This window comes from Nocardiopsis sp. FR4, assembly GCF_009830945.1.
Classification (GTDB): Bacteria; Actinomycetota; Actinomycetes; order Streptosporangiales; family Streptosporangiaceae; genus Nocardiopsis.
In genome coordinates, this window is sequence record NZ_VWVV01000024.1 from 1 (window position 1) to 112209 (window position 112209).

A 112209-nucleotide genomic window follows, 5' to 3' on the forward strand; every position below is an offset into this window, starting at 1 on the left:
GCGAGTACTACGACGAAACCCACCTGGCCATCGCCGGCCTGGTCTCCGACCGCACAGCTATGCGGTAATCACCCACCAGCCGACTCGCTGGGCCAGCACGCCCCAACCTCAATCGCGCACCACGTCGATAGTCTCCGGAACATGGGTAGACCCGCGCGCTTCAGTACCGAGCTCCTGGTCGGCACCGCCACCGCCCTGGCCGCCGAGGGCGGACCGGCCGCGGTGACCATGGCGGCCGTGGCCCGCGGGGCCGGGGCGCCCAGCGGTTCGCTGTACCACCGCTTCCCGGGGCGGCCCGCGCTGCTGGCCGCGGTGTGGCTGCACGCGCTGGAGGACTTCCAGGCCGGGTGCCGCGAGGCGCTGTCCGCCGAACCGGCGCTGGAGGCGGCCGTGGGCACCGCCCGCCACGTGGTGGCCTGGAGCCGCGCCCGCCCCGACCTGGCGCGGGTGCTGCTGTACCGGCCGACCGAGTTCGACTCCCCGCACTGGCCCGAGGCGGACCGCTCCCGGATGAGCGCGGCCAACGCCGGGGTCGGCGGGCTGCTGGCCCGGGTGGCGCTCGCCCTGCGCGAGCCGGGCGAGGAGGAGGCGCGGGCGCGTGAGCGGGTGCGCCTGGCCGTGGTCGACCTCCCGCTGTCCCTGGTGCGGCGCCACCTCCTGGGGGGCGGGGGCGTCCCGGAGGACGCGGAGGCCCTGGCCGCCGAGTCCGCCCGCCGCCTGCTTCAGCCCCCGTCGGCGCCCGGGGGCGCCGAACCCCCTTCCGGGTGCGCGGGCGACGGCCCCGGAGCGTCGTCGGACCCGCCGTCGGGACTGAGGAAGTAGGCGCCCAGCGCACCCGCCAGGGAGGCGAACACGACCACCGAGTAGACGGCGAGCGCCACCTCCAGGATCCGCGCGAAGGTGTCGTCGGCGCTCAGCGGCTGCCCCGAGACGGTCGTCAGCGCGGCCGCGTGCAGAGCCGTGGCGTAGTCGCCGTAGGAGCCCAGGATGTAGAGCAGCTGGCTGGAGCCCAGCACCACGATGGCGGTGACCACCGCCAGCCAGGCGATGCGTCCTGAGAGCAGGCGAGAGGCCGAACGCGATCCACGGACCGCGGCCGAGAGCACCCCGCCGATCCGGGCGGTGCGCAGCAGGACGAAGGCCCGCGCGAAGCGCAGGAAGGGCAGGGCGAGGAAGAGCAGCTGCCACCAGTTGCGCCTCCAGAAGAGGCGCTGGTCGCGCGCGACGTAGGCGCGCAGCGCGAACTCGGCCACGAAGAGCAGCCACAGCAGCCAGCCCAGCCAGGTCAGCGCGGTGACCAGCACGGGCGTCGTGGCCAGGGCCTGGCCGAGAACCACGAGGACGAAGGCGAGGCCGAGCGCGCCCATCGGCTTGTCCAGCCAGCGGGCCAGCGTCTCGGCCGCCTCCAGGCCCCGCCGTGTCCCACCCGGTTCCCCGGTTCCGGTCGGTGTGCTCATGGCACGGCCACTACCCGGAGTACGGGCAGGCCACCGGCGCGAGGGGGCGGGCGCGGGGAACGGGTCCCGCGCCCGCCCCTGGTCAGCGCACCGGAAGACCGGTGACGGCGCGGCCGATGATCAGCCTCTGGATCTCGCTGGCGCCCTCGAAGATGGTGAAGATCGTGGCGTCGCGGTGCCACCGCTCCACGGGGTAGTCGCGCGTGTACCCGTTGCCGCCGAGGATGCGCACGGCGTTCTGGGTGACGAAGGTGGCGGTCTCGCTGGCGAAGAGCTTGCTCATCGAGCCCTGCGCGTTGTCGAAGTCCTTGTCGTTGCGCGCCATCCACGCCGCGCGCCACACCAGCAGCCGGGCGGCGTCGATGCGGGTGGCCATCTCGGCCAGGGTGAAGGCCACGCCCTGGTTCTCGCCGATGGGACGACCGAACTGCTCGCGCTGGGTGGAGTAGTCGCGGGCGTACTCGTAGGCGGCGCGGGCGCAGCCCACGGCCATGGCGCCCACGGTCGGCCGGGAGGCCTCGAAGGTCTTCATCGCCGCCTGGCCCTTGGAGCGCCGGCCCTCGCGGGCGCGGGCCAGGCGCTCGTCGAGCTTCTCCTTGCCGCCGAGCAGGCAGGAACCGGGCAGGCGCACGTCGTCCAGGACCACCTCGGCGGTGTGCGAGGCGCGGATGCCGTGCTTGGCGAACTTCTGCCCCTGGCTCAGACCCGGCGTGCGGGGCGGCACGATGAAGGTGGCCTGGCCGCGCGCGCCCAGTTCCGGCTCCACGGAGGCGACCACCACGTGGATGTCGGCGATGCCGCCGTTGGTCGCCCACGTCTTGGTGCCGTTGAGCACCCACTCGTCCCTGGCCTGGTCGTAGACGGCGCGGGTCCGGATGGCCGAGACGTCACTGCCCGCGTCGGGCTCGGAGGAGCAGAACGCGGCCAGCCGGATGTCGTCGGGGGTGCCGAACATCTGCGGCGTCCACTCCAGCAGCTGCTCCTGGGTGCCGTTGGCGGCCACCGACACCGCGGCCAGACCGGTGCCGGTGATGGCCAGGGCGATGCCGGGGTCGCCCCAGTACAGCTCCTCGAAGGCGACGGGGATGCCGATACCGCTGGGCTCCAGCCACTGGTTGGCGAAGAAGTCGAGGGAGTACAGGCCGATCTTGGCGGCCTCCTGGATGATCGGCCAGGGGGTCTCCTCCCGTTCGTCCCACTCGGCGGCGGCGGGGCGGATGACGTCGGCGGCGAACCCGTGCGTCCAGTCCCGGACCTCGCGGACGTCCTCACTCGGTTCCAGGCTGAAGGCGGGCGCGGGGGCCTCACTCATGCGCTTACATCCTTTGTCGGACCCTCCGGGGCGGAGGGGCGGCCAGTGCTGTTACCAACGGTAACAGCAAGGGCTTCCCCGCCACAACGCCGGCGGGGGCCGGAGCGGGCCCCGGCCCCCGAGCCTCAGTCCAGGGCATGCTTCTCCAGGAAGGTGTAGACGTCGTGCTCGTCCACGCCCGGGAAGGTGCCCGAGGGCAGCGCCGAGAGCACGTGCGAGTGCGCGCGGGCCGAGGGCCACACGTTGCCCTCCCAGCGCGCGGCCAGGTCGGCCGGCGGGCGCACGCAGCACTCGCCGCTGGGGCAGTTGGACTTGGTGCGGTTGGTGGTCTCGCGCCCCCGGAACCAGCGCGACTCCTTGTAGGGCACGCCCAGCGTGATCGCGAAGTTGCGCTCCCGGCTGGGGTCCACGTGCGCCACGCACCAGTGCGTGCCGTTGGGCTTGTCGGTGTACTGGTAGTAGATCGAGTAGCGGTCGGGCGAGGCGAAGACCTGGCGCCCCGACCACTGGCGGCACATCCGCTGGCCCTCGATGGCGCCGGTGTCGTCGGTGGGGAAGACCAGCCCGTCGTTCTCGTAGGCCTTGTAGATGATCCCGGTCTCGTCGTTGCGGATGAAGTGGCAGACCAGGTCCAGGTGGCGGTGGGCCAGGTTGGTGAACCGGTGCGCGGCCATCTCGTAGGAGACCGAGTACACGTCGCGCAGGTCCTCCACGGACAGGTCGCGCGCCTGCTTGGCCTCCTGCAGGTAACGCACGGCGGTGCTCTCGGGGATGAGGACGGCGGCGGCGAAGTAGTTGGCCTCCACCCGCTGGCGCAGGAAGTCGCCGAAGTCGCGCGGCTGGCTGTGGCCCAGCACCACGTGCCCCAGGGTCTGCAGCAGGATCGTGCGGGGGCTGTGCATGCCCAGCGTGGTCTCGCGCTTGAGGTAGATGCGCCGGTTGACGTGGTCGGTCAGGGAGCGCACCGAGCGGGGCAGGTCCTGCACGTACCTGAGCGAGAAGCCGTGGTGGGTGGCGATCGCGAGGATCTGCCCCTGGGACAGGGCCCCCGCGGTGTAGTTGACGGCGTTCAGGGTCTCGGCCGCGGCCTTCTCGATGTGCTCGAAGTAGTTGCCGCGCTCGCGCATCTGGCGGCGCAGGTCGGCGTTGGCCCGGCGGGCCTCCTCGGGGGTGGCCGTGGGCTTGGCGTGCCGCCGCTTGAGTTCCTCGTACAGGCCAACGATGTGTTCGAGCACGTCGTTGGGGACCCGCTTGCCCACCTTCAGGTGCGGCAGGTTCAGGTCCTGGTACAGGGGGTCGCGCTGGGCCTCCTCCACGGCGATCTCCAGCTGTGCGCGGCGGCTCGGGGGCTGCTTGGACAGCAGTTCCTCCACCGAGACACCGAGGGCGGAGGCCAGGGAGGTCAGGAGGGAGAGCTTGGGCTCGCGCTTGCCGTTCTCCAGGAGGGAGAGCTGGGAGGGGGCCCTACCAACGCGTTCGCCCAGGTCGGAGAGGGTGAGGCCGCGTGCGCGCCGCAGATGGCGGAGCCGCTGACCAAAGGTGACGAGATCTAGGTCACCTGTCAAAGACGGTATTTCTTCAGTACCAAAGTACGCCATGGGTTCATGTTACGGAAAGAATCGTTGTTCTTCGCACGATTTCCGGTGGAAAACCCTTGGAACTTCCTCAAGAATTCTAGTTACCGGCGGGGAACATACCGCCCGGGGCTCACCCCCTGGCCCCGGCAGGACCCCCTCGACCGGTGCGAACACCTTGGGGACTACACGTAAGGCGGGATCGAACATGGGCACCAGCGCTCGACGACAGGAAGCCAGCGCCGCACTCCAGCGCGACTGGGAGACCAACCCCCGGTGGGCCGGTATCGAGCGCACCTACTCCGCCGACGACGTGGTCAAGCTCCGCGGTTCGGTCACCGAGGAGCACACCCTGGCCCGTCGCGGCGCCGAGCGCCTCTGGGACCTGCTCCACACCGAGGACTACGTCAACAGCCTCGGCGCCCTCACCGGCAACCAGGCGGTCCAGCAGGTCCGCGCCGGCCTGAAGGCCATCTACCTCTCCGGGTGGCAGGTCGCGGCCGACGCCAACCTCTCCGGCAACACCTACCCGGACCAGAGCCTGTACCCGGCCAACTCGGTCCCGGCCGTGGTCCGCCGGATCAACAACGCGCTCCTGCGCGCCGACCAGATCACCTGGGCCGAGGGCGACGACAGCGCCCCCGAGTGGCTCGCCCCGATCGTGGCCGACGCCGAGGCCGGCTTCGGCGGCGTCCTCAACGCCTACGAGCTGATGCGCGGCATGATCGCCGCGGGCGCGGCCGGTGTGCACTGGGAGGACCAGCTGGCCTCCGAGAAGAAGTGCGGCCACCTGGGCGGCAAGGTCCTCATCCCCACCGGCCAGCACGTCAAGACCCTGAACGCCGCCCGCCTGGCCGCGGACGTCGCCGGTGTCCCGTCCCTGGTCATCGCGCGGACCGACGCCCAGGCCGCGACCCTGATCACCAGCGACATCGACGAGCGCGACCAGCCCTTCATCACGGGTGAGCGCACCGGCGAGGGCTTCTACCGCTTCCGCAACGGCGTCGAGGCCTGCGTGGCCCGCGGCCTGGCCTACGCCCCGCACTCGGACCTGCTGTGGATGGAGACCGCGACCCCGGACCTGGAGGTCGCCCGCCAGTTCGCCGAGCGCATCAAGGCCGAGTACCCGGACCAGATGCTGGCCTACAACTGCTCGCCGTCCTTCAACTGGAAGCGCCACCTGGACGACGCGACCATCGCCAAGTTCCAGCGCGAGCTGGGCCACATGGGCTACAAGTTCCAGTTCATCACCCTGGCGGGCTTCCACTCGCTCAACTACTCGATGTTCAACCTGGCCAAGGGCTACGCCCGGAACGGGATGACCTCGTACGTCGAGCTGCAGGAGGCCGAGTTCGCGGCCGAGGCCAACGGCTACACCGCGACCCGCCACCAGCGCGAGGTCGGCACCGGCTACTTCGACGCCATCAGCACGACCATCTCCCCCGAGGCCAGCACCACGGCTCTCACCGGCTCCACCGAGGAAGACCAGTTCTCAGCGGCTCACTGACTCTGGTCTTCGTTCCCAGGAGGCCGTCCCTCCCCGCTTTCGTGGCTGGGGCGGGGCGGGACGGCCTCCACCCCCTAGCCGTCGGCCATGCGCGCTCCGTGTCACACGCGCATGGCCGGCGGCTTTTCCCATGCCCGAAACCCTGTCACAGGAGCTGTACCACGCGCCTTCCCCTCCCGCGGGAATCAAACAGCGCTGACTGGCCGCATGAGGCCAGATCGCCCCCCGTGTGCCCCTGGTCACCGCCGCTTCCGGCGTCTAAGGTGGTTCGCGTATGGGTCACGAATAAGTAACACCCGCTGCACGCCCCGCCCGGTCCCGAGCCGGGCGGAAACGCCTCGTGGGCGGGTCGCGGCCCCAGGCGCACATCCCCGAACCGATGGAGTCAGCAGTGAGGCTTGAGGACATCAGCAAGGAGACCCTGACCACCGTCCGCCGAGTGCTCGCGGGTGGGGCGATCGCCGCCGTCGCCGTGTTCGGCGCCGCGGCCTGCGAGGACACCGCCGTGGACGCTCCCGAGGTGGAGGAGCCCGGCATGGAGGGCGAGGACGGCATGGAGGGAGGGGAGGGCGAAGAGGACGACGAGTAGTCGCCTCCGCCCCCTTCTCCGGACGACGCGCCCCGGGCGGCGGACACCGCCGCCCGGGGCGCGTTCCGTGCGTCGCTCCCCCTGGTCACACGCCTCGCCGGGCGGCGCGTACCCTGCAAGGCGTGACCGACAAGACCCACCCGCCGCGCGCCGAGCGGCACGCGGGACCGCCGCCCCCGCCCGCTCCGACCGCCGACCGGCGCCTGCTGCGCTGGGAGGTCCTGTGCGTGCTAGCCCTGTCCCTGGGCGCCGCCGCGGTCTCGGCGACCATCTCCTTCGTCGGCGTGCTCACCGCTCCCGAGTCCCTGGCCGAGCACACCGCCAGCCTGGTGCGGCCCCGGGCCCGGGAGCGCCCCTGGCTCGACCTGTCCTGGCAGCTGTACGCGGTGGCCACGGCCCTGGTCCCGGTGCTGCTGGTGGCCTACCTGCTGCGCCGCTCGGGTGAGTCCGCGCGCACGATCGGCTTCGACGTGCGCCGCCCCGGCCTGGACCTGGGCGGCGGCGCGGCCCTGGCCGCGCTCGTCGGCGCGGGCGGCCTCGTGGTGTACGTGGTCTCCTGGCGGCTGGGCCTGACGGTCACCATCGCCCCCAGCACCCTGGAGGGCAACTGGTGGGACGTACCCGTCCTGGTGCTCCAGGCCGCCAAGAACGGCGTCCTGGAGGAGGTGATCGTGGTCGGCTACCTGCTGCACCGCCTGGGACAGCTGGGGTGGGCCCCCTGGAAGGCGGTGCTGGCCAGTTCGGTGCTGCGCGCCTTCTACCACCTCTACCAGGGCGTGGGGATGTTCTTCGGCAACCTGGTGATGGGCCTGGTCTTCGGCTGGTTCTACCTGCGCTACGGGCGCGTGATGCCCCTGGTGGTGGCGCACACGGTCATCGACGTCGTGGCCTTCGTGGGCTCGGTCCACCTCATCGGCCGTCTGGACTGGCTGCCGGTGTGAGGCCCCGCTCGGCGAGTACGTCCTCCAGGTAACGGGGGCGGCCCAGCAGCAGGCCCACGCCCAGGTTCACCACGACCAGCGCCGCCAGCAGCAGCAGGGGCGCGTGCCAGCCGCCGCTCACCTCGTGCAGCAGGCCGAAGAGGAAGGGTCCGGAGCCGCCCATGAGGTAGCCCAGGCTCTGCCCGCAGGCGGACAGGGCGGCGGTCCCGGCCCCGGTGCGGGTGCGCAGCGCGAAGGCGGTCAGCGCGAAGACGAAGGAGCCCATGCCCACGCCCACGAAGGTGGTCCAGACCCACACGCCCGACAGAGGCGCGAACCACAACCCGACCAGGCCCGCCAGGTAGAAGGCGGCGAACCCCGCCACGAAGGGGCGCTGGTCGCCGGTGCGGGTCAGCAGCGTGGGCAGCAGCAGGGACATGGGGATGCCCAGGACGGTCAGGTAGGACAGCGCCAGACCCGCGGTCTGGGCGTCCATGCCCTGGTCGCGGAGCATCTGGGCGTACCAGCCGAACATGATGTAGGCGACCGAGGACTGGGTGCCGAAGTACAGCAGGCACTGCCAGCCCAGCCCGGTGGAGAGCACCTGGCGGAAGCCCAGGGCCCGGCCGGAACCGCCGCGTCCGGGCTCGTGGCGCAGCACCAGCAGCCAGGGGACGGCGGCGACGACGCCGAAGAGTGCGTAGGCGCCCAGGGCCGCGCGCCACTCGCCGGTGGACTGCTCCAGGGGCACGGTGGCCGCGGCGGCGATGGTGGTCCCCAGGGCCAGGGCGGTGGTGTACACCGTGGTCATCAGCCCCACGCGCTCCGGGAAGTGCTCCTTGACCAGGGCAGGCAGGATGACGTTGCCGACGGCGCCGCCGGACAGGGCCAAGGCGCTCAGGGCCAGGAAGGTCCAGGGCTCGGGGGCCACCGCCCGCGCGGCCAGGCCCGCGGTCAGGGCGGTCAGCGCGCAGAGGAGCAGACGGTGCTCGCCCAGGCGGCGGGCCAGGGCGGGGGCCAGGCCGCCGAAGAGCGCGAAGCACAGCACGGGCAGGGTGGTCAGGGCACCGGCGCCGACCGCGCTCATGCCCAGTCCGGCGGTGACCTCGTCCAGCACCGGGCCCACGCTCGTGATGGCGGTGCGCAGGTTGAGCGCCGCCAGGGCGATCCCGGCGGCGAGCAGCAGCAGGACCGTCCGCGGCGGGCGCGCGGCGGCGGGCGGGGCCGCGGGGGAACCGCTCGTCACGGAGGTGCGGGAGGCTGGTCCGACGCTCATGGAGACGACTTCCAGAGATTCATAGGATGACCCGATGTACTTCATGAGGATAACGCATTACCGTTCAAGGCCAATTCCCGACCGTAACTGGTCTAAGCTCCGGCCTTAACCGTTCCGTACCTGTGCGCTGGCCCTGTCATCCGGCGACCCGCCCCTAGGAGGTAAACGCGTGCCCCTCGCCTCGACACGCCGGACCGGTCTCGTGGACCAGGTCATCACCCAGTTAAGAGCCCAGATCGACTCCGGTGAGTGGGGCGTCGGCGACCGCATCCCCACCGAGTCCGAGCTCTCCGACCAGCTCGAGGTGGGACGCAACACCGTCCGGGAGGCCGTGCGCGCCCTCGCCCACGCGGGGCTGCTGGAGATCCGCCAGGGCGCGGGCACGTTCGTGCGCGCCTCCAGCGAGCTCGGGGGCGCGCTGCGCCGCCGCCTGGAGCGCTCCCGGCTGCGGGAGAACCTGGAGGTGCGCCGCGCGCTGGAGGTGGAGGCGGCCCGTTTGGCCGCCCTGCGCCACAGCGAGGAGGACATGGCCGACATCGACCGCGCCATGGCCCTGCGCGAGGCCGCCTGGCGCGAGCGCGACATGGGCGCGTTCGTGGAGGCGGACTTCACCTTCCACCGGGCGGTCGTCAACGCCACCCACAACACGCTACTCATCGACCTGTACGACGACATCGCCCAGGTGGTGTACGCGAGCATCGCCCACACGGCCTACGAGCAGAACGACGAGGCCACCGACCAGCCCTCGTCGGCCACCGACGGCGTGGACCACTCCAAGCTGACCGAGGCGATCCGCGAGGCCGACGCGGCCGGGGCCGCGCGCGAGGCCACCTGCTACATCGACGAGCTGCTGTCCCTGACCGAGGAGGACTGAGCGCCTCCCGCGCGCCGGGGCCCGGGGTCGCCCGAACGGTTCCTTCGGGCCCCGGTCACCGGCGGAGCGCGGCTCCGGGGCTCAGTCGCCCCGGCGGGACTCGCCCACGGCGGGGCGCGGTGCGACCCTCGGCCGGGCCCCGGGGTGCCCCTCGGCGCTGCGGGCCGCGGCCTCGCGCAGCGCCTCCAGGGTGCGCGAGCGCCCCGTCCCGGGGCGGCGGGAGCGCGCGTCGGTGCCGCCCTCCCAGCCCACGACCCGGGAGGGGTCCAGCCCGAGCAGGTCCAGGGTGCTCTCCCCGGCGTGGACGGCGTCGATGATCTCCCGCTCCCGGGAGACGCTGTCCAGGGTCCGGGCGATGATCGAGCTGACCTGCCCCCGGGGCAGGCACACCACACCGTCGTCGTCGGCCACGATCCAGTCACCGCGGCGCACCGGCAGGGGCGTGGGACCGCCCGCGGTCATGCTGATCTGGCGGCCGACCGAACCCCCCGCCTCGTGCCCGGCCTCGCGCACCGCGACACCGGCGCCGAACACGGGCAGTTCGCAGCGGACGATGGCGCCGATGTCGCGCACGCAGCCGTCCAGGACGATCCCCCTGACCCCGCGGGTGCTGGCGGCCACGGCGAGGATCTCGTCGACGTATCCGTACTCGGCCTCGCCCGCGACGTCGACCACCAGGGCGGATCCGGGGGGAGCCTGGGCCACGGCGACGTGGATGGCGAGGTTGTCCCCCGGTGTGCAGCGCACGGGGAAGGCGGTCGCCGCGAAGGCGGCCCCCGGCCAGACGGAGAACAGGTGCGTCCCGAACGGCCGTCCGCCGCAGCGCGCCAGCGCCGCCGTCCCCACCGCCGTCAACGTATCCTCAAGCGCCACGTCAGCCTCCCCACTCACACCCGCGCCCGGTGCGGCCGGTCCCGGACCGGCCCCTCCCTATACTCACCGGTAACTTAAGCGTGACGCAAGCCATAAGCGCTGCAAACACGTAAAAATGTTACCGCCGGTTACAGAGTCGGACGAAGAGCGGAGCCCCCGGCGCCCGAACCCGGACCGGAGCGGGGCCCGGGAACAACGCGGCCCGCTAACCGGAGATCCACTCCACCGGCCGCTCACCGCCCCGCCGCTCCTTGCGCACGGACAGGTGGTCCCAGCACTCCACGTAGCCCACACCCGGGGTCGAGCGCACCGCCTCCAGGGCCTCCACCAGCTGGCAGCGGTCCGGCGCGGTGAGGGCGCCGAGCACGTCGTAGCGGCCGAAACCGCTGGCCAGGAAGGCGACCCTGGGCATGTTGGCCAGCGCCGCGCCCAGCGCCTCGGCGTCGCCCCGACAGCGCAGGCCGAAGCCCAGCCGCTCGTTGGCGCCCACCGCCGCGGGCTCCACCAGCGCGGTCACGTGGACCACGCCGGAGTTGAGCAGGCGCACCACCCGGGAGCGGGCCGCGGCCTGCGACAGGCCCACCTGGCGCGCCAGGTCCGCGTAGGAGGACCGGCCGTCCCGGAGCAGCTGGCGGACCAGGCGCCAGTCCAGCGCGTCCAGTTCGATGTCGTGCAGCTCCCGCACGCTGCTGTGCTCGTCCTTGAACACGGCGTTGGCCCGGAAGACCTCCACCCCGTCCACACCGGGCAGCGAGCGCAGCTCGGACAGCTCCTTGGTGAGCGCGGCGTCGTCGGCCACCCGCACCTGGGCCACCGCGGGGAAGCGCCCCGCGCACTGGGCGGCGAAGGTCACGGCCTCGCGCTCGCCCAGCTCCTCCAGCAGCGGGCCCACCGGGCCGCTGACACGGAACGACACGTGGCCCAGGACGTCCATCCCGACCACCCCGGCGTGCAGTACACCGACGATCCTGATCGCCCCTGACTGCACGAGCTGGCGCACCCTGGCGCGCACGGCCGTCCTCGACAGGCCGACCCCGTCGGCCAGTGCCTGGAACGTCGCTCTGCCGTCCCCCTGCAGCGCGCGCATGAGCGCGGCGTCAACCGCATCGAGCACGATGGCTTGCCTTTCGTTCCCATGACGCCGCCCTTCCCCCGGACGGCGCCCCCTCCTGCGGCCAGATCATCGCAGCTGCGGCGCCCGTGCACTACTGATCGAGAAAGAAATCGGTTGATTCACCCCTTTGATTGGCCCGAAAGCATCGCCCAATGCCCCATCCACCACCTCCATGACACATAACAGACTTGTATAGAACATCCATCATCACTGAGTAGCCGTCTCCACAACTCTCGCAAAGCGCCACACTGTTCAGGCGGGTCCGCACGGCCCACCCGGAGGACTCCCCCGCCTCCGCAACGGCCGAACGCGCGCCCCGCCCAACGCGTCCGAGTAGACGGGTGCCGTCCGCTGGGGAACCGGAGAGGCCCTCTCGGACGTGTACCTAACAGGGGTTTCGGACACCGGCCACGGCCGCCGTCGGGCGACCATGGCGTGGACGACGACGAAGGACGGGGCGACCCGCCCCGCGGCTGGAGAGGAACCACCGGTGGCAGCGGAGGACGAACAGCGGGACGGGGCGCCCGCGCGCCCCAGTACGGGTCGGGCACTGCTGTGGACCGCGGCCTCGGTTCCCCTTCCGGGCCTGGCCCACCTGCGGATGCGGTACAGGCTGGGCGGGACGGTGATCCTGGGCGTGTACCTGTCCGCGATCCTGGCCGTACTCGTGTGGGGGTGGCGACTGGGCGCCGACGAGGCCGGGGCCATGACGGTGCTGGCCCGCATGGCCCTGCAGGACCAGTGGCTCCTGGGTGCCATGGGCGTGGTGTTCGCCGTGGCGGTGCTGTGGCTGACGGTGATCGTGCACTCGTGGGTCATCACCCGGCCTCCCGGTACCTCCCGGGGCGCACAGGCGCTGGGGGCGGTCGTGGTCGTGCTGCTGTGCGTGCCGGTCGCCGTGCCCTCGGCGCTGGCGCTGCACGGCGGCTACACCGCCTTCCAGACGCTCAACAACGTCTTCCACGCCGAGGACGACCCCCTCCAGCCCCCGCACGACAGCGCCGACCCCTGGAACGGCCAGGACCGGGTCAACGTGCTACTGATCGGTTCGGACTCGGCGGACAACCGCTACGGCGTGCGCACCGACACCATGATGGTCGCCAGCATGGACACCCACACCGGGGACACGGTGCTGGTGGGGCTGCCCCGCAACATGGAGAACGCCCGCTTCCCCGAGGACAGCGCCCTGGCCGAGCGCTACCCCGAGCCCTACGGGTTCGACCTGCTGCTCAACGACGTGTACCAGACCGTGGCCGAGGAGCCCGAGGAGCTGGCGGTCAACCCGGACGCGGCCGACCCCGCCGCCGACACCCTCAAGCGGGTGATCGGTCACAACGTCGGCCTGGAGATCGGCTACTACGCGATGGTCGACATGATGGGCTTCCGCGACCTGATCGACGCCATCGGCGGCGTGGAGGTCCTCATCGAGGAGCCGATCCCCTACGGGGTGCGCGGCGGGGTCCTGGAGCCGGGCCGACGGGTGCTGAACGGCCACGACGCCCTCTGGTACGGCCGGTCCCGGGTCAACAGCGACGACTACGGCCGGATGGGCCGCCAGGGCTGCCTGATCAAGTACGTCGCCGAGCAGGTCGAGCCGACCACCATCCTCACCAGCTACCGGCGCCTGGCGGGCGCCACCGAGCGCACCCTGAGCACCGACATCCCCCAGACCAAGGTGCCCGCGTTCGTCGAGCTGGCGGACCTGGTGACCGACGAGGGCAACCTGGAGACGCTCCAGCTGTCACCGCCGCAGGTCAACACCGCCAACCCGGACTGGGACGCGGTCCGGTCCCTGGTCGCCCAGGCCGTGGGCGCCGAGCCCGCCTCCGGCGAGGGGCTGGCCGAGGAGGCCTCCGGCGCCCCGTCCGAGGAGGCGGACGACGGGCTGGCCGAGGAGACCTCCGAGGAGGCCGCCGAGGACGACGGACTCACCGAGTGGCAGGAGTACACCGGCCTGGACGAGGAGGAGCCCGCCGACCCGGGCCGCCAGGTGGGCGAGGAGGCCACCGACCTCAACGCCCTGTGCCCGTAGGCCGCGTGCCGCCGGGGCCGGGCGCCGCCGCCCCGGTACGGGCGGCGTGACACCGTTCCTCAGGGGTGTGCGGCAGGGACGTCTGACGCCACCTTCCGGAACCGCGCGGCGCACCCCGGGCGCCCTCCTCCCCGATCGGCTGGGAGAGCCGGTGCCGCGGGGCGGTGGGGCGGCCCGCGGACGAACTTTCCCGGTCACCGCCCACGACGGGTCCCCCGAGGCCTCCCCACCACCGTGCAGCGCCTTCGTGGGGCAGCGCCGCAGTGCTCACTCATGTGCGCGGGTGCGGGTTGAGGAACCGTCACGTCAACGGCAGACAAACCCTTCTGGCCGGTGTCGGTCAGAAGGGATCCGGCTGTTGCCGCCCCGGGGGAGCCGTGTGACCCTGACCGCGTGACCCCCGCGCAGATCTGGACACTCGTCGCGTTGGGCGCCTTCCACGGCCTGCACCCGGGCATGGGCTGGCTCCTGGCGGTGACCCGCGGACTCCAGGAGGGCGGTCGCGCCCAGGTGCTGCGCTCACTGCCCGCCATCGCCGCCGGGCACGCCGCGAGCGTGGGGGTGGCGGCCGTGTTCATCACCGTCACCGGTTCGGCCACCACCTCGGTGCTCTTTCCGGTGGTGGGCGGCGCGGTGATCGTTCTCCTGGGACTGGGGATGCTGCTGTCGCGACGGCACTTCCACTGGCGCGAGGTGCGCCTGCCGCTGTGGCAGCTGTCCGCGTGGACGTTCCTGATGTCCTCGGCCCACGGCGCGGGGCTGATGGTGATGCCGGTGCTGGCTGGGCAGCTGACACAGGCGCACTCCGGCGGGCACGGAGCGCACGCGGCCCCCTCCCCCGCGACGGAGACTGCCGCGGGCGCCGGGACCGCCGGAGCGGCGGCGGAGGGCGCGACCGCGGCCGAGCGGGCGTGGAGCCTGTGGGACGCGACGCTGGTCGGGCTGGCCGCGACGGGGGTGCACACGGCGGCGATGCTGGTCGCCGCGGGGGTGGCGGCGCTGCTCGCCCACGACTTCCTGGGCGTGCACGCGCTGCGCTGGCGCGGGGTCACCATGGACCGGATCTGGGCGCTGACGCTGGTCCTGGGCGGCCTCTTCGTCCTGTGGTCGGTCCGCTGACCCCGGAACGGTGACCGGAGCGCGAAAAAGGGAAAATGCCCGTAGTGTCGGAAATGTGGCAACTTCGGGTCGGGCCACTCCGCGGCCCGCGCGGGCGGGCGAGGCCGCCCCGGCACGAACGTGGAGGAGCGAGAAGGCATGGCACACAGAACCGCGCGTCCCGAGCGCCACGGCCGGGGCGCGCTCGCCGCGGTCGCCGTCGTGGTCGTGCTGGTCGTGGTCGCCGTACTGAGCGTCCGCTGGGTGGTCCGCAACACCGACGTGCCGCTCCCCGTGTCGATGCCGTGGGGTCCCGAGTGCGCCGTGTGGACGGGCCAGGAGCATGTCCGCCTGGACCGGGACCAGGCCCGCCGCGCCACCACCGCCGCGGCCGTGGCCGCGCAGGGCGACGCCGCCCCGATCGGCTCGCCCGACACCAGCGACATCCCCGACGAGGTGATGACCCTGCTGGAGGAGGGGCCCGAGGAGGACGCCGGGCCCTCGCTGAGCTGCCGGTCGACGAAGAACCCCGACCTGCGGGTGCAGGAGGAGCTGGAGCCCTCCGGGCTGACCGCGCGCGCCCAGCGGCTCAAGGACGGGATGGACGAGCACTTCGCGGAACTGAGCACCGGCGGGTACCACCCGGGCGGTTTCGACACCGGGCACGGCGAGGACTCGGCGCACTACGACGGGCGGGCCATCGACGTCTTCTACCGTCCGGTCAACGAGGAGAACCGGCGCGCGGGCTGGGTGATGGCCCACTGGCTGATCGCGCACGCGCCGGACTACGCGATCGACGTGATCATCTTCGACGACCGGATCTGGAGCACGAGCTACCCGTCGCTGGGCTGGCGCCGCTACGAGGCCGACGATCCCGACAACGAGATCCTGCGGCACCTGGACCACGTGCACGTGGACGTCCAGGAGGGCCGGGGCTCCGCCGAGGCGGGCGGCTGAAGCACGGGGGCGGGCCGCCCCCGTGCGCCGTCGCGGGGCGCTCAGTCCTCCAGGCGGAACCCCACCTTGAGGCCCACCTGGAAGTGCGCGACGTCGCCCTCCTCGATGTGCCCGCGGATCTCGGTCACCTCGAACCAGTCGAGCCCGCGCAGGGTCGCCGAGGCACGGTCGATGCCGTTGCGGATGGCCTGGTCGATCCCCTGCGGCGAGGTGCCGACGATCTCGGTGACGCGGTAGGTGTGGTGGGACATGTGGGACCCCCTGCGTGGTCGGTGGCACTGCGTGGTCGGTGGCACTGCGTGGTCGGTCGTGCGACGCGACCCCCGCCTCCTGCTCTCCCCGCAATCCCCCGCCACCACACGGGGCGCTCCGCCGCACGCCGGGTCCGGCGGCGGCGGACCGGTCCCGGCGCTTGACCCGGCACCGACCCGGACCCGGCGTGCGGTTGGCACGCCCTTGACCCCGGCCGGGCGCCGACACTTACCGAAAACACACGCCGGAACCCTGGGTGAAATGCCAGTTCATGCCTGGAATGGGACTAAAGTCCCTGTATTTGTGGGACTCTCCCGAGACAACGTCGTAACTGACTCTTGACGTATACCGGGGGGCATCGGTGTACATTGGGTTCTAGCGCTTCGGTCCCCCGTCGGAGCGCGGACGCGATGTTTCGAGCCCCCGTCGAAACATCGCCTGCGACGCCGGGTGGTTTGCCCCCGTAGCCACCCGGCGTCGCCCTGTGTCCGGCCCCGGGCCGCACCGCGCGGACCGGCGCGAAAGACCAGGTCCATCCCGTGGCTTGACCATGGGGGCCGATTCTCCGACTGGGGGTCAGCATTGGGTAAACCGGCCCTTCCGCCGCAGTGCTCGCGCCGCGGCTGCCGTGCCGACGCCGCCTGGGCCCTGGTGTGGAACAACCCCGCCCTGCACACCCCCGACCGGCGCAAGGTCTGGACGGCCTGCGACGCGCACCGGGAGTACCTGTCCAACTTCCTGGGCATGCGCGGCTTCCTGCGCGAGACCGTGCCGATGGAGGAGTTCGAGGGCTGAGCCCGCCGGGCCGCGCGGCCCGGTCCCGCCACCGGCGGACGCGCTCAGCCGCCGGGAGGATCCAGCAGGCGACGGGCCCGGGCGAGGTCGTCGGGGGTGTCGCAGTCGGCCACCGCCAGGTCGTCGGCCAGCCGTACGGTACGCGGTTCCAGCGGTCCGAGCAGCCCGTACAGCGAGCGCCCCCGGTAGTCGGCCAGCGCGGCGCGGACCGCGTCGGTGCGCCAGACCCCCGTCAGCCACTGCTCGCGCCCGGCGGAGTCCGCGAACACCGCGCCCGTCCCGCCGGCTTCCAGCGCGGCGTCGAGGACGGCCAGGTGGGCGGGGGCCAGGTGGGGCAGGTCCGCGGCCAGCAGGGCGAACCGGGGAGCGCGCACGTGGGCCAGACCGGTGCGCAGGGCGGGTACCGGTCCCGAGCCGGGCGGGTCCTCCCGGACGTAGAGCGCGCGGGGGCTGGGCCTGGGCGGGCCGACCACGACCACCCGCGCGCCGTCCTCCCCGTGACCCCTCGCGGGGCGCTCGGCGGCGTTGTGCGCGCGTACGGCGTCGGTGACCCGCTCCAGCAGGGTGCGCCCGCCCACCGCCAGGCCGGGTTTGTCGATCCCTCCCATGCGGCGGGCCGCGCCTCCGGCCAGGACGACCGCGTCCAGGGGCGTGTCCGCCCCCTCGGGGCGAGCCATGGGTCAGACCTCCGTCTCGGCGAGACCGTCCACCACGTCGTCCAGGACGAGCTTGCGGTCCTCCATCGACATCTGCCGCAGCTCCTTGAGCGCGGGCCCGGTGTCGACGCTGGTGCCCCGCGACCCCCGGATGGTGCACACCCGCATGCAGTGCTGGGTGGGCCCCCGCCAGAAGTCGCGCTCGTCGATGGGTGCGATGCGGTACACCGTGGCCGGGTACTGCACCGGTCTGCTCGGCGAGTGCCACCGCTGGGCCCTGGCCAGGACGAAACCCGTCAGCAGCGAGTCGAACACCCCTCCGGAGGCGAGGTCGGCCAGTGCCTCCCGGTCCCCCTCGCGCAGGCACGCGTCGCAGCCGTCCAGCTCGGCCCGCAGCAGCCAGCGGGCCCGGGCGTGCGCCACGTCGGAGTTGCGGAGCTTGCTCGGGTGTCGGTGTCCCATGCAGGAAGGGTACGCGGGTACGGCCTCAGCCCTTGACGCACACCACCTGGCGCAGGCGGGCGACCACCTCGACCAGGTCGGACTGGGCCCGGACCACCGACTCCAGGTCCTTGTAGGCGGCCGGGATCTCGTCCACCACGCCCAGGTCCTTGCGGCACTCCACGCCCCTGGTCTGCTCGACGAGGTCGGCCTGGCTGAAGGTCCTGCGGGCCTTGTTCCGGCTCATCCGGCGGCCCGCCCCGTGCGAGGCGGAGTTGAACGAGTCGGGGTTGCCCAGCCCCCTGACGATGTAGGTGCCGGTCGCCATGCTGCCCGGGATGATGCCGAAGTCGCCCGCACCGGCCCGGATGGCGCCCTTGCGGGTGACGAGCACGTCCACCCCGTCGTAGGTCTCCTCGGCCACGTAGTTGTGGTGGCAGGAGATCCACTGCTCGGCACGCGCGCCCGGGACCTGCTCGGTCAGGGCGCGGAAGGCCAGGCCCATCATCACGTCGCGGTTGCGCCGCGCGTACTCCTGCGCCCAGAACAGGTCCCGGCGGTAGGCCTCCATCTCCGGGGTCCCGGACACGAACACCGCCAGGTCGCGGTCGGGAAGGTCCTGGTTGTGCGGCAGCTCCCGGGCCCGGCCGATGTGGTACTCGGCCAGTTCCTTGCCGATGTTGCGCGATCCGGAGTGCAGTACCAGCCAGACGGCGCCCCGGTCGTCCAGGCACACCTCCAGGAAGTGGTTGCCGCCGCCGAGGGTGCCCATCTGGTGGAGGGCCCGCGAGCGGCGGGTGTGGACCGCGGGGGCCAGCTCCTCGAAGCGGTCCCAGAACACGTCCCAGCGGGTGCTGCGCAGGGTGGGGACGGTGGCGGGGTCCACGGGCTCGTCGTGGGCGCGGAAGCCGACCGGGACCGCGGCCTCCAGCGCGGAGCGCAGCCGCCCCAGGTCGTCGGGCAGGCGCTCGGCGGTCAGGTCGGTGCGCACGGCGGTCATCCCGCAGCCGATGTCGACCCCGACCGCGGCGGGGCTGACGGCGTCGCGCATGGCGATGACCGAGCCCACCGTGGCCCCCTTGCCGTAGTGCACGTCCGGCATGACGGCGAGGCCGTGCACCCAGGGCATCCGGGTGACGTTGCGCAGCTGTTCCATCGCCGCGCCCTCGACCTCCCCGGGCGCGGCCCACATACGGATCGGGACGCGGTCCCCCGCGACTTCGGTGTAGGGCATGGACGGCCACCTCCCCTTCCGGACCGGCCCGTACGCGCGGCACGGGTGTGCCGCCCGCAGTATCAAGCCAGAGCGGGAGCCGGTGGTGCAACGTGTTTTCCCCCTACCCGGAATCCGTGCCGGTCCACCGGCGCGGGGAGGGGAACGGCGGGCGCGGGGTCCGGGCGCGCCGGTCGGGTCCTCAGCCGCCGATCGCCGACATCGGTCGGGACGGCTGCAGGAAGCTGGGGTCGTTGATGCCGTGTCCGGGCAGCTTGACGGCCACGGCGGCGGCCCAGCTGCGGGCGATCTCCTCGTCGCTGGCGCCGTTGCGCAGCAGGGTGCGCAGGTCGGACTCCTCCCGGGCGAACAGGCAGTTGCGCACCTGTCCGTCCGCGGTCAGGCGGACCCGGTCGCAGGCCCCGCAGAAGGGCCGGGTGACCGAGCCGATGACGCCGACGGTGGCCTGCTCCCCGTTGGGGAAGGAGGCGCCGCGCACGTGGAAGAGCTCGGCCGGGGCGCTGCCGCGCGTGTCGGCGTCAGCGGCCTCCAGTACGAACTCCGCCTCCAGCGCGGCGAGGATCTCCTCGGCGGTGATCATGGTGTCGCGCCGCCAGCCGTGCTGGGCGTCCAGCGGCATCTGTTCGATGAAGCGCAGCTCGTAGCCGTGCTCGACGCAGTAGCGCAGCAGGTCGGCGGCCTCGTGGTCGTTGACGCCGCGCATGAGGACGGCGTTGACCTTCACGGGGGTGAGTCCGGCGTCGGCCGCCCCGGCCAGGCCGTCGAGGACGTCGGGGAGTCGGCGGCGCCGGGCCAGGGTCTCGAACACGTCGGGGTTCAGGGTGTCGAGGGAGACGTTGACCCGGTCGAGGCCGGCCTCGGCCAGGGCGGGGGCCATACGGGCAAGCCCGATGCCGTTGGTGGTGAGGGCGGTGTGGGGTCGGGGGGTCAGGGCGGTGGTTCCGGCGACGAGGCCGGGCAGGCCGCGTCGGAGCAGGGGTTCGCCTCCGGTGAAGCGCACCTCGGTGATGCCGAGGCGGGTCACGCCGATGCGGATCAGGCGGAGGAGTTCGTCGTCGGTGAGCAGTTCCGGCTTGGGCAGCCACTCCAACCCCTCGGGGGGCATGCAGTACGTGCATCTGAGGTTGCAGCGGTCGGTGAGCGAGACCCGAAGGTCGGTCGCCACTCGCCCATAGGAGTCGGCCAGCACGGGCGTCACCTCTCCAGTCCGAGTTGCCGGGCGGTTCGTGTGCGAAGGCACCCACCCGGAGGGATACCCATAGGTAAGCGTAGAAGATGCCTCTTTAACGGCGAGTAGTGGTCTTCGCACCATATGGCGTAGTTCGTCGTCCCCTACGAAAGGTCGCCCGGTCCAGGGGCCGTTCCGGGGGCGGGACGACCCGATGGTGACGTCCGCGACATCCGACTACCCCGTCTCCCCGTCCCCACGCGCGCAGGGCTTGGACGAAGATCCAAGCACCTCCGGGTGCCCCTCCTCCGCCCCGCGCCGTAGGGTGACCTCGATCCTTCCGGACCCGGAGGCTGACAAGGAGACATGACACGGTGATCACCACGCGCGAATGGGCCCTGGCGGGCGGTCCCGACGGCTCGGAGCGGCTGGCCGCACGGGCCTGGGCCCCGACCGGGAGCGAGCCGACCTGGCTGGTGGTACTGGTACACGGCTACGGCGAGCACCTGGGCCGGTACGAGCGGGTCGCCGCGGACCTGGTCGCGGCGGGCGCGGTGGTCTACGGCGCCGACCACCGCGGGCACGGGCGCTCCTCCGGCGAGCGGGTGCTGGTCGAGGACTACTCGGGCGTGGTCCAGGACGTGCACCGGGTCATCACCCAGGCGCGCACCGCCTACCGGACGCTGCCGCTGGTGCTCGTCGGCCACTCCATGGGCGGCCTCATCGCCGCCCGCTACGCCCAGACCCACCCTGAGCACCTCAGCGGGCTGGTGCTGTCCGGGCCGGTGCTGGGCCGCTGGGCGGCCCTGGAGCACCTCGCCGCGGCCGAGGTGATCCCCGACGCCCCGATCGACCCGGCCACGCTCTCGCGCGACCCGTCCGTGGGCGAGGCCTACGCCGCCGACGAGCTGGTCTGGCACGGCCCCTTCAAGCGGGCCACCGTGAACGCCCTGCTCACCGAGATGGAGCGGGCCGGGGAGGCCGGGAGCGTGGGCGGCCTGCCCCTGCTCTGGCTACACGGGTCCGACGACCGCCTGGTTCCGCTGGAGGGCACCAGGGGGGGCATCGTCTCGCTCATGGGCGAGGATTTCACCGCCCGCGTCTTCCCCGGCGCCCGTCACGAGGTGTTCAACGAGACCAACCGCGACGAGGTCCTCGGCGAGGTGGTGCGCTTCGCCCGGCGGTTCGCGGCGCCCGCACCGGGGGCCTGAGGGACCGCCGGAGCGGGTGCGGGCCCCGGTGTCCGGCAGGGGCCGCGGCCCCACGGGTCAGACGTAGAGCTGCCCGCGGGGCTGCACCGGGTGGGCCAGGGTCTGGGTGTAGGCGGCGGCCAGGCGCTCCACGGCGTCGGCGAGCACGTCCGGGGGCTGGGTGTAGGCCAGGCGCAGGTAGCGCTCCAGGGTGCCGTCGGCGCCGAACACCGGCCCCGCCGCCGGGTGGACCCCGTGCCGGACGGCGGCGGCGGACAGCGCGCCGGCCACCGGCTGGGGCAGCGCGGCCCACAGCACCAGGCCGCCCCCGGGCACGTTCGGCCGCCAGTCGGGCAGGCGTTCGCGCAGCGCGCGCAGCAGCGCGTCGCGGTTGCGGCGCAGCTGACGGCTGCGCTCGGCTCGGATGCGCATCACGTCGGCGAACAGGTGGGTGGCGGTGAGCTGGTCCAGCACCGCCCCCGCCAGGTCGAAGCGCTGGCGGGCGGCCATGAGCCGGGCCACCATCGGCGGGGTCGTGCGCACCCACCCCACCCGCAGCCCGCCCCACAGCAGCTTGGCCACCGAGCCCACCGTCAGCACCCGCCCCTCGGTGTCGTGGGCCGCCACCGGCGCGGGCAGGTCCCCCGAGTCGATGGCCAGCTCCGCGACCGACTCGTCGATGACCAGGTGGGTCCCCGCGCGGCGCGCCTCGCGCACCAGCACGCGGCGCTCGTCGTCGTCCATCAGGGCCCCGGTGGGGTTCTGGAAGTCGGGGATGAGGTAGGCCAGGCGCGGCCTCCACTGGCGGAAGGCGTCGACGAGGTACTCCATGTCCCAGCCCTGCGGGGTCACTCCGACGGTACGCAGCCGGGCTCCGGCGTGGCGGGCCGCGTCCAGCGCGTGCGGGTAGGTGGGCGACTCCACCAGGACCTCGTCGCCGGGCTGCACGAGCAGGTCCACCGCCAGCGCCACCCCCTGCTGGGCGCCGTTGGTGACGAAGATCTGCTCGGGGGTGGTCGGCAGCCCGCGTTCGACGTAGCGGCGGGCGATGGCGTGGCGCAGCTCGGGCAGGCCGTAGGGGTAGTAGCCCAGGCCGCCCACGTGCGCGGCGAGCTGTTCGGCGGCCCGTAGAGCGGCGGCGCGCAGCCCGTCCACGGCCGCGGGCGCGGCCAGGCCCAGGTCGATGTGCTCGGCTGCCGGGCCGAAGGGCGAGGGCTCGCTGGTGCCGGAGTCGGGCAGCACGGTCCAGCTGCCCGCCCCCTGCCTGCTCTCCAGGAAGCGGTTGTCGCGCAGCCAGGCGTAGGCGGCGGTGACGGTGTTGCGGCTGACCCCCAGGGCGGCGGCCAGGTCGCGTTCGGCGGGCAGCCGGGTGTTGCTGGGGACCCGTCCGTCCAGCACCAGCCCGCTGACGGCCTTGGCGATGGCCAGGTAGTAGGGGCGCTCCACGGGGGCCTCACCGATGAGGCGGGCCAGGAGGCGCCCGTTGATCCGCCGGGTGCCGCCGCCGGAGCGCTCCGCCGCCCGCTGGACGCTCTGCCTCGCCATGCCCTCTCCCGTCCCCGTGCAACGGGCCACTTGCCCGTATTGGCACTTCTCTCGAGGCGCCACATCCGCCACGATACCGAGGTGGATCCCTACTGGCCCCCGGGGTGTGCGGGGATCCGACGCACCGGGCCCTCCGAAGGCTTTTCATCCGATGAACCAATGACTGAAGGGATCCCCCGTGACCGTACAGCCCTCCGCCACCCGCGGCGCGGCCGCCCGTCTGCTGGGCCGGCTGCTGGTCACCCCGGCCCTGCCCCGTCCCCGGCTGCGGCGCCTGGTCCAGCTGTACGCGGGCCTGGCCCTGTACGGTCTGAGCGGTGCCCTGCTGGTCCACGCGGGGCTGGGCGCGATGCCCTGGGACGTGCTGCACCAGGGCCTGTCCCGCCAGACCGGCCTGTCCATCGGCACGTGGAGCGTGCTGGTCGGCGCCCTGCTGATGCTGCTGTGGATCCCGCTGCGGCAGAAGCCGGGACTGGGAACGCTGAGCAACGTGGTCGTGGTGGGTCTGACGGTGGACCTGTTCCTGTGGCTGCTTCCCGAAACCGACATCCTGGCCGTTCGGGTGGTGTTGTTGGGCCTGGGGGTGCTGGTGTGCGCGGTGGCCACCGGGTGCTACATCGGGGCCCAACTGGGACCCGGCCCTCGCGACGGCCTGATGACCGGCCTGGCCGCGCGGGGGTGGTCGGTGCGCGTGGCACGGACCGCGATCGAGGTGACCGTGGTGGTGACCGGGTTCCTGTTGGGGGGAACGGTGGGTGTGGGGACCCTGGCGTTCGCTCTGGCGATCGGTCCGCTGGCCCAGGTGTTCCTGCCGCTGATGCGCGTGCCCGCGCCCCCGGCAGCCGGTCCCGACGGCTCCTGAGACCATGGGCGGAGCCGGGCACGGGGCCGCCCCGCGGCCCGCGGCGCTGTGCGCGGAACGCCGGGTGGCCGGGTGGGCAGGGACGCAAAGCCCGGCTGTGATCGAATATTGATCACCGCGTCATAACTTCTGCCCTGACAAACTCTCCCATTTCTCCACATACCTCCCTGCACTTTCCGATGCACGTGCAGCTGCGGGTAGCGCGCTCCTCTCGAAGAGGGGAAGATGGGGACCGCGGTGAACGGAAAGGACCGTGTTCGGGGCGGTTCCTGAGCACCGGCCTTTTCGGCTGTCCTCACCTGGGCACATATCCGGGTGAAGGGCAAGCGGCGGCTGGTGCGGAGGCAGGATGTGGCCCGAACCGTGCCCCTTCCCGGCAACGGGTCCACTCCCGGTGGCGGGCTGGGGAGGAGGCCCCCCGCGGGGCGTGTACCCGACCGTGCGCGCCCGGGGCCGCGAGGAGGCGACCGCAGGAACCATGACGACGTGATGGGGGTGAGCCGCGTGCCCGGCTGGATTGAGGACTACGCAATGATCGGCGACATGCAGACCGCCGCGCTGGTCGGGCGCGACGGTTCCATCGACTGGGCGTGTCTTCCCGACTTCGACTCCTCCGCCTGCTTCGCCGCGCTGCTGGGCGACGAGCAGAACGGCAGCTGGACCCTCAGGCCCGCCGAGGGCGACACCCGCGCCACCCGCCGCCGCTACCGGGGGGACACGCTCATCCTGGAGTCGGAGTGGGACACCCCCGACGGCTCCGTCCGGGTGATCGACTTCATGCCGCCCCGCGGCGGCGCACCGCACATCGTCCGCATCGTCGAGGGGCTGAGCGGCTCGGTGCGCATGGAGACCACCATGCGCATCCGTTTCGACTACGGCCACGTCGTGCCCTGGGTGCACCGCGCCGGCACCGAACTGGTGGCCATCGCGGGCCCCGACGCCATCTGGCTGAGCACCCCGATCTCCCTGCAGGGCCACAACTTCACCCACGACGCCACCTTCACCGTCACCGCGGGCCAGCGGGTGCCCTTCGTGATGACCTGGCACCCCTCGCAGGTGGAGGAGTCCGATCACCTGGACGCCGAGAAAGCGCTCTCCCGCACCGAGCGCTTCTGGGAGAAGTGGGTGAACCAGTGCACCTACGAGGGCCCCTACCGCGAGGCGGTCATCCGCTCCCTCATCGTGCTCAAGGCCCTGACCTACCGCCCCACCGGCGGAATCGTCGCCGCGCCCACCACCTCCCTGCCCGAGGAGATCGGCGGGGTGCGCAACTGGGACTACCGCTACTGCTGGCTGCGGGACGCCACCATCACCCTGGAGGCGATGATCCGCTCCGGGTACAAGGACGAGGCGCTGGCCTGGCGCGAGTGGCTGGTGCGCGCGATCGCGGGCGAGCCGCAGCTCATGCAGATCATGTACGGCATCCGCGGTGAGCGCAGGCTCACCGAGTGGGAGGCCGACTGGCTGCCGGGCTACGAGGCCTCCCGCCCGGTCCGGATCGGCAACGCCGCCGTGGGCCAGTACCAGCTGGACGTCTACGGCGAGGTCATGGACGTGCTGCACCTGGCACGCCGGCACAACATCCGCGGCGGCGACTACCTGTGGGGCCTGCAGCGCTCCCTGGTCAACTACCTGGAGTGGTGCTGGGACGAGCCCGACGAGGGGCTGTGGGAGGTACGCGGACCGCGCCAGCACTTCGTGCACTCCAAGGTGATGGCCTGGGTGGCGGCCGACCGGGCGGTGCGCAGCATCGAGGAGTTCGGCAAGGAGGGCCCCATCGAGCGGTGGAAGTCCCTGCGCGACACCATCCACGCCGAGGTGTGCGAGTACGGCTACGACCCCCAGCGCAACACCTTCACCCAGTACTACGGCAGCAAGGAGCTGGACGCCGCGCTGCTGCTCATCCCCGAGGTGGGGTTCCTGCCCTACGACGACCCGCGCGTGGTCGGCACCATCGAAGCGGTTCGCAAGGAGCTCATGGTGGACGGGTTCGTGCTGCGCTACCGCACCGACCTGGACAACTCCGCCGACCAGCTGCCCGGCGACGAGGGCGCGTTCCTGGCGTGCAGCTTCTGGATGGCCAACGCCCTGCTGTCCATCGGCCGCCAGGACGAGGCGCGGGAGCTGTTCGAGCGGCTGCTGTCCCTGCGCAACGACGTGGGCCTGCTCGCCGAGGAGTGGGACCCGCGCGAGAACCGCCAGGTGGGCAACTTCCCCCAGGCCTTCAGCCACGTGCCCCTGGTGACCACCGCGCTGAACCTGTCCACCCGCCAGGGCGGCTGGCGCGCCGAGTAGCCCGGTTCCACCGGCCGCCCCCGCCCCTCCCCCCACGGCCGACCGCTCCCCCGGCAGCACCGACCAGACGTGGGAGCGCCCCCGCGGACACCTCCGCGGGGGCGCTCCTCCGCGCGGGCCGGGTCAGCTCCCGGTCAGGGTGGGGTCCGCCCAGACGGGGAAGATGCCGCGTGCGTCGCTCTCCACCTCCAGGCGCAGGCGCAGGGCCCCGGAGACGTCGACCTCGACGTCCATCGTCTCGCCCAGGCGCAGGGTCTCGGTGGCCTCGGCCTCCCCGTCCACGTGCACGGTGAACGTGGTGGTGGCGCCGGCGTTGGAGGTGTCGTCCACACCGATGGTGGTGGTGAACGTCGACCAGTCGCGGCCGAGGTTGTAGTCGATCCAGCCCGTGCACTCGGAGTTGTGCTGGGCGCAGAAGCCCGGGACGATGGCGCGGCTGTAGACCTCGCCGTCGAGCTCCGCCCGGCCGCTCTCGGGACGCCAGTAGCTGCTGGACTCCTCGTCGACGGCCTCCATCTGGGTCAGCAGGGTGGAGTCCGGCGCGGGGTCCCCGGGCCCGTCCGACGCGGGTTCGTCCGCCGCCCCGAGCCGCTCGGAGTCCCCGGAGCCCGCGGAGGGCTCCGGGGCGGGGGCCGGGTCCGGCTGCACGTCCCCCGCCGACTCCTGGAGGCTGAGGGAGAAGGAGCCGAAGCGGTCCAGGACTGCATAGGTACCGGCCGCGCCCGCGACCATGCACAGCACGCCGAAGACCGCCAGACCGACGAACAGGGGCTTGCGCGACCCGCGCCTGGCGGGTCCGGCTTCTCCCGTGGCCGCTTGCGCCGCGTGGTGCGGGAGGGCGCCGGTGGCGGTGTTCCAGCCGGGTCCGGGACCCGCGGCCCCCGCCGGGGCGGGGCGGGGCGGTCCGGGGTGCGGCGGCCCCGCGTACCGGCCGCCGGAGGGCTGGGCGGGGGCCTGCCGCGGCGGCGGCTGGGGGGACGGAGCCGGGACCGGACCGCCCCGCCCCGGAGCGTTCGGCCCGGTGACACGGGGGCCGGGACCGCTGGGGTGCGCCGCCGTCCCGGGCTGGCGGGGCCGCGGCGCGGAGGGCCGGTCCGGTCCCTGGTCGGGCGGCGGAGCCTGTTCGGGCACACCGCGCATCCCGCCGACCGGACGCGGGGGCGCGGCCTGTTCCGACGGTGCGGCGGGCCCGGAGCCGCCGGGTCCCCGCACAGGAGGAGGCGTCGGGGCGTCCGGGCCGGGGCCGGGGGCTTCCCGCACCGGGGCGCCCTGCGGCGGGGCCCCGGTGACCGGCGCGCCCGCGGGCGGAAGGGCGCCTCCCGGTTCGGCCGCCGGTCCGGTCCAGGGCGCCGACGTGGCCAGGGACCGCAGCGCCCGGATCCAGTCCGAGGCGCCGGGCCGGTCCGCGGGCTCGGCGGAGAACATGGACGCGACCAGCTCGCGCTGGCGCTCTCCCCCGGCCGCCACCAGCGGCAGCGCTCCGAAGCGCTCGCGCAGCTGCTCGGGCGAGGGCGGCGGGTCCTGGCCGGTCAGGGCGAAGAAGGCGATGGCACCGAAGGCGTAGCGGTCGGTGGCCGCCGAGTACTCGCCGTTGAAGATCTCCGGAGCGGCGTAGCCGGGGGTGAACCAGGGCCGGGCGGTCATGTGCCGGGCCGCGATCCGGCTGAGTCCGAAGTCGACCAGGGTGGCCTGGCCCTCGTCGCTGATCATGATGTTGCCGGGCGACAGGTCGCCGTGCACCACCACGCGCTTGGAGGGGGTGGCCCGGCCCGAGTGCAGCACGTCCAGGACCACGGCGACCTGCTCCAGGTAGCGCAGCGCCTCGCGCTGGCCGCGCGGCCCCTCCACGGCGTGCTCGGCCCGCCAGTCGCGCAGGTCCACGCCCTGGACGTAGTTCATCACCAGGTACAGGGCGCGGTCGGAGTACTCCCCCGCGCCGTCCGCCGGGTGCTCGGGAGCCCCCTCGAAGTGTTCGCGCACACCCACCACGCCGAGGCGGTTGATGAAGCGCAGCATTTCGGCCTGCTCGCTCCAGCGGGCGCTGAGCTCGGCGAACTGGCCCTCGTTGGCGGTCACGTCGGAGTTGAGGACCTTGACCACGACGGGCTCGGTCTGTCCGGCCAGGCTGACCTCCGCCAGGTAGAGCGTGGCCTCGCCGCCACGGCCCACGGAACGGACGAGACGGTACTTGTCCGGTTGGGAGTCCGGACCGACGTAGAGATTCAGGCTCACGGAGCTGACGCTCGTTTCCACACGGGGGTCGGGGTCGCACCGCCTGGGACACAGGGGTTTTCGATCCCCGGGCGGAAGACCACAGTAACGCGGGCGGCTGTACGCTGACGCCGGACGTGACCGCGGGGGCCGACACCGGCCGCGGGGTCGGACGTGAACGCGGACACGGACGGTGAGGGGTTCCGGTGGCCGAGGAACAGGTTCTGGGCGGCCGTTACCGCCTGCTCTCCCCGTTGGGCCGGGGAGGTATGGGCGAGGTCTGGCGCGCGCGGGACGAGCTCCTGGACCGGCGCGTGGCCGTCAAACTGCTCCGGTCGGGCCACCCGGACTCGGCGGAGCTGGTCGCCCGGTTCCGCCGCGAGGCGCGGCTCACCGCCCGCCTGGCCGGGCACCCCAACGTGGTGATCCTGCACGACTTCGGCCACGACGGGGCCGACGGCCGTCCCGGTCCGGTGTACGCGGTGATGGAGCTGGTGGCGGGGCGTCCGCTGACGGCCGTGCTGCGGGAGAGCGGCCCGATGCCGGTGCCGCGCGCCGCCGGCCTGGCCGCGCAGACCGCCTCCGGGCTGGGCGCGGCGCACGCGGCCGGGATCGTGCACCGCGACGTCAAGCCCGGCAACCTGATGGTGGTCGGGGAGGGCTCCTCCGGCGGGTGCACCGTGAAGGTGCTCGACTTCGGGATCGCCGCGCTGACCGCGGCCACGCGCAGCCGCCGGATCACGCGGACCGGCCAGGTGATCGGTACACCCCTGTACATGTCGCCCGAGCAGGTGCGCGGGGACAGGGTGGGGCAGGCGGGCGACCTGTACTCACTGGGCGCGATCCTGTACCAGCTGCTGACCGGGCGGCCGCCGTTCACCGCCGCCGACTCCCTGGGGGTCCTGCACCAGCACCTGACCGAGGCTCCGCGCCCGGTGGCGGAGCTGCGCCCGCAGGTGCCCGGTCCTCTGTCGGAGCTGGTGGGCGCGATGCTGGCCAAGCGCCCCGGGGATCGCCCGGCCTCCGCCGAGGAGGTACGGGAGCGGCTGGCCCCCTTCCTGTCCCCGGCCCCCGACCGTCCCTCCCGTCCCGGCCCGGTCCCCCTGGCCGAGCGGACGCGGCCCTACACCCGGGTGGCGACCACCCGGCCCGGGACGGTCGCCGCGGAGGACCCCGGACGGCTGCTGGACCTGGTGGAGGCGGTCCAGGCCACGGCCGACGCCGGGCGGTTCGCCGAGGCGGCCGGGGAGCTACGCGCCCTGCTGCCCCGGCTGCGGGCCGCGCTCGGCCCCGAGCACCCCGACACACTGCGGGCGCGGAGACGGGAGGCCTACCTGACCGGCAAGGCCGGGGGGCACCGGCAGGCCGTGCGGCGGCTGGACGCTCTGCTCGCCGACCTGGTGCGCGTCCACGGCCCCCGGCACCCCGAGGCGCTCACCGCGCGCTACTACCTGGCCGCCAACGCGGGGCTGGCCGGGGACCACGCGCTGGCCGCCCGGGCGCACGGGGACCTGGTGCCCGACCTGGCGGCCGCGGAGGGGCCGGACTCCCAGCGGGTGCTGACCACCCGGCTGTACCTGGCCTTCGAGACGGGGGAGGCGGGAGAGCCGGGGCGGGCGGCGGAGCTGCTGGAGGGGCTGGTGCCGGACCTGGAGCGGGTACTGGGCCGGGACCACCCCTCGACACTGCGCGCCCGCCACTACCTGGCCGCCTACCTGGGCCACGCGGGGCGGCCCGCCGAGGCGGTGTGCGGCTACGAGGCGCTGGTGGACGAGCACACCCGGGTGCACGGTGCCGGGAGCGCCGAGACCGAGCGGGTCCGCGCCCACCTGCGCCGGTGGCGGGAGCGGGTCCGGGGGTGACCTCGGCGGTGCCGCCGGGGCCGGAGGGGCCGAACCGGTCCGGGGGGCGAGGGGGCAGTGGCCGGAAAAGGGGCCGAAGGTCCGAAGCGGCGGTGGATGTCGTCCGGTGCCGCTAGTGTTCTGGCCATGCCGAAGGACCTGAAAGAAATCATGGACAGCGGTTGGGCCGACGCCCTGGAGCCGGTCGCGCCGCAGATCGCCGCGATGGGCGACTTCCTGCGCCAGGAGGTCGCGGAGGGGCGCACCTACCTGCCCGCCGGTGAGAACGTCCTGCGCGCCTTCAAACAGCCCTTCGAGGACGTGAAGGTCCTCATCGTGGGTCAGGACCCCTACCCCACCCCGGGCAACGCGGTGGGCCTGAGCTTCTCGGTCGCCCCCGACGTGCGCCTGCCCGCGAGCCTGCGCAACATCTACAAGGAGATGGCCGACGACCTGGGGGTGCCCATGCCCTCCAACGGCGACCTGACCCCGTGGACCGAGCAGGGCGTGCTGCTGCTCAACAGGGTGCTGACGGTCTCCCCCGGCAAGGCCGGGTCGCACCGGGGCAAGGGCTGGGAGGCGGTCACCGAGCAGGCCATCCGGGCGCTGGCCGAGCGCGACAAGCCGCTGGTGGGCATTCTGTGGGGGCGCGACGCCCGCAACCTGCGGCCGATGATGCCGGGCGTGCCGTGCGTGGAGTCCGCCCACCCGAGCCCGCTGTCAGCCAAGAACGGGTTCTTCGGGTCCAGGCCGTTCAGCCGCACCAACGAGCTCCTGGAGAAGCAGGGCGCCGACCCGGTGGACTGGAAGCTCCCCTAGCCCGGCGAACCGCGGCCTCCCCGACCCCCGTTGACCTGCGGACTCGGCACCGCCCCCGGCGCCGGGTCCGACCCGTGTCTGCCCCCGCACCGGAAAGGCGGTCTCCCCCCGATGGCGAAACAGCTCAGCTACGCGGACGCCCTGAGGATCCTCGGCCAGAACGACTCCGAGGTACTCGACTTCGCCGAGAAACTGGCCGACGGCGGTCTGGGGCTGGTGGGGGTGCCCGACCTGTTCGGGCTGCGGGGCCTGCTGGTGAGCCGGGGGCGCCAGGCCATCGAGGGGATCCAGGACAAGCTGAGGGGCCAGAGCCGCCTGTCGCGGACGGAGAGGATCGACGCGGCGCACCGGATCCTGGTCCTCATCTCCTTCTTCGAGGCGGTGGAGGCCTACCTCACCAGGCACGAGGCGCCCTTCACCCTGGAGGCGCTCAGGATCACCGACGCCGAGGAGTTCTCCTACTTCGACCAGGCGGTCCAGGACCTGGCCGGCCTCCCCCAGCCCGCCGGTGTGAGAGGTGAGGACGACCGGGACCCCTTCGACACGTACACCCTCCTCCACCTGCTCTGCGGAACCTTCGTCAGCCTCCTGGTGCACCACCCCGAGGCCGCCGAGCACGGCATGGACAGCGATCACCCCCTGGTCGAGGGACTGGGCGAGGAGGTCCCCGGGGAGGCGGCGGGGCTGCTGCGGGAGAACCTGCGGCGTCTCGCGGCGGAGGTCCCCGAGTTCGGCGTCTGGGTGCACCTCGCCGAACACCAGCACACGCGCCACGTCCTGGGCACCGGCCTCGGTGAACTGCACCGGCTCCTGGCGGCGGCCGGTTCGGGCAGGAAGGCGGACCGGCGCAGGCAGGAGCTCGCCGCCTCCTACCAGGCGGTCCTGCGCCAGCCCGTCCTGCGTTCGGACGACGTTCCGCCGGGGCTCGTCCTGCCCTCACTGGAGGACGCCTACGTGCCCCCGCGCGGGCGTGTGGCGGCGGCCCGAACGGGTGACTCCCCCTCCGCGGAGCGGTGGTGGGAGGAGCAGCCGCTGCTGGACGACCTCCAGTCGTTCATGGCCGCGTACCTGCTCCATCCCGAGGCCCCCGAGTACCCCACCGTCGTCCTGGGCCACCCGGGGGCGGGGAAGTCCAAGTTCACCGAGATGCTCGCGGCCCAGCTGCCCGCCTCGGACTTCCTGCCGATCCGGGTGGAGCTGCGCTCGGTGAGCCCCAACTCCCCCATCCACGTGCAGATCGAGGAGGGGCTGGCCGCCGCCCTCCACACCCGGGTGTCCTGGCGTGAACTCGCCGAGTCGGCGGACGGCGCGCTGCCCGTGGTCATCCTGGACGGTTTCGACGAACTCCTCCAGGCGACCGGGGTGGACCGCTCCGACTACCTGGAGCGGGTCCAGGAGTTCCAGCACCAGCAGTCGGCACTGGGGCAGCCCGTGGTGGTGATCGTCACCAGCCGCACAGTGGTGGTGGACCGGGCCCGCTTCCCCGAGGGCAGCACGGTGATCCGGCTGGAGCCCTTCGACGAGGCCCAGATCGGCCACATGCTGAAGGTGTGGAACAGGGCGAACTCCCGGGCGCTGACCGCACCGGGTGCGGAGCCGCTGAGCACCGACGTCCTGCTGCGCTACCGGGAGCTGGCCGAGCAGCCCCTCCTGCTGCTGATGCTGCTGGTCTACGACGCGGGCGACGACGGGCTGCGGCGCGCCTCGCGGCATCTGACGCACGGGGAGCTGTACGAGCGCCTGCTGACCATGTTCGCCAGACGCGAGGTGGACAAGCACCACGCGGGGTTGGGCCGCGAGGACTTCGACGACGCGGTCGAGGGCGAGCTGCGGCGCCTGGAGGTCGCCGCCCTGGCGATGTTCACCCGGCGCAGACAGAGCGTGACCGCCGACGAACTGGACCGGGACCTGGCGGTCCTCATGCCCGAGGCCGCCCTGCGCCCCGACGACACCGGCCTGCACGGGCGGATCGCCCCGGCCCACCAGGTGCTGGGCCGGTTCTTCTTCGTCCACGAGGCCAGGGCGAGGGTCGCCGAGGGCAGCGCGAGCGTGTTCGAGTTCCTGCACGCCACCTTCGGCGAATACCTGGTGGCCAGGGCGGTGGCGGCGGCCCTGGACGACCTGGACGGGTCCCGGGCGCGTTCGTCCCGCCGCCGGGGGCGCGCCCCCCGGGTGGACGACGGGGAGCTGTACGCCCTCTCCTCCTTCGCGAGCTACGCGGGCCGGGAGAAGGTGGTGGACTTCCTCGCCGAGCTTCTGGAGCGCCGCTTCGCCGAGGAGCCGGAGGCCCGCGCGGGCTACGCGCGGCTGCTGGTGGAGCTGTTCCAGGAGGCGCCCTTCCCCGCACCCAACCGCTCCTACTCCGGCTACGAGCCCGCGCGCCTGCCGCTGACCCGCCGGGAGGCCAACTACACCAGCAACCTCCTGATCCTGCTGTGCCTGGTGTCCGAGGATCCGGTGGACGCCCGGGAGCTCTTCCCCGACGCAGACGAACCCGACCAGGCCCTGCAGGGCAGGACCAGCCTGTGGCGCACGCTGCCCGGCGCCGAGTGGTTCAGCATCCTCGGCGCGCTGCGCGTGCGCCACATCGACGGCTGGGACGAGGAGGGCGCGGTCACCGTCATCGGGCTGGAGGACGGCTCCCCCGTCAACGTCGGAGAGTCCATGGGCTTCGAGCTGCGGGCCAACCTGGACCGCCGGGCGGACGTGACCGACCCCTACGAGGTGTCGGTGCCCTACGAGTCGATCACCGCGCGGCTCCTGCGGTCGATGGCCATGCGCGTCAACGGCACGGCGGCCCGGTTCCTGTTCGGTCTGCTGCCCTATCTGCGGTACGTCTCCGACGACCTGGTGACCTGGTACCTCGATCCTGTCCTGGACGACCGTGAGGATGAGGCGGGTGTATGGAGCGAGGTGCATGAGGTGATGCGCCTGCGCATGGCTCCGGTGCACGAGACCCCCGGGCGGCGCCTGGCCGCCTATGGCCGGTTGCTCACCGGCCGCGTCCTGGGCCGGTTGGAACTCCTGGTCCTCAGGCAGGCGGCGGAGGACCTCGCCCTGTCCGCCGACCGCGAGTTCACCGAGCGCGTGGCCCTGTCCGTGGAGGAGTACCTCTCCGACGTGGCGGAGGTGGTCGTCGGCCCCCAACTCGGTTCCGACGCGGTGGCCCCGGTTCTGGAGAGCCTGGGGCGGCACGTGGAGCGCACCGTGCTGCACCGCGTCGCCGCTCTCACCGGGACCACCGACGCCTCTCGCTCCGAGGCGTCCCCGGACCAGGCCGCCGCGACCGTTCCCGGGCCTCACGAGGTCTCTCCCGACACGGGCCAGTTCACCAGCGGCGGATGAACCCCGCACTCCTCCAGCACCCCCGCCCCCCGTGCGGTGGCCGCGCGCCGGAGCCCGGGTGCGCGGCACCGAACGGCGGGGGCGGGCCCGCGCGTCAGGAAGCGGCCCGGCGCACCCTCTCCACCAGGGCGGGCAGGGCCACCCCGATCGGGTCGCGCACCACGGCGCCGGCGAAGTCGTCGTAGGGCGTGGGCTCGGCGTTGACGACGACCAGGCTGGCCCGCGCCATCATGGCCACGTCGCACAGGCCCGCCACCGGGTGGACGGTCAGCGAGGTCCCCACCGCCATGAACACGTCGCACTCACGGGCGGCGCGCGCGGCCTCCTCCAGCACCTCGGCGTCGAGCCGCTGGCCGAAGGAGATGGTGTCCGACTTCTGGATGCCCCCGCACTCCAGGCACCGGGGGTCGGACTCCTCGTCCAGGCGAGCCAGCACCTGCGGACTGGGCGTGCGCAGGCCGCACGCCATGCAGACCACCCGCAGCATGCTGCCGTGCACCTCGACGACCCGTTCCGGGGAGACCCCGCCCCGCTGGTGCAGGCCGTCGATGTTCTGGGTGACCAGCGACCGCAGGCGTCCCGTGGCCTCCAGGTCGGCCAGGGCGCGGTGGGCGGCGTTGGGCTCGGAGCGCCACACCGGGTGGGTGCGCCGCTGGGTCCAGACACGGCGGCGGACGTCCACGTCGCCCATGTAGATGTTGATGTCGGACAGGGCCTGTGCGTCCGGGTCGGTGGTCCACACCCCGTTCGGGCCGCGGAAGTCGGGGATCCCGGAGTCGGTGGACACGCCCGCGCCGGTGAGCACCGTGATGCTCCCGGCGGATGCCAGCAGGTCAGCGGCCCGGGCGAACCCCTCGGGGTCGGCGAAGGACGCTGGATCGGTCGTCGTCGAGGCCATGCCCCATTCTTACAGCGCCCGTACCACCACGGCTTACCCCGGGTTGACAGCCACTTTGCCCGCCTTTGGCAGACAATGAGGGCTTGTACCCTCGGGAAGCCGTAGCCTCGGGGTGCGTGGAGTGCGACGGCCACATCCCCGGCCGATGCACACGAGGTGGGCAAAGGGTGCCAAAATCAACACAATCATGAAGCAGCCGTCCTACATTCTCGTGGTCAACGGGACCAAGGTGGAGCGCCCGGTGTTCGTCCTGGGCGCGCCCCACTCGGGCGTCCCCGAGATCGCCCGGGCCCTGTCCCGTGTACCCGGGTTCCACCTGAACTCGGGTTCGTCGGGCGTGCTCAACGCGGTCTACGCCGTGGCCCGGCGCCCCTCCCTGGCCCAGGAGAGGGCCGCGGGGACGGCGAGCCTGCTGCGCGAGGCCTACGCCGAGGCCTGGCAGCTCACCCCGCTGACCTGCCCGCGCTGCCCGGGGCCGTGGACGCGCGTGCCCGCCAACGCCGCCTCCGAGCCCTGCGAGCACAGCGCGGACGCGCTCCGCTACGGCGACGCCAGCCCCGACCTGCTCTTCTGCGCCACGGCCCTGCACACGGCCTTTCCCGACGCGCTGTTCGTCCAGGTCATCCGGGACGGCCGCGACGTCATCGCGGACATGATGGAGGACGAGCGCTCGCTGGCCTGGCTCAGGCCGAGCTTCATGAAGCTCGACCACGAGTTCCCCAACCACTTCTTCGGCTTGGAGGAGGAGTCGGACCTGACCGCGTTCCGGGAGGGCTCCACCGCCGCCAAGTGCGCGATGCGCTGGCGGGGCGCGGTGCGCATGTCGGCGCTGCTGCGCCGCGGCATCGGCACCGAACAGCTGATGACCCTGCGCTACGAGGACGTGCACGGCGGGGAGGTGGAGACCGCCGAGCGGCTGCGGGAGTTCACCGGGGCCCGGGTGTCGGCCTCGGAACTGGTGACCCCGGAGTCGTGGGGCGTGGGCTCCTGGCGCGAGCGCCTGTCCCGCGACCAGTACGAGGACGTGCACGAGGTGGCGGGCGTGGAGCTGTCCCGGCTCGGCTACGTCTGACCGCGCCGGGGGACGGGATCCTCAGGCGGAGCCGTACACCGTCATCAGCGCGTCGGCGGCGGCGCTCGCCGTGCGGACGGCGTCGGCCGCCCCGGCGATGTTGCGGGCGACCACGGCCCCCTCGTGCAGCATGGCCAGTGCGTCGCCGAGGGCCCGCGCGTCGGCCGCCCCGGCCTCGCGCGCCAGGTCGGCGTACAGCTCGCGCAGCCACCGCTTCTGCTCCTCGGCGACCGCGCGGCCGGGGTGGTCGGGGTCGGAGAGCTCGGCGTAGGCGTTGACCATGGCGCACCCGCGCGGGTTCTCCCGCTCCATCCACGCGTGCAGGGCGTCGAAGGTGGCCGCCACCCGGGCGCGCGGCGTGCGGGCCCCCTCCAGGTGGGCGACCAGGTGCTCGCGCCACCGGGTGTCGCGGACCCGCAGGTACTGCTCGACGAGGCGCTGTTTGGAACCGAAGCGGTCGTAGATCGTCTTCTTGGTCACCCCCGCCCGCTCGGCGACCAGCTCCATGCCCACGGTGTTGATGCCGCGCGTGTAGAACAGCTCGCACGCCACGTCCAGTACCCGGCGCGCGGCCGGGGTCAGCGTCGGGGTCGCGGTGGGGTCCACGGGTTCCTCCCTGCCGTCGGGCCTTCGTCCACGGGTACATTGCGAGTATACCGAACGGTATGTTTACCTCCGGGCATGGAGTACACCCGCACACGCCGTCTCGCCCCGCCCGTGCTGCTCTCCGCCGGCCTGGTGCTGATGTGGAGCTCCGGTTTCGTCGGCGCCGAACTCGGTACCGCGTACGCGCCCGCGACGACCCTGCTGGCCTGGCGCTTCCTGGCCGTGACCGGGCTGCTGGGCGCGTGGTGGCTGTGGCGTGAAGGGCCCCTGGGCCGGCGGGACGTGGCCGCGCACGCGCTGTTGGGCCTGCTCGCGCAGGCCGGCTACCTGTACGGGGTGTACGCCGCCGCGCAGGCGGGGGTGTCGGCCGCGACGAGCGCCCTGGTGGCCGCGCTGCAACCGCTGGTCGCCACGGCCCTGGCGGTGCCACTGCTCGGCGAGCGGGTGCGGGGCCGCCAGAGCGCGGGCCTGGTGCTGGGCCTGGCGGGGGTCGGCCTGGTGGTGGGCGCCGACCTGCTGCGCCCGGGGGCCGCGCCCTGGTGGGGATACGCGCTGCCGTTCGGGGCGATGCTGTCCCTGGTGGCCGCGACCCTGCTGGAACGCCGCCTGCGACCCGGGGGCTCCCTGGCCCAGGCCCTGGCCGTGCAGTGCGCGGTGAGCGCGGTGCTGTTCACCGGCCTGGCCGGAGCCACCGGCACCCTCTCCCCGCCCGCCGACCCGGGGTTCTGGACGGCGGTGGCCTGGGTGGTGGTGCTGTCGACCCTGGGCGGCTACGGCTTCTACTGGGCGGTGCTGGCCCGCTCGGGGGTGGCCCGGGTGTCGGCGCTGCTGTACCTGACCCCGCCCACGACGCTGGTGTGGTCGTGGATGGTGTTCGGGGACCCGGTGGGGCCGGGCGCCCTGGCGGGGATGGCGGTGTGCGCGGCGGCCGTGGCGCTGGTGGGCGGCGGAACGCGGGCCGGAGGATCCTCCGGCCCGCGTTCGGGGGGAGCTAGCGGTCGCCGTCCGCGGAGGTCCATCCGGAACCGCCCGAGGCCAACGGGTCCCTGACCATGGCGCCCTCGGCACCCTCCGCCGGTTTCCGGACCGTCTCCACGCGCAGGGGCCCGCTCCCGGCCTCCTCGGGGACCACGGCGGTGCACACCACCTCCACCAGGGCGTCGGGGTCCAGCAGGTCGGTCACCCCCAGCACGGTCATCGGCGGGTAGAAGCGGCCCATGTAGCGGCGGTAGACCGAGCCGACGGCCTCGCCGGCCGCCCGGTAGGAGGCCATGGCGGTCGTGAAGACGCGCATGTCCACCACGTGGACGGGCTCGGCGCCCGCCGCGCGCAGTGCCTCCACCATGTTGGCGAGTGCCCGGTCGAACTGCTCGGCCACGCTCTCGCCCACCATCGTGCCGTCGGGTCGGCGCGCGCACTGGCCTCCCACGTGCACCACCCGTCCTGGTCTGACCACGATCGCGTGCGCGTAGCCGACCGGCTCGGACAGGGTCAGCGGGTTGACGATCTCGTGCGGTGTGTGGCCCATCGGCGTTCCCTCCTGGAACCGCGCCCACCACCGCCGGGGACCCGGGGGCCCGTGAGGTCCGCCGCGTGTGCGGCTACGATGGGCGCATGTCGATCACTGTGGTGCTGTCCGCCCTCGCCCTCGTCGCCGTACTCGCGCTGGTCGCCGCCATCTTCATCGGCGGCGCCGTGTACGTGGGACGCGTCCGCCGCCGGGGCACCGCGGCCGTTCTCGACGGTGCCCGCAAGCACCGGGAGCTGCGCGACTAGGCGGTGTCCTCCGCCCGGACGCGCCGGGGGTGAGAGCCGGGGCGCCCGTGCTCGCTCCGGACCTCGGCCTCGCCCCGGTCCGTGAGCGGCGCCGCGCGCCCCCGGCCCCCTACCCGGGCGGCGCGGTCCCTAGACGCCGTCGAACTCGTCGGGGTCGGGGCCGATCCGGCTGTCGGCGTTGAGCGCGCAGATACGGTCCATCTCCGCGCGGGAGAGCTCGAAGTCGAAGATGTCGAAGTTGGACCGGATCCGCTCCGGGGTCACCGACTTGGGGATCACCGCGTTGCCCAGCTGCACGTGCCAGCGCAGGATCACCTGGGCGGGCGTGCGTTCGCGTTCCTGGGCGATCGCGACGACGGCGGGGTGGTCCAGGAGCTTGCCGCGGCCCAGCGGGCTCCACGCCTGGGTGACGATGTTGTGCTTGGCGTCGAAGGAGCGCATGGCCTCCTGGGTGAGCAGCGGGTGCAGCTCGATCTGGTTGACCATGGGGGTGATGCCGCCCTCCTCCATGACCCGCTCCAGGTGGTGCCGCTGGAAGTTGGACACCCCGATGGCGCGGACCCGACCCTCGGCGTAGAGGCGTTCCAGCGCCTTCCACGTGGGCACGTACTGGTCGCGTCCGGGCAGCGGCCAGTGGATGAGGTAGAGGTCCAGCACCTCCAGGCCCAGGCGCCGCAGGCTGGCGTCGAAGGCCCGCAGGGTGGCGTCGTAGCCGTGGTCGGGGTTGGCCAGCTTGGTGGTCACGAAGACCTCGCCGCGGTCCAGGCCCGAGCGGCGCAGCGCCTCGCCCACACCCTCCTCGTTGCCGTAGGCGGCCGCGGTGTCGATACTGCGGTAACCCGTCTCGAGCGCGGTGGACACGGCCGCCACCACCTCGTCCGGGGGAATCTGCCACACCCCGAAGCCCAGCTGCGGAATGCGCAGTCCGTTGCCCAAGGTGAGCTCCGGAACGATCATCTGCTGCATCTGTCTCATCCCCCGTCAGCGCTGAACGGTCCTGCTCTGTCACTCTCACCGCGCGGCCTACCCGTACCGCAGTCGCATACTGTCACGTCACTCCGGCTCCGGGCCCGGATGCACCACGGCTGTGCTGGCTTTTTACCCGGCCGCCCACGCGGCGGTTCCTCCCCTCCCCTACCCCGGGCGGCCCGCTTCGAGCACCCTCCGGCGGTAGGCTGCCCGGGCCGGGGCGGGAGGTGGCCTTGATGGGACACGAACAGCGCGCGCGGGTCGGCGCCGAACTGATCCGGGACCGCGACGCGGTGGTGGAGCGCATCGTGGCCGAGGTGCACGCCGAGGTCCCCGCCTACCGGGCCCTGCACGACTCGCAGCTGGCGGAGGTGCGGGCGATCACCGGGTGGCTGGTGGGCCGCTCGCTGGAGCTGTGGGCGGCCGGGGCCACGCGGCTGCCGCCCGAGGACGTGGAGCGGCTGCGCGGCATCGGGCGCTCCCGGGCGGCCGACGGGCGCTCGATCGGGGCCGTGGTGCGGGCGCACCGGGTGGGGTCGGCGGCGGCGGTGCGGCTGGTGGCGGAGCGCGCGGCGGACCGGCTCGAGGCCACCGACGTGTTCGCCCTGAGCGAACTGTGGCTGGCCTCGATCGACCAGATCTCCGAGAGCCTGTCGGCAGGCCACGCCGAGGCCGCCCGCCGGTTGGACGCCGACCTGGAACGGGCCCGCCGGGCCTTCCTGGACGACCTGCTCATCGGGCGGCAGGCCTCGCGCGGCGCGATCCGCGACCGGGCCCGGACCCTGGGTGTGACCCCGCCCGACCCCGCGGTGCTGGTCGTGGCCGAGGCCGGCTACGGGCCCTCCGGGGGGCCGCCCCGGGCCGCCGCGGCCGCGGCCGCGGTCGGGATGGAACTGCTGGAGCTGGCCGGGGGCGCGGCGGCCGACCCGCTGCTGACCACCCGCTCGGGCCGGGCGGTGCTGCTGCTGGACCCCGGCGGCGCCGACCGGGTGACCGCCGCGATCGGCGAGCGCGCCTGGCGGGGGTGTGTGCTGGCGCCGCGGGCGCTGGACGACATGTCGGTCGCCTACCGGCTGGCCGACGACGCGCTGGAGACCGCGCCGCCGCACGCGTACGGCGACCGCGGCCTGCTCGGTGAGGCCGACGCGTGCGTGCTGGCCCTGCTCAACGGCGGCCCGGTCACCCCGGGACAGGTCCGCCGGACCGTGCTGGGGCCGCTCCTGGCGGAGGACAACACCCACCTGCTCGGGACGCTGCGGGCCTACTGCCACCGGGGAGCGGCGACCGCGGCCGCCGACGCACTGCACGTCCACGCGCAGACGCTGCGCTACCGGCTGCGGCGCGTGCGCGAGCTGACCGGGCACGACCCGCACCGGCCCTGGCCGGGGTTCGTCCTGCAGACCGCCTGCGCCATCGCCCCTGAGCGGGCGCACCACCCCTGTCCCGGTCCCCCTCTGCCAAAAGCACACGGCACTTAACCCGGTTTGGCGCGAGGTTAGGGACGGTCCGGCGTTGGGTAGCCGAGACTGGCGGACGGGGACGCGCCGTGGCGCGCCCCGACGCGACAGGAGTCACACCGACTGGAGGGGGACCAGACGTGACGACCGCAGACCGCAGAACGGATACCGCGCCCAAGCCCAGGAGCAGCCAGCCGTGGCTGCACCAGCGCGGCGAGGAGATCCAGGAGTTCGGGACGGTCCGCCAGTTCCCGGTCGGGCTGTCCTACGACACACGGATGTTCTCGTGTCAGCGGCTCAACCAGGTCCTGTGCGACACGCGCATCCTGCACGACATGTACAAGAAGCACCACTGGCTGATGCGCGGGCAGACCTTCTACCAGCTGCACCTGCTGATGGACAAGCACGCCGGGGAGCAGACCGCGCTGATCGACGCCATCGCCGAGCGCGTGCAGACGCTGGGCGGTGTGGCGGTCGGCGACCCGCGGCACGTCGCGGAGATCACCAACATCCCGCGCCCGCCCGACGGCGCCGAGGAGGTGCCCGCGATGCTCTCCCGCCTGCTGGAGGCGCACGAGACCATCCTGCAGGACGCCCACGACGCCGCGGCCCGCACGCAGGAGCTGGGCGACGACGGCACGAACGACCTGCTGGTCTCGGAGGTGATCCGCACCAACGAGCTCCAGGCCTGGTTCGTCGCAGAGCACCTGGTGGACACCCCGCTGGTGCGCTCCTAGGACGTGCCCCCAGGGCAGGGCCCGGCGCCGCGCGCCGGGCCCTCGCCGTGTGCGGGCCGCCCGGGGAGGCGAGCGAGGGCAAACAGGGCTTCCCCCGGAGCTGGCCGTCACGGTCGTGGACGCGGAGAACGGGTGCGCCCGCTGGCCGGCGAGGGGACGGCCGGTCCCTCCTGCGGGGGTCCGGCCCGTGGGCGAGGAGGGGACCGCCCGCTTCACCGCCATCGTGCCGGGCCACGGGGTCCTCGGGGCCCGATGCGCACCGTCCCGCCTCTTTCCGAGGCTGGGCGGCGGCACGTTCGGGCGAGCATGGACTACAAGCGCTTGCCGCGCAATGGCGGCCACGAGAGCTCCGAAAAAGCCGTCATATCACTTTAAAGCACCAGATAAATGGCAAAAGAGAGCACCAAGGCACCCAGAGGGGTTGACGGCGCCTTCCCGCATCAGGGAAAGTCGTGCAAACGCTTGCAGTCCTGACCGCAGTAACGGGTAAGCGCTTGCCACACGAGAGGGACTCCCCCATGATCCGTCGCCGTTTCCTCACCGCCTCCGCGGCCGCCCTCGGCCTCCCCCTGATCGCCTCCCCCGCCTGGGCCGGACCCTCCTCCGGACCGCGGGCACCGCGCGTCTTCGTGGCCGGAGACTCCACCGCCTCCACCTACGCCGCCCGGGAGGCGCCGCGCGCCGGTTGGGGGCAGGCCCTCGGCCTCTTCCTCGGCCACGGCGCGGACGTGGACAACCGGGCGCTGTCCGGGGCCAGCTCCAAGAGCTTCGCCGACCTGGGCCTGCTGGACGCCCTGCTCGCCGACCTGCGTCCGGGCGACCGGCTGCTCGTCTCCTTCGGGCACAACGACGCCAAGTCCCAGGACCCCGCCCGCCACACCGAGCCCTGGAGCACCTACCAGGAACAGCTGACCGTCTATCTCGACGGCGCCCGGGAACGGGGTGCCCGACCTGTCCTGGTCACCTCCGTGGAACGGCGCCGCTTCACCGCCGAGGGCGCGCCCCGCGAGTCCCACGGCGACTACCCGGCGGCCATGCGGGCCCTGGGCGCGCGCGAGGGCGTACCCGTCGTGGACCTGACCGCGCTGAGCCTGGAGCTGTGGGGCGCGCTGGGCCCGGAGGGCACCAAGGAGCACTTCCTGTGGCTGGCCCCGGGCGAACACCCCAACCACCCGGGCGGTGTCGAGGACAACACCCACTTCCAGGCCCGCGGCGCGGTCGAGGTGGCCCGGATGGTGGCCCGCGAGCTCAAGCGCCTGGGCGTCCTGGCGCCCCGCCACCTGCGCCGCCTCGGCGACACCTTCCCCGACCCCGGGAACGCGCTGCCCTGGCCCCAGGAACGCCCGGTCTGAGCCCCCCGCGCCCGGCCTCGCCCCCCACCGCCTCCGATCCCGAGGAGAGACCCCCGTGAGAAAACACCCCGCTCCGCCCAGAACGCGTCTGGCCCTGGCGTCCGTCCTGGTGGGAGCGCTCACCGCCGCCCTGGCCACCACCTCCGGCACCGCCTCGGCCGACCCCCGCCGGGGCCCGGTGATCACCGTGGCCGCCGACGGCTCGGGCGACCACACCGGCCTGCAGGCCGCGGTCGACGCCGTGCCCGCGCGCAGCCCCGAGCGCGTCACCATCCGGATCGAGGCGGGCGTCTACCGCGAGCCGGTGGTCATCCCCTCCGACAAGCCCAACATCACCCTGCTCGGCGCGACCGGGGACCCGCGCGACGTGGTCGTCACCTACGACCGCGCCGCGGGCACCCCCAAGCCGGGGGGCGGCACCTACGGCACCTCCGGCAGCGCCAGCGTGGTCATCTCCGGCGACGACGTGCACGTCCGCGACCTGACCTTCGAGAACTCCTTCGAGCGCGCCGAGCACCCCGAGATCACCTCCACCCAGGCGGTGGCGGTGCGCACCAGCGGCGACCGGCTGGTCTTCGAGAACGTGCGCTTCCTGGGCCACCAGGACACCCTGTACGCCAACTCGCCGAACGCCGACACCCCGTCCCGGCAGTACTATCGCGACTGCTACGTCGAGGGTGACGTGGACTTCGTCTTCGGCCGGGCCACCGCGGTCTTCGACGGCTGCGAGATCCGCTCCCTGGACCGGGGCAGCGACACCGACAACGGTTACGTGACCGCGCCGAGCACCCCGCCCCACCAGGAGTTCGGGTTCCTGTTCACGGACAGCTGCTTCACCAGCGACGCGCCGCGGGGCACCGTCTACCTCGGTCGGCCCTGGGTGCCCAGCTCGCACCCGGACGCCAACCCCCAGGTGCTGATCCGCGACTCCTGGCTGGGCTCCCACCTGCGCCGCGCCCCGGGCTGGGTGCCGATGTCCTCGGGCACCGACTGGCGCGGGTTCCGGCTGGAGGAGTACCGCAACTCCGGCCCCGGCGCGCTGGTCGCCGACGGCCGCCCGCAGATGGGCGGGGAGGAGGCCGCCCGGCACACCGCGCGGACCTACCTGGCCGGCGCGGACGGCTGGGACCCGGTGCGCGACACGCGGGGCCGCACGGCGTGCACCGCCCGCGGCCGCTGACCGGGCCGAGCCGCCGAAGGACGGGGCCGCCACCGCACGCGCGTGCGGTGGCGGCCCCGGTGTCCGCCCCGCTCAGGAGGCGGTGACCCCCCAGCGGCGGCGCAGGGAGCGGTCAGCCCAGTTGAAGAACACGTCGATGAGTATGCCGACGCACAGCACGATGATGATGTAGCTGAGCAGCCGTTCGGCGTCGTTGAGCTGGCGCGCCTGGCTCAGCGCCCACCCGATGGAGTTCTGCTGGTTGATGACGACCAGGAGCTCACCGGCCATCAGCGAGCGCCAGGCGAAGGCCCAGCCCTGCTTGAGCCCGGACACGAACATCGGCAGCGCGGCGGGGATGACCAGCAGCGAGTAGTGCTGCACGCCGCGCAGGCCCATGACCTTCCCGGCCCGCAGCAGCGAGGGCGAGACGTAGTCGATGCCCGAGGTCAGCCCGCCCGCGATGGAGGGCGCGGCGCCCAGGACGATCACGAACATGATCGCCGACTCGGTGATGCCGTACAGCAGCATCGCGAAGGGGAACCACACGATCGAGGGCATGGTCTGCAGCCCGGTGATGAGCGAGCCGATCGCCACCCGCAGCGGGGCGAAGCGCGAGACCGCCAGGCCCACCACCACGCCCACGGCCAGGGCCAGTGCGAAACCGGTCACGGCCCTTCGCATGGTGACGCCCACGGCCTGCCAGAACTCGGCGGAGGCGAGCTCGTCCGCCAGGACGGGCAGCACCCGGTCGGGGCCGGGGAGGACGTACTCGGGCCGCCAGCCCGACCACACCACCGCCTGCCAGGCCGCCAGGACCAGCACCGCCGCGACCAGCTTGGGCCAGGTGGCGGCCCAGATCCGGCGGAGGCGCTCGGCGGCCGGGGGCCCGTCGGCGCCGGGCCGGAGTTCGAGCGCGTCGAGCCCCTGGACGCGGCGCTCGTCGTCGCGCACGTCGGCCTCAGGCATGGCGCGAGACCTCCCGGCGGAGCTGGTCGGTGATGACGGCGGCCTGCTCGGCGATCCCGGCGGAGTCGATGCGGCGGGGCCGCTCGCCCTCCACGGGGAACTCGGCCAGGACACGGCCGGGGCGGCTGGACAGCAGCACGACCCGGTCGCCCAGGCGCACCGCCTCGCGCACGTTGTGGGTGACGAAGAGGATGGTCAGCGACCGCTCGCGCCAGATCCGCTCCAGCTCGTCGTGGAGGATGTCGCGGGTCATGGCGTCCAGGGCGCCGAAGGGCTCGTCCATGAGCAGCACGTCCGCGTCCTGGGCCAGGGCGCGGGCCAGGGCGACGCGCTGGCGCATGCCGCCGGAGAGCTGGTGGGGGCGCTTGCGGGCGAAGCCGGTCAGGCGCACCAGGGCCAGGAGTTCGTCCACCCGCCGCTTGCGCTCGGCCCGGGGCACCCCGTTGACCCTCATCGGCACCTCGATGTTGGCGCCCACGGTCAGCCACGGGAACAGCGCGGCCTCCTGGAACATCATCGACACGCGGTGACCGCCCACGTCCACGGTTCCGGTGGTGGGCCGGTCCAGCCCGGCGACCAGGGAGAGCAGGGTGCTCTTGCCGCATCCGGAGGCGCCCACGATGGCCAGGAACTCGCCGGTGCCGACGGAGACGGACATCCCGTCGATGGCGGTCACGGCACCGCCGCCCTCGCCGAAGACCTTGGTGATGTCCCCGATCTCGACGGCCGCGGTGCGCGGGGGCGTCTCGGTGATGGTGGTCATATGGGCCCTTACCCTTCCAGCCCCGTGACCGGCTCGCGGCCGTCCTCGGCGAGGAGGGCGTTGAGCGGGTCCAGGGCGTAGATTCCGGTCAGGTCGACGGGTTCGAGCAGCCCGACGGCCGCGGCTCGGTCGGCGCCGGTGCGCAGTGACGCGGCGGCGGGGTCGACGGTGAAGGTGATGTTGTCGAAGGCAGCCTCGGTGACGCGGGGGTCGAGTTCACCCCCGGTGAGCTCCTCCAGGTGGTCCGCGGCGGCGCGGCGGGCCGCCTCGGGCTCGTCGTTGAGCAGGTCCACGGAGGCGATGTGGCCGCGCAGCAGGTCCGCCACCACGTCGGGGTGGCGGTCGAGGAACTCGGCGCTGACCGCGAGCTGGGCGGTGACGTGGCGCCCGTCCGGCCACAGGTCCGCCTCGGACACGAGCAGCCGGGCGCCGCCCTGGGCCAGGATCCGGCTCAGGTGCGGCTCGGGCAGCCAGGCGCCGTCGACCTCGCCGAGCGCGAAGGCGTTCACGGTCTCGGAGTTCTCCTGCGGGATGATGGACAGGTCGCCGCCCCCGGCGGTGTCGACCTCCCAGCCCTGTTCCCGGGCGAACCAGCGCAGCGCCACGTCCTGGGTGCCGCCCAGCTGCGGGGTGGCCAGGGTGGTGCCGCGCAGGTCGGCCACGGTGCGGATGTCCTCGCGCACCACCAGGCCGGTGCCCCCGGTCGCGGCTCCGGCGACGACGCGCAGCGCCCGACCCTCGGACTGGGCCCAGCCGTTGACCGCGGGGTTGGGGCCGAGGAGGGCCGCGTCAACCTCGCCGGAGAACAGGGCGTTGACCGCGTCGGGGCCGCTGTTGAAGGTGCGGGTGTCGAAGGCGACGTCCTCGCCGAGGGCGTCGGCGTAGAGGCCGTTCTCCACGCCCACGAGCGCGGCGGCGTGCGTGACGGTGGGGAAGTAGCCGAGCGTGAGCTCGGACCCGTCCTCGTGCGCGTCGACCGCCCCGCACCCGGTCGCGGCCAGGGCGAGGGCCAGTGCCGCCAGGGCGGTCCTGGCCGCTGCGGAGCGCACACGCATGACGGAGGGCCTCCTCGGGGTCGACGACGGGGACACAGAGAAACTCTACTTAATGAGTAGGTTTTGTGGAAGCAGGGCGCTCCCGCCCCCTTTCCACGGTCCACCAGCCCAAACACGCGGCGACCGACCCGCGACGCGACTGAGAGAGAGGCGAAAGCCCAGTTCAGAACGGTGCGGGACACGCACCGGGCGGGCGGCGCCCCCTCCCGGGTGCCCCGCGGGCCCACGTCGCACCCCCGATCACACCCGCCCTGTGACACGGATCACCCTCTGGTCCCCGGGTGTGTCGGACACGCCGCGGGGGCGGGGAGCCGTTCGGCTCCCCGCCCCCGCGGCGGTGGATGGGTCGGGCCGCCCCCGGAGGGGACGGCCGCCGGATCACTCCTGGGCGGACCCGGCGCCCTCGACGATGGTTCCGTCGGCGTCGACCGCCAGGACGACGCCCTGCCAGGACTCCTGGACGAACTCCAGGACCCGCTCGTCGTGCAGCAGCTCGGCCAGGAGCTGGACGCGCTCATCGTCGGCGTTCTCGGCCAGGGCCACCAGGCCGTTGGCGTAGGCCTCGACGTAGTCCTCGCCCTCGGGCTCCCAGGCCAGGACGTTGGACTCCTCGGGCAGGTTGGCCTCGATGGCGTAGTTGCCGTTGACGACCGCGGCGTCCACGTCGGAGATGGAGCGGGGCAGCTGCGCCGCCTCCAGCGGGGTGACGGTGAGGTCGCGCGGGTTGTCCTCGATGTCCTTCTCGGTGGCGGTCCCACCGGCCTCCGGGTCGAGGGTCAGCAGGCCCTCGGCCTCCAGGATGCGCAGGGCGCGGTTGAGGTTGGCCGGGTCGTTGGGAACCGCGATCTCGGCGCCGTCGGGCAGGCCCCCGACGCTCTCGACGCTGTCGGAGTACAGGCCCAGCCGCTCGATGTGCACGTCGGTGACGTAGGTGAGGTCGGCGTCGGGGCCGTTGGCCACCCACTCGTTGAGGAAGGAGCGGTGCTGGAAGTAGTTGGCGTCCAGTTCGCCCTCGACCAGGGCGGCGTTGGGGGTGTTGTAGTCGGAGATCTCGCGGATCTCCAGCTCCAGACCCGCTTCCTCGGCGAGGTTCTCGTCGACGAAGGAGAGGATGTCGCCGTGCGGCACGGGGCTGACACCCACCCGCAGCACGTCCTCCGAGTTCCCGGACCCGGAGGCCTGCTCGCTGGGCGCGCCGCAGGCGGCGAGCGCCAGGGCGAGGGTGGCTGCTCCGAGTACGGCTGAGGTCGTGCGCATGGTGCACTCCTTCGGGATCGTGGTAGGGAGGATCACGGGGGGCACCGCGGCCGGTGGTACCGACCACGTGGTCCGCGAGCCCTGTGGGGCTTCGCCGAGCTGGTCAGAGCCTAAGCGACTAGATTGGTAGGAATTGCCGTCCCGAGTCCCTGATCGGGGTGGGATCGGCCACACGGCCCGCCGGAACCGGGGCCGCCGGGCGCCCGGAGGGGCCGGTGCGGACGTCCGGGGAGGTGACAGCGCTTTCCCTGGTGGGGCCCATCCCCTAGGTTGGAGTGGTCGTCACCACCCCACTTCGCCCTCACGGAGCCCAACGATGCCCCTGGTCGCCGGAATCGACAGCTCGACCCAGTCCTGCAAGGTCGTGGTCTGCGACGCTGACAGCGGAACCGTCGTGCGCGAGGCGCGCGCCCCGCACCCCGACGGGACCGAGGTCCACCCCGACGCCTGGTGGTCCGCCCTGGAGCAGGCCTCCGACGGCCTGCTCGACGGTGTGGCGGCCGTCGCCGTCGCCGGACAGCAGCACGGCATGGTGGCCGTGGACGAACTCGGCGCGGTGGTGCGCCCGGCCCTGCTGTGGAACGACACGCGCTCGGCGCCCTCGGCCCTGGAACTGATCGAGGAGCTGGGCGGGCCCGCCGAGTGGGCCAAGGCCGTGGACAACGTGCCCAACGCCAGCCTGACCGTCAGCAAGCTGCGCTGGCTGGCGCGCGAGGAGCCGGAGCACGCCGCCCGCACGACCGGGGTCATGCTGCCGCACGACTGGCTCACCTGGCGACTGACCGGCGGCGGGGCCGAGCCCACCACCGACCGCGGGGACGCCTCCGGCACCGGCTACTGGTCGGCGACCGAGAACGCCTACCGGACCGACCTGCTGGAGCGGGCCTTCGGGCGCGCGGTCCGGGTGCCGCGCGTGGCCGCCCCGAACGAGGCCGTGGGGCGCACCCCCTCGGGGGCGCTGGTCGCCCCCGGCACCGGTGACAACATGGGCGCGGCCCTGGGGCTGGGGCTGGGCCCGGGCGACGCGGTGGTCTCGCTGGGCACCAGCGGCACCGTGTTCGCCGTCAGCGAGGGGCCCGCCCAGGACCCCACCGGGATCATCTGCGGGTTCGCCGACGCCACCGGGCGCCACCTGCCGCTGGTGTGCACGCTCAACGCGGCCCGGGTGCTCACCGCCGCCGCGGCGATGCTCGACGTGGACCTGGCCGGGCTGGACGCGCTGGCCCTGGCCGCCGAGCCGGGCGCCGGGGGGATCGTGCTGCTGCCCTACCTGGACGGTGAGCGCACCCCGGTGCTGCCGGACGCCGCGGGATCCCTGCACGGGCTGCGCCGGTCCAACATGCGCCCGGAGAACCTCGCGCGCGCCGCGGTGGAGGGGATGCTCTGCGGGCTGGCCGACGGCCTGGCCGCGATGACCGACACGGGGATCCCGGTGAACCGGGTCCTGCTCGTGGGCGGGGCCGCGCGCTCGGCCGCCGTGCGCGCCGTGGCCCCGACCGTCCTGGGCGCCCGCGTGGTCGTGCCTCCGCCCGCCGAGTACGTGGCGCTCGGCGCCGCCCGCCAGGCGGCGTGGGCGCTGGCCGGGACCGCCGAGCCGCCTGCCTGGGACCTCGGTGCGCCGGAGGCCGAGGCCGGCCCCGTGGACGCGCCGCACGTGCGCGAGCGCTACGCCGAGGCGCGCCGCTCCGCGTACGGCGTGTAGACGGCCGTTCCCCTCCCCGGCCCGGGGCGGTTCGGTACGCCGTTCCGCCGCGAGCCGGGACGGGCCCGAACGCGAGCCGTGCCGGGGAGGGCGCATGTCGGTCGGGGAGCGGCTGCGGGTACCCGTCGGAGCCCGGCTCCCGGGACGGGTGACACCCCGGGGGCTGGCCGGACGGGGCCGAGACCGTTCCTGTCCTACCCTGGCGGCGGCATCCACCTCCCCACAGAACGGTGAGCATGAACGACGTACAGCTCCGCCAGATCGGCCGCTCCTCCCTTCACGTGTCCCCCCTGTGCCTGGGCGGGAACGTCTTCGGCTGGACCGCGGACGAGCACGCCTCGTTCCAGGTCCTGGACGCCTACACGGCCGCGGGCGGCAACTTCGTCGACACCGCGGACTCCTACTCCGTCTGGGTCGAGGGGCACCGGGGCGGAGAGTCCGAGACGGTGATCGGCCGCTGGCTGGCTTCGCGGGGGCGGCCCTCCGGCCTGGTGATCGCCACGAAGGTCAGCCGGCACCCCGACTTCCCGGGCCTGTCCGGGCCCAACGTCAAGGCGGCCGCCGCGGCCTCCCTGCGGAGACTGGGCGTGGAGACCATCGACCTGTACTACGCGCACTTCGACGACCCGGACACCCCCCTGGCCGAGAGCGCCCGCGCCTTCTCCGATCTGGTGGACGACGGCAAGGTGCGCTACGTGGGCCTGTCCAACCACAGACCCGAGCGCATCCGCGAGTGGCTGGACGTCTGTGAGCGCGAGGGCCTGCACGCCCCGGTGTGCGTCCAGCCCCAGTACAACCTGATGGAGCGCGGCGTCGAGTCCGGCCTGGTGCCCCTGGCCGAGGAGCGCGGTCTGGCACTGCTGCCCCACTCCGGGCTGGCCCGCGGCTTCCTCACCGGCAAGTACCGTCCCGGCGCCGCCGAGGTGGACAGCCCGCGCGCCGCCAAGGCCCGTACCTACCTGGAGGACCCGCGCGGCAAGCGGGTCCTGGATGCCCTGGACACCGTCGCGGGGCGCGGTGGAATCTCCCCGGCGGCGGCGGCGCTGTCCTGGCTGGCGGACCGGCCCGCGGTGGTGTCGGTGCTCGCCAGCGCCCGCGACCCCCGGCAGCTCGCCGACCTGCTCCCGGTCCACCACCTGCGGCTGGAGAAGGAGCCCACGGAACTGCTGACCAGGGCCTCCGACCCGGAGCCGTCCGCCGGTTCCTGAGGTCGCCGCCCCCGGGACCCCGGCCCGCACCAGGGGCCGTTCGGGGAGGCGCCGCCGACGGTTATCCGTGCGCGGGCCCGGGTAGCTGGCCGGAACGGGGCACCCGGCCCCGCGCGGGACGGGCACCGGGGCGGGCCCCGGTGGGGGCGGCTCCGCTTCCGTCTCCGGCCCCCACACCGGGACCGGCTACCGGCCGATTGACAGCTGTTCGCCTAGAGTGAACATGCCACTACCGCAAGCACGGGGGACGAGACGAGATGACCCACGACTTTCCCGAAGACCGCGGCGGCGACCCGGGATCGTTCGACGAGTTCCTGGCACGCTTCCTCGGAGCACGCGGGCCGGTCCGGCGCGTGGACCTGTCCAAGCTGATGAGCCCCGAGGCGCAGCAGGTGGCCGACGCCTCGGTGCGCAGCGCCCTGGAGACCGGGGGCGCCGACGTCGACTCGGTCCACCTGCTGTGGTCGCTGCTGCGCCACCCGCCCACGCGGGAACTGGTGGAGCGCACCGGTTCCGGCGCCCAGCAGGTCGTCGACGTCATCGACCAGGCGGTGGCCCAGGCCCCCCGGTCGGTGCGCGGCTCGGCCCGGCTGACCCCCGCCGCCAAGCGGGCCCTGCTCGACGCCCTGCAGATCGCGCGGGCCACCGGCAGCTCCAGCATCACGCCCGAGCACATCCTCTTCGCCCTGGCGGTCAACACCGACAGCCCCGTCGGCCAGCTCCTGCACGGCTCGGGGATCACCCCGGAGTCGCTGCAGAAGGCGGTGGGCGCCCCCTCCCGCTCCGGGCAGGCCGAGACCGGGCCGTCCGACACCCCGACCCTGGACGAGTTCGGCACCGACATGACCGCGCTGGCCCGGGAGGGCCGGCTGGACCCGGTGGTGGGCCGCGACGACGAGGTCGAGCAGTGCATCGAGGTGCTGGCCCGCCGCCGCAAGAACAACCCGGTCCTCATCGGCGACCCGGGCGTGGGCAAGACCGCGATCGTGGAGGGCATCGCCCAGCGCATCGAGGACGACGACGTCCCCGAGACCCTGCGCGGGCGCCGACTGGTCCAGCTCGACCTGTCCGGGGTCGTGGCGGGCACGCGCTACCGGGGCGACTTCGAGGAGCGCCTGAACAAGATCGTGGACGAGATCCGCGAGCAGTCCGGGCAGCTGCTGGTCTTCATCGACGAGATCCACACCATCGTCGGCGCCGGTGCCGCCGAGGGGTCCATGAACGCCGGGAACATGCTCAAGCCCGCACTCGCCCGCGGGGAGCTGCACGTCATCGGCGCGACCACCGTGGACGAGTACCGCAGGAACATCGAGAAGGACGCGGCCCTGGAGCGCCGCTTCCAGCCGATCCAGGTGCCCGAGCCGTCGGTGGAGGACACCGTCGGTATCCTGCGCGGGCTGCGCGACCGCTACGAGGCCCACCACCAGGTGCGCTTCAGCGACGACAGCCTGGTGGCCGCGGCGGAGCTCTCCGACCGCTACGTCACCGACCGGTTCCTGCCCGACAAGGCCATCGACCTCCTCGACCAGGCGGGCGCGCGGGTGCGCCTGCGGCTGAAGAGCTCCAGCTCCGCGCTGCGCGAGATGGAGGGCAGGCTCCGGAGGCTGGAGGCGGAGAAGGAGAAGGCGGTCCAGGACGAGGACTACGAGCGCGCCTCGGCGCTGCGCGACGAGATCGCCACCGCCAAGGGCTCCCTGCACCAGGCGCGCGGCACCGGTTCGGCGGTGCCCGAGGTGACCAGCGAGGACATCGCCGAGGTGGTCTCGCGCAGCACCGGCATCCCGGTCGCCCAGCTCACCCAGGAGGAGCGGGACCGGCTGGTGAACCTGGAGGAGGTGCTGCACCAGCGGGTGATCGGCCAGGACGAGGCGGTCACGGCCGTCGCGGAGGCGATCCGCCGCTCACGGGCGGGCCTGGGCGACCCGGGCCGGCCGGTGGGCAGCTTCCTGTTCCTGGGCCCGACCGGCGTGGGCAAGACGGAGCTGGCGCGTGCGCTGGCCGAGGCGATGTTCGGCTCCGAGGACTCCATGGTCCGCGTCGACATGAGCGAGTTCCAGGAGCGCCACACCACCAGCCGCCTGACCGGGGCTCCCCCGGGGTTCGTGGGCTACGAGGAGGCGGGCCAGCTCACCGAGGCGGTGCGCCGCCACCCGTACTCGGTGCTGCTGCTGGACGAGATCGAGAAGGCCCACCCGGACGTGTTCAACCTGCTGCTGCAGCTGCTGGACGACGGGCGGCTGACCGACGGGCAGGGCCGCACGGTGGACTTCCGCAACACCGTGGTGATCATGACCAGCAACCTGGGCTCGGAGGCCATCACCGGGGGCGCGCCGATGGGCTTCACCGCCGACGGCCAGATGGACCCCGACACCGAACAGCGGGTCATGCGGCGGCTGCGCGAGGAGTTCCGTCCCGAGTTCATCAACCGCATCGACGAGGTCATCGTCTTCAAGCAGCTGGGGGAGGCGGAGCTGGGCCGCATCACCCGGCTCATGCTGGAGCGCACCGAACAGCGGCTCAAGGCGCGCGACATCACCGTGCGCTTCACCGACGAGGCGGTGGGGTGGCTGTCCGAGCGCGGCTACCAGCCCGCCTACGGCGCGCGGCCGATGGCGCGCACGATCCAGCGAGAGGTCGGCAACCGGCTCTCGCGCATGGTGTTGGACCAGCAGATCGTGCCGGGCGACCACGTGCTGGTGGACGTGGACGCGAGCGGGGAGCTGCGGATCTCCACCGTCCCCTCGTTCTGATCCGGTGCCCCGGGCGGGCGGGCGGACCGGTCGGTCCGCCCGCCTCCGCGGGGAGGCCCCGCGCTCAGCAGGCCCCCGCGTCTCGCCACACGCCCCACTCGCCCGTGGTGCCGGGCTCCTCGCCGCGGGTCCACCACTGGGCCCGGTACAGGCGCCCGCCGTGGGAGACCCGGTCCCCGCCGGTGTAGACCCGGTCCGGTGACCAGGCGGGTGCGTCGCACTCCGCCGGGTCGGAGGGGCCGGCGGTGGGCTCGGGGGTGGGACCGGTCGGCGGAACCCCGCCCTCGCGGACGCGCTCGCGGATCCACTCCCCCGCCGGTTTGAGGGAGTCCGTGCCGGCCCAGGGGCCGCCCGCGGCGCAGGTACCGGGTTCGAAGACGGCACCGGAGCGGAAGTCGTCGGAGTAGTTCCAGTTCACCCAGCTGATCTGGTACTCGGCCATGAGGTCGAGGTAGGCCTGCGCGGAGGCGAGGTCGTTCGGGCCGTCGCCGGTGGCCTCCTGTGTGCCGAACTCGGTGACGAACAGCGGCAGCTCCCGCGCCGCGGCCCGCAGGCCCTCCCGGTGGAAGCCGCCGTGCGAGGCCGCGTAGAAGTGGAAGACGTACATGATGTTGTCGGCGTCGACCGGGTCGGCGGTGATCTCGGTGTGGTCGGAGCCCTCCGACAGGCCCAGGGAGGACCAGCCGCGGGTGCCGACCAGGACGACGGCCTCGGGGTCCCGTGCCCGCACGACCGGGATGATCTCCTCGGCGTAGCTCCTGATCGACGCCCAGGACACGCCGTTGGGCTCGTTGGCGATCTCGTACAGGACGTTGTCCTTGTCGGCGTGCGCGGCGGCCACCTCGCTGAAGAAGGCACGGGCGAGCTCGGTGTTGTGGTTGGGGTCTCCCGGGGTGAGCATGTGCCAGTCGACGATGACGTACATGCCCCGCGCGGTGCCCTCCTCGACGAGTTCGTGGACCCGGTCGGTGAAGCCGCCCGGGTCGGTCTCGTAGCCGCCCTCCTGGACGTACATGGACACGCGCAGCACGTCGGCGCCCCAGTCGTGGGCGAGCGCGTCCAGGGAGCCGTCGGTGAGGCAGTCTCCGTACCACTGCAGGCCGTGCGAGCTCATGCCGGTCAGCTGGACGGCCCGGCCGCTCTCGTCGCACAGCCGCAGGCCGCACACGCGCAGCTGGCCGTGGGCCTCCACGGGGGTGGCGGCGGACGAGGCGGGGGCAGGGGCCTCCGCGGCGGCCGGGGAGGCTCCGCCCGGAGCGCGCACGGGGCCCAGGGCGACCAGGGCCAGGGCGGCGAGGAGCGCGCACGCGAGGGCGAGGGCGGCGCGGACGCGGCCGGCGCGTGCGGGTACGGGGGGTGGGGCCACGGTGTCCTCCGACGGGTGGCGGCGCGGCGCCGCCCGCGTGGCCGCGCCGAACCGGAAGGATTCTTTCCTGTGATCGGCAACCTAGACTCGCGGCCACGGAGGGGCAATCCCCCCAACGGAACGCGTCGGCGGCCCGCTCCGGGAGCCAGGCCACCGTGGGAGCGGGGACGCGCGGGTGCCGCGGGACGCACACGGCCGAGTGCGCCCCGGGGCCCGAGGGCGGGGAGGTCCTCAGACGGGTTCGGGCTCGGGATCGGGTCCGGGCGGTTCGGGGAGGGGACCCGGGCCGGGCGGTTCGGGCTCCGGTACCGGCTCCGGCGGGGGCATCGGGGTCGGCGGGAACGGGTCCGGCGGCATCGGGTCGGGCTGGCGCAGGGTGCCGTCACGGCTGCGTGTGTGCATGTCTCTCCTCACCTTTCCTCTTCCGGTGTCCTGCTGTGTCCGGGAACGGTGCGCGGCGCACCGCCGGTTCAGGCCTCGGCGCGCAGCCGGGGCAGGACCTCGCGGGCGTAGAAGTCGAAGAAACCCTCCTGGTCGTCGCCGACCTGGCAGACGTAGACCTCGTCCACACCGGCCTCCAGGTAGGGGCGGAAGGCCGCCACGTGCGCCTCGGGGTCGGGTCCGCAGGTGATCTGCCCGGCCACCATCTCCTCGGTGACCAGTTCCTCGGTGAGCTGCTCGAAGTGGCGCGGCAGGGGCAGCAGTTGGGGCGCCTCGCCCGTCAGCGCCTCGTTGGGCCACCGCTCGCGGGCCACCCGCCGGGCCTCCTCCTCGGTGGGCGCCCAGCAGACCTTGAGCCCGCCCTGGACGGGTTTGCCGTCACCGCCCCCGGCGCGGAAGCCCTCGATGGTCTCCTGGCTTGGCGCCACCTGGATGAGGCCGTCGGCCTCCCGGGCGGCGAGGCCCACCGCCTTGGGGCCGAACGCGGACATGTAGACCCTGGGCGGTTCCTCCGGCAGGGTGTACAGGCGCGCGGTGTCGACCTCGTAGTGCTCCCCCCTGTGGGTGACGAGCTTGCCCGTCCACAGCTTGCGCATCACCTCCAGGGCCTCCTCCAGCATCGACAGCCTGCGGGCGGCGGGCGGCCAGGGCTGGCCGAGGATGTGCTCGTTGAGGGCCTCTCCGGTGCCCACACCCAGGATGAACCCGCCCCGGACCATCGACGCGGAGGTGGCGGCGGCCTGTGCGACCACCGCGGGGTGCACGCGCGTGGTCGGGCAGGTCACGGCCGTGGTGACCGGCAGGGACGTCACCTGGCCGATGGCGCCGACCACCGACCACACGAAGGGGCTCTGCCCCTGCGCGTCCAGCCAGGGGTGGTAGTGGTCGGAGATCCACAGGGCCTCGAACCCGGCGGCCTCCGCGGCCCTGGCCTGGCGCACCAGCTCCTGGGGGCCGTGCTCCTCACTGGCGAGAAAGTATCCGAAGCGCGTCACGTACCGCTCCCCCCGTTTCCCGTCGCTGCTTCCTCCCGCGGACGCTCCGCCCCCGGGGCGGTCCGGACCGCCCCGGGGGCGCGTTCACCCCTGCCCGGACCCGCCGTCCTCGTGCGGCCCCTCGCCGCCCGGCCCCTGGTTGAGGCGTCGGCTGGCCCGCTCGTTGAGCCCGGTGACCAGTTTGACCGCCCGGTTGGCCGCGCCCGTGTCCGCCCGGCTGCCGGGCCGCTCCCCCGCCCCGTCGGGCGCGTCGGGCAGCAGCCGGTCCATGACGCCCATGAGGTTCTGGACCAGGGAGGGGCTCAGGCCCCGGGCGGCGATGGCCGCCCGGGCGAGCGGGGTGAGCACCACGTGGCTGCGCCCGCGCGCGGCCCCCTCCACGATCCGGGAGGCCGCGCGCGGGGCGTTCACCGAGACCAGGGGCAGGCCCGCCCCCAAGGAGAACCAGGTGTACTCCCGCTCGGGGTCTCCCGAGAACACGGCGGCCTTGTGCGAGCCGGTGCGCATCAGGCCCGGTACGACGGTGGTGACCCGCACGCCCCGCTCCGCCAGCTCTCCGCCCAGCCCCTCCGACAGGGCGACCTCGGCGAACTTGGCGCAGGAGTAGGGCAGCAGATGCGGCACGCTCAGGTAACCGCCGATGGAGGTGATGGTGACCAGGGACCCGCGGGTGCGCTCCAGCGGGCCGAGCGCGGCCCGCGAGATGCGCAGGGGAGCCCAGAACATCGTCTCCATGGCGTCGCGGAAGTGCTCCTCGGAGAGCACCTCCTGCGGTCCGACCTGGATGATCCCGGCGTTGTTGACGACGAAGTCCAGGCGGCCGAAGACCTCGGCGGCCTCCTCCACCAGGCTCGCGACCCGCTCCGGGTCGCGGATGTCGCACTCGATGCCGTGGGCGCGCACGCCCCGGGCCTCCAGGTCCGCCACCGCCCGGTCGAGTTCGTCCCGGTCACGCGCGCAGATCACCACCGAGGTGCCGCGCGAGCCGAATTCGCGGGCCATCTGCAGGCCCAGTCCGCGCGAGCCGCCGGTGATGAGCGCGACCCGGCCGGGCAGCCGGGTGGTCCGGGGCCGTCCGGCCAGCGCCGCGGCGCCCACGCCCGCGAGGGCTCCGGTCGCGGCCCAGGCCGCCGTCCCGCCGCGGCGGCGCCGGGGCGGGGGTTCGGGCTCGTCCCTGTTCCTCAGTCGCGACACCGCCCAGCCCGCGACGGCCAGGGCCAGGGATGTCTTGCCGCGCATCACCGGCCGCTCCGTCCGTCGTGTCCGCGGGTCAGGTGCGCGGTAGGTGCCACCGCCATGTCACTCCCTGTGCGTCGAACGTTCCAGGGGGATGTGGGTGTACGGCTACCCGGGCGGCCCCGCCGGAAACGGCGCGTGCCCGCCCGGGCGCGTACCGGGTCCGCCCCCGGGTCGGCTCCCGTCCGGGCGCGCGGCCCCGGAGTCGCTCAGGCCCCGCTGCCGACGAGCTCGCGTACGTCGCGGGGCAGGGCCTGGCGGACCCTGTCCATGATCTCGCCGGTGGTGGCCTCGTCCAGGACCTCGAACACCGCGCGGGTGCTGTGCGAGGCCTGGGGCTCGTCGCTGTGCGCGCGCTGGGCCACCCGGCTGAGGAACTCCGGGGCGTCGAAGGCCTCGGCGCCCGGCCCCTGCTCGGTCTGGCGGGTCATCCGGCGCACGTTCTCCCCGATCCCCCGCGGCAGCTGGGCGGCCAGGTCGTCGCCGAGCCCGGGGTCGACCCGCTCGGCGAGGGTCTCCAGCGTCGCCCGGGTGGCCTCCTCGGCGGCGCCGCGGCTGTCCAGGCGGGCACGGGCCTGCACCTGCCCGATGAAGGCGTCGTGCCGCATGGTCCTCATCCCCTTCCACTCACTCTGGCTCGGTCCCGCGGCACGCGCGGGACGGACCGGACGGTCCGCGGCGCGGGTGCGGGGTACCGCTCGGATGGACGGCCCGGTCGGGACCGGGAGGCGGAGGCGCTCCGCCTCACTGGCCGCCGGGCTGGTAGTCGCCCTTGGGCTTGGCGGGCTGGTTGGGCACGCCGTGCGGCGGCGGGCTGGAGGCGGGGGCCGCGGTGTCGGTGCTCACCGGGGAGCCGCCGGTCGGCGGTCCGGGCCGCTCGGGTTGGAAGTCCTGGGAGCCCTCGGAGGGCTCCGCCCCCTGCTCCAGGTCGTGCAGCCGGTGGCGCAGCAGTTCCAGGACGTTGACGCGGTTGGCGTGGCTCTCCTCGTAACCGATGAGCTGGCGCATCTGCTCGGCGTCGAGTGAGCGGACACGGTGCTGCAGCGTCCCGACCGGGAGTCCCTCGTATCCCTCGATCGGGGGTGTGGTCTCGTGGTGCATCGACGTTCGCTCCCGTTCTGTCCTGTACGGAGTTGGGGGTGTAGGGGTACGGCTACCCGCCACTCCGGACGGGAAAACGGCAGGTGGACGCCGGGGGACGGGTGTCCGCGCGGTCGCCGTTCCCGGCCGGGCGGGCGGGGGAGGCGACGCGGGGCCGTTGATCGGCGCGCCCCTCGGGAGTAACGTCGGCGCGTGGCCTGCCCCCCGTACGCCGCGCGTGCCGCTGTCAAGCGCGACGGCGCCCTCCCCTTCCCCCTCCCCCGCACAGCCCGGACCGCCGCCCCGTGCGCTGACCGGGCCACCCTCCCCCTTCCCGACCGGACCCCGCCGTGACGGCGCCGCTGTCGCGTGCGCGGCTGCTGGGCTACGGGGTGGGGTCGGTGGGCACCGGCGTCTTCTCCGCCCTGCCCGGCCTGCTGCTCCTGTACTACCTGACCGACGTGCTCGGGGTCACCGCGGGCCTGGCCGGGCTGGTCCTGGTGCTGCCCAAGGTCTGGGACATGCTCGTCGACCCGGTCATCGGGGTGGTCAGCGACGCCGAGGCCGTGCGCACCGGCCGCCGGACGCGGCTCATGCTCTGCGGGGCTCTCTGCCTGCCGGTGCTGTTCGCCGCCGTGTTCGCGGTGCCCGCGCTGCCCCCCGTGTGGTCGGCGGTGTGGGCGGGGTGCGCGTTCGTGCTGGCGACCACGGCGTTCAACCTGTTCCAGGTGCCCTACGTCGCCCTGCCCGCGGAGATCAGTCCGCGCCGGGACCAGCGCGCGCGGGCCATGTCCTGGCGGGTGGTGTGCCTGACCCTGGGCGTCCTGGCCGCGGGCGGTCTGGCCCCGGCGCTCGTGGAGGCCGCCGGCGGGGGCCGTCCGGGCCACCTGGTGATGGGGGCGGTGATCGGGCTGGTGCTGGGCACGGCGATGACCGCCGCCACCCTGGGCACCCGGTGGATCTCCAGCCGCCCCGGGCCGGACACACTGGGCCCGCTGGCCGCCCTGCGCGCGGCACGCGGCAACCGGGCGTTCTTCCGGCTGGTCGCCGCGTTCGCCCCGCAGGCGCTGGCGGTGGCGGTCATGCTGGCCGCCGCCCCCTACGTGGCCGCCCACCTCCTGGGCGCCTACGGGCTGACCTCGGCCATGTTCGCGTGCGTGGTCGGCCCCAGTCTGCTGGCGGTGCCCCTCTGGGCGCGGGCGGCCCGCCGGTTCGGGACGGTGCGCTGCTACCTGGCGGCGACGGTCGCCATGACCGGCGCGGCCCTGCTGCTCCTGCCCGGGGTCCTGGTCGGCTCGGCCGCGCCCGTGCTCGCGGGGACCGCCCTGGTCGGCGCGGGTTACGCCGGGCTGCAGCTGCTGCCGCTGGCGCTGCTGCCCGAGACCGTGCGCGCCGACGCCGGGCGCAGCGGACAGGCCCAGGCGGGCACGTTCACCGGGATGTGGACCGGCCTGGAGACCGGCGCGATGGCGCTGGGGCCGGGGCTGTTCGCGGCCGTGCTGGAGCTGACCGCGTTCCGCCCCTCCACCGCCGCCGAGGCGGTCGCGCAGCCCGCGAGCGCACTGGCCGGCATCGGCGCGGGCTTCTGCGTGCTGCCCGCCGCGCTGTTCCTGGCGAGCCTGGTCCCGCTGCTGGCCCTGCGCCGCCTGCTCCCCGACCCGGAGGCCGGCTCCGCACCCGGCCCGGGCCCCTCGCCGTCCCACCCGCCGCCTCGCCGACCGGCCCCGGTGCGTCCAGCACCCCACACCACCCCGGAGACCACAGTGCTTCCTGAGTCCGGACGCTCCACCGAGGACCTGCTCGCCGAGCTCGCCCGCCTGAGGGAGGACGACCTGCCCCTGCGCGAGGGACGGGTCGCCGCCTACGTGTACGACCACGGCCGCCCCCGGGTGCGCGAGGCAGGGCACCGGGCCTACATGGAGATGGTGGAGGTCAACGGACTCGACCCCACCGCCTTCCCCAGCACCGTCGCCCTGGAGCGGCGGGTGGTGGGCGCGGTCGCCTCCGTCCTGGGCGGCGACGGGACCACTCCGGGGATCTTCACCAGCGGCGGCACCGAGTCGATCATGCTGGCGGTCAAGGCCGCCCGCGACGCGCGTTCCGGCGGCGGCCCGGGCGGGAAGGCCGGCCGGGGGCGCGGCGAGGTGGTGCTGCCGGTGAGCGCGCACCCGGCGTTCCGCAAGGCCTGCCACTACCTGGGACTGGAAACGGTGACCGTTCCGGTGGACCCCGACAGCCTGCGCGCGCTGCCCGACGCCGTCGCGGGGGCTCTGTCCCCCCGGACCGCGCTGGTGGTGGCCTCGGCCCCGTCCTACCCCCACGGCGTGGTCGACCCCGTGGCCGGGATCGCCGCTCTGGCCGCCGAACGGGGCGTGCCCTGCCACGTGGACGCCTGCGTGGGCGGGTGGGTGCTGCCCTGGCTGGAACCGGGGCGGGTGCCCGCCTTCGACCTGTCGGTGCCCGGGGTCACCTCGCTCTCCTGCGACCTGCACAAGTACGGGTACGCGCCCAAGGGGGCCTCGGTGGTGCTGTTCGCCGACGAGGCGCTGCGCCGGGCCGCCTACTTCGCCAGCGCCGACTGGCCCGGGTACACGGTGGTCAACTCCACCGTGCAGAGCAGCAAGGGCGCCGGACCCCTGGCCGGGGCGTGGGCCACCCTGCACGCCCTGGGCGCCGAGGGTTACCGGGAGCTGGCCCGCGAGGCCATGGCCGCCGCGGACCGCCTCCGCGCGGGGGTGGCCGCGATCCCCGGGCTGCGGGTGCTGGGCGAGCCGGACGCGCCGCTGGTGGCGCTGGCCTCCGACGAGGTGGACGTGTTCGTGCTCGCCGACCGGGTGGCCGCCTCGGGCTGGTACCTGCAGCCGCAGCTGTCCTACGCGGGCCTGCCCGCCAACCTGCACCTGACCCTGACCGGGGTGTCGCTGGCCGGGGTCGAGGACCTGCTGCGGGTGCTGGCCGAGGCGGTCCCGGCGGTACGGGGGGCGCGCCCGCCGGTTCCGGAGGGGCTCGCCGAGGCGGTCGCCGGGCTGGACCTGTCCGCCCTGGACGACGCGGGGTTCGCCGCGCTGCTGGCCTCGGTGGGGGTGGCCCCGGGCGCGCCGGGCGGCTCGGGCACGGCTGTGGTCAACACGGTCCTGGACGGTCTGGCGCCCGCCGAGCGCGAGGCGCTGTTGGTGCGCTTCCTGTCCGCGCTGTACTCTCCGCACGCCGGTTGACCCCGCGGCAGCGCTCGAACCCGCGGGCACCGCGCACAGCCACCCGAGGAGAGAAGGACACATGACCTACGTCGCCGCCCCGACACGGTACGACACGATGCCCTACCGGCGGTGCGGCCGCAGCGGGCTGCGCCTGCCCGCGCTGTCCCTGGGCCTGTGGCACAACTTCGGCCACGACCGCGGCATCGAGGACCAGGGCGCGATCCTGCTGCGCGCGTTCGACCTGGGGGTGACCCACTTCGACCTGGCCAACAACTACGGCCCGCCGCCCGGGTCGGCCGAGGAGAACTTCGGCCGTGTGATGGCCCGCCACCTGCGCCCCTACCGCGACGAGATCGTGGTCTCCACCAAGGCCGGGTACCTGATGTGGCCCGGTCCCTACGGCGAGTGGGGCTCGCGCAAGTACCTGCTCTCCAGCCTGGACCGGAGCCTGGAGCGGATGGGGCTGGAGTACGTGGACGTCTTCTACCACCACCGCCCCGACCCGGACACCCCGCTGGAGGAGTCCATGGGCGCGCTGGACACGGCTGTGCGCCAGGGCAAGGCGCTGTACGCGGGCGTGTCCAACTACTCCCCCGAGCAGACCCGGCGGGCCGCCGAGATCCTGCGCGGCCTGGGCACGCCGATGCTCATCCACCAGCCCTCCTACTCCATGTTCAACCGGTGGGTGGAGGACGGCCTGCTCGACGTCCTGGACGAGGTGGGCGCCGGTTCCATCGCCTACTCGCCGCTGGCGCAGGGCCTGCTGACCGACCGCTACCTCAACGGGGTCCCGGAGGGGTCCCGGGCGGCGGGCAGCAGTCCGTTCCTGACCGCGGAGGGCATCACCGAGCGGGCGCTGGAGCGGGTGCGCGCCCTGGACGGCATCGCGCGGCGGCGCGGACAGTCGCTGGCCCAGATGGCGCTGGCCTGGGTGCTGCGCGGCGGGCGGGTGACCTCGGCGGTGATCGGCGCGAGCAGCGTCGCGCAGCTGGAGGACAGCGTGGCGGCGGTCGGCGACCTGGACTTCGACGCCGCGGAACTCGCCGAGATCGACGAGTACGCCCGCGCGGACTGACCGGCGGGACGGCGGCCCCGCTCCCGGGGGCCGCCACCTGCGCGGACGCCGCCATCCAGCCACCAATCACCGCTCTGACCAGCGCATCGGCCCTGTGAGACGAAACACGACCGGTTTGGCCCGGCGATCACGGGTAGTCGCACCTGTACGCACCAGGACATCACAGTCCTATTACGGAAAGGCGGTGCAGACAGCGTGAAGAACGTGTTCGTGGTCGGCCTGGACGAGCACAACCTGCAGATCCTGCGCAGGACTCCGACCGGGCGCCACTGCGAGTTCCACCAACTCCTGACCCTGGACGAGCTCCAGCTGGGTGAGGTCGACATCAACGCCCTGCTGGACAAGGCCAACCGGATCCTGGACGACTTCGAGGGCAGCGTCGACGCGATCGTCGGCTACTGGGACTTCCCGGTGACCCTCTTCGTCCCCATCCTGTGCTCCAGCCGCGGCCTGCCCTCGGCCTCCCTGGAGTCGTTCGTCAAGTGCGAGCACAAGTACTGGAGCCGGCTGCTCCAGAGCGAGGTCATCGAGGAGCACCCCGCCTTCTCCCTCATCGACTTGGAAGACGACCCCCGCCCCCCCAAGAGCCCCGGCTACCCCATGTGGCTCAAGCCGGTGAAGTCGATGTCCTCCGAGCTCGCCTACCGCGTCGAGGACGACGAGGCGTTCGAGGAGGCCGTGCGCCTGCTCCGCGAGGGCGTGGGACGGATCGGCCGCCCCTTCCAGCAGATCCTGGACCGGGTCGACCTGCCCGAGGAGATCTCCTCCCTCAGCCCCTACACCGCGCTGGCCGAGGGCGCGCTGCACGGTGTGCAGGCCGCGGTCGAGGGCTACGTGTACCGGGGCGAGGTCGTGGTCTACGGCGCGCTGGACTCGGTCGACTACCCCGGCAGCCCCGTGTTCCTGCGCCACCAGTACCCCTCGGCGCTGCCCGAGGAGGTGCAGCGGCGGATGGCCGACGTCGCCACCCGCGTCATCGAGAAGGTCGGCATGGACAACGCGACCTTCAGCGTGGAGTTCTTCTACGACCCGGTGGAGGAGGGCCTCAACGTCCTGGAGGTCAACACCCGCCACTCCCAGTCCCACGCGGAGATCTTCGAACTGGTGGACGGGATCGCCAACCACGAGCGCATGCTCCGGCTGGCCTTCGGCCAGGACCCGCGCCTGCCCGACGACGCCCGGGGCGAGTTCAACGTGGCGGCCGAGTGGTACTACCGCCGGTTCGACGACGGCCTCACCACCCGCGTGCCCACCCCCGAGGAGGTGGCCGCGCTGGAGGAGTCGCTGGGCGGCGTGACCATCGAGATCGTCCCCGAGGAGGGCCAGCGCCTGTCGGAGCTGAAGGCCCAGGACAGCTACAGCTACGAGCTCGCCAAGATCACCATCGGGGCCGAGGACGAGACCGAGATGCGCGCCAAGTACGAGCGCTGCGTGGAGGAACTCCGGTTCGAGTTCGAGGAGGACGACTCGGTCGGCAAGCTCACCAACTACTGAGGGGAGGCCCCGCGGCATGCACGTGGCCACCAACCTGCCGCACGCCGTGCAGTCCGAGGAACACGTGTGGATCCCGATGTCGGACGGGGTGCGCCTGGCCGCCAGGATATGGCGGCCCACCTCCTCCGACGTCACCCCGGTGCCCGCCGTGCTGGAGTACATCCCCTACCGCAGGCGCGACCTGACGTCCGTGCGCGACTCCATGCACCACCCCTACATAGCCGGGCACGGATACGCCTGCGTCCGCGTGGACCTGCGCGGCACCGGTGACTCCGAGGGCGTGCTTACCGACGAGTACCTCGAACGCGAACAGCGGGACGCCGAGGAGGTCCTGGCCTGGCTGGCCGAACAGCCCTGGTGCGACGGCAGCACCAGCATGATGGGCCTGTCCTGGGGCGGGTTCGCCGCGCTACAGGTGGCGGCGCGCCAGCCCCCCAGCCTCGGCGCGATCGTCATCAGCTCCTTCACCGACGACCGCTACGGCGACGACTTCCACTACATGGGCGGCTGCCTGCTCTCGGACAACCTCGCCGAGGCGGGGACGATGTTCGCGGCCGCCACCTGCCCGCCCGACCCGGTGGTGGTCGGCGACGAGTGGCGCAACATGTGGCGCGAGCGGCTGGAGGAGACCGAGCCGTGGGTGCTGGAGTGGCTGCGCCACCAGCGGCGCGACGACTACTGGCGGCACGCCTCGGTGAACGAGGACTACTCGGACGTGCGCTGCCCGGTGCTGGCCTCCAGCGGGTGGGCCGACGGCTACTCCAACGCGGTCTTCCGGCTGCTGCAGAACATCCAGGCGCCCGCCCGGGGGCTGATCGGCCCCTGGTCGCACCGCTACCCGCACATGGGCTACCCCGGCCCGGCCATCGGCTACCTCCAGGAGGTGGTGCGCTGGCTGGACCACTGGCTCAAGGGCGAGGACAACGGCGTGGACGAGGGGCCCGCGCTGTGGGCGTGGATGCAGGACAGCGTCCCGCCCTCCACCGCCTACCACGAGCGCCCCGGCCGCTGGATCCGCGAGGACGAGTGGCCCGCGCCGACCGTGAAGTACCGGGGGTACCCGCTGGCCAAGTACCGGATCGGCTCCCCCGGCGAGGAGGTCGAGGCCGAGTCGCTGACGCTGCAGTCGCCGCTGACCGTGGGCCAGTTCGCCGGCAAGTGGGCCTCCTACAACGCCCCGCCCGACCTGCCCTACGACCAGCGCGAGGAGGACGGCGGTTCCCTGGTCTTCGACAGCGACGTGCTGGCCGAGGACGTGGAGATCCTGGGCGCCGTCGAGATGGAGCTGGAGGTCTCCGTCACCGAGCCGGTGGCCCAGATCGCGGCCCGCCTGTGCGACGTCGCGCCCGACGGCAGCGCCACCCGCGTGACCTACGGGCTGCTCAACCTCACCCACCGGGAGTCGCACGAGCACCCCACCGAGGTGGAGCCCGGCGAGATCTACCGGGTGAAGATCACCCTCAACGGCGTCGCCCAGGCCTTTCCCGCGGGCCACAGGATCCGGCTGTCGCTGTCCACCTCCTACTGGCCGCTGGCCTGGCCCCCGCCCAAGCCGGTACTGCTGACCGTCCACCCCCAGAACAGCACCCTCTGGCTGCCGGTGCGGCCGGTCCCCGAGGCGGAGGAGCGGGATCCGCGGCCGTTCGGGGAGCCAGAGGCGGCGCCGGAGATCTCCACCACGCGCCGCGAGAAGCCGGAACACCGCTGGAGCGTCCACCGTGACCTGGTGGACACCCACTCGTCGCTGGAGATCGTCAAGGACGGCGGGATCCTGCACTTCGACGACATCGACCTGGACGTGGGGCGGCGCGCCTACGAGCTCTACGAGTCGGTGGCCGGGGACTTCACGTCCACGCGCGGCCAGTCGACCTGGACGATGCGCTTCGCCCGGGACGGATGGAGCACCCGGACCGAGACCCACACGTCGCTGGAGTGCACCGAGACCGAGTTCAAGGTGTACGCGACGCTGGACGCCTACGAGGGGGACGAGCGGGTCTTCTCCCGGCAGTGGAGCGAGAGTCTGCCCCGCGACCACCTGTGAGCGGGGCCGACGGTCCGAGACGGTAGTGAACCGACCTGGGAGGAAGCGGTTCCGATGCCCACACAGACGGAGGGCCGCCGGGCGGGACACGCGTCGGAGACGGCGCGTGTCCTGGCCTCGGTCCTGTTGCCCAACGTGGCGCGGGGCGTGATCCTGCGCCGCCCGCTGGCCACCGGCCTGGCCGCGGGGCTGGACACCGATCGTGCGGCCGCCGGGGTCCTGCACGGCCTGCGCGAACGCCACGGCGACGACCCGTTCCCGATCAGCCTCGCGGGGCGGCGGGCGGCCGTGGTGCTGGCCCCGGAGGACGTGGAGCGGCTGCTGCGGGAGACCCCGGAGCCCTTCTCCCCCGGCGGCCGGGAGAAGAGCGGCGCGCTGTCGCACTTCCAGCCGCACGGGGTGCTGGTCTCCGAGCACGCGGACCGGCCGCGGCGGCGCTGGGCCAACGAGGCCGCCCTGGTACCGGGCCAGGCGATCCACCCGGACGGGGACACCCTGGCGGCCCAGGCCGACGAGGAGGCGCTCGCCCTGGCCCTGGCGCTGGAGGGCGACCTGGACTGGCGGCGGTTCTCCCGGTCCTTCAACGCGATGGCCCGCCGGGCGGTCTTCGGCGCCTTCGCCGCGCGGGACTACCGGACCACCGAACTGCTGCGGGCGCTGCGGGCGCGGGCGAACTGGGCCTACCTCGCCCCCGCCCGCCGCGCGACCCGGACCGAGTTCCTGGACCGGGTCCGCGCCAACGTGGAACGGGCCGAGCCGGGCAGCCTCGCCGCGCGGCTGGCCGAGGACGCCGCCGAGGACGCGGACGTGCGTCCCGAGGAGCAGGTGGCGCACTGGCTGTTCGCTTTCGACGCGGCGGCCATCGCCGCGTTCCGCGCCCTGGCGCTGCTGACCTCGCTCAGCCCCGGAGGGCACGAGGTACGCGAGGAGATCGAGGACCGCGAGGGACTCGACCTGCCCCTGCTGCGGGCGACGGTGCGCGAGTCGGTGCGGCTGTGGCCGACCACGCTCATGATCATCCGGGAGGGCACACGTGAGACCTTCTGGCGGGAGCGGTCCTTCGAGGCGGGGACCGCGTTCCTGGTCGTGAGTTCCTACTTCCATCGGGACTCCACGCGCCTGCCCTACGCCGACGCGTTCGAACCGGGGATCTGGCTCGACGGGCGTGCCGCGCGCGAGCCGGCGCTGGTGCCCTTCAGCGGCGGCCCGGCCGAGTGCCCGGCGGTCGACCTGGTGCCGCTGGCGGTGTCGCTGTTCCTGCGCTCGCTGGTGCGCGGCAGGCGCCCGGCCCGGGCGGACGCCGGCGGCCCGCTGCCCGCGTCGGGGCTGCCCCGGTCGCTGAACCACTTCGCACTGCGGTTCTCACTGTGAACCCGGTACCGCGAGGAGGAGAGATGAGCGTTGTCGAACAGATGCTGACCACCCATCCCGACCGCCGGGACGCCGGGGTCGAGGAGAAGCTGCGGGCCTGTATCGAGGCCTGTGGGGCGTGTGCGCAGGCGTGTGCCCTGTGCGCGGACGCCTGCATGAGCGAGCGGGACGCGGCGGACCTGCTGCGGTGCGTGCGCGCGGACCTGGACTGCGCCGACCTGTGCGAGACCACCCAGCGGGTGCTCTGCCGCCGGACCGAGGGCGAGGACGCCCTCGTCCGCGCACTGGTCAAGGCCTGCGCGGAGGCGTGCCGCATGTGCGGCGAGGAGTGCGAGCGCCACGCCCCGACCCACGAGCACTGCTGGGTGTGCGCCGAGGCGTGCCGCCGGTGCGAGAGCGCGTGCCGCGAGCTGCTCGCGGCCCTGTGAAGCGGAGGTAGTCGATGGAGTGGCCGACGCTCGGCTGGCTGTTCGGGATCCTGGTGGCCATCGCCGTCCCGATCGCGTTGATCTTCCTGGTGCTGTGGATCATCCGCAGGGATACGATCCGCAAGCAGGAGGCGGTGCGCTCGCCGGACTACTGGAAGGAGCGGCCCGAGGGCAGGCGGTACCCGACCGGGTACGACAAGATGCCCGGGCTGGGGACCGCCCGGCCGGGCGAGGGCACCACGGGCGAACCTCCGACCGGGGAGGACCACAGGCCGCCCCCGGAGGGCGGAGACCCGCCGGGCGGCACGCCCGAGGACGGCTGGGGGCCGCCGGAGGCCGGGCGCTGACCTCAGACGCGGTCGGCGGGGAAGCCGCCGGTGGCCACCGGGCCCCACCGCCTGGGGGTGACGCGGACCAGCGCCTTGCCCTGGCGGCGCATGGCCTGGCGGTACTCGTCCCAGTCGGGGTGCTCGCCGGAGATGACGCGGAAGTACTCGACGAGGGGCTCGACGGCGTCCTCGCCGTCGATGACCTCCGCCTCCCCGTCGACCTGGACCCAGGGGCCGTCGAAGTCCTCGGACAGGACCACCACGCTGACCCGGGGGTCGCGCCGGGCGTTGCGGGTCTTGGCGCGCTCGGGGTAGGTGGAGACCACGATGCGGCCCCGGGCGTCCACCCCGCAGGTGACGGGCGAGGCCTGGGGTTCGCCGTCCGACCTGCGGGTGATGAGCAGGGCGCGGTGGCGGGGGCGGACGAACTCCAGCAGGCCGTCCAGGCCGACACGGGTGTTGGTGGCGATCGAGGGGCTCATGGTCTCGCTTTCCGTGTGGGTGCCGGGGGTCAGCCTACTGCCGTCCACACGCCGAGCGCCGGGGCCGTGACGGCCCCGGCGCTCCGGAGGACCTACTCGAAGTCCTCCCGGCTGAGGTTCTGCTCCTCCATGGCGTCCTGCAGCTCGGCCTCCAGCTCCTCCCGGGTGTCCGGCTTCCGGGCGTCGTCGCTGTGGTCGCCCTTCACCACCTGGTCGGTGTCCGTGGTCTTGGGCCTGGACTCCTCCGGAACGCTCATATTCGCCTCCTCCCTGTTGGATGCCTGTGGCCGCCCCTACCCGGCACCACCAGCGGTCACACGCCTCACCAGCACCAGGAGTAGCCCTGCATCCGCAAGGAGCACCGGTGGATACCGTTGGCCGTCATCGGGGGGCCGGGGGCCATCCCCGCGTGCGCGGGGAGCACGTGAACGACCTGCGAACTTACCAGCGGCAAGCAGCCGCTTTTCCAACTTCCAGAAAGACGGACACTGGCGACATAAAACCCAAAAACCCCACAAGCTCTACTGTCGTCACCGAAAGCCAGGCTTCCAGGAAGGCGCGGACTGCTTCGCCACCGTCAGCACGCCAAGGTCGGGCGGTTCGGGAGGCGGCCTTGTCCATACATACTTTCTGCGCGATTGAGACTTTCCGGGGTGGAATCCGGGCAGCGGATACGGAGAGGCCGGGTCCGCGGAGCCGCGTAGGAGACGTCCATGCCGCACAACTCGACCGAGACGCACACGCTGAAGGTGCCGGGTGCCAGAATCCACTACGAGGTCCGGGGCTCGGGCCCGTGCTGGTGCTGATCCCCGGCGGCCCGCAGGACGCGGGGGTCTTCGCCGGGCTCACCGAGCACCTGGCCGACCGGTACACGACCGTCACCTACGACCCCCGGGGCAACTCGCGCAGTCCTCTGGACGGCGAACCGGAGGAGCAGCGGGTGGACGTGCACAGCGACGACGCGGCGCGTCTGATCGCAGAGGTGGCGGGCGGGCCGGTCCGGGTGTTCGGTAACAGCGCGGGCGCCCAGGTCGCGCTCGACCTGGCATCGGTACACGCGGTCGTCGCGCACGAGCCGCCCTGTGTACTGATGCTCGAAGACCCCTCGGAGGCCATGGCGCGGGGGCGCGAGGTCTACGAGACCTTCACGGAGGAGGGCGCGGAGGCGGCGATGGGCGAGTTCCTGGTGCTGAACGGCCTGGAGGACAGCACGTGGCCCGGGGACGAGGAGACCAGGGAGCGCGTGAACGGGAACCTCGCGTACTCCTTCGCCCACGGGTTGCTGCCGGTGACCGCGTACCGGCCCGACGCGGACGCATTGCGCGTGCCGCTGGCGGTGGGCCTGGGCGGGGAGTCGAGGGGTTCGGCCATCCACGACATCGGCCTCGCCCTGGTGCGGCGGCTCGGCACCGAACCGGCGGTCTTCCCCGGCGACCACCTGGGGTTCGGCTCCCGCCCGGCCGCCTTCGCCGACACCCCGCACCGCGCACTGGACGGGATCTGACCGGTGCGCGCGTGGCCGGGAACGCTCCCGGCCGCGCGCGCACGGGGCCTTCAGTCCCTGCGGGCCCCCTCGGGCCAGATGACGTCGACCGGCACGCCCCTCCCGCGCGCCGCCTCCACGGCGTCGCCCGTGCCGCCCCTGCCGCCCGAGGGCTGGCCGTCCCACACCGCGAAGAGGCGGTCGATCCCGTTCAGGACGGCTTCGTTGGCGTCCACGTAGGCGGAGGATCCGGCCTTGCGGTGGGGCATGTAGCGCACCAGGGAGGAGTGCACGAGCAGCTCGTCGAAGCCGTCGAGGTCCTCGGGTTTGACCTTGGCCTCCCGGTAGTCGGCGGAGGGCAGCACGACCTCGAGCCGTCCCCCGGCGTCGAGCACGGCCTGGGCGAAGAGCTGGTCGGCGCCGCGCGCCAGGCACGAGACTCCGACGAGCTCCCCGCCGGTGTAGGGGACGAGCGCCGCGTCCAGTGCCTTGCGCACCAGCGCCACGCTGTCGGCTGACAGATTCGAATGACCAGTGATTCCGATCCGAGTCACGTCATCCCTTTCACATTTCGCTGATGGTGCAGCAGCGTATGTGATAACTCGTCACGGACTTCAGCCACCTCCGGGTCTCGGTGGTGCGCGGCGGACTCGGTGTACCAGTCGCTGAGCCGCCTGCGCACCCGGCCCGACCCCAGGGAGCGCTCCAGCGCCACGGCCTCGCGCACCACCCGGGCCGACTCGGCGGGCTCGTCCAGCAGCAGGTAGGTGCGTCCGAGGCCGACGAGGTCGAAGGCCCTGCCGCGCTTCCTGGCCGGGTCCCTCAGGCGGAGCGCCCGGGTGATGTAGGCGGCCGAGGACTCCGCGTGCCTGCGGCGCGCCGAGCGGTCCTCCCGGCTGGCGGCCAGGTCGCGGTAGCGGGCGCCGACCACCCCGGAGAGCTCGGCGTGGTCGAAGTTGCCCACCCAGTCCGGCACCTCCTCGGAGCCCCCCTCGGCGAGGAGGTCCTCGGCCTGGACCACCGTGCGGTGGTAGGCCTCCGGGCGGCCCATCCGGGCGTAGGACCAGCCCTCGCGCGTGCGCAGCATGGCCCGCACGCGGGCGGGCGCGCCCGCCGCGCCGTCCAGGGCCAGGCGGGAGATGTCGAGGGCGTCGTCGGGGCGGTGCAGGTCCAGCATCTGCCGGGCCATGTCCGCCAGCACCCCGAGGCCGTAGACGCGGTGCTCCGGCCCGGCCTGGTGCAGCGCGCGCAGGGAGAGGGTGTAGTACCGCTGCGCGGTCGGGTGGTCCCCGGCGTCGAACGACATCGAGGCCACGATCTTGGACAGCTGGGCCATCACCTTGAACAGCCGTACCTGGACGGAGGAGGCCTGGGGGACGCCGACGAGTTCGGACACCTCCGAGAGCTGCCCGATGACCGCCTTGCGGCGCACGCCCAGGCGCCAGCGGTCGTCCCAGTGCCGCAGCGCCACGGTGGCGGACTCGATGCGGCGCAGCTCGGATTCGCCGATGCCGCCGCGGCCGTTCCCCGGTGCGGCCGCCCGGGGAAGCAGCCAGTGCTCAAGTGTCTCCGTCAACGTGGCGCCCACGAGGAGCGCTCCGCCGACCGCGAATGCGTCTCTGCGTTTCATCAGGTCCTTCAGCGTGATCTCGACGATGTCCTGGGCTGTTCTGGACGCGGACCATAAATCACCCATTGAGGATTGTGTCCAGGAATCGTCCGCTGAATACTCGGCGTCCGCCAGGCCGAGGGCCCGGCGGGCCGAGGAGGGCATCGCCAGACCCGCGGCGACGCGCTGCCACGTCTCCAGCGCGGTCACCGCGCGCCGTCCGGACATGATCGCGCTCACGTGCGGCTGGGCCATGTCGACCGCGGCGCCGATCGCCTGCTGACTGGCGCCCGTGTGCTGTCGGACCAGGCTGAAGAGCGTGCCCGCGTCGCGCCCGGCGAGCGCCCGGAGGACGTCGGGGCGCGACCAGAAGGCCGGGGGCATACGTGGACCGACCAGGGGGTTCGTCATTCATACCGCCGGTGTATATCGGCATGGAATTGCGGCTTCGCGGGCGCACGGCGTTTGATCTCTGTAGTAATCCCTACCCGGAATCAAACGCCCCGGTAATGGACGCAAGACCCTAGTTTCGTTCGTGCCCGGGGGAACCCCGAGGAGAAGTGCGGTGACCTCCACTTTCCAGGGCCGACCCAGCTCCCGGCGGAGGAGGCGTCCCAGATGATCCCGCAGCACCGAAGACTGGTCGAGAGCCTGGAGCTGCCCCCCGAGTGGCGGGGCGCCTTCGCCGCGGTCCCCCGGCACCTGTTCCTGCCGGACACGATCACCGACAGCGTCACGGGTGAGACCGTCGACTGGTACGAGGACGAGGAGCGGTGGTTGGAGGTCGCCTACAGCGACACCCCCGTCACGACACAGGTCGACGACGGGGGCCGCTACGGTCCCGGGGAGCCGACGTCCACGTCACCGGCTCCGTCCGTGGTCGCCGCGACGCTGCGGCGCCTGCGCGCGGCACCGGGCATGCGGGTGCTGGAGGTGGGCACCGGCAGCGGGTACGGCGCCGCCCTGCTCGCCCACTACCTGGGCGACGACGCCGTGGTGTCGGTGGAGCTGGACTTCGAGCTCGCCGAACAGGCCCGGATCCGGCTCATGAGCGCGGGGTACACGCCCCTGGTGGTCGGCGGCGACGGCCTTCGGGGCTGGGCGGGGAACGCGCCCTACGACCGGGTGGTCAGCGCGGTGGCGGTGCGGCGGGTGCCCTACGCGTGGGTCGCGCAGAGCCAGCCGGGGGGCCGGATCCTGGTGCCGTGGGGGAACGCCTTCCACCACGGGGCCGTGGCCGACCTCGTGGTCGGCGCGCACGGTACGGCCCGCGGGAGGTTCGAGGGGCGGATCGACTGCATGTGGTCGCGCGCGGACCGGGCCCCGCGCGACCTGCTGGAGACCTACGTCCGGCCGGACGCCGACTACTCGGCCACGCGGACCCGGCTGCATCCCGAGGAGGTGGTCGGCGACGCGGACGGCGCCTTCGCGGTGGGGCTGCAGATGCCCAGTGTGTACCGGCGGGTGCGCTACGCGAGCCGCCCCGGGGACCCCCGGTTCACGGTCTTCCTGGTGGACCCGGCCACCTGGTCGTGGGCCTCCTGGCACGTCGACCCCGGGCGGGAGGACCACGAGGTGCGCCAGCACGGCCCCCGGAAGCTGTTCGCCGAACTGGAGGCGGCCCACCTGCTGTGGGAGGAGTCCGGACGCCCGGGTTTCACGCAGTTCGGACTGACCGTCTCCGCCGACCACCAGCTGGTGTGGCTGGACGACGAGAGCCAGATCTTCGCCTCGTCCCGTTAAGCCCCGTCCCGAGGAGGAACCGCGATGACCGTCCTGCCCCGTCCCCGACGACCGCTCGACCTCGACCGGCGGTGGCGGCCGCGCGCCTACCCCGCCGTTCCCGCCGCCATCGGCATCGCCCGAGCCGACCTGCGCGCCGATCTGGCCCTGGTGGTCGGCGCCGGCGCGGAGCTGGTCGCGGCCATGGTGCTGTGCGCCAGCGAGATGTTCGCCGACACCGTCGACCGCGCGCTGTCCCTGGGGGAACCGGAGGATGTGGTGCGCACGCTCGCGCTGCGCCACCCCGCGGAGGGCGGGCGCGTGCTGCGGCTCTCGGTGGCCGAGCGCGAGGCGGCGCGCGCCGTCGCGGGCGTGCCGTGCGCCGACGACTGGGGCGAGGTCGTTCGCGGCCAGGGGCTCGTGCTCGTCGACCACTTCGCCGACCGGTGGGGGACCCGGCGCACGGCCTCGTCCAGCGGGGTGTGCGGCGGGGTGATCTGGGCCGAGTTCGACCTGCCCCGCTAGGGCGGCGTGTCGGGCAGGCCGAAGTACCGGAAGAGGGTGGTGTCGAAGAACATGCCCACGTGGGCGACCCCCTCCGGGGCCAGGCGCAGGACCTGGATCCCGAAGGCCCGGTGGGCGCCGTCGGGCCCGCGCATGTAGAGCGCGAAGGCGGGCTGGCCGTTGGCGCCGGTGGGCACCAGGACCATGTCCCCCGGGCCGCTGGCCGGGCACTGGGCGCTGACGAGGCGCCCGATGCGCCCGGCGCCGCGCACCCAGGTGGCGAAGGGCGGCATCTCGAACACGGCGTCGGCCGTGAAGAGCGAGGTGATGGCCGGGATGTCGTAGGACTCGAAGGCGGCGACGTAGCGGGCGAGGGTCTGGCGCTGGCCGGGCCGGGGCTCGGCCACCTCGTCCTCGTTCGGGGTCACCCGGGCGAGTTGGGCGCGGGCCCGCTGGAGCAGGCTGTTGACCGCGGGCACCGAGGTGTCCAGGGTGTCGGCGACCTCGGCGGCGCTGAAGCGCAGCACGTCGCGCAGGATCAGTACCGCCCGCTGTTTGGGCGGCAGGTACTGCAGGGCGGCGACCAGGGCCAGGCGCACGCTCTCGCGCTCGGCCACGACCGTGCCCGGGTCGTCGGCGCCCACGAGCGCGTCGGGGACCGGTTCCAGCCAGGACAGTTCGGGCCGGTTGACCAGTTCCGCCTCGGGTGTGTCGGTGGGCCCGCCGAGCCCGGTGGGCAGGGGCCTGCGCCGCCTGCCCTCCAGGGCGGTCAGGCAGGCCGTGGTGGCGATCCGGTGGAGCCAGGTGCGCAGGCTGGAGCGGCCCTCGAAGCGGTCGTAGGCCTTCCAGGCGCGCAGGTAGGTCTCCTGTACCAGGTCCTCGGCGTCGTGCACCGATCCCAGCATGCGGTAGCAGTGCGCGAACAGCTCGCGCCGGTAGGGATCGGCGAGCCGTGCGAAGTCCTGGTCGGATGCGTGTTCCACCACGACCGTCACGTTACGCCTCCTGTATGACAGAACACACGTTGCCGAAGGGGTCGGCGAACCACGCCACGGTCGGTTCGCCGCGCGCGATCCCCCTGTCGTCCTGGTCGAAGCCCCCGTAGCGCAGCATCTCCACGCCCCGGCTGACGAGCTCGTCCACGGTGGAGTCGATGTCGTCCACCGGCAGGTTGAGCACGGTGAAGCCCGCGGGCTCGTGGTCGGGCTCGGGGTAGACGAGAACGCCCCCGACGTGGAACAGGCCGTGCTCCTCCATGCCGGCCACGGAGGAGACGGCCAGTCCGAGGGTGTGCTCGTAGAACTCCCGGGCGCGGACGGGGTCGGGTACGGCGAAGGAGCCGAAGGCCCTGGTCGTGTCGGACACGGTGTCCTCCCTAACGGTCGCTCTGCATGGCGGCCCGGTGCTCGTCGCTGAGCTGGATGATCTGGACGTAGTTGCCGTCGGGGTCCAGGGCGGTGCCGAACAGGCTGCCCTCGCGGTCCTCCAGGGGCGCCAGCCACCGGGTGCCGCGCTCGTCCATGCGGGCGGCCACGGCGCGGGCGTCGTCCACGTCGAAGTTGAGGATCATCCGGGCGGGTTCTCCCGCCACGGGACCGACGTCGTCGCGGCGGTCGATGAGCAGGTGGAAGGCGCCGAAGCGCAGGACGCGGTAGTGGTCCACGTCGTCGTCGGACTGGGGCGCCAGGACGGCGGCGTACCAGTCGTGCAGACGGTCGGGGTCGGTGGTGGCGAGCAGCATGCTGTCGAGACTGGGGCGTTCCATGGTCCTCATCCCTCGTCGGAGACCGGTGTCGTCCGTACCGACCCGGCGGGGGCCGCGGACTCATCGGACAGAGGCGGTTTTTCTCCGGGCGCGGCGGTCAGCGCCGGGCGCAGCAGGACCAGGGCCAGGGCGCCGAACGCGATCATGGCGACCACGCCGACGGCCGCGGCCAGGCGCAGGCCGTCGGTGAAGGCCTCGTGCGCGGGGGCCAGGAGCGCGGCGGCCGCGGCGGCGGGCAGCTCCGCGGCGGCGGTGACGGCGGCGGGCAGGGTGCGGCCCGCCTCGCCGGGCAGGTCGGCCCCGGCGCGGTAGACGGCGGAGGCGAGACTTCCCAGGAGTGCCACGCCCAGGGCGATGCCGAACTCCCCGCAGGTCTCGGACATGGACCCGGCGGCGCCGGCGCGGTCCCGGGGCGCCGAGCCCACGACGATGTCGGTGCCCAGGGCCGCTCCGGGGCCCAGGCCGACGGAGGCCAGCAGCAGTCCGGCGACCACGAGCACGGTTCCGTCGGCGGCGGGGACCGCGCACAGCAGGGCGAACCCGGCGGCGGTCACGAGCATGCCGCCGCCGATGACGTTGGCGCGGCCGATCCGGGCGGCCAGCGGAGCCGCGGCCAGGGTGGCGGCGATCATCGCCAGCGCCGGGGGCACCTGCCACAGCCCGGCGACGAGGGGGGAGTGTCCGGCGACGAGTTGCAGGTACTGGCTGATCAGCAGGAACGTGCCGCCCATCGCGACCGCTCCGGCGGTCATCGCGGCCAGGGCGACCGCGAGGGGGCGCTGGCGCAGCAGCCGCAGGTCCAGCAGCGGGTCGGCCAGGCGCAGCTGTCTGCGGACGAACACCGCGCCCGCGGCCAGTCCGAGCGCCAGGGCGGCGAGGGAGGCCGTGCCGGGGCCGTGTTCGGCCAGGGTCTTGAGACCGTGGACGAGGGGCAGGATGGCGGCCAGGGACAGCAGCACGCTGACGGGGTCCAGGCGTCCGCGGTGGGCGGAGCGGTGCTCGGGCAGGAGCAGGGGCGCGCACACCAGCAGGAGCACCATGACGGGGACGCCGAGCAGGAACACCGATCCCCACCAGAACCACTGCAGCAGTGCTCCGCCCACGACCGGGCCGATGGCGGTGCCGCCCATGAAGCAGCTCGTCCAGACCGAGATGGCCACGGCGCGCTGGCGGGGGTCGGCGAACATGGTGCTGATCAGGCCCAGGGTGGAGGGCATCAGGGTGGCTCCGGCCACGCCCATGAGCGCGCGGGTGGCGATGAGCGCCTCGGCGCTGGATGAGAACGCGGCGGCCACCGAGGCCAGGCCGAAGACGGCGGCGCCGGCCATGAGCAGGCGCCTGCGTCCGATCCGGTCGCCGAGGGTGCCCATGGTGATGAGGAACCCCGCGATCATGAAGCCGTACACGTCCATGATCCAGAGCATCTGGCCGCCGGTGGGCCGCAGGTCGGCGGCCAGGTGGGGCAGGGCCAGGTAGAGGACGCTCATGTCCAGGGAGAGCAGCAGGGTGGGCAGGGCCAGCACCCCGAGTCCGAGCCACGCGCGCCCCGGCGCGCGCGGATGTGTGTCGCCGTTCATCACGGCCCTTCCCGTTCGGTGGATTCGTTCACCCGTACGGACAACGGGGACGGCGGGAAATCATCGGGAGGGGTCGGAGAAGTTCGTCGGGGACGCGTGGCGTGTGGTTCCCGATCCCGGTGACCTGGGTTGATAGCGTCGAGCGGCCGTGCGGGTACGCGGGCGGACGGCCCGCGAGAACAGGGGAGGCACCCATGCGAGCTGTGGTCTTCGAGAACTACGGGCGGTTCCCGTCGCTGACCGACGTCCCCAGGCCCGAGCCCGGACCGGGCGAGGTGCTGCTGCGGGTGGCGGGCGCCGGGGCCTGCCACTCCGACGTCAGCGTCTACCGCCACTTCAGGGAGGGGCAGCCCGGGGCGCAGAAACCCCCGTTCGTGCTGGGCCACGAGAACTCCGGGTGGGTGGAGGCGCTCGGCCCCGGGGTGGACGGACGCGTCGAGGTGGGTGCCGCCTACCTGGTATACGGGCCGATCGGCTGCGGCCACTGCCGGATGTGCGCGCGGGGGCAGGACACCTACTGCGAGAACGCGGCCACGATGCCCTACCTGGGGGTCGGGCTGGGCCGCGACGGGGGCATGGCCGAGTACATGACCGCCCCCGCCCACCACCTGGTGCCGTTGGGCGACGCCGACCCGGTGGAGGCCGCGCCGCTGTCGGACGCCGGGCTGACCCCCTACCACGCGGTCAGGGAGGCGCTGCCGCACCTGGAGGGCGGCGGACGCCACGCGCTGGTGATCGGCCTGGGCGGACTGGGGCGGATCGGTGTGCAGATCCTGCGCGCGCTGACCGGCGCGACGGTGATCGCCACCGACGTCAGGGAGGAGGCCCGGGCCCGGGCCGAGGCCGACGGCGCGGTCACGGTGGGGGCCGGTGACCGGCAGGTCGAGGAGATCCGCGAGCTCACCGGCGGGCGGGGCGTGGACGCGGCCTTCGACTTCGTGGGCGCCTCCCCGACCATCACCACGGCCACCGCGGTGATGGCCCAGGGCGGCCGGCTGACGGTGGTGGGCATCGCGGACGGCACCCACCAGTTCTCGTTCTTCAGCAACCCCTACGAGTCCTACGTCACCAACACCTACTGGGGCACGGTGCCGGAACTGTGGGAGGTGGTGGACATGTACCGGGCCGGGCAGATCCGCCCCGAGGTCGAGCGCTTCCCCATGGAGCGGGCGCTGGACGCCTACCGCGCGCTGGAGGAGGGCCGGGTGTCCGGGCGGGCCGTGGTGGTGCCCGGCCGGGGCTGACCCCCGGACTCCGTCCCCCGGCTCAGGCCGTCCGGCCCGCCCGTCCCCGGGCGTGGTGCCGGGCGGCCTTGGCGCGGTTGCCGCAGCCCGCCATGGAGCACCAGCGGCGGGTGCCGTTCCTGGACGTGTCGAAGAAGCACAGCACGCAGTCGGGGTTGGCGCACCCGCGGATGCGGTCGGGGGTACGGAGCAGGTCGAGGTAGTCGGCGGCGGCGGTCCAGGCGGGGCCCCATTCGGGCGCGTCGAACTCGACGTCGGCGGCGGGCTCCCCCTCCCGCAGGAGCCTGCGCACCCGGCCGTGGGCGAGGACCCCGTTGAGCTCCTCCCGCGCCTTCGCGTCGCCGGGGTCTCCCAGGAGCCCGACCAGGGCCCCGCGCGCCCGGAGCGCGTGTTCCAGTGCCTGGCCGGTGGCCTCGAAGCGGGCGTCGAGTCCGCTCTCGGCGAGCCACTGACGGAATCCGTCGAGCGAGTCCAGCAGGTCGTGGCGGTCCGGGCCCTCGATCCACCGGGTGTTGACCAGGTCCATGGCGACCGGTTCACCGGTCAGGGGCCGCTTCCTGGCGGTCATCGGTTCTCCCCGTTCTCCCTCGTCGTCCCTTGCGCGGCCGGTGGCCGGGATCCTACCAAGCCCCCCTTTAACCGTTGAAACATATTTGAGGGGTTGCACTTCACCAAGTCTAACCCTTAAAGTCACTTTTGATGGTTAGAGGAGGCGGACGATCCGCCCCGACGGAGAACGAGGTGCGCCATGGCGCCGACCACCCTGAAGACCGGCCACGTGGGCCTGAACGTCACCGACCTCGGGAGGTCGCTGGACTTCTACACGCGCGTGTTCGGCTTCGAGGTCATGGGAGAGGGGCGGGACGAGGGGCGCGAGTTCGCCTTCCTCGGACGCGGCGGGGAGCTCGTCCTGACGCTGTGGAAGCAGAGCGGCGAGGGCTTCCGCCGGGACACGGCGGGCCTGCACCACCTGTCCTTCCAGGTGGAGACGGTCGAGGAGGTGCGCGAGGCCGAGGCCCTGCTGCGGGAGGCGGGTGCGGACTTCGCCTACGACGGGCTCGTGCCGCACGGCGAGGGCGCCGCCTCCGGAGGGGTGTTCTTCCACGACCCCGACGGCATCCGGCTGGAGATCTACGCGCCCACCGGGACCGAGGGCGTCAGGGCCCCGGTGGCCTCCGCTCCGACCTGCGGCTTCTTCTGATCCCGCCCTCCGGGCCGGGGACGACGCGCCCCGGCCCCCCTCCCCTCCCCACCAGTACGGAAGGACACCGGTATGGGTGCCTACCACCCGGGCGAACTCGCCGTGCAGCGGCGCTCGGGCCTGACCGACCAGGCCGCCTTCTCCGAGGCGGCCCGACGCCCCGACATCCCCGACGTGGCCGCCGGCTTCCTCGCCGCGCAGCCCCTGCTCGTGGTCGGCGCGGCCGACGACCGCGGCGACCTGTGGTGCTCGCTGCTCACCGGAGCCCCCGGGTTCCTGCGGGCCGTCGACGCGCGCACCCTCGACGCCGCGGCCCGGCCCCGGCCGGGGGACCCGCTGGCCGAACCGCTCGGCCGCGGTCCCGCCGAGGTCGGCGCCCTGGCAGTCGAACCGGCCACCCGGCGCCGGATGCGGATCAACGGCACCTCCCGGCCGCACGGGGAAGGGCTGAGGATCACGACGCGGCAGGTCTACTCCAACTGCCCCAAGTACCTCCAAAAGCGCGACCTGGAACCGGCGCCCGCCGGGCCGGGGACCACGAGCCGCTCGGAGCTGCTCTCCCCCGAACAGCGGAAGATCCTGGAGCGGGCCGACACCTTCTTCGTCGCCACCGCCGACGACACGGGCGCGGCCGACGCCAACCACCGCGGGGGCAACCCCGGCTTCCTGCGGGTCCACGCCCCGGACCTGCTCAGCTGGCCCGACTACCGGGGAAACGCCATGTTCAACACCCTGGGCAACCTGGAACTCCAGCCACGCGCCGGGCTCCTGGTCCCCGAGTGGAGGACGGGACGCCTCCTGCAGATCACCGGCACCGCGCGCGTGCTGTGGGACGACGACACCCGCGAGCGCACGGTCGAGTTCCGCGTCGGGCGCGTGCTCGACACCCCCGCGGCCGGGCCGCTGTCCCCGGGGGAACCCCGGTACTCCCGGTTCAACCCGCCGGTGCCCCCGGCCGCCCCGACGGGAGAGCGAGCATGAGGGTCCACGTCGACAGGGCCGTGTGCGAGAACCACGGACAGTGCGTCTTCGCCGCCCCGGAGGTCTTCGCCTTCGACGACGACGAGGTGCTGCGGTACGACCCCTCCCCCGGCCCCGGCCTGGACGAGGCGGTCACGCGCGCGGCGCGGGTCTGCCCGCTCCGGGCGATCACCCTGGACGGAGGCCCGGAGTGAGCCGGCGCACGGAGGCGGTCGTGGTGGTGGGCGCCGGACTGGCCGGCCTGAGCGCCGCCACGGCCCTGCGCGACCGGGGGTTCGGGGGGCGGCTCACCGTGGTGGGCGACGAGCCGCACGGCCCCTACGACCGGCCCTCGCTGTCCAAGGACCTGCTGACCGGTCGGCGCGCGGAGGAGCAGACCGGGCTTCCGCTCCCGCCGGACCTGGGGGCGCGCTGGGTCCTGGGCCGTTCCGCCGTGCGGCTGGACCGGGCCGGGCGCCGGGTGCTGCTCGACGACGGGTCGGCGCTGGAGTACGACGGCCTGGTGGTCGCCTCGGGCGCCTCCGCCGTCCCCTGGCCCGGTCCCCCGGCCCCGCCCGGGGGCGTGCACACGCTGCGCGGGCGCGGGGACGCGCTCGGCCTGCGGGCGGCGCTGCGGCGGGGAGATCCGCTGCTGGTGGTCGGGGCCGGGTTCGTGGGCAGCGAGGTGGCCTCCGCCGCGCGGGAACTGGGCGTGCCGGTGACCCTCGTGGACCGGGCGCGGACGCCCCTGGAGGGGGCCCTGGGCCCGGTGGCGGGCCGCCTGTTCGCCGGGGCCCAGGCCCGGGCCGGGGTGGACTTCCGGGCGGGGACGGCGGTGCGGAGGCTGCTCGGCGAGCGGTCCCTGAGCGGCGCGGAACTCTCCGACGGCACCCGGGTGCGGGCGGGGGCGGCGCTGGTGGCGCTGGGGGCGCGGCCCAACACCGCCTGGCTGCGGGGTTCGGGGCTGCGGTTGGGCGGGGGCGCCGCTCCCGGTCTGGTCTGCGATCACCGCAGGCGCGCCCTGGGCCAGGACGGCGCCCCCGCGGAGGGGGTCGTGGCCCTGGGCGACGTGGTGGCCGCGCCCAACCCCCTGCCGGGCGCTGGAGCCCCGTCCCACCTGGTGATCGGCCACTGGAGCGAGGCCGTCGACCACGCCGACGCCGCGGCGGCGGCCCTGCTGGGCCAGGAGGGGCCCGGTACGGAGCCCGTGCCCTCCTTCTGGTCCGACCAGTTCGGCCTGCGCGTCCGCTCGGTGGGGCTGCCCCGGCTGGCCGACCGGACCGAGGTCCGCGAGCACGATCCGGACCGTTCCCGGCTGGAGGTGACCTACCACCGGGGCGGGCGCCTGGTCGGCGCGCTGACCGTGAACCGCACCTCCCGGCTGGCCGCCCACCGCGCCCGCATCCTGCGGGAGCGGGCCGCGCACGGGGCCCTGGCCTGACCGGCACCGGTCCCCGTGCGGACGGATCCCGGGGGCCCGGGCCCCCGGGATCCGGATCCGGGTCCCCGTCCCGCGCGGCCCGGGGCGCTCACCACCAATAGGCGGGGTAGGCGCGGCCGGAGGCGCGCGCACCGGCCAGTCCGACCGCGACCAGCACGGCGGTCGCCGCCAGGAGGAGTCCCAGGAAGGTCCAGAACGGGGGCGCCTCCAGCGCGACGATGACGGCGGTGGCCGCCGCCGGGGAGTGCGGGGTCCGTGCCAGCGCCATGACGCCCAGGGCCAGTCCCCCGGCCACGGCCGCGGCCCAGAGGCCGGGCCCGGCGACGGCCAGGACGCCGAACCCGGTCAGCGCGGAGAGCAGCTGCCCGCCCACGACGCTGCGGGGCTGGGCCAGCGGCAGCGCGGGGGCGCCCGCCACCAGCGCCATGCTGGCCGCGAGCGGGGGGATGAGCAGCGGAACGTCCAGGGCCGCCGTCGCGGCCGCCAGGACGAGCAGGGCCGCGACGCTGGTCAGCGTCCCCGCGCCGACGGCGCGCCAACCGGCGGGAGCGGGGGCCCGTCCGGCCAGGAAGGAGAGCGCGCGGGGGCTCTGGGGTCGCGGGTCGGAGGTGTCCGTCGCCATGTCAGCACCGATCGGTCGGGGTGGAGGAGGATTCTCTGCTAACGCTTGAAATAGCTTCTATCCGTTAGCTCGCGTCGGAGGCGAGTCTTCCAGAACGCACGGGCGGCGGGCAAGCTCCGGTAGCGTCGAGGCGATGGGAGTCTCGGCGGGGGTGACGGAGATGCCGGTGCGCGGAGAGCACCCGGCACTGGACCTCGTGAACACGGTCTTCGTCCGCGGCGGCCTGCGCGGACAGCTGGTCGACGCCCTGACCCGCCCCGCGGACCTGGCCGAGTGGATCGCCGGGCACTCCGCCTCCCTGGGCCCGCTGGGATCCGACCCGGTCGCCGACGACGACGCGGGCCGGGCCGCGCTCGCCTCCTTCACCGACCTGCGCGACCGCCTGCGCCGCCTGCTCACCGCCGCCGTACGCGGGGAGGCGGCCGACCCCGCGGACGTGGCCGCGGTCAACCTCGCCGCGCGGGAGCACACCGACTGGACCGCGCTGCCCGCCGCCGGGTACGGCGCCCCGGAGCACGGCACCGACGCCCCGCGCACCCCCGACGCGGTGCGCGCCCGTACCGCCCGCGCGGCCGTGGACCTGCTCACCGGTCCCGCCCTGGAACTGCTGCGCGCCTGCCCCGCGCCCGGGTGCGTGCTGTTCTACCTGCGCACGCACCCGCGCCGGGAGTGGTGCTCGCCGGGCTGCGGCACCCGGGTGCGGGTGGCCCGGCACAGCAGGCGCCGGGGCGAGGGCGCCGCGCCCTGATCCGCGCCCGCCCCGGATTCCGCCCGGGACCGGCGACCTGCCAGGATGCCGTGTGCACCGGCAGGAAACGGGAGGAGAGCAATGGATCTGGGGATCGCGGGAAAGGTCGCCCTGGTCACCGCCGCCAGCTCGGGCCTGGGGCGGGCCATCGCCGTCGCCCTGGCCGCGGAGGGCGTGCACGTGGCCGTCACCGGCCGTGACGAGGAGCGGTTGGAGGCCGCGGTGGCGGCGTGCGCCGAACACGGCGTGTCCGCGCTCGCCGTCGCCTGGGACCTGGCCGACCACGGGCGGGCCCCCGAGGTGGCCGCGCGCGTGGCCGCCGAGCTGGGGCCGGTGGACATCCTGGTCAACAACACCGGCGGCCCGCCGCCCACCTCCGTGCTGGGCCAGGACGCGGGGCTGTGGGAGGACATGTACGGGGCCATGGTCCTGCCGGTCATCCGCCTCACCGACGCGGTGGTCGGCGGGATGCGCGAGCGCGGCTGGGGCCGGATCATCACGAGCACCTCGTCCGGGCCGATCGCGCCGATCCCGAACCTGGGCGTGTCCAACACCCTGCGGGCCTCTCTGCACTCCTGGTCCAAGACGGTGTCCGACGAGGTGGCCGCCGACGGGGTCACCGCGAACGTGATCGTGCCGGGGCGGATCGCCACGCCGCGCACGGACTCCCTGGACCGGGCCCGGGCCGAGCGGGAGGGCCGACCGCTGGAGGAGGTCGAGGCCGCCGCCCGCGCCTCGATCCCGGTCGGACGCTACGGGCGGGCCGAGGAGTACGGGGCGGTGGCGGCGTTCCTGGCCAGCCGGCAGGCCGCCTACGTCACGGGTTCGGTGGTGCGGGTGGACGGCGGCCAGATCCCCTCGGTCTGAACCGGTTCGCGCGGCGGGCCCGGCCCGGGTCCCTCCCCCTTCCCGAGGGACCCGGGCCGGTCGGAGGGGGCGGTGTCCGCGCCCCCGCCTCCGCGGGGCGGCGCGGAACCGCCCCCTCACGCCCTCGGCGGGCGCGGTACGAAGGCGCCGGTGCGCCGGGCGTAGGCGTTCCGGCCGCCGGGCGCGTCATCCAGCAGCCGCCCGTAGCGGGGGTCCTCCCCCTTGCCGAGGCTCCCCAGCCCGATGTGCGCGGCCAGGCGCACGCCCCACACGGCGGTCAGCCCGAACAGGAGCCAGACCCGGGCGGGGTCGCCGGTGGCGAGCATGAGCACCGCCACGGCCAGGGCCGAGGCGGCGAGCGCGGCGGCGTTCACCGGCGGCCCCCGGCGCGGGCGGGCCGCTCGGCCAGGACCTGGTCCACGCCCGTGCGCCCCTCCTCGAAGGCCAGCGCCCCTCCGGCCAGGTGCGGAGCCGCACGGGCGGCACCCCGTTGAACAGCCCCGCGACCAGGGGGGCGAGGAAGTGGGCGGCCCCGCGGGGCGGGGGTCGCGCTGGCGGTCATCGGGACTTCTCCATGATGATCTGTTCGACGTCGAGGACGCCGGACCGGAAACCGGCCTCGCAGTAGGCGAGGTAGAAGAACCACATGCGGACGAAGGTGTCGTCGAAGCCCAGTTCGCGGACCCGCTCCTTCGCCTCGGTGAAGGACCCGCGCCACACGCGCAGGGTGTCGGCGTAGTGGGGGCCGAAGGCCAGCCGGTCGGTGATCGTCAGTGAGGTGCCCGCCCGCAGCCGCTCCTCGACGGCCCGGACGGAGGGGATGAGCCCGCCGGGGAAGATGTACTTGTGGATCCAGGTGTAGGAGCCGCGCGAGGCCCGCATCATGGCGTGGTCCATGGTGATGCTCTGCAGCCCCACCCGGCCGCCGGGGCGCACCAGCCGGTCCAGGGCGGCGAAGTAGACGGGCCAGTAGTGCTCGCCCACGGCCTCGATCATCTCCACGCTGACCACGGCGTCGTAGGAGCCGGTGACGTCGCGGTAGTCGCACAGCAGGACCTCGACCCGGCCGGTCAGGCCCGCGGCGGCGACCCTCTCAGCGGCCAGGTCGCGCTGCTCGGAGGAGAGGGTGACCGTGGTGACGCGGGCGCCGCGCCGGGCGGCGCGCACGGCCAGCTCGCCCCAGCCGGTGCCGATCTCCAGCAGCTCGGTGCCCCCGGTCACGCCCGCGCCGTCCAGGAGGCGGTCGATCTTGCGCTCCTGGGCCCGGGCCAGGCTCTCCCGGTCACGGGGCCCGTTCTCCATGAACAGGGCCGCGGAGTAGGTCATCGTGCGGTCGAGGAAGAGCGCGAACAGGTCGTTGGACAGGTCGTAGTGGTGGCTGATGTGGCGCCTGGCCCCGGCGCGGGTGTTGCGTTCGGAGGCGGGCCTGCGCGGCAGGGTGAGGCGGCGCAGGGGCTGCAGGGGACGCGGCACGAGGTTTCCGTAGTCCCGGGCCAGGCGGGTGAGCAGGGCGACCAGGTCGGGTGAGTCCCACTCCCCCGCCATGTAGGACTCGCCCAGGCCGATGAGCCCTCCGGCCCCCAGACGGCGGTGGAAGGCCTCGGGGTCGCGCAGCCACAGCACGGGATCCGGGACCTCCTCGGCGGGGGTGCTGAGGCCGGTGTGCACCCGGATCCCGGTGCGCGCGGCGGCGCGGCGGGTGAGCGCGCGGGCGAAGGGCGCCCTCAGGCGTGCCGCGGGCACCCGGGCCACGTCGGGCCAGCGCCGCGGGTCCAGGGCGGGCGGGGTGTGGGGGCTGGTCGTGGTCATGACCGTGTGCTTGCCTTCCGGTTCGGGGCTGGGATGTGCGTGTCCGGTCGCACGGGCAGGCCGCGCAGGTGGAGCCCGACGCCCTGACGGCGGATACGCAGCGCGCCGACCAGCGGCGCGAGGGGGTGGCGCAGCGCCCTGCGCAACAGGGAGCCGGTGGTGGCGGGATGGCGGACGCCGTGCACCGATGCGGTGAAGGGGAGCCCGCCCTCGCGGTGAAGGGCGACGGTAAGCGCGAGGCGCTCGCCGGGTTCGGGGAGGCTCAGCCGGTAGCGGCCGTCGACGGCGTTGAACGGAGAGACGTACATGGTCTTGCCCGTCTCGGCCCGTCCCCATTCGTCCACGTCCAGCAGATAACGGTGGCGCCGCCCGTAGGTGTTGTGCACCTCGGCGACAACCCGGACCGGGCCTCCGTCACGGGCGTAACACCAGTAGACGGTGAGCGGGTTGAACACGTGGCCCAGGACCCGGGCGTGGGCGAGCATGAGGATCCGCCCGCCGCGCAGGTCGACGCCGTGCCGGGCGAGGTAGGCGCGCAGGGCGGCCGTCCCTCCGTCCGCGCCGGCGGGAGCACCGTCGTCGGGCACGGCGTGGTCGGCGGCGCGGAAGCCGGCCAGCGCGCGCAGCGGCCGGGGCGGGCGGGGCGGGTCGTCCAGGTCGACCAGCCAGTAGTAGGTGTCATAGAAGGCGTTGCGGACGGGTTCGACGCGGACGTGGCGCACGGTGGCCTCGTACAGGGCCGGGGCACACGTCACCACAGCACCCCCAGGCTGGCCGCGGCGCGCACGCCCGAGCGGCACCCGTCCTCGTGGAAGCCCCAGCCGTGGTGGGCCCCGGCGAAGGCGAGGACGCCGTCGTCGAGCTCGGGGAGCCTGCGCTGCGCGGCCAGGGAGGCGGGGGTGTAGACGGGATGGGCGTAGTCCATGGCGGCCACGACCCGGTCGGGGTCGACCTCGTCGGCGCCGTTGAGGGTGACCACGTACTGCTCGCCGCCCGGCAGGCGCTGGAGGCGGTTCATGTGGTAGCTGACGCGCACCGGGTCCCGGTCGGGCTCGCAGGAGGCCAGGCGGTGGTTCCAGCTGGCCCAGGTGGCGCGGTCGGCGGGCAGCACGGAGGTGTCGGTGTGCAGCAGGGTCCGGTTGCGCGAGTAGCCGAAGGCGCCCAGGACCTCGCGTTCGGTGTCGGTGGGCTCGGCGAGCAGGGCCAGCGCCTGGTCGGCGTGGGTGGCCACGACGGCGGCGTCGAAGTCGAGGGTCTCCCCGCCCGCGCACAGCCGCACCCCCCGGCCGGTGCGGGCCAGGGAGCTGACGGGGCTCCCGGTGCGCACCTCGTGCAGGTTCTTGGCCACGCGTTCGACGTAGGAGTGCGAGCCGTCCACGACGGTGCGCCAGCGGGGTGAGCCCCCGAGGCCGAGCATGCCGTGGTTGGCGAGGAAGGAGAAGAGGTAGCGGGCGGGGTACTCGGTGGCGGTGCCGGGCGGGCACGACCACACGGCCGAGACCAGCGGGAGCAGGAAGTGGGCGGTGGTGTAGGCGGTGAACCGGTGGTGGCGCACGAAGTCGCCGAGGGTGGGCTCGGCGGCGCCGGGGGGCGGGGTGGCGGCCAGCAGGCGGCGGGCGGCCCGGTGGAAGCGCGGGATCTCGGTGAGCATCCGCAGGTAGGCGGGGCTGCGCCGGGACCGGGTGGGCAGCAGGGGGCGCATGCCGCGCGCGCCGGCGTACTCCAGGCCGCAACCCCGGCAGCTGACCGACATGCTCATCTCGGTGGGCTGGGTGGCCACCCCGAGTTCGTCGAACAGGCGCAGCAGGTGGGGGTAGGTGCGCCGGTTGTGCACGATGAAGCCGCTGTCCACGCCCGCCTCGCCGCCCGCGCCGTCGGCGATCCGGTGGGTGTGGGCGTGCCCGCCCAGGCGGTCGTCGGCCTCCAGCAGTGTGACCTCGTCGTACCGGTGCAGGACGTGCGCCGCGGTCAGTCCGGCGACTCCGGAGCCGATGACCGCGACCCTGCGCCGACGGAGGGTGTGCTGCCCTGTACCCAATGTGTCCTCTTCGATCCCGGGGTTGGTGTGTCGGGAGGCATTCGGCACCGGTCAGCGGCCGGATTGGTCCGCCACATCACGAAAAGATCTCGGAACAGGGGGCTGGCGGCGCGTTCCCCCGTCCGGTCGCAGAGCGGCGTCCGGGGCTCAGGGCACCAGTCCGTGGACGCTCCCGTACCCGCCGGAGGCGGCCACCACGACCGCCCCCGGCACGGCGCGCAGGAGGGCGGTGCCCGTGGGCACCCCTCCGGTGAGGGGGATCCGGTACGGGGGGCTCCCCTCGGCGGCGGGGACGACCAGCGCGTCCGCCTCCTGGAAGCTCCCGCCCGGCTCGGCCAGGAGCACGGTGCCCTCCACCAGGGCCACGGCCTCCTCCGCCAGCTGGGCGGGGTCGACCCCCTCCACCGCCGACCACGAGGACCGGCCGTCGGCCGCCGAGGTCCGGTGCACCCGGACGGTCCCGTCGTGGTCGGTGTGGACGAGGGTGGCGGTGTCGGCGTGCACGAGTCCCGGGGCCGTCAGGCCGCCGGGGTCGGGCGGGCGCACGGCGTCCTCGCCCGTGGCGGGGTCGAGCACGTGGTCGGCCCAGTGCTCGACGGTCAGGTGCACCTCCAGCGCGGTGCGGGCGCCCTCGGTGACGGGCGGTCCGCCCGGGGACAGCAGGGTGCCGCCCTGACCCCAGCGCACCGCGTCCACCGGCCAGGCGCGGCTCCAGACCCGCTCCCCCGTGCGCGCCTCCAGCGCCAGGACGGTGACCTCGACCTCGCCGCCGGACGGGCCGTCCCCGGCGTGGGTGTACAGCAGTTCCGGCTCGGCGCAGGCGTAGGCCACCAGGAGCGTGTCCCCGTGCACCAGGGGGGCGGCGTCGGGTTCGCAGGGCACGTCTCCGCCGCCGGGCAGGGTGAGGTCCCACAGCTGCCGGTCCGAGCGCGGGTCCCGGGCGGCCAGCGTGAGCGCCCCGCCGTGGCCGCCCACGCGCACCTGTACCGGGAGGGAGCCCGCGAAGACGACGGTGTCGCCGTCCTCCCCGGGCAGGGGGAAGTCGTCGGCCTCCCCGCCGGTCCCCGGGTCCAGGACCCTCATCCGGCGCTCCTCCGACCGCGGCCATCCCGCGTGGCGGAGCACGTACGCCCACCTGCCCCCGTCGAGAACGCCGCTGTCCACCAGGGCCTCTCCGGGGTACCGGTGGGTCCACAGCGGTTCCCCGGTGCGCCCGTCGAGGGCCACCAGGCCGTCGTCCAGCAGCACGAGCGGTCCGTGGCTGCCGGGTTCGATCCCGACGACCTCCGCGCCCCCGGGCGCCGACCACACCCAGCCCTCGGCGGTCACCCCGGCCGGGACCGGGGCGGGCCGCCCCGGGCGGGCCGCCACGGTGCGCTCCGACCGCGGCGGGGCGGCCCAGGCCAGGACCGCCAGCAGCACCGCCGCGACGGCGGCGGCCACCGGTCCGGCCCAGCGCCGCGCGCTCCCGCCCGCGCGTGCGCGCGCCCCCTCGTCCATCCGCCCGCTCCCCGTGTCCGGGGGGAGGCGCCCCTCCCCCGCCGCGCTCCCTCGGACGGGCACGGCCGACGCCGTGTCCGACGCCTCACACGTCACGGAAGTTCGCACACGCGCGCCCTTATGGACATCTGACCCGTCTGCGGCCACTCTGGGGCCATGAGCCTTCTCAGCCGCCTACAGCGGGCCGACGAGTTCGCCTACCGCCGGATCACCGGCGCGGGGCCGGCCGTCCTGGACCCCTACACGCCCAAGTTCGTCCAGGCCACCGACAACATGGCGCCCTGGTTCCTGATGTCGGCCACGCTCGCGGCCACCGGTGGCCCCCGGCTGCGGCGCACGGCCCTGCGCGCCATACTGGCCGCGGGGACGGCCAACGCGGTCTCCGCGGTGGTCAAGCACCTGTCCAACCGGACCCGGCCGGACACCTCCGCCATCCCCGAGGCGCGCTCGCCCTACCGCACCTACCCCAGCACCTCCTTCCCCTCCGGGCACACCGCCGCCGCGGCGGGCTACGCGGGCGCGGTCATGGCCGACGCCCCCCGTCCGCTGGCCGGGCTGGTCGCCGCCCTGGCGGGGGCGGTGGCGCTCTCGCGCGTGCACAGCGGGGTCCACTACCCCGGCGACGTGCTCGCCGGGGTGGCCATCGGCTCCGGCGCGGCTCTGCTCGCCCGGACGGTGCTCCCGCCCCGCCCCGAACTGGTCTTCGGGGCGCAGACCGTGCCCGACGGCGAGTCCGACGCCGACCGCGAGGGCTCGGGGGTGACGGTGGTGGTCAACCCGCGCGCGGCCGCGGGCGCGGTACCCGCCCTGTCCCTGACCGACGTCACGAGCCGGGTGGCCCGCGCCCTGCCCAAGGCGCGCGTCCTGCCGCTGTCGGCGGAGGACGACGTGGCCGAGGTCATGGACCAGGCGGCGCGCACCAGCGAGGTGCTGGCGGTGGCGGGCGGCGACGGCACCGTCAACGCCGGGGCGCGGGCGGCCCTGGAGTACGACCGCCCCCTGCTGGTGCTGCCGGACGGAACCCTGAACAACTTCGCCCGCACCCTGGGTCTGACCTCGGTGGACATCGCCCTACGCGCGTTCATCGACGGCAGGCTGGCCCGGGTGGACGTGGGCGAGGTGGACGGGCGGATCTTCCTCAACACCGCCTCGTTCGGCTCCTACCCGCGCATGGTGGAGCGGCGCGACCGGTGGGCGGAGCGGATCGGCAAGTGGCCCGCGTTCGCGCTGGCGCTGTGGCGCGACCTGCGCGAGGTGAGCCCCACCCCGGCGCTGGTGGACGGTGAGCCGACCCGGGTGTGGTGGGCCTTCGTGGGCAACTGCCGCTACCGCACGCACGGCCGGGTGCCCGCGCTGCGCGAGCGGCTGGACGACGGGCGGCTGGACGTGCGGGTGCTCAGCGCCCGGGAGCCCTTCCCCCGGCTGCGCGCCCTCGCCGACGTGCTGCTGGGCGGCCTCACCGGCAGCGACGGCTACGCCGAGCGGCTGACCACGGGCCTGTCGCTGTCCCTGCCCGGCGAGCCCCGGCTGCTCGCCGTGGACGGCGAGGTCGTGGAGGGCCCGGCGACGGTGGTCTTCACCAAGCGGCACGCGGCCCTGCGGGTGTTCGTGCCCGCGCTCAGCTCCGGGCACTGAGCGGGCTCAGCGGCGGCGCCGGGCGGGGCGGCGGTCGGTGTCGCTGCTCAGCAGCAGGCTGAGCCCGGCGCCCAGCAGCCAGACGTCCTTGGACAGCGGCAGGCCCTGTTCGGAGGGGCGCAGGCTGTTGGGGCGGCGCATCCCCGGGGTGCGCAGGTACATGCCGAGCAGTCCCCCGGCGAAGGCGGTCAGCCCCGCGCCCGCGAGCCTGCTGGGCACGACGGGCAGAAGGAGGGCGGCGCCGAGCGCGATCTCGCCGGCCGACAGCAGCCGCGCGAAGGTGGTGGGGTCCACGTCCTTGAGGAAGGGGTAGGTCCCGGCGGCCATGCCGTGCATCCCCAGGGCGGCCTCCTCGTCGGCGTCGCGCTTCTCCAGCCCGGAGTTGAGGAGGAAGGCTCCCGTGGCGATGCGCAGGGGCAGGTCGCGCACACGAAAGGGCAGCTGCATGATCGCTCCATAGCCTGGTCGGGTCCGTGGGTGGCCCCGGTGGACCGGCACCGCCGGGCGGTGGGGCTCCGGCGCGGGCCCGTTTCCGGTCACTCCGGGTTCCCAGAATGCTACCGACCGCAGGAGGGAGACCGGGTGCGACCCGCCGGGGCGGGCGGTAACCTGCCCGGGCACCGGCGGCGAGCAGGAGGAGGACCCCGTGGGACAGGCGGAGCGGACCGGTCCGGACGCGGCGTCCCTGACCGGGGTCGTCGACGGCGTGTACGCGTGGGTGCAGCCGGACGGCACCTGGTGGGTCAACAACGCGGGGGCCGTGGCCGGAGAGGACGGCCTGCTGGTCGTGGACACCTGCGCGACCGAGTCCCGCACCCGCCGGTTCCTCGGCGCGCTGGCGCGGACCACCGGCCTTCCCGTCCGGTGGGCGGTCAACACCCACCAGCACGGGGACCACGCCTACGGCAACAGCCTGCTGCCCGACTCCGCCGTGCTCATCGGCCAGACCGCCATGCGCGAGGGGCTCGCGCACGACCCGATCCTGGACTCCTGCCCGCCGTTCTGGTCGCCGCCGCCGGAGTGGGGGGCGGTCACCCGGCGCCTGCCGTCGGTCGTGCTGGAGCGGGAGCTCACCGTCCACACCGGTGGGCGGCGGGTGGAGCTGCGCCATCCGGGGTACACCGCGCACACCCCCGGGGACGTGGTGGCCTGGCTGCCCGAGGAGCGTGTGCTGTTCACCGGTGACCTGCTCTTCCACGGGCTGACCCCGCTGGTGTTCATGGGCTCGCTGGAGGGGGCGCTGCGCTCCCTGGACTGGCTGAGCGCCTTCGCCCCCGAGCACGTGGTACCCGGGCACGGCCCGCTGCTGGGCGCCGCCGCTCTGGACGCGGTGCTCGGCGCGCACGAGCGCTACTACCGGTTCGTGCTGGAGGGCGCCCGGGCCGGAATCGCGGAGGGGATGGGTCCGCTGGAGAACGCCCGCGCCCTGGACCTGGGCGAGTTCGCCGACTGGGCCGACGCCGAGCGGATCGTGCTCAACCTGCACCGCGCCCACGCCGAGCTCACGGGTGCCGGCATGGACCTGATGGCGGCGCTGGGCGACGCGGTGGCGTGGAACGGCGGGCCGCTGCCCACCACCCTCTGAGCGCGGTCCCCTCCCCCTCTCCCCCGTGACGGCCCCACGCCCCGGAACCGGTGAAATTTCCGCAAACGTGCGCCAAGTCGACGTCGCGCCGCCGACGTGTCCGCGCCCGGGTGTTTCGCTGTGCGCACAGGGAACACCGACGGAGGGGGAGCCCATGGCGGAGACCGCGGCGGAGGAACCGCGCGCGCGACGGCGCGGACCGCGCAGCGACTGGGTGCCGCTGGGCGCGGCCGCCGCGGCGGTGGCGCTCCTCGTGACGGCCTGGCCGCTGCTCAACGCGCTGCTGCCCGGCTCGGATTCGGTCTCCTCCGGCTCCCCGGTGCCGGTGGGGTCCGCGGGCGCCTACGAGGCCTCCCTGACCTTCCCCCAGGAGGGCTGGGTCCTGGACACCGGCGCCAGCCAGGCGGGGCGGACCTACCGCTTCAGCCGCGGTCCGGTGGAGCTGACCCTGAACAAGGTCACCCCCGTGACCGACCCCCCGCCCGACGCGCTGGAGCTGTGGGAGGGGATGCGGCGGCTGATCAGGGCCGGTGAGGCCTCGGCGCGGTTGGGCGAGCCGGAGGCCATCGCCACCCGCGACGGACACGAGGGGCTGACGGGGATCCTGGAGAGCCGCACCCAGCGCGGCGCGGCGGTGGTCTACCCCTCCCCCGACGGGCGCATGGCCGTGGAGATGACCCTCGCCGGGCGCGACGCGACCACGGCCGACCTCGCGGCGGTGGCCGACGTGGTCCGCTCGGTCTCCTTCACCCGGGAGGGGGGGTGAACCCCGGAGCCGACGAGCCGCGCGCACGCGGGGCCCGCGATGCGCCGGGCACCGCGCCGGGCCCCGTACCCTCGCCCCGCCGCTCCGACCAGGACGGGACCGCCGCCCGGCGCCCCGCCGGAACACCCGCCGCGGGCGCGCACGCCCGCCGGCACCGGCTGCCCTCGGTCACCGCCCTCGTCCTGGTCGGAGCGCTGTGCGCGGTGGGGCTGGCCTTCCTGGCGGCGCGCTTCGCGGGGATGGTGCGCGTGTTCTCCGCGGAGGCGGTGACGGCGCTGGTCCTGGCGCTGGCGACGCTGGCCTTCGGTTTCTGGGTGCTGTGCCGGATCCGGCCGGTCCGCGATCCCGCCGCGGGCCCCTCCCTGACCGCGCTGGCCTGGGGCCTGGCCGCCGCGACCGCCGCCGGCGTGGTGGCCAACGAGGGTCTCCTGTCGGTGTGGGCCAAGAGTCTGGGGCTGGACTTCGCCGGGTCCTGGGGGCCCGCGCTGACCGCGCCGCTGAACGAGGAGGTCCTCAAACTGGCCGGGGTCGTACTGGTGGCGGTGGCCTTCCCGCACGCGCTGCGCGGCCCGGTGGACGGGTTCGTGTTCGGTTCCCTGACCGGCCTGGGCTTCGAGGTGACGGAGAACTTCATCTACGCGATGAACGCTGTGGTCCAGGCGGGCGGCACCAGCGGTGTGGTGGCGGTGGTGCAGAGCACCATCGTGCGGGTGTTCCTGGCGGGTCTGGGCTCGCACTGGGCGATGTCGGCGGTCGCGGGCGCGGCCGTGGGCCTGCTGGCCGCGGCGGGGTGGCGTCCCGGCCGCCGCCGGGCGGCGGGCGCCGGACTGCTGGTGGGGCTGGCGGTGGCGCTGCACTGGCTGGTGGACGCCCCCGCGCCCGGCGGCATGGGCGGCCTGCTGTCCAAGGTGGCCGTGGTCTTCCTGACCACGATGGTGGTGTACTTCGCGTTCCGCCGCACCTACCGGCGCCGGGTGCGCGGGGCGCTGGCCTCCGAGGGCGGGACGCTGGGGATGCGGCGTTCGGAGGCCACCGCGCTGGCCACCCGGCACGGCCGGCGCCGGGAGCTGGTCCGCGTGGCGGCGCCGCAGCGGCCCGCGGCGCTGCGGCGCCAGGAGCAGATGCTGGCGGTCGCCGAGGACCGGGCGGCCCGGTACGCCCCCTGAGCACCGGGCGGGGGCCGGTACGCCCCCGACGTCCGAGCGGACGCCCCGGGAGCGCGGCCGTGCCGCCGCGGGCCGCGCGCACCCGGGACCGGGGATTTTCATCGGCCCCAACCTGGGCATAACGTGCCCCATGGGCGAGCGAGAGCGAAGGGGCGCGAGGACGACACCTCCGAGGACGGGGCGCGGGCGCACCCGCGATCCCAGCCTCACGCCGCGGGCGCTGGCGGCGGCGCGGGCCGAGTACGGCAGGGCGGGCTGGGCCTCCTTCACCCTGGACGCGGTGGCCCGCAGGGCGGGGGTCGGCAAGGCCGCCCTGTACCGGCGCTGGCCCACCAAGGAGCGCCTGCTCGCCGACGCCATCGCCGAGCACGCCCAGCCGCCTCCCCCGGCCGACACCGGTGGCCTGCGGAGCGACACCCGGGCGCTGGCGGCGGCCCTGCTCGACCACTTCCTGGCCCCCTCCGGCCGGGTCACCCTGCGGGTGGCCGTGGACGCCGCCACCGGCCTGGAGGCCTTCGTGTCCCACCAGGAGCGGATCGCGCGCGCCCACCGCGACGGGGTCCGGGACATGGTGGGCCGGGCCGTGGAGCGGGGGGAGCTGCCCCCGGGCGTCGACACGGGGACCTTCGGCGAGGCGCTGTACGGAACGGTGCTGGCGCACGCGATGGGCCTGGGCCCCCACGAGCGCGAGCGGGTCCGCGAACACGTGGACGAACACGCCTTCCCGCTCGCCGACTTCGTGCTGACCGCCCTGCCCGGGGCGGTGCGGGACCGCGCGGCCGGGGAACGGGCTCCGGAGCAGCGCTCCCCGGAGGAGCAGGTCCCGGAGGACCGGGCGTCGGGGCACGGCCGGCGCTGAGGGTCAGTCCCCGGGGCGCAGCCAGCGCTGGAGCAGGGTCCCCTCCGACTCGATCACGACCCCGGGCACCAGTGGTCGGTCGGCCACCGCGCCCGCCGCTATGCGCTGTTCCAGGCCCCCGCTCAGCAGCGGCACCAGGGTCAGGCACAGTTCGTCGAGGAGTCCGGCCGCGGCCACGTCGGCCAGCAGGCGGGGGCCTCCCTCGCACAGGATCCGGGGCAGCCCTCGCCCGGCCAGGGCGGCCACCGCGGCGGCCAGGTCCACGGTGTGCTCGCCGCACACCAGCACGCGGTCGGCGCCCAGGACGCGGCGCGCCCGGTCCAGGGCCTCGGGCCCGGCCGCGGCGCGGGTGACGAGGAACACCCCGCCGCCGCTGTGCGACTCCCGCTCGAGCAGCGGCGGTATCCGGCCGGTGCCGCTGACCACGGCCAACTCGGGCTGGGCGGCGCGCCCCTCGGCCAGGGCGCGGGCGGCCCGGTCCCCGGTGCGCGTGTCCGCGTGCCGGTAACCCTCGGCGCGCGCGGTTCCGGCGCCGACCAGGATCACGTCGGCCAGGTCGCGCAGGAGGGTGAACACCACCAGGTCGGCGGGGGTGTTGATGGTCCCGGTGCGGCCGTCGCTGCCCGCGGCGGCGCCGTCCAGGGTGGAGACCATGTTCGCGCGCAGCCAGGGCCGGTCGGGGTAGGCGTAGAGCCGTTCCAGCGCGGCGGGGTCCAGTTCCCGTCCCGGGGCGGCGGCGCCGGGGACGGCGTCGTTCAGCAGGAGACGCACGGCCACACCGCCACGAAGTACATGACCCCGAACGGGTCGTCGGCGTAGAGCACCCGGGGGTCCACCGGCACGGTGTCGGCCAGGGCGTGCGCCAGGACGCCCAGCGCGGCCCGGCCGCTCACCATCAGGTCGGCGGCCAGCGCCGGGTCCAGGCGCGCGAGCCCCTCGCGGTCGCCCCCGGCCAGGCAGCGGTGGATCCGCTCGTCGAAGCCGAAGGCCCGCTCGTCCAGCTCCCCGGGGCCCGTCGCGGCGCGCCGGGCGCTGCCCTCGCCCAGGACCAGCAGGGCGACCCGGTCGGGCCGGCCGGCGATGCTCCGGCCCAGGGCCCCCAGCTCGGCGTCGGAGGCGTCCCAGGCCACGGCGGCCGTCTCCACCCGGCCGCGGTAGCCGACGGCGTCGAGCAGGCGTCGGGCCACGGCCAGGCTGAGCGGCAGGGCGCGCTCGCGGGGGACGCGCTGCCCCGTGCCGCCGAACTCGCGGACCGGCGACAGGTCCCCGGTGTACCGCCCCGAGGCGCCGTGCCCGCCGACGACGACGAGCGTGTCCGGTTCGGTCGCCGCGAGCGCCGCGACGGCCGCCTCGCACTCCTTGCGCAGGTCGGCGGCCACGTCCTGGCCGCCGCTGAGCCCCGGCAGCAGCAGCGGCGGGTGCGGGCACAGGGCACTGGCCACGATCACGCGGGCCTCCTCATTATTCCAGCCCCCGTACGACCCGCGCGGGGGGCCGGACCCCGCGGATCGAGGCGACCATGTCGAGTACCTGGCGGGTCTGGGCCACCTCGTGGACCCGGTAGACCCGGGCGCCGTGCCAGGCGCACACGGCGGTGGCCGCCAGTGTCCCGGTCAGGCGCTCGCCCACGGGCAGGTCCAGGGTCTCGCCGACGAAGTCCTTGTTGGACAGCGACACCAGGACCGGCCATCCGGTGGCGGTCATCTCGTCCAGGCGCCGGGTCAGCTCCAGCGAGTGCCAGGTGTTCTTACCGAAGTCGTGCGCCGGGTCGATGATGGCCGAGGCCGGGTCCACGCCCAGGGACACGGCCCGCTCGGCCTGGGCCACGGTGGCCTCGATCGCCTCGCGCACCACGTCCTGGTAGTGCGGCCGGTACGGGGGCGTGCGCGGGGCGAGCCCGCCGGTGTGGGTGCACACCAGGGCCGCGTCGAACTCGGCGGCCACCTCGGCCAGCTCGGGGTCGTAGCCGCCCCAGGCGTCGTTGAGCAGGTCGGCCCCGGCCTCGCAGACCGCCCGGCCCACGGAGGCGCGCCAGGTGTCCACGCTGATGACCAGGTCGGGGAACTCGGCGCGGACGGCGGCCACGAAGTCCACCACCCGCCGCTTCTCCTCCTCGGCGTCGACCTGCTCGCCGGGCCCGGCCTTGACGCCGCCGATGTCCACGATGTCGGCGCCCTCGGCCACGACCCGGCGCACGCGCTCGAAGGCGGGTGCGTCGTCCCAGGTGGCGCCCCGGTCGTAGAAGGAGTCACGGGTGCGGTTGACGATCGCCATGACCAGAGCCTGACCCGCCTCGTAGTGCCTGCCGCGCAGCCTCAGCACCGGTCGGTCCCCTTCCCGCGCGGGCGCCCGCCGTCCTCGTCGTCCACAGTCCCTCCCAGCGGCCAACACTAGGGCACACCGGAGCCGGGCGGCGGGGCGGTACGGCTCTGGGCGGGGGTGGCCTCCGCCACGCCCGCTCCGGGGGCGGCTCCGGCCCGGGGCGGGGACGCCTCCGGCCCGGCACCTTGCCTGAGACTCTATTACGAGTTACCTTTAACGAAATGTCAGATCCGCACTCTTCACCAGTGCCAGCCGACCTCGTGAGCGCGGCCGTCCGCGCCGCGGAACAGCTCGGGAAGGACGTGGCCGACGTGCCCCTGATCGCCATCGCGCGGGAGGCGGGGATCTCCCGCAGCACCCTGCTGCGCCGCGTGGGCGGGTCGCGCCGGACGCTGGACGAGGCGGTGCGCGCCTCGGGCGTGGACCCGGGCGGGCGACCGCCGGTGCGCGAGCGCGCGATCGGGGCCGCCGCGGACCTGATCAGCGCCCAGGGCCTGGGCGCGGCCACCCTGGAGGCGGTCGCCGCCGTCGCCGAGTGCTCGGTGCACAGCCTGTACGCGGCCTTCGGCGGCCGAGACGGTCTGCTCGCGGCGGTCTTCGAGCGCTACAGCCCCATCCTGGACCTGGAGGAGGTCCTGGCCGGGCCGGAGGAGGACCTGGCCACCCGGGTCCACGCCCTCTACCGCGCGCTCGGCGAGGCCTTCTCCCGGGAGCCCCGGGTGATGCCCGCCATGCTGGCCGACGTGTTCACCCGGCCCGAGGGCCCCACCGTCGACATGCTCTCCCACCACTTCTTCCCCCGCATGCTCGCCGGGCTGGGCGGGTGGCTGTCCGCACAGGTCGCGGCGGACCGGATCCGCGACCTGCCGGTCACGGTGCTCATCCAGCAGATGCTCAGCCCGGTCGCCATGCACTTCCTGCTCCGCCCGGCGCTGGAGAACGTGCCGATCCTGCACTTCCCGGCCCCGGAGGAGGTCTGCACGGCCTTCGCCGACGCCTTCCTGCGCGCCGTGGCGCTCCCCGGCGGGGACGTCCCGCCGAGGGACGCCGGCCCCGACCCCGCCCGAGCCGATCCGGCGCCCTGACCCGCCGCGCCGCCGCCGAGTGCGGGCCCCGCCGCGAGGCGGTTCCCGCACGGCCGTCCCGAACACGGACCTGGAGTACCCATGAGCGAACGTACGACCTGCGTGATCATCGGCGGCGGCCCCGCCGGAATGGTGCTGGGCCTGCTGCTGGCCCGCGGCGGTGTGGAGGTCACCGTGCTGGAGAAGCACGAGGACTTCCTGCGCGACTTCCGCGGGGACACCGTGCACCCCTCCACCCTGGAACTGCTGGAGGAGCTCGGCCTGTACGAGCGGTTCGCCGCGCTGCCGCAGAGCAGGCTGGAGGAGGCCGCCTTCCCCGTCGGCGGCGGCCGCACCGTCACCGTCGGCGACTTCCGACGCCTGCGGGTCCCCCACCCCTACATCGCGATGGTCCCGCAGTGGGACCTGCTCAACCTGCTCGCCGAGGCCGGGGCCGAGGAGGCGGCCTTCACCCTGCGGATGGGCACCGAGGTCACCGGCCTGCTGCGCGGTCCCGGCGGCGTGGAGGGGGTCCGCTACCGGGGCCCGGAGGGCGAGGGGGAGGTCCGGGCCGACCTGACCGTGGCCTGCGACGGCCGCTGGTCGCTGGCCCGCGGCGAGGCGGGCCTGGCCACACGGGAGTACCCGGTGGGGATCGACGCCTGGTGGTTCCGGATGCCCCGTGAGTCCGGGGACTCCCCGTCGCTGACCCCCCGCGCGGGCCGGGGCAGGTTCATGGTGGTCATCCCCCGCGAGGGCTACCTGCAGATCGCCTGCCTCGGGCGCAAGGGCGGCGACGCCGAACTGCGCGCCCGGGGAGTGGAGGCCTTCCGCCGCGACCTCGTCGAGCTCATGCCCGAACTGGCCGGCCGGGTGGACTCCCTGAAGTCGATGGACCAGGTCAAGCACCTGGACGTGCGACTGAACCGGCTGCGCCGCTGGCACGCGGACGGCCTGCTGTGCATCGGCGACGCGGCCCACGCGATGTCTCCGGTCGGGGGCGTGGGGATCAACCTCGCGGTGCAGGACGCGGTGGCCGCCGCCAGGCTGCTGGCCCGGCCGCTGCGCGCGCGGGCGCTCACCTCCCGTGACCTGGCGGCCGTGCGCAGGCGGCGGATCGTGCCGACCGTGGCCGTCCAGACACTGCAGCGCGTCATGCACCGGATGCTGGTCGAACCCATACTGCGGGGCGAGCGCGTGGGGCCGCCCAGGCCGGTGCTGGCGGTGCTGGACCGCGCGCCCTGGATCTCGTTCGTGCCCGCCTACCTCATCGGCAGGGGGGTCCGGCCCGAGCACGCCCCGGACTTCGCCCGCCGCCGGCCCCAGCGGGCCGGATGAACCACCGGGTCCTACCGGGACAGGTCGGGGACGCGTTCGCCCTCGGGGACGGGTCCGGGAGCGGTTCCGTCCCCGAACGGGGCGCCGCCCAGCTCCTCGCGGCGGTGCGGGGTGAGCCAGCCGCGCGGGTCGGGTCCCGCGGCGACGATCCGCGTGGGGTTGATCCCCGTGTGGACCCAGTAGTAGTGGACGCGGACGTGGTCCAGATTGGTGGTGTCGCCGAAGCCCGGGGTCTGGAAGAGGTCGCGGGCGTAGGCCCACAGCGCCGGGTACTCGCTGAGCTTGCGGATGTTGCACTTGAAGTGGCCGTGGTAGACGGCGTCGAAGCGCACCAGGGTCGGGAAGAGGCGGATGTCGGCCTCGGTGACGGAGTCCCCGACCAGGTAGCGCCGGGTGGACAGCCGCTCCTCCAGGGCGTCCAGGCGGGCGAACACCCGGGCGACGGCGTCGTCGTAGCGCTCCTGGTCGGGGGCGAACCCGGCCCGGTAGACGCCGTTGTTCAGGTCGGTGTAGATCTGCCGGGAGAGGGTGTCGATCTCCTCGCGCAGGGCGTGCGGGTACAGGTCCGGTGCGCCCTCCCGGACCAGGCCGCCCCACTCGGTGGCCATGTCCCTGACCAGCTGGTCGAAGTCGTTGGAGACCAGGTGTCCGGTGTCCACGTCGACCAGTCCGGGCACGCTGACCCCGCCGGTGTAGTGGGGGTCGCGCGCCAGGTAGGCCTCGCGCAGGGCGTGGATGCCCAGGACGGGGTCCCTGCCGCCGGGGCTGCCGGTCTCCTCGGTGAACACCCAGTGCGGGTCGCCGTCGATGACCTCCTGGCGCGGGTCGGTGACGGCCAGGGAGACGGCCCCCTCCAGGCCCATGAGCCTGCGGGTGATGACCACCCGGTGCGCCCACGGGCAGGCGCGGCTGACGACCAGCCGGTAGCGGCCCGGTTCGGCGGTGCGGCCGAAGCGGCCGTCGGCGGTGACCCGGTCGGCGAAGGCCGCCGCCTCCCGCCGGATCTCCTCGGTGGGGATCTGGTTGGCCCTCATGCCTGGCTCCCTTCGGACGCGGACGGTTCGCGGTCGCATGCTACCCGGGGCGCACCGGCCCGGCGGGGAGGCCGGGGCCGGGCCGTGCGGGCGGCTCGGTGACCGCGCGGCCCGGGCCCGCTCAGAAGCGGATGGGCAGCCCCGCGTAGTTGTGCGCGAACTCGGCGGCCGCGGCCTCGGAGTCGACGACCCGCTGGAGCTGGGAGAGCTGTAGCCGGGCGTCGAAGTCGTCGCCGTGGCGGTGCAGCGTGGTCGTCATCCACCAGGAGAAGTGGGTGCACCGCCAGACCCGGCGCAGGGCGGTGTCGGAGTAGGCGCGGGCGAGCTCCTCGCGCCCGTCGCGCAGCCACGCGGTGAGGGCCTCGGCCAGCAGGGTGACGTCGGCGATGGCCAGGTTGAGGCCCTTGGCTCCGGTGGGCGGCACGATGTGCGCGGCGTCCCCGGCCAGGAAGAGGCGGCCGTGGCGCATGGGGGCGGTGACGAAGCTGCGCATGGGCAGCACGCTCTTCTCCGTGATGGGCCCGGTGCGCAGCTTCCAGCCGTCCAGCCCCTCGCCCAGGCGGGTGGCCAGCGCCTCCCAGATGCGGTCGTCGCTCCACTCGGCGATGTCCTCGTCCGGGCGGACCTGGAGGTAGAGGCGGCTGACGGCCTCCGAGCGCATGCTGTGCAGGGCGAACCCGTCCGGGTGCCAGGCGTAGACGAGCTCGTCGGTGGAGGGGGCGACGTCGGCGAGCACGCCCAGCCAGGCGAAGGGGTAGGGGCGTTCCCACACCCTCTGCTGCGCGGCCGGGACCGCGCGGCGGCTGGGGCCGTGGAAGCCGTCGCAGCCCACGACGGCGTCGGCGTCCACCCGCCGGGGGCGGCCGTCGGCGTCGGTGAAGGTGACGTGGGGGCGGTCGGTGTCCACGCCGTGCGGGGTGACGTCGGAGGCCTCGTAGAAGACGGGGCGCCCGGCCCTCTCCCGGGCGGCCATGAGGTCCTTGGTCACCTCGGTCTGCCCGTAGATCCACACCGACCTGCCGACGAGCTCGGTGAAGTCGAGGTGGTGGCGCTCGCCCGGCCACTGCAGGTACACGCCCCGGTGCTCGTCCCCCTCGGCGGCGATCCGGTCGCCGACCCCCGCCTGGCGCAGGACGTCGACACTGCCTGCCTCCAGCACCCCCGCGCGGATGCGCGAGCGCACGTGGTCGGCGGTCTGGCGTTCGATGAGGACAGAGTCGACCCCCTGGAGTCCGAGCAGGTGGGACAGGAGCAACCCGGCCGGGCCTGCTCCGATGATGGCGACCTGAGTGCGCACGTGTCTCTTCTCCTCTGGTGGTCGGACGCCGCGGGCCACGCGGCACGGCCCCGGGGGGGTCGGCCGGTGACGCCCGGAAACCTCGGGGGTGTGTCGACGATGCACCACGCGTGAGCGGGGCCACCAGAAGATTCTCAATGAATGAGAGAAACCGCCCGCCGGGTGGTGGGCGGTGGTCCGTCGGCGCGACGGGGCGCGAGGTGGGTCAACGCACGGGCGCGCGGCCGTCGGCTCCGTGCCGCCGGAGCCGTTCGCGGGTGCGCCGTCCGCTCAGGCGCCCATGGCCCGGGAGGCCGAGCGGGCGGCGGTGCGCACGGCCGGGACGGCGAGGACCGCGTTCTCGTCGTTGGGCACGATCACCGACAGCGCGGCGACCACCTCCCCGGTGGAGCCGCGCACGGGGGCGGCGATCCCGGCCGTCTCCCGGTCGATGAAGCCCCGCGAGAGCACGTAGCCGGTCCGGCGCACCTCCGAGAGCAGGACCCGCAGCCTGCGGGGGTCGGTGACCGCGGCTCCGGAGGCCGGGAGGGGGCGGGAGAGCACCCGCTCCTGGACCTCGGCGGGGGCGTGGGCGAGCAGGACCAGGCCCGAGGAGGAGACGTGCAGCGGCAGCCGTCCGGCGATCCGGGTGACGTTGACGACCGCGCCCGGGGCGGATCGGCGTTCGAGGAACAGGACCTCCTCGCCCTGGCGGACCCCGAGCTGGGTGTGCTGGCCCACCACGGCGTGCAGGTCCTCCATGAACGGCCCCACCGTCTCGCGCAGACCCAGCGCGGGCGAGGAGCGTACGGCCAGCTCCCACATGCGCACGCCGACCCGGACGCCGCGGGGGTCGCGCTCCAGCCACCCGTGGCCCACCAGCTGTTCCACGATGCGGGAGGCCGTGGCCACGTGCAGGTCGGCGCGCCGCGCGATCTCGGAGACCCTCAGTGCCCGGTGGTCGGGGTCGAATGCCTCCAGGACACGCACCACCCGGGACAGCACCGACTCGCCGTTGCCTGTTCTGACCACGGCAGCAGTGTCCACCCCTGTGCCCGCCGGAGTCCACAACGGGCGGGTGTTATCCAGGTGACGAAAGTAGTTCGTCGGGGCACCGGTCCTCTGGGCGTTCCCCCGTCCGGGGAGGCCTCCGGGTCGGGACCCGGGGGCCTCCCCGGACGGGGGCGGTGCGGGCGGGGATGAGGGGTCTCCGCGGCGAGGGCGGTCGCCGCGGCCTGGCGGGCGGCGTGGAGCCCGTGCACGAGTTCCCGCGCACGCACTGCAGGCCGGCCGGCGGTGAGCCCGTCGACGTCGCAGGCCCCGTGTGCGGTCTGCGGTTCCGCCTCCGCCGAAGGACTGGTCGCCTGTTCGGTCATTCCTCCCCTTCCGCCCGGGCGCGGTCAGCCGGTGTTGAGCCGCCAGACGGAGAAGTTGAGCGCGGCCGCGAACAGCACCCAGGCCCAGTAGGGCACGAGCAGGGCGGCGGCCCAGCGCGAGCGGCGGGCGAACAGCACGATGGTCGCGGTCAGCGCCACGACGAGCAGGCAGATGTCGGCGAAGGCGACGCCCCGCAGGCCCGCGGCGAAGAACAGGGGCGTCCACGCGGCGTTCAGGAACAGCTGCACGGCGTACAGGGCGAGTTCCACGCGGGCACCGCGCCAGCCGTGTCGGCGCCAGACGAGCCACCCGGACACGGCGATCATGGCGTACAGGACGGTCCAGACCGGGCCGAAGAGCCAGGAGGGCGGCGCCCACGGGGGCTGGCGCAGCGCGGCGTAGTCCGAGGAGGTGCCGGTGTTGGACAGCACCCCGAGGGCCGCGACCGCGGTGACGGCCACGAGGAAGGCGGCGAGGCCCAGCAGGGAGGCCCGCGTGGACGGGGCGGTGTGCCGTGTGTCCGTGGATGTCATGTTCCCTTTTTCCCTTTCGCGGCTGACGTGCGCACCTGACCGGCGCGAACACGCCGAGGCACACGCCCTCCAGGTACCGCAAAGAAGGCTCGTTAAACGAGTACCTTGGATTCCGTGAAAAATGACGGGGCGGCGGAGAGGGGCCCGGAAGTGGCCGGTCGGCGCGGGGGACGGGCCAGGCGGGTGCTGCGGGGTGCGGCCCTGGCCCTGGCGCTGGTGCTGGTGGTCGCGGCCGGAGGCTTCCTGGTGTGGGCGTACACCCCCCACACCGCTGAGGAGGGGCCGTACAGGGAGGCGGTGGCGACGCCCGGCGTGGAGGTGACCGCGACCGACGCCGGGGTGGTCCTCGCCCCGGCCGACGCGCGGCCCGGCACCGGCGTGGTCTTCTACCCCGGCGCGCGCGTGGAACCCGAGGCCTACGCCGCAGTGTGGGCGCCGATCGTGGCCGACAGCGGGGTCCTGGTGGTCGTCCCCCGGATGCCGCTCAACCTCGCGGTGTTCGCCCCCGGCCGGGCCGGGGACGTGTTCGCCGACCACGTCGGCGTGGGGTCGTGGTACGTGGGCGGGCACTCGCTGGGCGGTGCGATGGCCGCCTCCTACGCGGGAGGCGCGGGCACGGACACGGTGGACGGGCTCGTGCTGTGGGCCTCCTACGCCACGGAGGGCGCGGGACTGGGCGGGCGCGAGGACCTGGCGGTGCTGTCGGTCTCGGGCTCGCGCGACGGGCTGGCCGACCCCGCCGCGATCGAGGGGCACCGGTCCCACCTGCCCGCCGACGCGTTCACGTATGAGGTCACCGGGATGAACCACGCCCAGTTCGGCTCCTACGGGGAGCAGCGGGGAGACGACCCCGCGACCATCGGCGACGCCGAGGCGCACCGCGAGCTCGCCGCCGTGACGGCCGGCTTCCTCTCCGGGTCCTGGTGACCGCGGGCGATCCGCACGCCCGGGTGGGACGCCTCCTCTCCGGTGGTGGAGGGCCCGGCCCGATGCGGACGAGCGTCCCGGGCGGGTGAGGGTGAGGGCCACGACTCCGTCGGCCGCCCCGGTCCGGTCGGCCAGCCGGAGTGAGGCGGCCGCGGGCGCGCCGGTGGCGGTGCTCGCGGCGGACGGGTTCATCGCCGTGGGAACTCCTCGTGATGCCGGGGGTGTGCTCCGAACAGACGTGTCCGGCGCCGCGGGGGCACTCTCGCCCATGCCCGGACGGACGGTGGGCAGTGGAGGAGTACCGGGCACCCGATCGGCCGGGCCCTACGTTCCGGCCCGGTCCGGAAAGGCCGACGACATCGCTCCGCACGCGCCGGTGCTCTCGTGACCGGCGCCAGAACACACGGGGGAGACCACCGATGAAGTCCACCCAGTTGTGGGAAGAGAACGGACTGCGCACGTTCCTACTCGTCATGGACGAGGGGGACGAGGCGTTCGAGCAGATCACCGGTTTCGCCGAGTCCCGCGGCATCACCGCCGCGAGCCTGACCGCCATCGGCGCGGCCCGCCACGCCGTCCTCGGCTACTTCGACCGCGAGGCCAGGGAGTACCGGTTCGTCGACTTCGACGAGCAGATGGAGATCGCCTCCTGCATCGGTGACATCGCCGACAACCAGGGCGATCCGGCGCTGCACGCGCACATCGTGCTGGGCCGTGAGGACTTCACCGCCTTGGCCGGGCACCTGAAGGAGCTGCGCGTGTTCCCGACCATGGAGGTCGTCCTCACGGAGACCCCCGCCCACCTGCGCAAGCGGGTGGATCCCCGAACCGGGCTGGCGCTCATCTCCACGGACGACTCCACCGAACCCTGATCCCGCTGGCGGACTCCGCCCACCCGACCCGAGGACGGCGCGGCCCTTCCGGAACCACCGGAAGGGCCGCGCCGGGGTGGATGTGCCCGGGACAGAACACGAACTTGCGCCGCCGGACCTCGACGAGCCCGGCGCGCAGCTCCTGCTCCCCGCTCGGGGTGCGCGGCGTGTGGGAGGCCAGCGGCCCCCGCAGGACGCGCCCGCGCAGACCGCCCGGCGCGTGGGCGAGCAGGGCCGGGTCCGCCGACGAGGCGTTCGGGGGAAGCCGCCCCGCGACCTTGGTGACGCTGACGACCGGCCCGGGCACGGTGAGACGCTCCACGAACAGCACCTCGTCGCCCTCCAGTACGTCCAGGCGGGTGAAGTGGCCGACCGCCGAGTGCAGGTCGCCCGTGTACCGCAGGGCCGCCTCCCGCGGGTCCTTCACCGGGGAGGCGCGTTCGGCCAGCTCCCACATGCGCGTTCCGATGAGGGCCCGCCTGCGCTCGTCCCGGTCGAGCAGCCCGTGACGGACCGTCTCCTTGACCAGGCGGGCCGTGGCGGCGAGCGGGAGGCGGGCCCTGCGGCCGACCTCGCTGAGGCTGGGGACGGTCGACTCGGGGCCGAAGGAGTCGGGGATCCTGACCGCCCGCGTGATGACGGACCCGCCGTCCGGTGGTCCCGCCGTGTCGCACTCCTTACCCGCTACGGCGGGCCCGCGCACCGCTTCCGCGCACCGTAAGCCCGAGCGCGGACCGGTGTCAGTGGCCGTCCCCGACCGAGCGCGGCCTGGTGCGCATGGTCAGCGGCAGGAGCAGTGCCATGACCGCCGAGGCGGCGCCGAGGACGCCCAGGGAACCCCGTAGGTCCGCGCCCGAGGCCGCGATCCCCGCCACGATGAGGGGGCAGGTGAACTGGCCGACGAACAGCGCCCCCGTCCACAGGCCGGTGCCGCGTCCGCGCTGCTCGAAGCTGAGCCGGTTGACCGCCCACAGCACCAGCGTGGGCAGCAGCAGGCCGGTGCCGAAGCCGGTGACGACCGCGCCGACGACGATGACCGGCACCGACGGTGCGGCGAAGACGATGCCCAGGCCCAGGGCGGACAGGCCGAACTCGACCGGGACGAGCACCCGAGGCGTCACCGCGGACACCCTGCCGAACAGACCGGCTCCCACGGCCGTGGCCAGCGACATGACCGCGCTGATCACCCCCACCGTTCCGGTCGAGGTGACGCCCGCGCCGTCCAGGACGTAGGACAGGTGCACGATGAGCGCGTAGAAGACCACCCCGCCGAAGAGAGTGACCGTGCACGGTCCCGCCAGCTGGCGCCAGGGCAGACCCACCGGGCCCTCCGGCTCGGAGCGCCGCGGCTGCCACAGGAGGGCCGCCATCGGCAGCACCAGCGCCAGCGCGGCGAGGTAGAGCCAGAACGGGGTCCGCCAGCCCCAGGCGCCGAGCAGTCCCCCGGCGAGCAGGAACACGGTGGCGGCGAAGGTGGTCGTGAGCACCTGCATGCCCAGGTAGCGCGCCCGGCGGGTGCCCGACCAGTAGTCGCCGATCAGCGTCGTGCAGCAGGTCATGATGGCCGCCTCGAACAGGCCCAGCAGGACCCGGCTGGCGACGATCGCCTGGAGCGTGTCCAGGTACAGGGGCGCGGTGCCCACCACGGAGTAGCCGACCATCGCGACCAGCAGGACGCGCTTGCGGTCGACCCTGTCCACGAGGGCCCCGGCGAAGGGGGCGGTCAGGCCGATCACCAGGGCGGGGACCGTGAGCACCACGGGGACCAGGACGCCCGCGTTCTGAACCGACGCGAACTCCCGGGCCATCTGGGGCAGGACCGGTGCGATCAGCACGCTGCCGAGGATCGGCATACAGCTGGCCGCCAGCAGCAGGATGAGCTGGGCCAGACCGGCCTGGCGTCGGGTCCCCGGGCGCTCCTGGGCCTCGGAGGGGGGAAGGGTCTGTTCGGGCACGGGGCACCTCGCTGTCCGGGGGATGGGCGCGCACGGCCGGGAGCGGCTGTGGCGCGGGAGAAGGCGGTGAGCACCGGGAGTAGAGGGGCGGTGAACGCCGGGGAGGGCGCGTCCGGCGCCCGTCCACTCCTGTTGCCTTCCTGTTCAGCTTGCCTGTGTCCCAGGTCACCCGGGAAGAGCGATTTCGCTATACCGGCCATCCAGCGCGTGGATACCCAGGCGCGTGCGCAGTGTTCCGGACCATGGCGGTGAGAGCACGCTTCCGCCCGCCCGGGGCACGGGCGGGAGGGCGGACGGGAGGGGCGGGGCTCAGCCGAGCCTGACGGTCCGTTCCAGGGGCAGGTCGGCGGAGGAGCGGCCCGCGTGGACCCCGTACAGGCCGGGCAGCAGCCGCCGTACCAGGTCTGCACCACGGCGCCCGCCTGGTCGAGCCAGGGCATGAGCACGGGGCCGTCGGTGTTGAGCACCACCACCGTGTTCGGGTTGGCGGCGGACAGCAGGGTTCTGCGTTTCGTGGTGCTTTCCGGGGGGCGGGGGGTGTGCGCGGGGGGGTGCCGTCCGGAGCCGGGAGCGGCCCCGGACGGCGGCGGCCTACTCGGTCCGGTAGGCGGCGTCCATCTCGGCCAGGGCCTCGTCGACGGTGATGTCACCCGCGAAGAGCTGCTGGACCACGGTGAAGTGGGTCTGCTGGACCCGCGGGTTGGGCCAGCGCTGGTCCATGAACGGCACGGTCCGGCCCTGGCCCTGGTAGTCGGTGAGCGTGGTCAGCGCCGGGTCGGTCTCGCGCTCCTCGTCGGGCAGCGCGGTCAGGGTTCCGCCCTCGGTGGCGTAGATGTCCTGGCCCTCGGGCGAGCCCAGGAACTCCACGAAGGCCATGGCGGCCTCGGAGTCGGCGCTCTCGGCGTTGAGGCCGTAGGCGGCCGAGACCGACCCCGGCATTAGGGTCTGGTCGGCGTCGTCGGTGGCGGGCAGGGCGAACATGCCCAGCTCCGCGTCACCGGCCTCGGACTGCACCTGCGACAGGGTGGTGGCGACCTGGACCAGGCCGACAGCCCGGCCCTGGGCGACGCTGCTGACGGAGGCCTCGTAGCTGGTGCCGAGGGGGTCGTCGTTGAAGCAGCCCTCCTCCTCCATCTCCAGGTACTGCTCCAGAGCCGCCTTCCAGCCCGAGTCGGCGAAGCTGGTCTCGCCCTCGGCCATCCGCTCGTCGAAGTCGGGGGTGTCGGTGTAGACGGTGGTCGCGGCCAGGGCGTAGGTGACCAGCTGGGTGACCCACGGGGTCTGGTTGCCCAGGGCGAGCAGGCTCACGCCCTCGTCCCGCGCGGTGCCGCACAGCTCGATGAGCTCGCTCCAGGTGGCGGGCTCCTCCGCGCCCAGGGCGGCCAGCGCCTCCTTGCCGTAGATGACGCCGATGCCGCTGTAGGTGACGGGGACGATGTAGGTGGAGCCCTCGTACTCGGTGACGGGGCGGTCGCCCTCGGGGATCCTCGACGCGAACCCGGCGCCGCTGAGGTCGGCGAGGAACCCGCCGGGCGCCAGGAGCTGGAGCGCGGCGGGGTTGCCGTTGCCGGGCCAGACGGTGAAGACGTCGGGGGCGGTGCCCGAGGACAGCTGGGTGCGCAGGGTGCTCTGGAGCTGGTCGGTGTCGGCGTAGGTGACGGTGACCTCGATGCCGGGGTTGGCCTCCTGGAAGGCGGCGACCACCGCGTCCACGGGTACCCGGTCGGTGGAGTTGGCGGTCACGGTGACCGCGTTGCCCGCGTCGTCGCCGTCACCGCCGCTGCAGGAGGTGAGGGCCAGTGCCGCGGCCAGGCAGGCCGCGGGGGCGAGGAGCTTCTTGGACATGGATCTCTCCGGAAAAGGGGTTGGGTGTGCGGGTGCGGCGAAGGGGGTCAGCCCTTCAGTCCTCCGGCGAAGCCCTGGATGACGCGCTTCTGCATGGCGAAGTAGACCGTGAGCACGGGGATCGAGCCGATGATCAGGCCTGCGAAGACGAGGGGCCACTGGGAGACGTACTGTCCGACGAATCCGAACAGGGCCACGGGGATGGTCTGGTTGCCCGAGCCGCTGAGGTACAGCAGCGGGGTGAGGAAGTCGTTCCAGACGAAGATGACGTTGAGGATGACCACCGTGCCGGTGATCGGGCGCAGCAGCGGCAGGACCACGCTGAAGAAGGTGCGCAGGGGGCTGGCGCCGTCCATCATCGCGGCCTCCTCGTAACCGCGGTCCAGGCCGCGCAGGAACCCGGTGTAGAGGAACACCGAGAAGGGCATCTGCACGCCGGTGTAGTAGATGATGAGCGCGATCGGGTTGCCCAGCAGGCCCAGGTCGCGCATGGTCTGGTAGAGCGGGATGAGCGCGAGCTGGAACGGCAGCAGCAGGCCGAGCATGAACAGCGCGAACACGGCGCGCGACCACCCACGGGTGGAGCGGGCGATGGGGTAGGCGGCCAGCGCCGAGAGCACGACCAGCAGCACGACGCTGGCCGCCGTGACCAGGGCGCTGTTGAGGACGGCCGGGCCCAGGCTCGCCTGCTGCCAGGCCTGGGCGAAGTTGTCCAGGGTCGGGCTGGCCGGGGGGACCAGCGGGGAGGCGCCGGTGTCGTCCACGGGGCGCAGGGCCTGGACGAACAGGACGTAGACCGGGAAGGCGAAGACCAGGGCCGCGACGATCATCGCCGCCTCCAGGAGGCCCGTCCGCCAGGTGTAGCGCTTCATGAGTTCCTCTCCTGGCGGCCGAGGTAGCCGTACTGGACGCCGCTCAGCACGATGACGAACAGGGTGAGCACCACCGCCATGGCCGTGCTGTAGGCGAAGGCGTTGAACTGGAAGGCCTCCCGGTAGATGACCGTGGACAGGGTGTCGGTGGCGCCGCCGGGGCCGCCCTGGGTCATCACCCACACCTGGTC

107 protein-coding genes and 1 pseudogene (1 of these 108 only partly in view) are annotated in these 112209 nt (G+C 73.9%); 52 read left to right on the plus strand and 56 right to left on the minus strand.

What is annotated here, in order from left to right; all coding sequences use genetic code 11:
• Positions 1–141 precede the first annotated feature (141 nt).
• Complete coding sequence (locus FYW95_RS19710; protein ID WP_159942414.1) at positions 142–822, plus strand: TetR/AcrR family transcriptional regulator; 681 nt, start codon at positions 142–144, stop codon at positions 820–822.
• Here FYW95_RS19710 and FYW95_RS19715 read toward each other — a convergent pair.
• The 3 genes from FYW95_RS19715 to FYW95_RS19725 all read right to left on the minus strand — a co-directional run bounded on the left by FYW95_RS19715 (position 723) and on the right by FYW95_RS19725 (position 4334).
• On the minus strand, positions 723–1457 hold the full coding sequence (locus FYW95_RS19715) for a hypothetical protein (RefSeq protein WP_201294948.1): 735 nt from the start codon (positions 1455–1457) through the stop codon (positions 723–725). The genes FYW95_RS19710 and FYW95_RS19715 overlap by 100 nt on opposite strands.
• A gap of 82 nt (positions 1458–1539) precedes the next feature.
• On the minus strand, positions 1540–2769 hold the full coding sequence (locus FYW95_RS19720) for an acyl-CoA dehydrogenase family protein (protein ID WP_159942413.1): 1230 nt from the start codon (positions 2767–2769) through the stop codon (positions 1540–1542).
• Positions 2770–2894: 125 nt separating this feature from the next.
• Positions 2895–4334 carry an XRE family transcriptional regulator gene (locus tag FYW95_RS19725; RefSeq protein ID WP_159942412.1) on the minus strand — a complete coding sequence of 480 codons (1440 nt, stop codon included), beginning with the start codon at positions 4332–4334 and terminating at the stop codon, positions 2895–2897.
• Positions 4335–4551: 217 nt separating this feature from the next.
• Between FYW95_RS19725 and aceA the strand changes: the two genes are divergently transcribed.
• The 3 genes from aceA to FYW95_RS19740 all read left to right on the plus strand — a co-directional run bounded on the left by aceA (position 4552) and on the right by FYW95_RS19740 (position 7380).
• Complete coding sequence (aceA, locus tag FYW95_RS19730) at positions 4552–5850, plus strand: isocitrate lyase (RefSeq protein WP_159942411.1); 1299 nt, start codon at positions 4552–4554, stop codon at positions 5848–5850.
• Positions 5851–6241: 391 nt separating this feature from the next.
• Positions 6242–6439: a hypothetical protein gene (locus tag FYW95_RS19735; RefSeq protein WP_159942410.1), complete on the plus strand. Its 198-nt coding sequence runs from the start codon at positions 6242–6244 to the stop codon at positions 6437–6439.
• A 122-nt stretch (positions 6440–6561) separates the two neighbouring features.
• A complete protein-coding gene (locus FYW95_RS19740; RefSeq protein WP_159942409.1) occupies positions 6562–7380 on the plus strand; it encodes a CPBP family intramembrane glutamic endopeptidase in 819 nt (272 codons plus the stop codon).
• Here FYW95_RS19740 and FYW95_RS19745 read toward each other — a convergent pair.
• Entirely contained in the window at positions 7349–8635 is a 1287-nt protein-coding gene (locus tag FYW95_RS19745) for an MFS transporter (protein ID WP_201294949.1), read from the minus strand. The two genes, FYW95_RS19740 and FYW95_RS19745, sit on opposite strands and share 32 nt — an antisense overlap.
• A gap of 169 nt (positions 8636–8804) precedes the next feature.
• Between FYW95_RS19745 and FYW95_RS19750 the strand changes: the two genes are divergently transcribed.
• Positions 8805–9509, plus strand: coding sequence for a FadR/GntR family transcriptional regulator (locus tag FYW95_RS19750; protein WP_159942408.1), 705 nt, complete (start codon positions 8805–8807; stop codon positions 9507–9509).
• An 81-nt stretch (positions 9510–9590) separates the two neighbouring features.
• Here FYW95_RS19750 and FYW95_RS19755 read toward each other — a convergent pair whose 3' ends face one another.
• On the minus strand, positions 9591–10355 hold the full coding sequence (locus tag FYW95_RS19755) for an RraA family protein (RefSeq protein ID WP_159942482.1): 765 nt from the start codon (positions 10353–10355) through the stop codon (positions 9591–9593).
• Between the two features lie 232 nt (positions 10356–10587).
• Entirely contained in the window at positions 10588–11496 is a 909-nt protein-coding gene (locus tag FYW95_RS19760) for an Lrp/AsnC family transcriptional regulator (RefSeq protein ID WP_159942407.1), read from the minus strand.
• A 490-nt stretch (positions 11497–11986) separates the two neighbouring features.
• Here FYW95_RS19760 and FYW95_RS19765 point away from each other — a divergent pair, with 490 nt between their 5' ends.
• From FYW95_RS19765 to FYW95_RS19775, 3 genes are all read left to right on the plus strand, one after another.
• Positions 11987–13528: an LCP family protein gene (locus tag FYW95_RS19765; RefSeq protein ID WP_159942406.1), complete on the plus strand. Its 1542-nt coding sequence runs from the start codon at positions 11987–11989 to the stop codon at positions 13526–13528.
• 393 nt (positions 13529–13921) lie between these two features.
• A complete protein-coding gene (locus FYW95_RS19770; RefSeq protein ID WP_159942405.1) occupies positions 13922–14647 on the plus strand; it encodes a cell wall anchor protein in 726 nt (241 codons plus the stop codon).
• 138 nt (positions 14648–14785) lie between these two features.
• Positions 14786–15583, plus strand: coding sequence for a VldE C-terminal domain-containing protein (locus FYW95_RS19775; protein WP_159942404.1), 798 nt, complete (start codon positions 14786–14788; stop codon positions 15581–15583).
• 41 nt (positions 15584–15624) lie between these two features.
• Here FYW95_RS19775 and FYW95_RS19780 read toward each other — a convergent pair whose 3' ends face one another.
• Positions 15625–15834 carry a dodecin gene (locus FYW95_RS19780; RefSeq protein WP_159942403.1) on the minus strand — a complete coding sequence of 70 codons (210 nt, stop codon included), beginning with the start codon at positions 15832–15834 and terminating at the stop codon, positions 15625–15627.
• Positions 15835–16417: 583 nt separating this feature from the next.
• Here FYW95_RS19780 and FYW95_RS19785 point away from each other — a divergent pair.
• Positions 16418–16630 (plus strand): hypothetical protein, encoded by a 213-nt coding sequence (locus FYW95_RS19785; protein WP_159942402.1) that lies wholly within the window; start codon positions 16418–16420, stop codon positions 16628–16630.
• Between the two features lie 44 nt (positions 16631–16674).
• Here the strand turns inward: FYW95_RS19785 and FYW95_RS19790 are convergent, their stop codons facing one another.
• The 4 genes from FYW95_RS19790 to moaA form a co-directional block, all read right to left on the minus strand.
• Complete coding sequence (locus FYW95_RS19790; RefSeq protein ID WP_159942401.1) at positions 16675–17307, minus strand: molybdenum cofactor guanylyltransferase; 633 nt, start codon at positions 17305–17307, stop codon at positions 16675–16677.
• A gap of 3 nt (positions 17308–17310) precedes the next feature.
• The gene (locus tag FYW95_RS19795; RefSeq protein WP_159942400.1) at positions 17311–17748 is read right to left on the minus strand and encodes a hypothetical protein; all 438 of its coding nucleotides are present in this window, start codon (positions 17746–17748) and stop codon (positions 17311–17313) included.
• A 25-nt stretch (positions 17749–17773) separates the two neighbouring features.
• Positions 17774–18961, minus strand: coding sequence for an RtcB family protein (locus tag FYW95_RS19800; RefSeq protein ID WP_159942399.1), 1188 nt, complete (start codon positions 18959–18961; stop codon positions 17774–17776).
• A gap of 181 nt (positions 18962–19142) precedes the next feature.
• Positions 19143–20150: a GTP 3',8-cyclase MoaA gene (gene moaA, locus FYW95_RS19805; RefSeq protein ID WP_236567751.1), complete on the minus strand. Its 1008-nt coding sequence runs from the start codon at positions 20148–20150 to the stop codon at positions 19143–19145.
• A 353-nt stretch (positions 20151–20503) separates the two neighbouring features.
• Here moaA and FYW95_RS19810 point away from each other — a divergent pair, with 353 nt between their 5' ends.
• Entirely contained in the window at positions 20504–21340 is an 837-nt protein-coding gene (locus tag FYW95_RS19810) for an alpha/beta hydrolase (protein WP_159942397.1), read from the plus strand.
• 57 nt (positions 21341–21397) lie between these two features.
• Here FYW95_RS19810 and FYW95_RS19815 read toward each other — a convergent pair whose 3' ends face one another.
• Positions 21398–22864 carry a MocR-like transcription factor YczR gene (locus FYW95_RS19815; protein ID WP_159942396.1) on the minus strand — a complete coding sequence of 489 codons (1467 nt, stop codon included), beginning with the start codon at positions 22862–22864 and terminating at the stop codon, positions 21398–21400.
• Between the two features lie 178 nt (positions 22865–23042).
• Here FYW95_RS19815 and FYW95_RS19820 point away from each other — a divergent pair, with 178 nt between their 5' ends.
• Entirely contained in the window at positions 23043–23726 is a 684-nt protein-coding gene (locus tag FYW95_RS19820) for a membrane protein YczE (protein ID WP_159942395.1), read from the plus strand.
• A 489-nt stretch (positions 23727–24215) separates the two neighbouring features.
• Positions 24216–26021: a glycoside hydrolase family 15 protein gene (locus FYW95_RS19825; protein WP_236567768.1), complete on the plus strand. Its 1806-nt coding sequence runs from the start codon at positions 24216–24218 to the stop codon at positions 26019–26021.
• A gap of 123 nt (positions 26022–26144) precedes the next feature.
• Here FYW95_RS19825 and FYW95_RS19830 read toward each other — a convergent pair whose 3' ends face one another.
• A complete protein-coding gene (locus tag FYW95_RS19830) occupies positions 26145–28253 on the minus strand; it encodes a protein kinase domain-containing protein (protein WP_159942394.1) in 2109 nt (702 codons plus the stop codon).
• 185 nt (positions 28254–28438) lie between these two features.
• Here FYW95_RS19830 and FYW95_RS19835 point away from each other — a divergent pair, with 185 nt between their 5' ends.
• The 3 genes from FYW95_RS19835 to FYW95_RS19845 all read left to right on the plus strand — a co-directional run bounded on the left by FYW95_RS19835 (position 28439) and on the right by FYW95_RS19845 (position 34237).
• Positions 28439–30094, plus strand: coding sequence for a serine/threonine-protein kinase (locus FYW95_RS19835; protein ID WP_159942393.1), 1656 nt, complete (start codon positions 28439–28441; stop codon positions 30092–30094).
• 126 nt (positions 30095–30220) lie between these two features.
• Positions 30221–30892, plus strand: a complete 672-nt coding sequence (locus FYW95_RS19840; protein ID WP_159942392.1) for a uracil-DNA glycosylase — start codon at positions 30221–30223, stop codon at positions 30890–30892.
• Positions 30893–31003: 111 nt separating this feature from the next.
• Positions 31004–34237: an NACHT domain-containing protein gene (locus FYW95_RS19845; protein WP_236567750.1), complete on the plus strand. Its 3234-nt coding sequence runs from the start codon at positions 31004–31006 to the stop codon at positions 34235–34237.
• Between the two features lie 94 nt (positions 34238–34331).
• Here the strand turns inward: FYW95_RS19845 and FYW95_RS19850 are convergent, their stop codons facing one another.
• Positions 34332–35135 (minus strand): SIR2 family NAD-dependent protein deacylase, encoded by an 804-nt coding sequence (locus FYW95_RS19850; protein ID WP_159942391.1) that lies wholly within the window; start codon positions 35133–35135, stop codon positions 34332–34334.
• 187 nt (positions 35136–35322) lie between these two features.
• Between FYW95_RS19850 and FYW95_RS19855 the strand changes: the two genes are divergently transcribed.
• Positions 35323–36207 (plus strand): sulfotransferase family protein, encoded by an 885-nt coding sequence (locus FYW95_RS19855; protein ID WP_159942390.1) that lies wholly within the window; start codon positions 35323–35325, stop codon positions 36205–36207.
• A gap of 21 nt (positions 36208–36228) precedes the next feature.
• On the opposite strand, the gene FYW95_RS19860 is transcribed toward FYW95_RS19855, so the two are convergent.
• Complete coding sequence (locus FYW95_RS19860) at positions 36229–36813, minus strand: TetR/AcrR family transcriptional regulator (RefSeq protein ID WP_159942389.1); 585 nt, start codon at positions 36811–36813, stop codon at positions 36229–36231.
• 75 nt (positions 36814–36888) lie between these two features.
• On the opposite strand from FYW95_RS19860, the gene FYW95_RS28730 reads away from it, so the two are divergent.
• Entirely contained in the window at positions 36889–37863 is a 975-nt protein-coding gene (locus FYW95_RS28730) for a DMT family transporter (RefSeq protein ID WP_160050646.1), read from the plus strand.
• On the opposite strand, the gene FYW95_RS19870 is transcribed toward FYW95_RS28730, so the two are convergent.
• Positions 37805–38341, minus strand: a complete 537-nt coding sequence (locus tag FYW95_RS19870) for a RidA family protein (RefSeq protein WP_160050647.1) — start codon at positions 38339–38341, stop codon at positions 37805–37807. The genes FYW95_RS28730 and FYW95_RS19870 overlap by 59 nt on opposite strands.
• Before the next feature lie 86 nt (positions 38342–38427).
• On the opposite strand from FYW95_RS19870, the gene FYW95_RS27800 reads away from it, so the two are divergent.
• The gene (locus tag FYW95_RS27800; protein ID WP_201294950.1) at positions 38428–38589 is read left to right on the plus strand and encodes a hypothetical protein; all 162 of its coding nucleotides are present in this window, start codon (positions 38428–38430) and stop codon (positions 38587–38589) included.
• A 129-nt stretch (positions 38590–38718) separates the two neighbouring features.
• Here the strand turns inward: FYW95_RS27800 and FYW95_RS19875 are convergent, their stop codons facing one another.
• On the minus strand, positions 38719–39546 hold the full coding sequence (locus FYW95_RS19875) for an aldo/keto reductase (RefSeq protein ID WP_159942480.1): 828 nt from the start codon (positions 39544–39546) through the stop codon (positions 38719–38721).
• Between the two features lie 248 nt (positions 39547–39794).
• Here FYW95_RS19875 and FYW95_RS19880 point away from each other — a divergent pair, with 248 nt between their 5' ends.
• The 4 genes from FYW95_RS19880 to FYW95_RS19895 all read left to right on the plus strand — a co-directional run bounded on the left by FYW95_RS19880 (position 39795) and on the right by FYW95_RS19895 (position 44284).
• Positions 39795–41036 carry a PucR family transcriptional regulator gene (locus tag FYW95_RS19880; RefSeq protein ID WP_159942386.1) on the plus strand — a complete coding sequence of 414 codons (1242 nt, stop codon included), beginning with the start codon at positions 39795–39797 and terminating at the stop codon, positions 41034–41036.
• 119 nt (positions 41037–41155) lie between these two features.
• Positions 41156–41752, plus strand: a complete 597-nt coding sequence (locus tag FYW95_RS19885) for a Dps family protein (RefSeq protein ID WP_159942385.1) — start codon at positions 41156–41158, stop codon at positions 41750–41752.
• A gap of 518 nt (positions 41753–42270) precedes the next feature.
• A complete protein-coding gene (locus FYW95_RS19890) occupies positions 42271–43104 on the plus strand; it encodes a rhamnogalacturonan acetylesterase (RefSeq protein ID WP_159942384.1) in 834 nt (277 codons plus the stop codon).
• 55 nt (positions 43105–43159) lie between these two features.
• The gene (locus FYW95_RS19895; protein ID WP_159942383.1) at positions 43160–44284 is read left to right on the plus strand and encodes a pectinesterase family protein; all 1125 of its coding nucleotides are present in this window, start codon (positions 43160–43162) and stop codon (positions 44282–44284) included.
• 72 nt (positions 44285–44356) lie between these two features.
• Here FYW95_RS19895 and FYW95_RS19900 read toward each other — a convergent pair whose 3' ends face one another.
• The 4 genes from FYW95_RS19900 to FYW95_RS19915 form a co-directional block, all read right to left on the minus strand.
• Positions 44357–45232, minus strand: coding sequence for an ABC transporter permease (locus FYW95_RS19900; RefSeq protein ID WP_159942382.1), 876 nt, complete (start codon positions 45230–45232; stop codon positions 44357–44359).
• Complete coding sequence (locus FYW95_RS19905; RefSeq protein WP_159942381.1) at positions 45225–45995, minus strand: ABC transporter ATP-binding protein; 771 nt, start codon at positions 45993–45995, stop codon at positions 45225–45227. Before FYW95_RS19905 ends, FYW95_RS19900 begins: the two co-directional genes overlap by 8 nt.
• A gap of 8 nt (positions 45996–46003) precedes the next feature.
• Entirely contained in the window at positions 46004–47050 is a 1047-nt protein-coding gene (locus tag FYW95_RS19910) for an ABC transporter substrate-binding protein (RefSeq protein WP_159942380.1), read from the minus strand.
• 378 nt (positions 47051–47428) lie between these two features.
• Complete coding sequence (locus FYW95_RS19915) at positions 47429–48307, minus strand: MetQ/NlpA family ABC transporter substrate-binding protein (RefSeq protein WP_159942379.1); 879 nt, start codon at positions 48305–48307, stop codon at positions 47429–47431.
• A gap of 316 nt (positions 48308–48623) precedes the next feature.
• Between FYW95_RS19915 and xylB the strand changes: the two genes are divergently transcribed.
• The 3 genes from xylB (at position 48624) to FYW95_RS19930 (ending at position 53967) form a co-directional block, all read left to right on the plus strand.
• Positions 48624–50009, plus strand: a complete 1386-nt coding sequence (gene xylB, locus FYW95_RS19920) for a xylulokinase (RefSeq protein WP_159942378.1) — start codon at positions 48624–48626, stop codon at positions 50007–50009.
• Between the two features lie 236 nt (positions 50010–50245).
• A complete protein-coding gene (locus tag FYW95_RS19925; protein ID WP_159942377.1) occupies positions 50246–51217 on the plus strand; it encodes an aldo/keto reductase in 972 nt (323 codons plus the stop codon).
• A gap of 257 nt (positions 51218–51474) precedes the next feature.
• Positions 51475–53967: an ATP-dependent Clp protease ATP-binding subunit gene (locus tag FYW95_RS19930; protein ID WP_159942376.1), complete on the plus strand. Its 2493-nt coding sequence runs from the start codon at positions 51475–51477 to the stop codon at positions 53965–53967.
• A 64-nt stretch (positions 53968–54031) separates the two neighbouring features.
• Here the strand turns inward: FYW95_RS19930 and FYW95_RS19935 are convergent, their stop codons facing one another.
• From FYW95_RS19935 to FYW95_RS19955, 6 genes are all read right to left on the minus strand, one after another.
• Positions 54032–55255, minus strand: a complete 1224-nt coding sequence (locus FYW95_RS19935) for a cellulase family glycosylhydrolase (protein WP_370462380.1) — start codon at positions 55253–55255, stop codon at positions 54032–54034.
• Positions 55256–55564: 309 nt separating this feature from the next.
• Positions 55565–55735: a hypothetical protein gene (locus tag FYW95_RS27805; protein ID WP_201294951.1), complete on the minus strand. Its 171-nt coding sequence runs from the start codon at positions 55733–55735 to the stop codon at positions 55565–55567.
• A gap of 68 nt (positions 55736–55803) precedes the next feature.
• Positions 55804–56769, minus strand: a complete 966-nt coding sequence (locus FYW95_RS19940; protein WP_159942374.1) for a TIGR03557 family F420-dependent LLM class oxidoreductase — start codon at positions 56767–56769, stop codon at positions 55804–55806.
• Positions 56770–56853: 84 nt separating this feature from the next.
• Positions 56854–58008, minus strand: a complete 1155-nt coding sequence (locus tag FYW95_RS19945; protein WP_159942373.1) for an SDR family NAD(P)-dependent oxidoreductase — start codon at positions 58006–58008, stop codon at positions 56854–56856.
• A 206-nt stretch (positions 58009–58214) separates the two neighbouring features.
• Positions 58215–58613, minus strand: a complete 399-nt coding sequence (locus tag FYW95_RS19950) for a DUF2267 domain-containing protein (RefSeq protein WP_159942372.1) — start codon at positions 58611–58613, stop codon at positions 58215–58217.
• 136 nt (positions 58614–58749) lie between these two features.
• On the minus strand, positions 58750–59106 hold the full coding sequence (locus FYW95_RS19955) for a DUF8129 domain-containing protein (RefSeq protein ID WP_159942371.1): 357 nt from the start codon (positions 59104–59106) through the stop codon (positions 58750–58752).
• A gap of 380 nt (positions 59107–59486) precedes the next feature.
• Here FYW95_RS19955 and FYW95_RS19960 point away from each other — a divergent pair.
• The 8 genes and pseudogenes from FYW95_RS19960 to FYW95_RS19995 form a co-directional block, all read left to right on the plus strand.
• Positions 59487–60656: pseudogene (locus FYW95_RS19960) on the plus strand (MFS transporter); the annotation flags it as partial.
• Between the two features lie 192 nt (positions 60657–60848).
• The gene (locus tag FYW95_RS19965; RefSeq protein ID WP_201294955.1) at positions 60849–62300 is read left to right on the plus strand and encodes a pyridoxal phosphate-dependent decarboxylase family protein; all 1452 of its coding nucleotides are present in this window, start codon (positions 60849–60851) and stop codon (positions 62298–62300) included.
• Positions 62301–62361: 61 nt separating this feature from the next.
• On the plus strand, positions 62362–63357 hold the full coding sequence (gene mgrA, locus FYW95_RS19970; protein ID WP_159942370.1) for an L-glyceraldehyde 3-phosphate reductase: 996 nt from the start codon (positions 62362–62364) through the stop codon (positions 63355–63357).
• A gap of 195 nt (positions 63358–63552) precedes the next feature.
• On the plus strand, positions 63553–64851 hold the full coding sequence (locus FYW95_RS19975) for an ATP-grasp domain-containing protein (RefSeq protein WP_159942369.1): 1299 nt from the start codon (positions 63553–63555) through the stop codon (positions 64849–64851).
• A gap of 16 nt (positions 64852–64867) precedes the next feature.
• Positions 64868–66892: a CocE/NonD family hydrolase gene (locus FYW95_RS19980; protein WP_159942368.1), complete on the plus strand. Its 2025-nt coding sequence runs from the start codon at positions 64868–64870 to the stop codon at positions 66890–66892.
• 54 nt (positions 66893–66946) lie between these two features.
• Entirely contained in the window at positions 66947–68263 is a 1317-nt protein-coding gene (locus FYW95_RS28735) for a cytochrome P450 (protein WP_159942367.1), read from the plus strand.
• 23 nt (positions 68264–68286) lie between these two features.
• On the plus strand, positions 68287–68691 hold the full coding sequence (locus tag FYW95_RS19990) for a four-helix bundle copper-binding protein (RefSeq protein ID WP_159942366.1): 405 nt from the start codon (positions 68287–68289) through the stop codon (positions 68689–68691).
• A 14-nt stretch (positions 68692–68705) separates the two neighbouring features.
• Complete coding sequence (locus tag FYW95_RS19995) at positions 68706–69038, plus strand: hypothetical protein (RefSeq protein WP_159942365.1); 333 nt, start codon at positions 68706–68708, stop codon at positions 69036–69038.
• A 2-nt stretch (positions 69039–69040) separates the two neighbouring features.
• On the opposite strand, the gene FYW95_RS20000 is transcribed toward FYW95_RS19995, so the two are convergent.
• Both FYW95_RS20000 and FYW95_RS27810 read right to left on the minus strand, forming a co-directional pair.
• A complete protein-coding gene (locus tag FYW95_RS20000; protein WP_159942364.1) occupies positions 69041–69502 on the minus strand; it encodes a PPOX class F420-dependent oxidoreductase in 462 nt (153 codons plus the stop codon).
• A gap of 92 nt (positions 69503–69594) precedes the next feature.
• Positions 69595–69759, minus strand: coding sequence for a hypothetical protein (locus FYW95_RS27810; RefSeq protein ID WP_201294952.1), 165 nt, complete (start codon positions 69757–69759; stop codon positions 69595–69597).
• A 536-nt stretch (positions 69760–70295) separates the two neighbouring features.
• On the opposite strand from FYW95_RS27810, the gene FYW95_RS20005 reads away from it, so the two are divergent.
• Positions 70296–71006, plus strand: a complete 711-nt coding sequence (locus FYW95_RS20005) for an alpha/beta hydrolase (RefSeq protein ID WP_370462977.1) — start codon at positions 70296–70298, stop codon at positions 71004–71006.
• Positions 71007–71056: 50 nt separating this feature from the next.
• Here FYW95_RS20005 and FYW95_RS20010 read toward each other — a convergent pair whose 3' ends face one another.
• Positions 71057–71539, minus strand: a complete 483-nt coding sequence (locus FYW95_RS20010) for a hypothetical protein (RefSeq protein ID WP_159942363.1) — start codon at positions 71537–71539, stop codon at positions 71057–71059.
• Complete coding sequence (locus FYW95_RS20015) at positions 71536–73005, minus strand: NsdA family TPR-like regulatory protein (protein ID WP_160050648.1); 1470 nt, start codon at positions 73003–73005, stop codon at positions 71536–71538. Before FYW95_RS20015 ends, FYW95_RS20010 begins: the two co-directional genes overlap by 4 nt.
• Before the next feature lie 207 nt (positions 73006–73212).
• Here FYW95_RS20015 and FYW95_RS20020 point away from each other — a divergent pair, with 207 nt between their 5' ends.
• Positions 73213–74337 carry a methyltransferase domain-containing protein gene (locus FYW95_RS20020; RefSeq protein WP_159942361.1) on the plus strand — a complete coding sequence of 375 codons (1125 nt, stop codon included), beginning with the start codon at positions 73213–73215 and terminating at the stop codon, positions 74335–74337.
• A 24-nt stretch (positions 74338–74361) separates the two neighbouring features.
• Complete coding sequence (locus FYW95_RS20025) at positions 74362–74841, plus strand: ATP-binding protein (protein WP_159942360.1); 480 nt, start codon at positions 74362–74364, stop codon at positions 74839–74841.
• Here FYW95_RS20025 and FYW95_RS20030 read toward each other — a convergent pair.
• The 4 genes from FYW95_RS20030 to FYW95_RS20045 are packed head-to-tail and all read right to left on the minus strand — an operon-like array spanning position 74838 to position 78162.
• Positions 74838–75815 (minus strand): sigma-70 family RNA polymerase sigma factor, encoded by a 978-nt coding sequence (locus tag FYW95_RS20030; protein WP_159942359.1) that lies wholly within the window; start codon positions 75813–75815, stop codon positions 74838–74840. The genes FYW95_RS20025 and FYW95_RS20030 overlap by 4 nt on opposite strands.
• Before the next feature lies 1 nt (position 75816).
• Complete coding sequence (locus FYW95_RS20035; RefSeq protein WP_159942358.1) at positions 75817–76185, minus strand: VOC family protein; 369 nt, start codon at positions 76183–76185, stop codon at positions 75817–75819.
• 10 nt (positions 76186–76195) lie between these two features.
• Positions 76196–76585, minus strand: a complete 390-nt coding sequence (locus FYW95_RS20040; protein WP_159942357.1) for a VOC family protein — start codon at positions 76583–76585, stop codon at positions 76196–76198.
• Positions 76586–76590: 5 nt separating this feature from the next.
• Positions 76591–78162 carry an MFS transporter gene (locus FYW95_RS20045; RefSeq protein WP_159942356.1) on the minus strand — a complete coding sequence of 524 codons (1572 nt, stop codon included), beginning with the start codon at positions 78160–78162 and terminating at the stop codon, positions 76591–76593.
• Between the two features lie 194 nt (positions 78163–78356).
• Between FYW95_RS20045 and FYW95_RS20050 the strand changes: the two genes are divergently transcribed.
• Complete coding sequence (locus FYW95_RS20050; RefSeq protein WP_159942355.1) at positions 78357–79406, plus strand: NAD(P)-dependent alcohol dehydrogenase; 1050 nt, start codon at positions 78357–78359, stop codon at positions 79404–79406.
• Positions 79407–79428: 22 nt separating this feature from the next.
• Here FYW95_RS20050 and FYW95_RS20055 read toward each other — a convergent pair whose 3' ends face one another.
• Positions 79429–79974: a CGNR zinc finger domain-containing protein gene (locus FYW95_RS20055; RefSeq protein ID WP_236567749.1), complete on the minus strand. Its 546-nt coding sequence runs from the start codon at positions 79972–79974 to the stop codon at positions 79429–79431.
• Positions 79975–80154: 180 nt separating this feature from the next.
• Between FYW95_RS20055 and FYW95_RS20060 the strand changes: the two genes are divergently transcribed.
• The 4 genes from FYW95_RS20060 (at position 80155) to FYW95_RS20075 (ending at position 83008) form a co-directional block, all read left to right on the plus strand.
• The gene (locus FYW95_RS20060) at positions 80155–80607 is read left to right on the plus strand and encodes a VOC family protein (RefSeq protein ID WP_159942354.1); all 453 of its coding nucleotides are present in this window, start codon (positions 80155–80157) and stop codon (positions 80605–80607) included.
• Between the two features lie 72 nt (positions 80608–80679).
• Positions 80680–81588, plus strand: coding sequence for a pyridoxamine 5'-phosphate oxidase family protein (locus FYW95_RS20065; RefSeq protein WP_159942353.1), 909 nt, complete (start codon positions 80680–80682; stop codon positions 81586–81588).
• On the plus strand, positions 81585–81782 hold the full coding sequence (locus FYW95_RS20070; protein WP_159942352.1) for a ferredoxin: 198 nt from the start codon (positions 81585–81587) through the stop codon (positions 81780–81782). Before FYW95_RS20065 ends, FYW95_RS20070 begins: the two co-directional genes overlap by 4 nt.
• Positions 81779–83008: an NAD(P)/FAD-dependent oxidoreductase gene (locus FYW95_RS20075; RefSeq protein WP_159942351.1), complete on the plus strand. Its 1230-nt coding sequence runs from the start codon at positions 81779–81781 to the stop codon at positions 83006–83008. Before FYW95_RS20070 ends, FYW95_RS20075 begins: the two co-directional genes overlap by 4 nt.
• 88 nt (positions 83009–83096) lie before the next feature.
• On the opposite strand, the gene FYW95_RS20080 is transcribed toward FYW95_RS20075, so the two are convergent.
• On the minus strand, positions 83097–83630 hold the full coding sequence (locus tag FYW95_RS20080; RefSeq protein ID WP_159942350.1) for an HPP family protein: 534 nt from the start codon (positions 83628–83630) through the stop codon (positions 83097–83099).
• Between the two features lie 133 nt (positions 83631–83763).
• On the opposite strand from FYW95_RS20080, the gene FYW95_RS20085 reads away from it, so the two are divergent.
• Both FYW95_RS20085 and FYW95_RS20090 read left to right on the plus strand, forming a co-directional pair.
• Entirely contained in the window at positions 83764–84378 is a 615-nt protein-coding gene (locus FYW95_RS20085; RefSeq protein ID WP_159942349.1) for a CGNR zinc finger domain-containing protein, read from the plus strand.
• 81 nt (positions 84379–84459) lie between these two features.
• A complete protein-coding gene (locus FYW95_RS20090) occupies positions 84460–85245 on the plus strand; it encodes an SDR family oxidoreductase (RefSeq protein WP_159942348.1) in 786 nt (261 codons plus the stop codon).
• 116 nt (positions 85246–85361) lie between these two features.
• On the opposite strand, the gene FYW95_RS20095 is transcribed toward FYW95_RS20090, so the two are convergent.
• The 6 genes from FYW95_RS20095 to FYW95_RS20120 all read right to left on the minus strand — a co-directional run bounded on the left by FYW95_RS20095 (position 85362) and on the right by FYW95_RS20120 (position 90592).
• Positions 85362–85619: a DUF1295 domain-containing protein gene (locus FYW95_RS20095; protein WP_370462376.1), complete on the minus strand. Its 258-nt coding sequence runs from the start codon at positions 85617–85619 to the stop codon at positions 85362–85364.
• Positions 85616–85807, minus strand: coding sequence for a hypothetical protein (locus FYW95_RS20100; RefSeq protein WP_159942347.1), 192 nt, complete (start codon positions 85805–85807; stop codon positions 85616–85618). The genes FYW95_RS20095 and FYW95_RS20100 overlap by 4 nt, the downstream gene beginning before the upstream one ends.
• Positions 85804–87054, minus strand: a complete 1251-nt coding sequence (locus tag FYW95_RS20105; protein WP_159942346.1) for an SAM-dependent methyltransferase — start codon at positions 87052–87054, stop codon at positions 85804–85806. The genes FYW95_RS20100 and FYW95_RS20105 overlap by 4 nt, the downstream gene beginning before the upstream one ends.
• Positions 87051–87809 carry a DUF1365 domain-containing protein gene (locus FYW95_RS20110; RefSeq protein ID WP_236567748.1) on the minus strand — a complete coding sequence of 253 codons (759 nt, stop codon included), beginning with the start codon at positions 87807–87809 and terminating at the stop codon, positions 87051–87053. The genes FYW95_RS20105 and FYW95_RS20110 overlap by 4 nt, the downstream gene beginning before the upstream one ends.
• The gene (locus FYW95_RS20115) at positions 87806–89092 is read right to left on the minus strand and encodes an NAD(P)/FAD-dependent oxidoreductase (RefSeq protein ID WP_159942344.1); all 1287 of its coding nucleotides are present in this window, start codon (positions 89090–89092) and stop codon (positions 87806–87808) included. Before FYW95_RS20115 ends, FYW95_RS20110 begins: the two co-directional genes overlap by 4 nt.
• A gap of 147 nt (positions 89093–89239) precedes the next feature.
• The gene (locus FYW95_RS20120; RefSeq protein ID WP_159942343.1) at positions 89240–90592 is read right to left on the minus strand and encodes an outer membrane protein assembly factor BamB family protein; all 1353 of its coding nucleotides are present in this window, start codon (positions 90590–90592) and stop codon (positions 89240–89242) included.
• Between the two features lie 156 nt (positions 90593–90748).
• Between FYW95_RS20120 and FYW95_RS20125 the strand changes: the two genes are divergently transcribed.
• The gene (locus FYW95_RS20125; RefSeq protein WP_159942342.1) at positions 90749–92227 is read left to right on the plus strand and encodes a bifunctional phosphatase PAP2/diacylglycerol kinase family protein; all 1479 of its coding nucleotides are present in this window, start codon (positions 90749–90751) and stop codon (positions 92225–92227) included.
• Positions 92228–92233: 6 nt separating this feature from the next.
• Here the strand turns inward: FYW95_RS20125 and FYW95_RS20130 are convergent, their stop codons facing one another.
• Positions 92234–92674: a DoxX family membrane protein gene (locus tag FYW95_RS20130; protein WP_159942341.1), complete on the minus strand. Its 441-nt coding sequence runs from the start codon at positions 92672–92674 to the stop codon at positions 92234–92236.
• Positions 92675–92873: 199 nt separating this feature from the next.
• Here FYW95_RS20130 and FYW95_RS20135 point away from each other — a divergent pair, with 199 nt between their 5' ends.
• From FYW95_RS20135 to FYW95_RS20150, 4 genes are all read left to right on the plus strand, one after another.
• On the plus strand, positions 92874–93812 hold the full coding sequence (locus FYW95_RS20135) for an MBL fold metallo-hydrolase (protein ID WP_159942340.1): 939 nt from the start codon (positions 92874–92876) through the stop codon (positions 93810–93812).
• Positions 93813–93966: 154 nt separating this feature from the next.
• Positions 93967–94578, plus strand: a complete 612-nt coding sequence (locus FYW95_RS20140) for a hypothetical protein (protein ID WP_159942339.1) — start codon at positions 93967–93969, stop codon at positions 94576–94578.
• On the plus strand, positions 94575–95744 hold the full coding sequence (locus FYW95_RS20145; RefSeq protein WP_159942338.1) for a PrsW family glutamic-type intramembrane protease: 1170 nt from the start codon (positions 94575–94577) through the stop codon (positions 95742–95744). The genes FYW95_RS20140 and FYW95_RS20145 overlap by 4 nt, the downstream gene beginning before the upstream one ends.
• 130 nt (positions 95745–95874) lie before the next feature.
• Entirely contained in the window at positions 95875–96603 is a 729-nt protein-coding gene (locus FYW95_RS20150; RefSeq protein WP_159942337.1) for a TetR/AcrR family transcriptional regulator, read from the plus strand.
• Positions 96604–96606: 3 nt separating this feature from the next.
• On the opposite strand, the gene FYW95_RS20155 is transcribed toward FYW95_RS20150, so the two are convergent.
• Genes FYW95_RS20155 through folP form a run of 3 tightly spaced genes read right to left on the minus strand, consistent with a single transcriptional unit; the run spans position 96607 to position 98925 of the window.
• Positions 96607–97380 carry a pyrimidine reductase family protein gene (locus FYW95_RS20155; protein WP_159942336.1) on the minus strand — a complete coding sequence of 258 codons (774 nt, stop codon included), beginning with the start codon at positions 97378–97380 and terminating at the stop codon, positions 96607–96609.
• Positions 97359–98051, minus strand: a complete 693-nt coding sequence (locus FYW95_RS20160) for a class III extradiol ring-cleavage dioxygenase family protein (protein WP_159942335.1) — start codon at positions 98049–98051, stop codon at positions 97359–97361. Before FYW95_RS20160 ends, FYW95_RS20155 begins: the two co-directional genes overlap by 22 nt.
• A gap of 13 nt (positions 98052–98064) precedes the next feature.
• Positions 98065–98925, minus strand: a complete 861-nt coding sequence (folP, locus tag FYW95_RS20165; RefSeq protein ID WP_159942334.1) for a dihydropteroate synthase — start codon at positions 98923–98925, stop codon at positions 98065–98067.
• A gap of 221 nt (positions 98926–99146) precedes the next feature.
• Between folP and FYW95_RS20170 the strand changes: the two genes are divergently transcribed.
• Positions 99147–100010: a TetR/AcrR family transcriptional regulator gene (locus FYW95_RS20170; RefSeq protein WP_159942333.1), complete on the plus strand. Its 864-nt coding sequence runs from the start codon at positions 99147–99149 to the stop codon at positions 100008–100010.
• Positions 100011–100091: 81 nt separating this feature from the next.
• Complete coding sequence (locus tag FYW95_RS20175; RefSeq protein ID WP_159942332.1) at positions 100092–101327, plus strand: FAD-dependent oxidoreductase; 1236 nt, start codon at positions 100092–100094, stop codon at positions 101325–101327.
• 11 nt (positions 101328–101338) lie between these two features.
• On the opposite strand, the gene FYW95_RS20180 is transcribed toward FYW95_RS20175, so the two are convergent.
• From FYW95_RS20180 to FYW95_RS20195, 4 genes are all read right to left on the minus strand, one after another.
• On the minus strand, positions 101339–102361 hold the full coding sequence (locus tag FYW95_RS20180; protein WP_159942331.1) for a glutathione S-transferase family protein: 1023 nt from the start codon (positions 102359–102361) through the stop codon (positions 101339–101341).
• 121 nt (positions 102362–102482) lie between these two features.
• Positions 102483–103658, minus strand: a complete 1176-nt coding sequence (locus FYW95_RS20185) for a 4-hydroxybenzoate 3-monooxygenase (protein WP_159942330.1) — start codon at positions 103656–103658, stop codon at positions 102483–102485.
• 270 nt (positions 103659–103928) lie between these two features.
• A complete protein-coding gene (locus tag FYW95_RS20190) occupies positions 103929–104669 on the minus strand; it encodes an IclR family transcriptional regulator (protein ID WP_159942329.1) in 741 nt (246 codons plus the stop codon).
• A gap of 368 nt (positions 104670–105037) precedes the next feature.
• Positions 105038–105547 carry a TspO/MBR family protein gene (locus FYW95_RS20195; RefSeq protein ID WP_159942328.1) on the minus strand — a complete coding sequence of 170 codons (510 nt, stop codon included), beginning with the start codon at positions 105545–105547 and terminating at the stop codon, positions 105038–105040.
• Between the two features lie 150 nt (positions 105548–105697).
• Between FYW95_RS20195 and FYW95_RS20200 the strand changes: the two genes are divergently transcribed.
• Entirely contained in the window at positions 105698–106474 is a 777-nt protein-coding gene (locus tag FYW95_RS20200; RefSeq protein ID WP_236567747.1) for an alpha/beta hydrolase, read from the plus strand.
• A 419-nt stretch (positions 106475–106893) separates the two neighbouring features.
• Positions 106894–107346 (plus strand): PPC domain-containing DNA-binding protein, encoded by a 453-nt coding sequence (locus tag FYW95_RS20205; protein WP_159942326.1) that lies wholly within the window; start codon positions 106894–106896, stop codon positions 107344–107346.
• Here FYW95_RS20205 and FYW95_RS20210 read toward each other — a convergent pair.
• From FYW95_RS20210 to FYW95_RS20230, 5 genes are all read right to left on the minus strand, one after another.
• Positions 107315–108049: an IclR family transcriptional regulator domain-containing protein gene (locus FYW95_RS20210; protein ID WP_201294953.1), complete on the minus strand. Its 735-nt coding sequence runs from the start codon at positions 108047–108049 to the stop codon at positions 107315–107317. The genes FYW95_RS20205 and FYW95_RS20210 overlap by 32 nt on opposite strands.
• Positions 108050–108086: 37 nt before the next feature.
• On the minus strand, positions 108087–109301 hold the full coding sequence (locus FYW95_RS20215) for an MFS transporter (protein ID WP_201294954.1): 1215 nt from the start codon (positions 109299–109301) through the stop codon (positions 108087–108089).
• A 591-nt stretch (positions 109302–109892) separates the two neighbouring features.
• Positions 109893–111146, minus strand: coding sequence for an ABC transporter substrate-binding protein (locus FYW95_RS20220; protein ID WP_159942325.1), 1254 nt, complete (start codon positions 111144–111146; stop codon positions 109893–109895).
• 47 nt (positions 111147–111193) lie between these two features.
• A complete protein-coding gene (locus FYW95_RS20225) occupies positions 111194–112018 on the minus strand; it encodes a carbohydrate ABC transporter permease (protein ID WP_159942324.1) in 825 nt (274 codons plus the stop codon).
• A protein-coding gene (locus tag FYW95_RS20230) for a carbohydrate ABC transporter permease (RefSeq protein WP_159942323.1) crosses the window boundary here: on the minus strand, positions 112015–112209 show its end. The gene runs 765 nt beyond the window's last position; the window shows 195 of its 960 coding nt (coding positions 766–960); the start codon falls outside the window, past its right edge; it ends in the stop codon at positions 112015–112017. Before FYW95_RS20230 ends, FYW95_RS20225 begins: the two co-directional genes overlap by 4 nt.

Coding starts and splice junctions, on each gene's coding strand:
- FYW95_RS19710 (WP_159942414.1), top strand. CDS start 142: ATGGGTAGACCCGCGCGCTTCAGTACCGAGCTCCTGGTCGGCACCGCC.
- FYW95_RS19715 (WP_201294948.1), bottom strand. CDS start 1,457: ATGAGCACACCGACCGGAACCGGGGAACCGGGTGGGACACGGCGGGGC.
- FYW95_RS19720 (WP_159942413.1), bottom strand. CDS start 2,769: ATGAGTGAGGCCCCCGCGCCCGCCTTCAGCCTGGAACCGAGTGAGGAC.
- aceA (WP_159942411.1), top strand. CDS start 4,552: ATGGGCACCAGCGCTCGACGACAGGAAGCCAGCGCCGCACTCCAGCGC.
- FYW95_RS19745 (WP_201294949.1), bottom strand. CDS start 8,635: ATGAGCGTCGGACCAGCCTCCCGCACCTCCGTGACGAGCGGTTCCCCC.
- FYW95_RS19775 (WP_159942404.1), top strand. CDS start 14,786: ATGGCACACAGAACCGCGCGTCCCGAGCGCCACGGCCGGGGCGCGCTC.
- FYW95_RS19780 (WP_159942403.1), bottom strand. CDS start 15,834: ATGTCCCACCACACCTACCGCGTCACCGAGATCGTCGGCACCTCGCCG.
- FYW95_RS19790 (WP_159942401.1), bottom strand. CDS start 17,307: ATGGCTCGCCCCGAGGGGGCGGACACGCCCCTGGACGCGGTCGTCCTG.
- FYW95_RS19795 (WP_159942400.1), bottom strand. CDS start 17,748: ATGGGACACCGACACCCGAGCAAGCTCCGCAACTCCGACGTGGCGCAC.
- FYW95_RS19800 (WP_159942399.1), bottom strand. CDS start 18,961: ATGCCCTACACCGAAGTCGCGGGGGACCGCGTCCCGATCCGTATGTGG.
- FYW95_RS19815 (WP_159942396.1), bottom strand. CDS start 22,864: ATGGCGAGGCAGAGCGTCCAGCGGGCGGCGGAGCGCTCCGGCGGCGGC.
- FYW95_RS19825 (WP_236567768.1), top strand. CDS start 24,216: ATGGGGGTGAGCCGCGTGCCCGGCTGGATTGAGGACTACGCAATGATC.
- FYW95_RS19840 (WP_159942392.1), top strand. CDS start 30,221: ATGCCGAAGGACCTGAAAGAAATCATGGACAGCGGTTGGGCCGACGCC.
- FYW95_RS19845 (WP_236567750.1), top strand. CDS start 31,004: ATGGCGAAACAGCTCAGCTACGCGGACGCCCTGAGGATCCTCGGCCAG.
- FYW95_RS19850 (WP_159942391.1), bottom strand. CDS start 35,135: ATGGCCTCGACGACGACCGATCCAGCGTCCTTCGCCGACCCCGAGGGG.
- FYW95_RS19855 (WP_159942390.1), top strand. CDS start 35,323: ATGAAGCAGCCGTCCTACATTCTCGTGGTCAACGGGACCAAGGTGGAG.
- FYW95_RS28730 (WP_160050646.1), top strand. CDS start 36,889: ATGGAGTACACCCGCACACGCCGTCTCGCCCCGCCCGTGCTGCTCTCC.
- FYW95_RS19870 (WP_160050647.1), bottom strand. CDS start 38,341: ATGGGCCACACACCGCACGAGATCGTCAACCCGCTGACCCTGTCCGAG.
- FYW95_RS27800 (WP_201294950.1), top strand. CDS start 38,428: ATGTCGATCACTGTGGTGCTGTCCGCCCTCGCCCTCGTCGCCGTACTC.
- FYW95_RS19875 (WP_159942480.1), bottom strand. CDS start 39,546: ATGATCGTTCCGGAGCTCACCTTGGGCAACGGACTGCGCATTCCGCAG.
- FYW95_RS19880 (WP_159942386.1), top strand. CDS start 39,795: ATGGGACACGAACAGCGCGCGCGGGTCGGCGCCGAACTGATCCGGGAC.
- FYW95_RS19890 (WP_159942384.1), top strand. CDS start 42,271: ATGATCCGTCGCCGTTTCCTCACCGCCTCCGCGGCCGCCCTCGGCCTC.
- FYW95_RS19900 (WP_159942382.1), bottom strand. CDS start 45,232: ATGCCTGAGGCCGACGTGCGCGACGACGAGCGCCGCGTCCAGGGGCTC.
- FYW95_RS19905 (WP_159942381.1), bottom strand. CDS start 45,995: ATGACCACCATCACCGAGACGCCCCCGCGCACCGCGGCCGTCGAGATC.
- FYW95_RS19910 (WP_159942380.1), bottom strand. CDS start 47,050: ATGCGTGTGCGCTCCGCAGCGGCCAGGACCGCCCTGGCGGCACTGGCC.
- FYW95_RS19915 (WP_159942379.1), bottom strand. CDS start 48,307: ATGCGCACGACCTCAGCCGTACTCGGAGCAGCCACCCTCGCCCTGGCG.
- xylB (WP_159942378.1), top strand. CDS start 48,624: ATGCCCCTGGTCGCCGGAATCGACAGCTCGACCCAGTCCTGCAAGGTC.
- FYW95_RS19925 (WP_159942377.1), top strand. CDS start 50,246: ATGAACGACGTACAGCTCCGCCAGATCGGCCGCTCCTCCCTTCACGTG.
- FYW95_RS19930 (WP_159942376.1), top strand. CDS start 51,475: ATGACCCACGACTTTCCCGAAGACCGCGGCGGCGACCCGGGATCGTTC.
- FYW95_RS27805 (WP_201294951.1), bottom strand. CDS start 55,735: ATGCACACACGCAGCCGTGACGGCACCCTGCGCCAGCCCGACCCGATG.
- FYW95_RS19945 (WP_159942373.1), bottom strand. CDS start 58,008: ATGCGCGGCAAGACATCCCTGGCCCTGGCCGTCGCGGGCTGGGCGGTG.
- FYW95_RS19950 (WP_159942372.1), bottom strand. CDS start 58,613: ATGCGGCACGACGCCTTCATCGGGCAGGTGCAGGCCCGTGCCCGCCTG.
- FYW95_RS19955 (WP_159942371.1), bottom strand. CDS start 59,106: ATGCACCACGAGACCACACCCCCGATCGAGGGATACGAGGGACTCCCG.
- mgrA (WP_159942370.1), top strand. CDS start 62,362: ATGACCTACGTCGCCGCCCCGACACGGTACGACACGATGCCCTACCGG.
- FYW95_RS19980 (WP_159942368.1), top strand. CDS start 64,868: ATGCACGTGGCCACCAACCTGCCGCACGCCGTGCAGTCCGAGGAACAC.
- FYW95_RS28735 (WP_159942367.1), top strand. CDS start 66,947: ATGCCCACACAGACGGAGGGCCGCCGGGCGGGACACGCGTCGGAGACG.
- FYW95_RS19990 (WP_159942366.1), top strand. CDS start 68,287: ATGAGCGTTGTCGAACAGATGCTGACCACCCATCCCGACCGCCGGGAC.
- FYW95_RS19995 (WP_159942365.1), top strand. CDS start 68,706: ATGGAGTGGCCGACGCTCGGCTGGCTGTTCGGGATCCTGGTGGCCATC.
- FYW95_RS20000 (WP_159942364.1), bottom strand. CDS start 69,502: ATGAGCCCCTCGATCGCCACCAACACCCGTGTCGGCCTGGACGGCCTG.
- FYW95_RS27810 (WP_201294952.1), bottom strand. CDS start 69,759: ATGAGCGTTCCGGAGGAGTCCAGGCCCAAGACCACGGACACCGACCAG.
- FYW95_RS20015 (WP_160050648.1), bottom strand. CDS start 73,005: ATGACGAACCCCCTGGTCGGTCCACGTATGCCCCCGGCCTTCTGGTCG.
- FYW95_RS20020 (WP_159942361.1), top strand. CDS start 73,213: ATGATCCCGCAGCACCGAAGACTGGTCGAGAGCCTGGAGCTGCCCCCC.
- FYW95_RS20025 (WP_159942360.1), top strand. CDS start 74,362: ATGACCGTCCTGCCCCGTCCCCGACGACCGCTCGACCTCGACCGGCGG.
- FYW95_RS20040 (WP_159942357.1), bottom strand. CDS start 76,585: ATGGAACGCCCCAGTCTCGACAGCATGCTGCTCGCCACCACCGACCCC.
- FYW95_RS20045 (WP_159942356.1), bottom strand. CDS start 78,162: ATGAACGGCGACACACATCCGCGCGCGCCGGGGCGCGCGTGGCTCGGA.
- FYW95_RS20050 (WP_159942355.1), top strand. CDS start 78,357: ATGCGAGCTGTGGTCTTCGAGAACTACGGGCGGTTCCCGTCGCTGACC.
- FYW95_RS20055 (WP_236567749.1), bottom strand. CDS start 79,974: ATGACCGCCAGGAAGCGGCCCCTGACCGGTGAACCGGTCGCCATGGAC.
- FYW95_RS20060 (WP_159942354.1), top strand. CDS start 80,155: ATGGCGCCGACCACCCTGAAGACCGGCCACGTGGGCCTGAACGTCACC.
- FYW95_RS20065 (WP_159942353.1), top strand. CDS start 80,680: ATGGGTGCCTACCACCCGGGCGAACTCGCCGTGCAGCGGCGCTCGGGC.
- FYW95_RS20070 (WP_159942352.1), top strand. CDS start 81,585: ATGAGGGTCCACGTCGACAGGGCCGTGTGCGAGAACCACGGACAGTGC.
- FYW95_RS20080 (WP_159942350.1), bottom strand. CDS start 83,630: ATGGCGACGGACACCTCCGACCCGCGACCCCAGAGCCCCCGCGCGCTC.
- FYW95_RS20085 (WP_159942349.1), top strand. CDS start 83,764: ATGGGAGTCTCGGCGGGGGTGACGGAGATGCCGGTGCGCGGAGAGCAC.
- FYW95_RS20090 (WP_159942348.1), top strand. CDS start 84,460: ATGGATCTGGGGATCGCGGGAAAGGTCGCCCTGGTCACCGCCGCCAGC.
- FYW95_RS20100 (WP_159942347.1), bottom strand. CDS start 85,807: ATGACCGCCAGCGCGACCCCCGCCCCGCGGGGCCGCCCACTTCCTCGC.
- FYW95_RS20105 (WP_159942346.1), bottom strand. CDS start 87,054: ATGACCACGACCAGCCCCCACACCCCGCCCGCCCTGGACCCGCGGCGC.
- FYW95_RS20120 (WP_159942343.1), bottom strand. CDS start 90,592: ATGGACGAGGGGGCGCGCGCACGCGCGGGCGGGAGCGCGCGGCGCTGG.
- FYW95_RS20125 (WP_159942342.1), top strand. CDS start 90,749: ATGAGCCTTCTCAGCCGCCTACAGCGGGCCGACGAGTTCGCCTACCGC.
- FYW95_RS20130 (WP_159942341.1), bottom strand. CDS start 92,674: ATGCAGCTGCCCTTTCGTGTGCGCGACCTGCCCCTGCGCATCGCCACG.
- FYW95_RS20140 (WP_159942339.1), top strand. CDS start 93,967: ATGGCGGAGACCGCGGCGGAGGAACCGCGCGCGCGACGGCGCGGACCG.
- FYW95_RS20150 (WP_159942337.1), top strand. CDS start 95,875: ATGGGCGAGCGAGAGCGAAGGGGCGCGAGGACGACACCTCCGAGGACG.
- FYW95_RS20170 (WP_159942333.1), top strand. CDS start 99,147: ATGTCAGATCCGCACTCTTCACCAGTGCCAGCCGACCTCGTGAGCGCG.
- FYW95_RS20175 (WP_159942332.1), top strand. CDS start 100,092: ATGAGCGAACGTACGACCTGCGTGATCATCGGCGGCGGCCCCGCCGGA.
- FYW95_RS20180 (WP_159942331.1), bottom strand. CDS start 102,361: ATGAGGGCCAACCAGATCCCCACCGAGGAGATCCGGCGGGAGGCGGCG.
- FYW95_RS20195 (WP_159942328.1), bottom strand. CDS start 105,547: ATGACATCCACGGACACACGGCACACCGCCCCGTCCACGCGGGCCTCC.
- FYW95_RS20205 (WP_159942326.1), top strand. CDS start 106,894: ATGAAGTCCACCCAGTTGTGGGAAGAGAACGGACTGCGCACGTTCCTA.
- FYW95_RS20220 (WP_159942325.1), bottom strand. CDS start 111,146: ATGTCCAAGAAGCTCCTCGCCCCCGCGGCCTGCCTGGCCGCGGCACTG.
- FYW95_RS20225 (WP_159942324.1), bottom strand. CDS start 112,018: ATGAAGCGCTACACCTGGCGGACGGGCCTCCTGGAGGCGGCGATGATC.